106 protein-coding genes, 2 tRNA genes, 3 pseudogenes and 1 other annotated feature (1 of these 112 cut by a window edge) are annotated in these 112,621 nt (G+C 73.1%); of the genes and pseudogenes, 67 read left to right on the forward strand and 44 right to left on the reverse strand.

The features are described from left to right. The 4 genes from KIT14_12460 to KIT14_12475 all read right to left on the reverse strand — a co-directional run. Positions 1–1,393 (reverse strand): hypothetical protein (locus tag KIT14_12460; protein MCW5891348.1); only part of this gene is annotated, 1,393 nt, incomplete at its 3' end. Positions 1,394–1,600: 207 nt separating this feature from the next. Beyond that, a complete protein-coding gene (locus tag KIT14_12465; protein ID MCW5891349.1) occupies positions 1,601–3,340 on the reverse strand; it encodes an amidase in 1,740 nt (579 codons plus the stop codon). A gap of 153 nt (positions 3,341–3,493) precedes the next feature. After that, complete coding sequence (locus KIT14_12470) at positions 3,494–4,384, reverse strand: SRPBCC family protein (protein ID MCW5891350.1); 891 nt, start codon at positions 4,382–4,384, stop codon at positions 3,494–3,496. A gap of 89 nt (positions 4,385–4,473) precedes the next feature. After that, the gene (locus KIT14_12475) at positions 4,474–5,115 is read right to left on the reverse strand and encodes a hypothetical protein (GenBank protein MCW5891351.1); all 642 of its coding nucleotides are present in this window, start codon (positions 5,113–5,115) and stop codon (positions 4,474–4,476) included. A gap of 388 nt (positions 5,116–5,503) precedes the next feature. Between KIT14_12475 and KIT14_12480 the strand changes: the two genes are divergently transcribed. Continuing rightward, positions 5,504–5,704, forward strand: a complete 201-nt coding sequence (locus KIT14_12480) for a hypothetical protein (protein MCW5891352.1) — start codon at positions 5,504–5,506, stop codon at positions 5,702–5,704. An 89-nt stretch (positions 5,705–5,793) separates the two neighbouring features. Here KIT14_12480 and KIT14_12485 read toward each other — a convergent pair whose 3' ends face one another. Together KIT14_12485 and KIT14_12490 are read right to left on the reverse strand one after the other, a co-directional pair. Further along, positions 5,794–7,761, reverse strand: coding sequence for an amidase (locus KIT14_12485; GenBank protein MCW5891353.1), 1,968 nt, complete (start codon positions 7,759–7,761; stop codon positions 5,794–5,796). A gap of 222 nt (positions 7,762–7,983) precedes the next feature. Then, complete coding sequence (locus KIT14_12490) at positions 7,984–8,655, reverse strand: hypothetical protein (GenBank protein ID MCW5891354.1); 672 nt, start codon at positions 8,653–8,655, stop codon at positions 7,984–7,986. Positions 8,656–9,050: 395 nt separating this feature from the next. Between KIT14_12490 and KIT14_12495 the strand changes: the two genes are divergently transcribed. Beyond that, positions 9,051–9,545 (forward strand): L,D-transpeptidase, encoded by a 495-nt coding sequence (locus tag KIT14_12495; GenBank protein ID MCW5891355.1) that lies wholly within the window; start codon positions 9,051–9,053, stop codon positions 9,543–9,545. Between the two features lie 579 nt (positions 9,546–10,124). Here the strand turns inward: KIT14_12495 and KIT14_12500 are convergent. After that, the gene (locus KIT14_12500) at positions 10,125–13,739 is read right to left on the reverse strand and encodes a DUF3427 domain-containing protein (GenBank protein MCW5891356.1); all 3,615 of its coding nucleotides are present in this window, start codon (positions 13,737–13,739) and stop codon (positions 10,125–10,127) included. Positions 13,740–13,761: 22 nt separating this feature from the next. Between KIT14_12500 and KIT14_12505 the strand changes: the two genes are divergently transcribed. The 4 genes and pseudogenes from KIT14_12505 (at position 13,762) to KIT14_12520 (ending at position 16,373) form a co-directional block, all read left to right on the forward strand. Beyond that, positions 13,762–14,199, forward strand: a complete 438-nt coding sequence (locus KIT14_12505) for a hypothetical protein (protein MCW5891357.1) — start codon at positions 13,762–13,764, stop codon at positions 14,197–14,199. Further along, positions 14,184–14,912 (forward strand): hypothetical protein, encoded by a 729-nt coding sequence (locus tag KIT14_12510; GenBank protein ID MCW5891358.1) that lies wholly within the window; start codon positions 14,184–14,186, stop codon positions 14,910–14,912. The genes KIT14_12505 and KIT14_12510 overlap by 16 nt, the downstream gene beginning before the upstream one ends. Before the next feature lie 79 nt (positions 14,913–14,991). Further along, positions 14,992–15,423, forward strand: a pseudogene (locus KIT14_12515) (GTP pyrophosphokinase). A gap of 341 nt (positions 15,424–15,764) precedes the next feature. After that, on the forward strand, positions 15,765–16,373 hold the full coding sequence (locus KIT14_12520; GenBank protein ID MCW5891359.1) for a DUF1016 family protein: 609 nt from the start codon (positions 15,765–15,767) through the stop codon (positions 16,371–16,373). Between the two features lie 42 nt (positions 16,374–16,415). On the opposite strand, the pseudogene KIT14_12525 reads toward KIT14_12520, so the two are convergent. Together KIT14_12525 and KIT14_12530 are read right to left on the reverse strand one after the other, a co-directional pair. Next, positions 16,416–16,702, reverse strand: a pseudogene (locus tag KIT14_12525) (type II toxin-antitoxin system RelE/ParE family toxin). Next, on the reverse strand, positions 16,699–16,956 hold the full coding sequence (locus KIT14_12530; protein MCW5891360.1) for a type II toxin-antitoxin system ParD family antitoxin: 258 nt from the start codon (positions 16,954–16,956) through the stop codon (positions 16,699–16,701). The pseudogene KIT14_12525 and the gene KIT14_12530 overlap by 4 nt, the downstream one beginning before the upstream one ends. Before the next feature lie 247 nt (positions 16,957–17,203). On the opposite strand from KIT14_12530, the gene KIT14_12535 reads away from it, so the two are divergent. The 11 genes from KIT14_12535 to KIT14_12585 all read left to right on the forward strand — a co-directional run bounded on the left by KIT14_12535 (position 17,204) and on the right by KIT14_12585 (position 24,019). Beyond that, positions 17,204–17,431 (forward strand): type II toxin-antitoxin system Phd/YefM family antitoxin, encoded by a 228-nt coding sequence (locus KIT14_12535; GenBank protein ID MCW5891361.1) that lies wholly within the window; start codon positions 17,204–17,206, stop codon positions 17,429–17,431. A 43-nt stretch (positions 17,432–17,474) separates the two neighbouring features. After that, positions 17,475–17,795, forward strand: coding sequence for a PIN domain-containing protein (locus tag KIT14_12540; protein ID MCW5891362.1), 321 nt, complete (start codon positions 17,475–17,477; stop codon positions 17,793–17,795). A gap of 105 nt (positions 17,796–17,900) precedes the next feature. Continuing rightward, positions 17,901–18,599 carry a site-specific integrase gene (locus KIT14_12545; protein MCW5891363.1) on the forward strand — a complete coding sequence of 233 codons (699 nt, stop codon included), beginning with the start codon at positions 17,901–17,903 and terminating at the stop codon, positions 18,597–18,599. A gap of 649 nt (positions 18,600–19,248) precedes the next feature. After that, positions 19,249–19,644 carry a hypothetical protein gene (locus KIT14_12550; protein ID MCW5891364.1) on the forward strand — a complete coding sequence of 132 codons (396 nt, stop codon included), beginning with the start codon at positions 19,249–19,251 and terminating at the stop codon, positions 19,642–19,644. Between the two features lie 89 nt (positions 19,645–19,733). After that, positions 19,734–21,128, forward strand: a complete 1,395-nt coding sequence (locus KIT14_12555; protein ID MCW5891365.1) for a hypothetical protein — start codon at positions 19,734–19,736, stop codon at positions 21,126–21,128. A 41-nt stretch (positions 21,129–21,169) separates the two neighbouring features. After that, positions 21,170–21,640 (forward strand): helix-turn-helix domain-containing protein, encoded by a 471-nt coding sequence (locus KIT14_12560; protein ID MCW5891366.1) that lies wholly within the window; start codon positions 21,170–21,172, stop codon positions 21,638–21,640. After that, complete coding sequence (locus KIT14_12565; protein ID MCW5891367.1) at positions 21,637–22,884, forward strand: hypothetical protein; 1,248 nt, start codon at positions 21,637–21,639, stop codon at positions 22,882–22,884. Before KIT14_12560 ends, KIT14_12565 begins: the two co-directional genes overlap by 4 nt. Next, the gene (locus KIT14_12570; protein ID MCW5891368.1) at positions 22,881–23,069 is read left to right on the forward strand and encodes a hypothetical protein; all 189 of its coding nucleotides are present in this window, start codon (positions 22,881–22,883) and stop codon (positions 23,067–23,069) included. The genes KIT14_12565 and KIT14_12570 overlap by 4 nt, the downstream gene beginning before the upstream one ends. Then, the gene (locus KIT14_12575; protein ID MCW5891369.1) at positions 23,056–23,223 is read left to right on the forward strand and encodes a hypothetical protein; all 168 of its coding nucleotides are present in this window, start codon (positions 23,056–23,058) and stop codon (positions 23,221–23,223) included. The genes KIT14_12570 and KIT14_12575 overlap by 14 nt, the downstream gene beginning before the upstream one ends. 4 nt (positions 23,224–23,227) lie before the next feature. Continuing rightward, entirely contained in the window at positions 23,228–23,548 is a 321-nt protein-coding gene (locus KIT14_12580) for a hypothetical protein (protein MCW5891370.1), read from the forward strand. 189 nt (positions 23,549–23,737) lie between these two features. Continuing rightward, positions 23,738–24,019: a hypothetical protein gene (locus tag KIT14_12585; protein ID MCW5891371.1), complete on the forward strand. Its 282-nt coding sequence runs from the start codon at positions 23,738–23,740 to the stop codon at positions 24,017–24,019. A 3-nt stretch (positions 24,020–24,022) separates the two neighbouring features. On the opposite strand, the gene KIT14_12590 is transcribed toward KIT14_12585, so the two are convergent. Continuing rightward, positions 24,023–24,343 (reverse strand): hypothetical protein, encoded by a 321-nt coding sequence (locus KIT14_12590; GenBank protein ID MCW5891372.1) that lies wholly within the window; start codon positions 24,341–24,343, stop codon positions 24,023–24,025. Positions 24,344–24,349: 6 nt separating this feature from the next. Continuing rightward, complete coding sequence (locus KIT14_12595; protein ID MCW5891373.1) at positions 24,350–24,664, reverse strand: hypothetical protein; 315 nt, start codon at positions 24,662–24,664, stop codon at positions 24,350–24,352. Positions 24,665–24,769: 105 nt separating this feature from the next. Here KIT14_12595 and KIT14_12600 point away from each other — a divergent pair, with 105 nt between their 5' ends. Genes KIT14_12600 through KIT14_12625 form a run of 6 tightly spaced genes read left to right on the forward strand, consistent with a single transcriptional unit; the run spans position 24,770 to position 28,736 of the window. Further along, positions 24,770–24,913, forward strand: coding sequence for a hypothetical protein (locus tag KIT14_12600; protein MCW5891374.1), 144 nt, complete (start codon positions 24,770–24,772; stop codon positions 24,911–24,913). Between the two features lie 8 nt (positions 24,914–24,921). Further along, a complete protein-coding gene (locus KIT14_12605; protein MCW5891375.1) occupies positions 24,922–25,188 on the forward strand; it encodes a hypothetical protein in 267 nt (88 codons plus the stop codon). A gap of 3 nt (positions 25,189–25,191) precedes the next feature. After that, positions 25,192–26,883, forward strand: a complete 1,692-nt coding sequence (locus KIT14_12610) for a hypothetical protein (protein MCW5891376.1) — start codon at positions 25,192–25,194, stop codon at positions 26,881–26,883. Next, the gene (locus KIT14_12615; protein ID MCW5891377.1) at positions 26,880–27,251 is read left to right on the forward strand and encodes a hypothetical protein; all 372 of its coding nucleotides are present in this window, start codon (positions 26,880–26,882) and stop codon (positions 27,249–27,251) included. Before KIT14_12610 ends, KIT14_12615 begins: the two co-directional genes overlap by 4 nt. Further along, entirely contained in the window at positions 27,248–27,439 is a 192-nt protein-coding gene (locus tag KIT14_12620) for a helix-turn-helix domain-containing protein (GenBank protein MCW5891378.1), read from the forward strand. Before KIT14_12615 ends, KIT14_12620 begins: the two co-directional genes overlap by 4 nt. 4 nt (positions 27,440–27,443) lie before the next feature. Then, entirely contained in the window at positions 27,444–28,736 is a 1,293-nt protein-coding gene (locus KIT14_12625) for a site-specific integrase (GenBank protein ID MCW5891379.1), read from the forward strand. A 109-nt stretch (positions 28,737–28,845) separates the two neighbouring features. Here the strand turns inward: KIT14_12625 and KIT14_12630 are convergent. Beyond that, positions 28,846–28,918 (reverse strand) — tRNA-Thr (locus tag KIT14_12630). A 160-nt stretch (positions 28,919–29,078) separates the two neighbouring features. Between KIT14_12630 and glnT the strand changes: the two genes are divergently transcribed. The 10 genes from glnT to yhbY all read left to right on the forward strand — a co-directional run bounded on the left by glnT (position 29,079) and on the right by yhbY (position 39,147). Then, positions 29,079–30,413: a type III glutamate--ammonia ligase gene (glnT, locus tag KIT14_12635; protein MCW5891380.1), complete on the forward strand. Its 1,335-nt coding sequence runs from the start codon at positions 29,079–29,081 to the stop codon at positions 30,411–30,413. After that, positions 30,413–31,297 (forward strand): amidophosphoribosyltransferase, encoded by an 885-nt coding sequence (locus KIT14_12640; GenBank protein ID MCW5891381.1) that lies wholly within the window; start codon positions 30,413–30,415, stop codon positions 31,295–31,297. The genes glnT and KIT14_12640 overlap by 1 nt, the downstream gene beginning before the upstream one ends. After that, positions 31,294–31,968, forward strand: a complete 675-nt coding sequence (locus KIT14_12645) for a protein glxC (protein ID MCW5891382.1) — start codon at positions 31,294–31,296, stop codon at positions 31,966–31,968. Before KIT14_12640 ends, KIT14_12645 begins: the two co-directional genes overlap by 4 nt. A gap of 5 nt (positions 31,969–31,973) precedes the next feature. Continuing rightward, positions 31,974–33,329, forward strand: coding sequence for an FMN-binding glutamate synthase family protein (locus KIT14_12650; protein ID MCW5891383.1), 1,356 nt, complete (start codon positions 31,974–31,976; stop codon positions 33,327–33,329). Next, positions 33,326–34,576 carry an FAD-dependent oxidoreductase gene (locus KIT14_12655; protein MCW5891384.1) on the forward strand — a complete coding sequence of 417 codons (1,251 nt, stop codon included), beginning with the start codon at positions 33,326–33,328 and terminating at the stop codon, positions 34,574–34,576. The genes KIT14_12650 and KIT14_12655 overlap by 4 nt, the downstream gene beginning before the upstream one ends. A gap of 2 nt (positions 34,577–34,578) precedes the next feature. After that, complete coding sequence (locus tag KIT14_12660) at positions 34,579–34,824, forward strand: sarcosine oxidase subunit delta (protein ID MCW5891385.1); 246 nt, start codon at positions 34,579–34,581, stop codon at positions 34,822–34,824. Continuing rightward, the gene (locus KIT14_12665; protein MCW5891386.1) at positions 34,821–37,595 is read left to right on the forward strand and encodes a (2Fe-2S)-binding protein; all 2,775 of its coding nucleotides are present in this window, start codon (positions 34,821–34,823) and stop codon (positions 37,593–37,595) included. The genes KIT14_12660 and KIT14_12665 overlap by 4 nt, the downstream gene beginning before the upstream one ends. Next, on the forward strand, positions 37,588–38,061 hold the full coding sequence (locus KIT14_12670; GenBank protein MCW5891387.1) for a hypothetical protein: 474 nt from the start codon (positions 37,588–37,590) through the stop codon (positions 38,059–38,061). The genes KIT14_12665 and KIT14_12670 overlap by 8 nt, the downstream gene beginning before the upstream one ends. A gap of 100 nt (positions 38,062–38,161) precedes the next feature. After that, complete coding sequence (locus tag KIT14_12675) at positions 38,162–38,641, forward strand: polymer-forming cytoskeletal protein (GenBank protein ID MCW5891388.1); 480 nt, start codon at positions 38,162–38,164, stop codon at positions 38,639–38,641. Positions 38,642–38,862: 221 nt separating this feature from the next. After that, positions 38,863–39,147 carry a ribosome assembly RNA-binding protein YhbY gene (gene yhbY, locus KIT14_12680; GenBank protein MCW5891389.1) on the forward strand — a complete coding sequence of 95 codons (285 nt, stop codon included), beginning with the start codon at positions 38,863–38,865 and terminating at the stop codon, positions 39,145–39,147. On the opposite strand, the gene KIT14_12685 is transcribed toward yhbY, so the two are convergent. Continuing rightward, positions 39,134–39,937: a class I SAM-dependent methyltransferase gene (locus KIT14_12685; GenBank protein ID MCW5891390.1), complete on the reverse strand. Its 804-nt coding sequence runs from the start codon at positions 39,935–39,937 to the stop codon at positions 39,134–39,136. The two genes, yhbY and KIT14_12685, sit on opposite strands and share 14 nt — an antisense overlap. Before the next feature lie 80 nt (positions 39,938–40,017). Here KIT14_12685 and KIT14_12690 point away from each other — a divergent pair, with 80 nt between their 5' ends. Both KIT14_12690 and KIT14_12695 read left to right on the forward strand, forming a co-directional pair. After that, positions 40,018–40,704, forward strand: coding sequence for a glutathione S-transferase N-terminal domain-containing protein (locus tag KIT14_12690; protein ID MCW5891391.1), 687 nt, complete (start codon positions 40,018–40,020; stop codon positions 40,702–40,704). 43 nt (positions 40,705–40,747) lie between these two features. Continuing rightward, positions 40,748–40,912: a hypothetical protein gene (locus KIT14_12695; protein MCW5891392.1), complete on the forward strand. Its 165-nt coding sequence runs from the start codon at positions 40,748–40,750 to the stop codon at positions 40,910–40,912. 39 nt (positions 40,913–40,951) lie between these two features. On the opposite strand, the gene KIT14_12700 is transcribed toward KIT14_12695, so the two are convergent. The 4 genes from KIT14_12700 to hisS are packed head-to-tail and all read right to left on the reverse strand — an operon-like array spanning position 40,952 to position 45,913. Continuing rightward, the gene (locus KIT14_12700; GenBank protein ID MCW5891393.1) at positions 40,952–42,205 is read right to left on the reverse strand and encodes a hypothetical protein; all 1,254 of its coding nucleotides are present in this window, start codon (positions 42,203–42,205) and stop codon (positions 40,952–40,954) included. Beyond that, complete coding sequence (locus KIT14_12705; GenBank protein ID MCW5891394.1) at positions 42,202–43,938, reverse strand: HAMP domain-containing protein; 1,737 nt, start codon at positions 43,936–43,938, stop codon at positions 42,202–42,204. The genes KIT14_12700 and KIT14_12705 overlap by 4 nt, the downstream gene beginning before the upstream one ends. Positions 43,939–43,949: 11 nt before the next feature. Beyond that, positions 43,950–44,579: a carboxypeptidase regulatory-like domain-containing protein gene (locus KIT14_12710; protein ID MCW5891395.1), complete on the reverse strand. Its 630-nt coding sequence runs from the start codon at positions 44,577–44,579 to the stop codon at positions 43,950–43,952. Next, on the reverse strand, positions 44,576–45,913 hold the full coding sequence (gene hisS, locus KIT14_12715; protein ID MCW5891396.1) for a histidine--tRNA ligase: 1,338 nt from the start codon (positions 45,911–45,913) through the stop codon (positions 44,576–44,578). The genes KIT14_12710 and hisS overlap by 4 nt, the downstream gene beginning before the upstream one ends. Before the next feature lie 221 nt (positions 45,914–46,134). Here hisS and KIT14_12720 point away from each other — a divergent pair, with 221 nt between their 5' ends. After that, positions 46,135–49,107 carry a hypothetical protein gene (locus KIT14_12720; GenBank protein MCW5891397.1) on the forward strand — a complete coding sequence of 991 codons (2,973 nt, stop codon included), beginning with the start codon at positions 46,135–46,137 and terminating at the stop codon, positions 49,105–49,107. Between the two features lie 69 nt (positions 49,108–49,176). Here KIT14_12720 and KIT14_12725 read toward each other — a convergent pair whose 3' ends face one another. After that, complete coding sequence (locus KIT14_12725) at positions 49,177–49,812, reverse strand: peroxiredoxin (protein MCW5891398.1); 636 nt, start codon at positions 49,810–49,812, stop codon at positions 49,177–49,179. 136 nt (positions 49,813–49,948) lie between these two features. Here KIT14_12725 and KIT14_12730 point away from each other — a divergent pair, with 136 nt between their 5' ends. Both KIT14_12730 and KIT14_12735 read left to right on the forward strand, forming a co-directional pair. Beyond that, a complete protein-coding gene (locus tag KIT14_12730; protein MCW5891399.1) occupies positions 49,949–51,241 on the forward strand; it encodes an acetyl-CoA hydrolase/transferase family protein in 1,293 nt (430 codons plus the stop codon). Positions 51,242–51,246: 5 nt separating this feature from the next. Then, positions 51,247–51,774: a hypothetical protein gene (locus KIT14_12735; protein MCW5891400.1), complete on the forward strand. Its 528-nt coding sequence runs from the start codon at positions 51,247–51,249 to the stop codon at positions 51,772–51,774. A gap of 23 nt (positions 51,775–51,797) precedes the next feature. Here KIT14_12735 and KIT14_12740 read toward each other — a convergent pair whose 3' ends face one another. After that, entirely contained in the window at positions 51,798–52,265 is a 468-nt protein-coding gene (locus tag KIT14_12740) for a universal stress protein (GenBank protein ID MCW5891401.1), read from the reverse strand. Positions 52,266–52,543: 278 nt separating this feature from the next. Here KIT14_12740 and KIT14_12745 point away from each other — a divergent pair, with 278 nt between their 5' ends. The 7 genes from KIT14_12745 to KIT14_12775 all read left to right on the forward strand — a co-directional run bounded on the left by KIT14_12745 (position 52,544) and on the right by KIT14_12775 (position 60,155). Continuing rightward, the gene (locus KIT14_12745) at positions 52,544–52,954 is read left to right on the forward strand and encodes a helix-turn-helix transcriptional regulator (protein MCW5891402.1); all 411 of its coding nucleotides are present in this window, start codon (positions 52,544–52,546) and stop codon (positions 52,952–52,954) included. 69 nt (positions 52,955–53,023) lie between these two features. After that, complete coding sequence (locus tag KIT14_12750; protein ID MCW5891403.1) at positions 53,024–55,168, forward strand: hypothetical protein; 2,145 nt, start codon at positions 53,024–53,026, stop codon at positions 55,166–55,168. A 61-nt stretch (positions 55,169–55,229) separates the two neighbouring features. Next, a complete protein-coding gene (locus KIT14_12755; protein MCW5891404.1) occupies positions 55,230–55,790 on the forward strand; it encodes a hypothetical protein in 561 nt (186 codons plus the stop codon). Positions 55,791–55,804: 14 nt separating this feature from the next. Next, on the forward strand, positions 55,805–56,662 hold the full coding sequence (locus KIT14_12760) for a phytanoyl-CoA dioxygenase family protein (protein ID MCW5891405.1): 858 nt from the start codon (positions 55,805–55,807) through the stop codon (positions 56,660–56,662). A 48-nt stretch (positions 56,663–56,710) separates the two neighbouring features. Then, on the forward strand, positions 56,711–57,574 hold the full coding sequence (locus KIT14_12765) for a thioesterase family protein (protein ID MCW5891406.1): 864 nt from the start codon (positions 56,711–56,713) through the stop codon (positions 57,572–57,574). 146 nt (positions 57,575–57,720) lie between these two features. Then, entirely contained in the window at positions 57,721–58,557 is an 837-nt protein-coding gene (locus KIT14_12770) for a Ku protein (GenBank protein MCW5891407.1), read from the forward strand. After that, entirely contained in the window at positions 58,554–60,155 is a 1,602-nt protein-coding gene (locus KIT14_12775) for a DUF748 domain-containing protein (protein MCW5891408.1), read from the forward strand. The genes KIT14_12770 and KIT14_12775 overlap by 4 nt, the downstream gene beginning before the upstream one ends. A 353-nt stretch (positions 60,156–60,508) precedes the next feature. Here KIT14_12775 and KIT14_12780 read toward each other — a convergent pair whose 3' ends face one another. Beyond that, a complete protein-coding gene (locus KIT14_12780; GenBank protein MCW5891409.1) occupies positions 60,509–61,990 on the reverse strand; it encodes a hypothetical protein in 1,482 nt (493 codons plus the stop codon). Positions 61,991–62,204: 214 nt separating this feature from the next. Here KIT14_12780 and KIT14_12785 point away from each other — a divergent pair, with 214 nt between their 5' ends. The 3 genes from KIT14_12785 to KIT14_12795 all read left to right on the forward strand — a co-directional run bounded on the left by KIT14_12785 (position 62,205) and on the right by KIT14_12795 (position 65,198). Next, complete coding sequence (locus tag KIT14_12785) at positions 62,205–62,639, forward strand: DUF1134 domain-containing protein (protein MCW5891410.1); 435 nt, start codon at positions 62,205–62,207, stop codon at positions 62,637–62,639. A gap of 251 nt (positions 62,640–62,890) precedes the next feature. Continuing rightward, positions 62,891–63,958, forward strand: coding sequence for a flippase-like domain-containing protein (locus KIT14_12790; protein ID MCW5891411.1), 1,068 nt, complete (start codon positions 62,891–62,893; stop codon positions 63,956–63,958). Positions 63,959–63,968: 10 nt separating this feature from the next. Further along, positions 63,969–65,198 carry a sulfotransferase gene (locus KIT14_12795; protein MCW5891412.1) on the forward strand — a complete coding sequence of 410 codons (1,230 nt, stop codon included), beginning with the start codon at positions 63,969–63,971 and terminating at the stop codon, positions 65,196–65,198. Here KIT14_12795 and KIT14_12800 read toward each other — a convergent pair. Beyond that, positions 65,195–66,718: a sulfatase-like hydrolase/transferase gene (locus tag KIT14_12800; GenBank protein MCW5891413.1), complete on the reverse strand. Its 1,524-nt coding sequence runs from the start codon at positions 66,716–66,718 to the stop codon at positions 65,195–65,197. The genes KIT14_12795 and KIT14_12800 overlap by 4 nt on opposite strands. Further along, the gene (locus tag KIT14_12805) at positions 66,715–67,398 is read right to left on the reverse strand and encodes a CDP-alcohol phosphatidyltransferase family protein (protein MCW5891414.1); all 684 of its coding nucleotides are present in this window, start codon (positions 67,396–67,398) and stop codon (positions 66,715–66,717) included. Before KIT14_12805 ends, KIT14_12800 begins: the two co-directional genes overlap by 4 nt. Before the next feature lie 32 nt (positions 67,399–67,430). Between KIT14_12805 and KIT14_12810 the strand changes: the two genes are divergently transcribed. From KIT14_12810 to KIT14_12830, 5 genes are all read left to right on the forward strand, one after another. Further along, positions 67,431–67,790, forward strand: coding sequence for a copper resistance protein CopC (locus tag KIT14_12810; GenBank protein ID MCW5891415.1), 360 nt, complete (start codon positions 67,431–67,433; stop codon positions 67,788–67,790). A gap of 3 nt (positions 67,791–67,793) precedes the next feature. After that, positions 67,794–69,416, forward strand: coding sequence for a CopD family protein (locus tag KIT14_12815; protein MCW5891416.1), 1,623 nt, complete (start codon positions 67,794–67,796; stop codon positions 69,414–69,416). A gap of 102 nt (positions 69,417–69,518) precedes the next feature. After that, positions 69,519–70,682 (forward strand): efflux RND transporter periplasmic adaptor subunit, encoded by a 1,164-nt coding sequence (locus tag KIT14_12820; protein ID MCW5891417.1) that lies wholly within the window; start codon positions 69,519–69,521, stop codon positions 70,680–70,682. A 15-nt stretch (positions 70,683–70,697) separates the two neighbouring features. Further along, positions 70,698–73,868, forward strand: a complete 3,171-nt coding sequence (locus tag KIT14_12825; GenBank protein ID MCW5891418.1) for a multidrug efflux RND transporter permease subunit — start codon at positions 70,698–70,700, stop codon at positions 73,866–73,868. Further along, positions 73,865–75,346 carry an efflux transporter outer membrane subunit gene (locus KIT14_12830; GenBank protein MCW5891419.1) on the forward strand — a complete coding sequence of 494 codons (1,482 nt, stop codon included), beginning with the start codon at positions 73,865–73,867 and terminating at the stop codon, positions 75,344–75,346. The genes KIT14_12825 and KIT14_12830 overlap by 4 nt, the downstream gene beginning before the upstream one ends. Positions 75,347–75,357: 11 nt before the next feature. Here the strand turns inward: KIT14_12830 and KIT14_12835 are convergent, their stop codons facing one another. Both KIT14_12835 and KIT14_12840 read right to left on the reverse strand, forming a co-directional pair. Then, positions 75,358–77,247 carry a sigma 54-interacting transcriptional regulator gene (locus tag KIT14_12835; protein MCW5891420.1) on the reverse strand — a complete coding sequence of 630 codons (1,890 nt, stop codon included), beginning with the start codon at positions 77,245–77,247 and terminating at the stop codon, positions 75,358–75,360. Between the two features lie 119 nt (positions 77,248–77,366). Next, entirely contained in the window at positions 77,367–78,671 is a 1,305-nt protein-coding gene (locus tag KIT14_12840; GenBank protein ID MCW5891421.1) for a DJ-1/PfpI family protein, read from the reverse strand. A 1,112-nt stretch (positions 78,672–79,783) separates the two neighbouring features. Between KIT14_12840 and KIT14_12845 the strand changes: the two genes are divergently transcribed. From KIT14_12845 to KIT14_12855, 3 genes are all read left to right on the forward strand, one after another. After that, positions 79,784–80,074, forward strand: coding sequence for an SAP domain-containing protein (locus KIT14_12845; GenBank protein MCW5891422.1), 291 nt, complete (start codon positions 79,784–79,786; stop codon positions 80,072–80,074). A gap of 12 nt (positions 80,075–80,086) precedes the next feature. Beyond that, positions 80,087–81,315, forward strand: a protein-coding gene (locus KIT14_12850) for an IS3 family transposase (GenBank protein ID MCW5891423.1) whose coding sequence is annotated in 2 segments (ribosomal slippage) — positions 80,087–80,375 and positions 80,375–81,315 — 1,230 coding nt in all. Because the reading frame shifts where the segments join, the coding sequence is not laid out codon by codon here. Then, positions 80,365–80,481, forward strand: a sequence feature (AL1L pseudoknot). Its footprint overlaps the gene before it by 117 nt. Before the next feature lie 244 nt (positions 81,316–81,559). Next, positions 81,560–82,831 (forward strand): tyrosine-type recombinase/integrase, encoded by a 1,272-nt coding sequence (locus KIT14_12855; protein MCW5891424.1) that lies wholly within the window; start codon positions 81,560–81,562, stop codon positions 82,829–82,831. 37 nt (positions 82,832–82,868) lie between these two features. Here KIT14_12855 and KIT14_12860 read toward each other — a convergent pair. The 3 genes from KIT14_12860 to KIT14_12870 all read right to left on the reverse strand — a co-directional run bounded on the left by KIT14_12860 (position 82,869) and on the right by KIT14_12870 (position 85,432). After that, a tRNA-Leu gene (locus tag KIT14_12860) sits at positions 82,869–82,953 on the reverse strand. A 263-nt stretch (positions 82,954–83,216) separates the two neighbouring features. Next, a complete protein-coding gene (locus KIT14_12865) occupies positions 83,217–84,431 on the reverse strand; it encodes a metallophosphoesterase (GenBank protein ID MCW5891425.1) in 1,215 nt (404 codons plus the stop codon). Beyond that, positions 84,428–85,432 carry an aldo/keto reductase gene (locus KIT14_12870; protein ID MCW5891426.1) on the reverse strand — a complete coding sequence of 335 codons (1,005 nt, stop codon included), beginning with the start codon at positions 85,430–85,432 and terminating at the stop codon, positions 84,428–84,430. Before KIT14_12870 ends, KIT14_12865 begins: the two co-directional genes overlap by 4 nt. 189 nt (positions 85,433–85,621) lie before the next feature. Here KIT14_12870 and KIT14_12875 point away from each other — a divergent pair, with 189 nt between their 5' ends. After that, entirely contained in the window at positions 85,622–85,990 is a 369-nt protein-coding gene (locus KIT14_12875; protein MCW5891427.1) for a DUF423 domain-containing protein, read from the forward strand. Between the two features lie 10 nt (positions 85,991–86,000). Here KIT14_12875 and KIT14_12880 read toward each other — a convergent pair whose 3' ends face one another. The 9 genes from KIT14_12880 to KIT14_12920 form a co-directional block, all read right to left on the reverse strand. Then, positions 86,001–86,297 carry a hypothetical protein gene (locus KIT14_12880; GenBank protein ID MCW5891428.1) on the reverse strand — a complete coding sequence of 99 codons (297 nt, stop codon included), beginning with the start codon at positions 86,295–86,297 and terminating at the stop codon, positions 86,001–86,003. Between the two features lie 153 nt (positions 86,298–86,450). Then, entirely contained in the window at positions 86,451–87,329 is an 879-nt protein-coding gene (locus KIT14_12885) for an AMP-binding protein (GenBank protein MCW5891429.1), read from the reverse strand. A gap of 165 nt (positions 87,330–87,494) precedes the next feature. Beyond that, on the reverse strand, positions 87,495–87,845 hold the full coding sequence (locus KIT14_12890) for an AMP-binding protein (GenBank protein ID MCW5891430.1): 351 nt from the start codon (positions 87,843–87,845) through the stop codon (positions 87,495–87,497). Continuing rightward, entirely contained in the window at positions 87,842–88,156 is a 315-nt protein-coding gene (locus KIT14_12895) for a hypothetical protein (protein ID MCW5891431.1), read from the reverse strand. The genes KIT14_12890 and KIT14_12895 overlap by 4 nt, the downstream gene beginning before the upstream one ends. A gap of 514 nt (positions 88,157–88,670) precedes the next feature. Beyond that, the gene (locus tag KIT14_12900; protein MCW5891432.1) at positions 88,671–89,555 is read right to left on the reverse strand and encodes a prenyltransferase; all 885 of its coding nucleotides are present in this window, start codon (positions 89,553–89,555) and stop codon (positions 88,671–88,673) included. Then, positions 89,552–89,800, reverse strand: coding sequence for a hypothetical protein (locus tag KIT14_12905; GenBank protein MCW5891433.1), 249 nt, complete (start codon positions 89,798–89,800; stop codon positions 89,552–89,554). Before KIT14_12905 ends, KIT14_12900 begins: the two co-directional genes overlap by 4 nt. Continuing rightward, positions 89,797–90,627: a 1,4-dihydroxy-2-naphthoyl-CoA synthase gene (menB, locus tag KIT14_12910; protein MCW5891434.1), complete on the reverse strand. Its 831-nt coding sequence runs from the start codon at positions 90,625–90,627 to the stop codon at positions 89,797–89,799. Before menB ends, KIT14_12905 begins: the two co-directional genes overlap by 4 nt. Positions 90,628–90,646: 19 nt before the next feature. Beyond that, the gene (gene menH / locus KIT14_12915; GenBank protein MCW5891435.1) at positions 90,647–91,441 is read right to left on the reverse strand and encodes a 2-succinyl-6-hydroxy-2,4-cyclohexadiene-1-carboxylate synthase; all 795 of its coding nucleotides are present in this window, start codon (positions 91,439–91,441) and stop codon (positions 90,647–90,649) included. Next, on the reverse strand, positions 91,438–91,902 hold the full coding sequence (locus KIT14_12920; protein ID MCW5891436.1) for a hypothetical protein: 465 nt from the start codon (positions 91,900–91,902) through the stop codon (positions 91,438–91,440). Before KIT14_12920 ends, menH begins: the two co-directional genes overlap by 4 nt. A gap of 281 nt (positions 91,903–92,183) precedes the next feature. Between KIT14_12920 and KIT14_12925 the strand changes: the two genes are divergently transcribed. Next, positions 92,184–92,498 (forward strand): hypothetical protein, encoded by a 315-nt coding sequence (locus KIT14_12925; protein ID MCW5891437.1) that lies wholly within the window; start codon positions 92,184–92,186, stop codon positions 92,496–92,498. Here KIT14_12925 and KIT14_12930 read toward each other — a convergent pair. The 5 genes and pseudogenes from KIT14_12930 to KIT14_12950 form a co-directional block, all read right to left on the reverse strand. Continuing rightward, positions 92,487–93,212: a hypothetical protein gene (locus KIT14_12930; GenBank protein MCW5891438.1), complete on the reverse strand. Its 726-nt coding sequence runs from the start codon at positions 93,210–93,212 to the stop codon at positions 92,487–92,489. The genes KIT14_12925 and KIT14_12930 overlap by 12 nt on opposite strands. Next, positions 93,209–93,415, reverse strand: a pseudogene (locus KIT14_12935) (chorismate-binding protein). The gene KIT14_12930 and the pseudogene KIT14_12935 overlap by 4 nt, the downstream one beginning before the upstream one ends. A gap of 70 nt (positions 93,416–93,485) precedes the next feature. Then, a complete protein-coding gene (locus KIT14_12940) occupies positions 93,486–94,085 on the reverse strand; it encodes a chorismate-binding protein (protein ID MCW5891439.1) in 600 nt (199 codons plus the stop codon). A 387-nt stretch (positions 94,086–94,472) separates the two neighbouring features. Continuing rightward, the gene (locus KIT14_12945; protein MCW5891440.1) at positions 94,473–95,183 is read right to left on the reverse strand and encodes a class I SAM-dependent methyltransferase; all 711 of its coding nucleotides are present in this window, start codon (positions 95,181–95,183) and stop codon (positions 94,473–94,475) included. Beyond that, positions 95,174–95,923: a MerR family transcriptional regulator gene (locus KIT14_12950; protein MCW5891441.1), complete on the reverse strand. Its 750-nt coding sequence runs from the start codon at positions 95,921–95,923 to the stop codon at positions 95,174–95,176. The genes KIT14_12945 and KIT14_12950 overlap by 10 nt, the downstream gene beginning before the upstream one ends. Positions 95,924–96,011: 88 nt before the next feature. On the opposite strand from KIT14_12950, the gene KIT14_12955 reads away from it, so the two are divergent. The 9 genes from KIT14_12955 (at position 96,012) to KIT14_12995 (ending at position 108,608) form a co-directional block, all read left to right on the forward strand. Beyond that, positions 96,012–97,508, forward strand: a complete 1,497-nt coding sequence (locus KIT14_12955; protein ID MCW5891442.1) for a sorbosone dehydrogenase family protein — start codon at positions 96,012–96,014, stop codon at positions 97,506–97,508. Beyond that, positions 97,505–99,577, forward strand: a complete 2,073-nt coding sequence (locus tag KIT14_12960) for a TonB-dependent receptor (GenBank protein MCW5891443.1) — start codon at positions 97,505–97,507, stop codon at positions 99,575–99,577. Before KIT14_12955 ends, KIT14_12960 begins: the two co-directional genes overlap by 4 nt. 64 nt (positions 99,578–99,641) lie before the next feature. After that, positions 99,642–102,281, forward strand: coding sequence for a valine--tRNA ligase (valS, locus tag KIT14_12965; protein MCW5891444.1), 2,640 nt, complete (start codon positions 99,642–99,644; stop codon positions 102,279–102,281). Beyond that, the gene (nadC, locus tag KIT14_12970) at positions 102,278–103,132 is read left to right on the forward strand and encodes a carboxylating nicotinate-nucleotide diphosphorylase (protein ID MCW5891445.1); all 855 of its coding nucleotides are present in this window, start codon (positions 102,278–102,280) and stop codon (positions 103,130–103,132) included. The genes valS and nadC overlap by 4 nt, the downstream gene beginning before the upstream one ends. A 77-nt stretch (positions 103,133–103,209) precedes the next feature. Further along, entirely contained in the window at positions 103,210–104,202 is a 993-nt protein-coding gene (locus tag KIT14_12975) for a biotin--[acetyl-CoA-carboxylase] ligase (protein ID MCW5891446.1), read from the forward strand. A 7-nt stretch (positions 104,203–104,209) separates the two neighbouring features. Then, positions 104,210–104,989, forward strand: a complete 780-nt coding sequence (locus tag KIT14_12980) for a type III pantothenate kinase (protein ID MCW5891447.1) — start codon at positions 104,210–104,212, stop codon at positions 104,987–104,989. After that, positions 104,979–107,066 (forward strand): elongation factor G, encoded by a 2,088-nt coding sequence (locus tag KIT14_12985; GenBank protein ID MCW5891448.1) that lies wholly within the window; start codon positions 104,979–104,981, stop codon positions 107,064–107,066. The genes KIT14_12980 and KIT14_12985 overlap by 11 nt, the downstream gene beginning before the upstream one ends. Continuing rightward, positions 107,059–107,637 carry a hypothetical protein gene (locus KIT14_12990; protein MCW5891449.1) on the forward strand — a complete coding sequence of 193 codons (579 nt, stop codon included), beginning with the start codon at positions 107,059–107,061 and terminating at the stop codon, positions 107,635–107,637. Before KIT14_12985 ends, KIT14_12990 begins: the two co-directional genes overlap by 8 nt. Next, positions 107,637–108,608: a phytanoyl-CoA dioxygenase family protein gene (locus KIT14_12995; protein MCW5891450.1), complete on the forward strand. Its 972-nt coding sequence runs from the start codon at positions 107,637–107,639 to the stop codon at positions 108,606–108,608. Before KIT14_12990 ends, KIT14_12995 begins: the two co-directional genes overlap by 1 nt. A 1-nt stretch (position 108,609) precedes the next feature. Here KIT14_12995 and KIT14_13000 read toward each other — a convergent pair whose 3' ends face one another. From KIT14_13000 to KIT14_13010, 3 genes are all read right to left on the reverse strand, one after another. Then, positions 108,610–110,472 carry a sulfatase gene (locus KIT14_13000; GenBank protein ID MCW5891451.1) on the reverse strand — a complete coding sequence of 621 codons (1,863 nt, stop codon included), beginning with the start codon at positions 110,470–110,472 and terminating at the stop codon, positions 108,610–108,612. Further along, the gene (locus KIT14_13005; protein ID MCW5891452.1) at positions 110,469–111,875 is read right to left on the reverse strand and encodes a sulfatase; all 1,407 of its coding nucleotides are present in this window, start codon (positions 111,873–111,875) and stop codon (positions 110,469–110,471) included. Before KIT14_13005 ends, KIT14_13000 begins: the two co-directional genes overlap by 4 nt. A gap of 418 nt (positions 111,876–112,293) precedes the next feature. Beyond that, positions 112,294–112,621: the 3' portion of a sulfatase gene (locus KIT14_13010; protein ID MCW5891453.1), read on the reverse strand. 1,316 nt of this gene lie beyond the right edge of the window; the window shows 328 of its 1,644 coding nt (coding positions 1,317–1,644); its start codon lies beyond the right edge, outside the window; the stop codon is at positions 112,294–112,296.

Here is a 112,621-nt window from a genome sequence, read left to right on the forward strand (position 1 = left end):
GGGTCACCGCACGGTTGCGGATGCGCTCGGGCGGCCGCACGCCGCGTCCGTCGCGTGCGACGAGGCTCGCGCGTTCGGGGCGGACGCGCAGGTCGCGCAGCGGCCGCAGGCGGCGGCGCTCGTCCTCGCGCAGGTGCAGGCGGTCGCCGCGCCCGCGGCCGAAGCGGTCGCCGCGAACGGCGGAGACGGCGTTGCGGTAGCGCGCGTTCCGCCAGCCGTCGATGCGGTCGACGTTCACGATGCGGCGGTTGTCGATATAGATGTTGTTGACGTAGCGTGGCCCGCCCCAGCCTCCCCACCATGGTCTGCCGCGAAAGCCGAGCGGACCCCACCAGGGCAGGCAGGGCTCACCGAAGGCGAGCGCCACCCACCCGATCGGCGAGGCGACGTCCACCGACACGCCGACGCCCCCGCCGTAGCCGTAGCCGCCGACGAATCCCACCAGCGCCGGCGCATAGACGGGGCGCGCGACGACGGGACCCGGCGCCCAGCCCCAGTACGCGCCCGTGTTGACCCAGCGCCCATAGTGATAGGGTGCCCAGCCCCACGGCGCGTCGTCGACCCAGGTCCAATCGTAGTACGGGTCGTAGACCCAGCGGCCCGTCGTGTAGGGCGCCCAGTCGGGGCCGACGTCCTGCGGCACCCACACCTGGCCGTAGTCGGCGCTGGACTCCCAGGTGCCGTAGCGATCGAGGTCGTCGGCACCGGCGACGCTGGCGGCGACGTGCTGTGTGCTGCGCGGCTGCGCCGGGAGGGCGGCGAAGCGGGCGTCGTTCCACGCGTCGAAGGCGTCGGGCGCCGGCGCCGCGGCGAGCGCGACCCGGGCGGGATCGCTGCCGCTGAGGACGATCTGACGGCCGTCGCCGAGCGGCGTCTCGGCGCCGCCGGCGGGGACGACGTAGGCTTCGCCGCCCCGGCGGACGACGAAGCGCGTCTCGCTGGTCACGTCGACGCGGTAGTAGCCGGCGCGGTCGATCAGGAAGACGCCGTTCGGCGTGTCGACCTCGACGCGCTGGCCCTCCGGCAGACGCTGGAAGTCGAGCGCGGCCTGGCCCGAGGTGACCTCGAGCTGGAGGTAGCCGGTCTCGAGCGACGCGACGGCGACCTCGGTGTCGGCGCCGCCGCGCACCACGGCGCGCGCCGCCAACTCGATCTCGAACTGCGATCGCCCGCTGGCGTACAGACGGTCGCCCGCGGCGAGCGGGGTATTCACCTGCGCGGGCGCCCAGTCCTCGGCGCCCGTGCGCCAGAAGGAGACCGTACCGTCGGCGCGGGCGAGCCGCGGCGGCGTCGGCCCCTCGCTGCGCGCAGGCTGGGCGCGGACGGGCGACGGGGCGGCGAGTGCGACGGCGACGGCGAGCACGACCGGACCGCAGCGGACGAGACGGGACATGGTCCCCGCAACAGCGGTCGTCGCGAGTGGTTACGCGCGGACCTCTGTAGACATGGGCCGGCGCGTATGGCGCGTCGCACCGTGCGCCGCCCGCACGGCAATCCCGCTTTGCGCGGTCGCGCGGCGCGGGTGCGGGGCATGGCCATGGCACTCGTCGGCCCCGAGCAGGAGGACGTCTTCGCCTTCTCCGGGCGTGCTCGCCTCACGTCACTTGGCGCACTTGCCGTTCTTCAGCCCCTTGCACTCGCGGATGCGACGCGCGGCGCGGAGCTTCGGCTTGGTGCGGTGCAGCGTCGCCTGCTCGTAGTCGTAGGCGTAGCCGATGATCTCGCCCTCGCCGTAGAAGCTGCCGATGAACTGGAGCGTGCCGGGCACGCCGTTCGGGTAGAAGCCCATCGGCACCGTGATCGCCGGCAGGCCGAGCGTGTTGCTCTCGAAGCGGGCGGCGAGGTTGTCGCCGTACTGGCCGACGCCCGGATCGTCGAGCTGCTTGAACGCCGGCACGGTCGAGGTCGGCGCGACCAGGGCGTCGATGCCCATCTCCGCCATCCAGGCGTCGAGGTACTGCTCGCGCAGCTTCCTGATCGCGGCGTAGTACTGCTGCGCCACCGGCGCCGAGTTCGGCACCACGTTGCCGCCGGCGTAGGCGGCGAGCAGCAGGTCGGAGAAGAAGGAGAAGCCGGGGTCGGTCGGCATGATGGACGCCGCGGCCGGCAGCGAGGTGTACGGCGGCGGCGCGAAGTGCCGGAAGAACTGGTCGTAGTAGTAGACCGCGTTGCCGAGGCCGGGATCCGTCACCCCGAACGAGGTGACGAAGTCGGGCGGGAAGCCGAGCGCCGCCCAGGCGGGCGTGTTGAGCGCCTGGTCGACGAAGTAGAGCGTGTGCGCCGGCGGCGTCACCTCGACGAGCGTCGCGCCCTGGTCCTCGAGATCGAGCAGCGCCTCCTCGAACAGCGCCTCGACCTCGGGGTGGAGCGGCAGGGCGCTGCCGAGATCCGGCGTGCCCTTGCCGATGTACGGCTTCAGCACGCCGAGCACCTTGCCCTCGAGCGCGTGCTCGTCGAGGAACGCCAGGTACGTCGGCGGCCGGCGCGACGGCTGCTCGGGCGTCGGCTCCCAGAGGAACTCCGGCTGGAAGGCGTCGTTCGGGTCGACCTGCGCGAGGACGTCCATCGCATAGGCGACGTCCTTCACGCTCTTCGCGATCGGGCCGATGACGTCGCGCGACGGCAGCAGCGGCACGCAGCCGTTCGCCGGGATGAGGCCGAGCGTGGGCTTCAGGCCGACGAGCCCGTTGTAGTCCGACGGGATGCGGATGGAGCCGCCGGTCTCGCCGCCCATGCCGATCATCGCGAAGTTGGCGCCGACGGCGGCGCCGGTGCCCGAGCTCGAGCCGCCCGGCGTGCGGTTCGGATTGAACGGGTTCTTCACCGGACCCCAGGCCTCGCTGATGCCGTCGTACGAGAAGGCGAAGGTCGACATGTTCGCCTTGCCGATGATGATGGCGCCGGCCTGGCGCAGCAGCTTCACGTTGACGGCGTCGTCGGTGGCGACCAGCGCCTTCCAGGCGGCGATGCCGTTCGTCGTCGGCATCCCCTTCACGGCGTACGAGTCCTTCACGATGAAGGGCACGCCGTGGAGCGGACCCAGCACGATGCCGGCCTTGCGCAGGCGATCGGCCTCCGCCGCCTCGGCGAGCGCGTTCGGGTTGACGATGACCGAGTTGATCTTGGCGCCTTTGACGTCCTGCTTGTCGATGCGTCCGAGATAGCGCTTCACCACCGACACGGCGGTGACCTTGCGTTTCTTGTACGCCTCCTGGAGGTCGTCGATGCTGGCTTCGATCGGATCGAAGGTGGCCGCACGCGCGACGGTCGCGGACAGCGCGAGCGCCAGCATCAGCGCTCCGCGCAGCCGCACGCGGCGGCCGCCTGAGTCTACGTACATGACAAGCTCCGTTCTCCCCCCGGCGGGCGGGGAGCAGGAGCCATGCCATGCGCGGCCCTCGCTGCACCGGCGCGCCCGCGGCCGGCGCCGCCGCGCTGCGAGCCGCGTGGGCAACGCACTGCCGTGCGGAGCAGCGCGGGAAGCGTGGCGGCATCAGGACACGCGGCCGCGATTGGTCGCGAGCTCGCCGGCCTCGAGCAGCTGCGCGAGACGGCGCAGGTCGGCGCGCAGCTGCCGCTCCGCATCCTGGCCGAGGAGCCGCGCGACCAGCACGCCGGCGGCGCCGGCCGGCGGGCGATAGGCGAGCTCGACGCGCACGACGGTACCGCGACCGTCCGAGGTCGGCGTGAAGCCCACGCTGCCGTGGCTGTCGACGTCGGCCCCGTCGAGCGAGCGCCACGCGATGCGCTCGTCGCGCGCGTCGGCGGTGATCTCGGCGTCCCATTCGAGCGTGGTTCCCGCCGGCGCCTTCGCCGTCCAGTGCGAGCGCCGGTCGCCGGTCTCCCGGACCGCGGCGATGCGGTCCATGAAGCGGGGCACGTTCTCGAGCGCGCGCCAGAAGCGGTAGACGTCGCCCTGCGGGCGGGCGATCGTGACGCTCGCGACCACCGGCGCTTCGGCGTCGGCCGGCGCACGCCGGCGGCGGGCCAGCATCGTGATCGCGGCGACCCCCGCCACCGCCGCGGCGGCGGCGGCGACGCGGTTGCGCGCGACCATCTGGAGGCCGCGCGTCACGAGCGTGCCGGCGGCGGCACGCCCGGCGAGCCGTCCCAGCATCTCGTCGCGCAGCGGCCGCGTGACGCTGCCGACGCGGTCGACGACCTCGTCGCCGAGGGGCTTCGCGGAGGCGAGGGCGCGGCTCGCGAGCTCCGCGCCGGCCGGGACCGCGGTCGCGGCGAGGCGGCGCACGCGCTCGGCGATCGCGCGCAGCTCGCGCTGGGCGGCGTCGAGCGCGTCGCGGTCGACGCCGGCGGCGGAGAGCTTGGCGCCGAGCACCGTGAGCCCGTGCGCGATGGTGTCGTGGGTGCGGGTGGGCGATGCCATGGGAGCGACTCCTCGTGACGCCCGGCGCGGCAGGCGGCTGCTGCGCTCGGGCGCGACGGTTCAGGGTGTCATGACGTGCATGCGGTGCCTCAGGGAATGTCCACGCAGCGGCAGCCGGTGAGCGCGAAGAGGCACGCCTGGTCGGCCGCGCAGTAGCCGTTGCACGACGGCGCGCCGGCGTCGCCGCACGACGTGCCGAGACATTTGCACTCGCCGCCCGCGAAGGAGCAGCGTTGGTTGCGGTTCGGGCATGAGCCGCCGCACATGCGGTCCTCGAAGCCGCAGGTGTTCGCCGGGCGCGTCGTCGTGGTGACGCTGCCGGGGACGGTCGTCGTGGTGGTGATGGTCTCGGCGCCGCCGGCCGGCAGGCAGAGGAAGCGGCCAGCGCGCAGCGTGACGCCGCGTACGCCGAAGGCGTCCGCCAGCGTCGCCGGTCGGACCGCGGGCGGGCGGCAGCGGGCACGGTAGCAGAGCAGCGTCGGTGCCGGATCGAGCGTCGAGCTCGCAGGCGGCGCCGGCGTGACGGCGGCGTCGCGCTCGGTGAGGCAGGCCAGCTTCGCCGGCGTCTTCACGCGGCAGGTCTGGCCGAGGAAGGTGACGTCGTAGGTGCCTCTGGGGGCGGTGTCCCTCGCCTTGTAGCAGACGGTTCCGTCGATCGTCTGTGCAACCGCGGCGGCGGGAAGGGCCGCGGCGAGGAGCACGGCCCCGAGGAGCGAGGCGGCGTGTCGCATGCGTTCGTCATAGCGAGCTCGTGCGCTGCGGGAACCCCTGCGCTGCGGGAACCCCCGTCGGCGCGCGGGTGGGGTTGACAGGATGCGCGCGTCGGGTAGCCGGAGGACATGCGACTCCGCTTCGGTCATGCGGGCGTCGTGCTCGCGCTGGCAGCCGTCTCGGCGACGGCGCAGGTGGTGGCGCCCAACGGCGGGCCTGCGCCGCCGGCCGCGAACGGCGCGCCGGTCGCGCCGGTCCGCGGCCAGGTGCGGCCGGCGCCGCCCCTTACCCCAGGCGCAGTCGCGACGCCGACGGGTGTCGCGCCGGACGCCGAGAGCGGCAGCCCGGCGGCAGGCGTCCGGCGCGGCGCCGTCCGGCGCCGCCGACGCCCCCGCCGCGAACCCGAACGTGCTCGGCCGCGCGCGCCCGACGACGCTGCCGGAGCCGCCGGCGCGCGAGGCGCCGCGAGTGCGCGTCTCGATCGTGTCGCCGGAGGAGTCGACGGTGCACAAGGGTCGCCGCGGCATTCGCACCCAGGACGGCGACGGCATCGCCTCAGGGGCCGCGAACGACACGCCCAGCGGACCCAACGTCGAGCGGCTCGAGTAGGAAGCCCGAACGCGCGCGCGCCCGGCGACCGTGGCGAGTCGCCGGGCGCGCGTCGGGGAAGCGCGTCCGCTCAGGCGGGCGAACGCGGGTCACGGCTCGCCGGGCAGCGGGCCGAAGTCCGGGGGCGGCACGCGCAGCCCGGGGTTCTGCTTCTCGTAGGCCGCCGCGATGGTGAACAGCGTCGGCTCGGAGAACGGTCGGCCGATCAGCATGATCGCCGCCGGGAGCTTCACCGGGATCGGGCCGATCTGCCTCGTCCCACCCGGAGCGCTGGCATCGAAGATGCGGTCGTAGGCGTAGGTGGTGAAGCCCGCCGGCATGCCGAGCATCGGCAGGCCCTGCTGGCCGAGCGTGTTGATCGCCGACGAGCCGCGGTTGTTGAGCGTCGGCTCGGGCGGCATGCCGAGGACGTAGGGCGGCACGGTGCCGCACGACGATACCATCGCGTCGAGCTTCATGCGCGCCATGCACTGCATGACGATCACCTGGTACGCGAAGCGGTTTTCGAAATAGTTGGCGAGGCTCATCGTGGTCCCGCCCGCATCGGAGAGAAGGGCGGCCTTGCGGTCGCCGAAGTTCACCTGCGGGCGGATGTCGGTGTAGTACTGCGACTTGTTCGCGAGGTCGGTGATGGTCTGGATGGCGGCGTCGCCGCGCTCGCGCAGATAGCGCGTCAGCATGTAGGTGCCCTGGCCAGACGTGGTCGCGCCGCCGATGCTGCGCGCGCTCATGCCCGACGGCACGAGCGAGGGGTCGAACCACATGTCGAGCAGCGTATTGATGTGGTTCGCGCCGGCCGGGAACGCGGCCGGGAACTGCGCGGTGAAGAGCGAGTTGCGGTAGAACGGCGCCAGCTCGTTGATGCAGTCCTGGAGGAGGGCACCGCCCTCGCCGGGATCGACCAGGGTCGCGCCGGTGGCGGCGAGCGTCTTGATGGCGGCGCTCTGGATCTGGATGGACTCGACGTCGGCCTGGTTCCACAGCGACGGGTCCATGTACTCGCGCAGCACGCCGATGCGCATGCCCTTCAGGTTCTTCGGGTTCGTGTAGTCGTAGTACGGCTTCTCGGGCAGGCGGCCGACGCTGAACGCCGTCAGCTCGTCCTTCGGATCGTAGCCGACGATGACGTCGAACACGCGTGCGGTGTCCTCGACGGTGCGGCACATCGGGCCGAGGCGCGTCACCATGCTGGCGTCGATCATGCCGTCACGGCTGATCGTTTCCTGCGTGGGCACGAGACCGTAGATGTTGTTGTTCTTCGTCGGGTGGAGGATCGAGCCGCCGGTCTCCTCGCCGATGGCGCAGGTGACGAGGTTGGCGGCGACCGAGGTCGCGGAGCCGCCGCTCGAGTGGCCGGGGTTGCGGTCGGTCGCGTAGGGGTTGCACAGCACACCGCCGAACGAGCTGCGCGGCTGGCCCGCGGCCATCTCACCCATGTTCGCCTTGGCGAGGATGATCGCGCCGGCCTGGCGCAGGCGCAGCACGAAGGTGGCGTCGTCCGGCGGGCGGTCGTTGGCGTAGCCGGCGATCATGCCTGCCGTGGTACGCATGTCGAAGGTGTCGAACTGGTCTTTGATGGCCATCGGCACGCAGTGGAGCGGCCCCCACAGCTTGCCGGTCTTCGCCATGTACTGATCGAGCGCCGCCGCGGTCTCGAGCGCGTCGGGCATGCCCTGGTTGTTGTCGGCGAGGTCGGTGAGCGAGCGCGCCTTCTCCTGGTCGAAGCCCCAGATGGCCCGGTTGGCCGGACGCAGGTTCAGCGTCATGAGCGCGTTGATCTGCCCGGCGTGCGGCTTGGCGGTGATGAAGCCGAGCTTGCCCTGCGGCTGGTCGACGCAGACGCCGTTGTAGGCGTCGATGCGGTCGAGGTACATCTCGACCAGCTCGACGCAGGTGATCTCGCGGTTCTTGAGGGCCTTGTGGATCTCCGGGATCGTGGTCTCGAGGAGGTGGAACTTGCGGCTGCGCGGCGGGCGCTTCGGCCGCGGCGGGCGCTTGGCCTCGGCGACGGCTGGAGCGAGGGGCGAGAAGTCGGCCGGGAGGGCCGGTATCAGCATCGCGGCGATCGCGGCGCCCGCGGCCAGGTGACGAATTCGTCGTACGGTTCCAGTCATCTATACCTCGCAGTTCGAGTGATTCGGACGCGAGCCGCAGGGCAAGACGCGTGCCGGTGACGGCGTCACGCACGGCGGACGCTTCGTGCGCACACGGCTGCGCAGTGCCCGCACGAACGGCGCGATGCCGCCCGTTGTGTGGGCAGCGGAAGGTGGCGCCGCGCGTCAGCGGCAGGCGAGCTTCAATCGATCGCGGTCGGGGCGGCCGCCGGCGGTCGTGAGCTTGCCCTTCAGCGCGAGCCGCTTGCCGGCGGGCACGGGCAGCGCGGCGAGCGCGGTGCAGTTGGCCGTCGCGATCACGGGCTCGAAGCGCACGTCGTTGCCGTACGGTCCGACGACGCGCGCGCCGGGCAGCGCGGCGAGCGCGGAGAGGAGCGCCAGCGCGGCGAGCGGCGCCTTGCGCAGCGTCGAGCGCGGCAGGGCGTAGGCGGCGACGGGTGCGGCGACGCAGGCGGGGAGGCGCGGGTCGGCGACCGCGACGCAGATGGCGACGTGGAAGGTGCACGTGGTGGGATCGGCGTCGTGGTCGCAGCGCGGATCGCCCTCGTCGCAGGTGACGCCGATCGTCTTCAGCAGCTCGGACGGCAGCGGCGCGTCGACGTACCATTCCCCCACGCAGGCGGCGGTCGGGCTGCGGCCCCCCGTGAGACACGGGCGCTCGGGACCGTCGATGCACGCGGCGGTGGCGGCGTCGTAGACCTCGGTGCCGTTGCAGGGGTTGCCGTCGCTGCAGTCGAGGGGATCGCCGCCGCCGGCGTCTGCATGGGCGCGCGTCGGCATGCCGCCGGCGAACGCCGCCAGACACAGGGCGAGGGCGAGCACGCGGGCTGGCGACATGCAGGGCTCCTTCCGTCGGGGAGGTGTCAGTCATAACCCAATGCCCCCATGCATGCCAGACAGATTTGTCTACCGGTGGTGGTGCGCGGGGACCCGGCCGGGGCGGTCGTCCCGCGACGGGCGAGGGACCGCTTCCGCGTCGCGCCCGTCTCCGGCCCCGCATCTTCGGCATCGACAGGGGTAGCCGAATCCGCCGGACGGGGTATGGGAAGGCTATCGCGCCCGGGCCCTTCGAAGCGCCGGGGACGCCCCCGGGTGACATTAGAAAAGCGTGGGGATTTTCGGCATACAGCTTCGCGATGGTTGCGTTGAGCGTACCCAACCCACTGCCGAGAGCCGGAACTCGGGGGTTTCGGTCGAGGCGCGCGTTGACGGTGATCGCGACGCTGGTGGTGATGTCGGGGGCTGCGGGCTGCTCGCTGTTCGAGGGTCCCCCTCCGCCGCCGCCCCCGCCCGCGGTCGTGCAGGATCCGGGGCCAGGCTATCCCCACCTCGTGCTGAAGCTGGGGGAGCGCCGGGTGTACCTGGTCGAGGAGGAGGGGAAGCAGGGGGAGTCGTTTCCGGTGGCAATCGGGAAACATCCGTATCTGACACCGGTCGGCAAGTTCCGCATAAACGAGATGGTGGAGAACCCGGACTGGGTCGTCTTCGATTGGAAGAACCCGGAGAAGACGCTCGGGCGCATCCCACCGGGGCCGAAGAACCCGCTCGGTCTGCGCTGGATCGGGTTCGCATCCGCACACGGCTGGGAGATCGGTTTCCACGGCACGCCACGGCCCGAGCTGCTCGGGCAGGCGGTGAGCCATGGATGCGTCCGGATGAAGAACGAAGACGTGGTGAAGGTCTTCAGCAAGGTCAGCATCGGCACGACGGTCATCGTCGAGCCCTAGTCAAGAGCCTGACATCCGCCCCATTCAAGGGAAGCGGGCTTGATGACGATGCGTTATTGAACTATTCGCCACGCCAGTTAGCGAAGGGCACGAGAGCGGCGCTTAGGTAGGAGCCAGGAGGCTCCCGAAATCAGTGGTGCCGAAAGGGGAAGCGTGAATGAACGTAAGAAGGGCAGTAGCAGTGGCAGCCCTCGCAGCTCTCACGGGCTGCTCGGGCATGGACCGAGACGCGTGCATTGCCGTGGGGACGGGAACGGGCGCGTTCATCGGCGGAACGGCGGGCACCCTGGGTGCCTACTACGGGTTCCGCGATGACGTGGACGGCGGCAGCCTGAACTGGCGCATGGCCGGAACGGGCCTCGCAGGCCTCGTGGCCGGTGGCGCCGCCGGTTGGGCGATCGCGAACGCCGTGTGCGAGGAGCCGCCGGCGCCGCCGCCGCCGCCGCGTCCCGCGCCTCCGCCGCCTCCGCCGCCTCCGCCGCCGTCCGAGCGGCGCGGTGGATGAGGTAGCAGGCTAGAGCAACAACCGAAGGGCGGTCACCACAGGGTGACCGCCCTTCGGCGTTCGTGGGGCGCGCGTCACGCCGCCGCGAGCCGCGCGTCCAGGTAGAACGCCGCCGGCATCGGACGGCGAAGGCGCCAGGTGATCGCCATCGGGCGCTCGCCCTCGTGGCGCACATAGTCGGCGAGCCCGAGGCACCGGTAGGGCGCCGCGAGCCCGCGCTCGTCCGTGCGGTCGCGACGCACGAAGAGCAGCACGTGCGAGCCGCGCGTGCGGTGGTGCCGGTAGCGCTGGCCCGCCGCCGAGGCGGCGGCGGTCGTGCTCTGCGACTCCCAGTGGAAGAGGTCGGGGGAGATCGCATAGTCGCGGTACATCGTCGTCGGTGAGTAGTCGCGCTCCGACTTGTTGGTGGTGACGAAGAAGACGTCGGCGTCGAGCGCCGAGTCGAAGAGCACGCCGGCCTGGTGGCGCGCGTAGCGCTGGCCCGGCCGATGACGGTCGAGCGCGGCCAGGATCTCGTCGAGCGTGTAGGCGGCGTGGGTGCGAAGCGGCACGTCCAGCTCGAGGGGCCAGGTGAGGTGGTCGGTGCGGTCCTCGACGAGCGGCAGGAGCTGGCGGATCTCGTCGAGCACCGGCGCCGACGCCGCCACGCGACGCAGGCCCTCGGCCACATCGATCTGGGCGCCGGCACCGCCCCAGAGCAGGAAGTGGAGCATCGTGTCGATGCGGTCGCCGCTCGGGGCGAGGGTCGCGAACAGCCGCCGCGCTGCCGCGAGCCGCACGTCGTCGTCGAGGTGGACGAGGCGCGCGACGCCGATGGCGAGCGCTGCCTCCCACTCGCTCGGCGCCTCGGCGACCATGCCCGCTTCGCGGCGCAGCGCCGTCCATCCGAGCCAGCGGCTGCCGAGCTTGCGATAGAGGTCGCCCGGCTCGAGGCCGGACCACGCGAGGAACTCGACGAGGGAAGCGTCGCTGCCGCAGTCGCGCAGGGCCTCGACGAGCCGCCTGCGGCTCATGCCGATCGAGTCGCGGACGTTCTCCAGCACGAGCGCGGCCGCCTCGCGGTCGAGATCGATGGCGCAGCCGGGCGGCAGCACCGGAAAGCCCTCGTCGACCTTCCGCTTCACCTCGCGCGGCGATCCGCCGGCGAGGGCGCGATAGCGGACGTCGAAGCGGAACTGCCGGCTCGGGCGGCCAATGAAGTCGAGGACGGTGCAGCAGACCTTGCCCTCGGCGCGACGCAGCCCGCGGCCGAGCTGCTGCAGGAAGACGGTGGCGCTCTCCGTCGGGCGCAGCAGGAGGAGCGTGTCGACCTCGGGTACGTCGATGCCCTCGTTGAAGAGGTCGACGGTGAAGAGCACGTTCACCTCCCGGTCGCGCAGCTGCTGCAGGGCGCGGGCGCGGGTGTCGCGGTCGGTATCGCCGGTGATGGCGAGGGCGGGGATGCCGAACGCCGTGAGCTCGGCGGCTATGAACGCGGCGTGGCGGACGCTAACGCAGAACCCGAGCGCACGCATGGCCGCGACGTCGGGCACCTTGCGGCGGAGGGCCTCGACGATGATGCCGACCCGCCGGCGCGCGCTCTCGCGGCCGAGGACGTAGACGTTGTCGAGCGCCGCCGGCTCGTAGCCGCCGCGGCTCCACTTCACGGCCGAGAGGTCGGTGCCGTCGTACAGGCCGAAGTACTGGAAGGGAGCGAGTATCTGCTGCTCGAGCGCCGCCCACAGGCGCAGCTCGGCGGCGATCCGACCGCCGAAGAAGCGTCGCACGTCGCCGCCGTCGGCCCGCTCCGGGGTGGCGGTGAGGCCGAGGAGCAGGCGGGGCGTCAGGTGTCCGAGGAGCGTCGTGTACGTCGTCGCCTCGGCATGGTGCACCTCGTCGACGATGACGACGTCGAAGGCGTCGGGCGCGAGGGCGGCGAGGTCGGCCTTGGCCAGCGTCTGGATCGATGCGAAGACGTGCCGGCCCTCGGTGGGGCGCTCGCCGTCCACCCACAGCTCGCCGAAGGTCTGGTCGCGCAGCACCTCGCGGAAGACAGCACGGCTCTGCCGCAGGATCTCGCGGCGATGGGCGACGAAGAGGAGGCGCGCCGGTGCCAGCTCCGCGCGCACTCGCCGGTAGTCGAGCGCCGCGATGACGGTCTTGCCGGTGCCGGTGGCGGCGACGACGAGGTTCCTCCAGCGATCGTGCAGCGTGCGCTCGGCGGCGAGCGCGTCCAGGATGAGGCGCTGAAACGGATAGGGCTGGATGTCGAGCCCGGCGAGCGGCGTGTCGGGATCGGGCGCCGTGCGTGCGACGGCCCTGGCGAAACGCTCGTGCTGCGCAGGCCCGTACGGCTCGAACTCGGGGTCGTTCCAGTACGCCTCGAACGTGCCGGAAAAATGGTCGAGCACGTGCGGCGTCTCGATGGCGGAAAGGCGCACGTTCCACTCGAGCCCGTCGAGCAGCGCCGACGCCGACAGGTTCGACGAGCCGATGTATGCCGTGGAGTAGCCGCTGTCGCGATGGAACAGCCAGGCTTTGGCGTGCAGCCGGGTTCGCGAGACGTCGTACGACACCTTCACCTCGGCGCCCCACTCGGCGAGTGCATCGAGGGCGCGGGCTTCGGTCGAGCCGGTGTAGACGGTGGTGAGGACGCGCAGGCGGCGTCCGGCGTCGAGCAGGCGGCGGAGCTGCGGCTCGAGGAGGCGCAGTCCGTACCAGCGCACGAAGGCGCAGACGAGGTCGACGGCATCGGCGCTGGCCAGCTCGCGCTGGATCTCGTGGCCGATGCGGTGCTCGCCGCGGCCGTTCACGAGCAGGCCCGAGACGGCGAGCGGCACGCCGGGACGCTCGGGCGCCGCCGGCGCCGTAACGCCGTCGCGGACGACTACGGCGCGCAGCTCGTCGGCGGTGTCGGCGACGCGCTCGCCGTCGAGCCATGGGTCGGCGCCGAGGCGCGCGCGTAGCGCGTCCACGACGGCGTTGGCGAGGGCGATCTGGGCCTCGAGGCGCACGCGGCCGTCGCCGGGGACGTCGCGCAGCACGGCGCTCAACGTCGCGGCGAGGTGGCGGGCGAGGACCCGGTGGGCGTCGGCGGGGTCGAGGGCCGCGCGGTCGACGTGGTCACCGAGGGTGCGGAGGAGGGCGTCGAGGGAGGTGGTGACGAGGCGCTCGTAGAGGCCGCGGGCGAGGGGCGGGGGCACCGGGGTGCGTATGGCGCGGCGCGGGGCGGAGGGCAAGGATGCGCGGCTTTCTAGGCGTGCGGGCGTGGCGAAGTACGCCGGCGTACGAACGAACAATCGCCCGACGTACGGCCGAAGCGCTGCTGACCAGGGACGAGCAGCTCCGGGCGCGCTACGACCGCTCGGTGTGGGTGGGTTCGGCGGCTCGGCATGGAGCCTGCGCGCGTGGATCGCCCCCGAGAGGGTGCGCCTCGCCCGCGATTCGCTTCCGCCCCCCCGCGACGAGCCCGCGCTTCGCCTTCGCGCCGCGCGCCGCCGCCGAGCCCGCCGCGGTGAGGAGGTCGGCGTGCGCGACCCGGCGCAGCATGAAGAACAGCTCCAGCGCCGCGTCGAGCCGCACGGCGACGGGGGATTCGGCAACCTGATCGCGCTGCCGCTGCAGCTCGCGGCTCGGCAGCGGGGCAACACGCTGTTCGTCGACGATCGGCTTTCGCCGTTCCCGGACCAGTGGGCGTTCCTGGCGGGCATCCCGCGGATCGCGCCCCCCACGGTGGACGCGTTGGCGGAAGAAGGCGGCCGGCTCGGACGCATCGTCGGCGTGCCGATCAGCGTCACGGGGGACGACGAGGGTGGCGTTCCCTGGGTGATTCCATCCTCGCGCCGCCCGAAGGTCGACCCGATCGTCGAGCCGATCCCCGACGAGGTGCGAGCGGTACTGTCGCATCGACTGTTCATCGAGAAGGGCCGCCTGTCTTCGGCGCTGCTCAACCAGGCGAAGCGACTGGCGGCGTTCCAGAATCCGGAGTTCTACCGGCGGCAGAAGGCTCGACTCTCGACGGCGCTCACGCCGCGCGTGATCGCATGCGCCGAGGACCTGCCGCACCACATCGCCCTGCCGAGGGGATGCACGGAAGGGCTCGTCGAGCTCCTGCGGGGGCTCGGGGCGGACCTGCGGCTGGAGGATTCGAGCGAGTGCTGGCAGCGATGAAGGCGCGCTACGTGACCGGCCTCACGGCGACGCCCTACCGACGCGACGGCCACCAGCCGATCATCTACATGCAGTGCGGTCCCGTGCGGCACGTCGTCGACGCGCGCGCACTCGCGGGGGGGCGGCCCTTCGGGCATCGACTCGTCTGCCGGGAGACGGCCTTCCGACACCAAGAGGGCGCGGTCGCGGTTGGCATCCAGGACATGTACGCCAGCTTGGCCGCGGACAGCGCGCGCAACGACCAGATTCTCGGCGACATCGTCTCGGCGGTGGCGGCCGGGCGTTGCCCGCTGGTCCTGACGGAACGGCGTGATCACCTCGACCTCCTGGCCGGGAAGCTGCGGGCCTTCGCACGCCACGTCGTCGTGTTGTGCGGCGGTGGCCGAGCCCGTGAGCGGCGGGAGGCATTGGCGCAGCTGGCCGCGATCCCCGCCGACGAGGAGCGGGTCGTGGTCGCCACCGGCAGGTATGCGGGGAAAGGATTCGACGACGCACGGCTCGACACCCTGTTCCTCGCCATGCCGATCGCCTGGAAGGGCACCCTGGTGCAGTACGCCGGCCGCCTGCACCGCTCGCATCCGGAGAAGCGGGAGGTCGTGATCTACGACTATGTCGATCCCGAAGTGCCGGTGCTGGCGCGGATGTTCGAGAAGCGCCTGCGTGGGTATCGGGCGTTGGGCTACGAGGTGTCGAGGGCAGGAGGCCGCGGCTGAGGACAACGGCCGGCGATGGTGTCTCGCGAAGCAACGCAGTTCATAGCAAGGTGTCCGGCCCGCGGGCTGTACGATGCGCATGACGATCGAGGAGGCGATCGCGCCCGCCGTCGACAAGGGCCGCGGGCACAAGGATCAGGCGGGCCGGGCGTACATCTGGCCCCGCTGCGCGTAGCCCTTCGCCTCGACGACGATGACGCGCGCATGGCGGCCGTGCTGCACGACGTCGTAGAGGATACGATCACGACCCTCGACGACCTCCGCGCGCTCGGCGTCCCGGAGCACGTCGTCGTCGCGGTGGACCATCTGACCAAGCGCCCGGAGGAGCGTGGCGACGAACTACCTGACGTTCATCCGGCGGGCGAAGCGCGATCCGATCGCGCGGCACGTGAAGAAGGCCGATCTGCTCGACAACTCCGATCCCGCGCGGGTGGCGGAGCTGAAGCCGGACACGCGGAAGCGGCTGCAGCGTCGCTACGGCGAAGCGCTCGCGGAGCTGGAGGAGGAGTAGGGTGCCAAGCTCGACCGAGAGCTTCCTCGCCATGCTCCGCCACCTGCGGCTCGACCGGAGCCAGGGCGTGGTGAAGCCCAACAAGCCGCTGCTGGTCGCCGCCGTGATCCTGCTGATCGGCAAGGGCAAGATACGCACGCCCGACGTCGCGCTCGACGGCGGCCTCACGAGCGCGTTCCGCCAGCTCCTCGCGCTGCTCTTCCCCGACTGGAAGCTCGGCAGGAGCCCCCGAGTACCCGTTCCGCCACCTCGAGACCGACGGTTTCTGGAAGCTCGTCCCGAAAGACGGCGCGACGGGAGCGCTCGAGGCGTCGCGCGACCTCGGCGGCCGCGCCTGGACGATGCTGAAACACGTCGCGTTTGCACGCATGGAGGCGGGGATATTCAAGACCCTCGCACAGTCGCCCGAGCTGCGCGCCCAGGTCCTCGATCTGCTGTGCGCCTGGTACCTGCCCGCCGGTTCGCGCGTGACACTGTCGAGATTCGAGGGCGCCGAGTCGCTGGGCACGGCGAAGACGACGGCGGCGATCCTCTCGGAGAAGGCGCTCGAGGAGAGTCTGGTGCGCGAGTGGGCGCGGACGGCCTTTGCCGAGCTGGGCATCGAGTTGGCGCACCCGGAGAAGCACCGCCGTCCGTGCCGCCAGGTGCTGACGCCGGTGAACGCGATCGACCTCCTCGGCTATCACCCGGAGCGCAAGGAGTGGTGGGTGATCGAGCTGAAGCACGGCCGCCCGGGCGACGAGGTGGTGGGCCAGGTGAGCCGCTACCTCCAGTGGGTCTCGGAGGAGTGCGCGCAGCGCGGCGAGACGGCGCGCGGGGCGGTGGTCGCGCGGGATGCGGACGCGAAGCTGCGGTACGCGGTGCGGGCGAACCCGCGGCTGTCGTTGTGGACGTGGGACGAGGGGTTGAACGTGACCGTCGTCGAAGGGGCGGCGGAATCGACGACCTGAGCTGGCAGGCGGATGCCGGTCGCTCCGGCCTCGAATCACGCGTCAGAAAGCCGCGTCGACATCGCGAGCGCCGCTCAAGACACGAATCACGTCGATGCCGTTCCGAATCGGCTCGTAGAAGACAACGTACTTCCCGACCGGGAAGCTCCGGATCGCCGGGCCGAGCTCGGGACGTGCGCGTCCCATCTCGGGGGGGCTGCGAGCAACTCGAAGCGTGAAGCGAAGTGGTCGATCAAGCGGTCGCTCGCGTCGAGATCGTCCTCCGCGATGTAGAGGGCGATCTCGAGAAGGTCAGCGTCGGCCTGCGGGCGCCGCGTGACCCGGCTCATTGTCGCCTGCTGGACTTCACTCGGTTGCGAACGCGGCGCTTCAGGTCGGCAGCGTCGAAGGCCGCCGAGGGGCCGCTGTTGAGCCCTTCCTGGATGTCGCGGCGAAGCTCTTCGATCCGGAGGCTCTTGAGGCGATCGCGCTCGTCGAGAAGGCGTAGTGCCTCGCGGACCACCTCGCTGGCGGAGAGGTACAAGCCGCTCTTCACCTTGTCGTTGACGAGCTGCTCCAGCTCCTTGGTCAGGGATACGTTCACGGCGGTAGTCTACCCCAGTGGCGAGGGATGGCAAAGATTGGCATCGGCTGGAGGCCGTGCTGCAGGAGCGTCTCCCGGCACACCACGGAAGGGCAGGCGGGTCGAGGTCGATACGGCGGGGGCAGGGGTGCCGTGGTCGGCGTTCGAGTATGGGGTGCTGAGCCACTTGCCGTAATGAACAGGCGGTAGACTCGTACGTACGAGGCTGCGCTTGACGTACGTTCGCTGGCGCCCGTACGGTCGATCCATGGCCGATCGGATCACGGCGTCGAAGCTGCGCGAAAACGTCTATCGCATCCTCGACCAGGTTCTCGAGTCGGGTCGCCCCGTAGAGATCGAGCGGCGGGGCCGCACGGTGCGGCTGGTGCCGGTCGAGCCGCCGAGCAGGCTCTCGCGCCTCAAGCGACGACGCTTCATCAAAGGCGACCCCGAGGCCCTGGTGCATCTCGACTGGTCGAAGGAATGGAAGCCGTGACGTATCTCGACACCCACGTCGTCGCTCGTGCGAGCTCGATCGCGTGCCGGAGCCGGCGCGTGCCGCAATCGAGCGGAACGAGCTCCTCGTGTCCCCGATGGTGCTGCTCGAGCTGCAGTATCTCTACGAGGTGAAGCGCACCACGCAGCCGGCGCGCGCGGTGCTGGGCGCGTTGCGCGAGGAGATCGGCATCCGCGTCTGTGACGCGCCCTGGGCGAACGTCGTAGCGCTCGCGACCGGGCTCGCCTGGACGCGCGACCCATTCGACAGGCTCATCGTGGCCCACGCCATGCTTCGCGAGGCGGCGCTGGTGACGAAGGACCGTCAGATACACACGCGCTACAAGCGCGCGATCTGGTCATAGGTCAGTCGTGGTTCGCGTTGGGTTCGAGGACGACTGCCCTGTGCAGCTATGCCGTCCTGCACGGCATCTTCCCCACACCCCCCCTTGCAGGGCTTGGCGGGTGCAATGAAGCTGAACGCCGACATGCGCATGTCTGCCAAGCGCAAGTCCTTGGATGCGGACCAGGCGGATGCCTTCCTGGCGACCGCCGAACGCGTCGCCCTCACGTGGTACCCCGTCTTCCTGCTGATGTTCCGCACGGGGATGCGCCCGGGCGAAGCACTCGCCCTGCGGCGCGATGACGTGAACCTGACCCGCCTGCGCATCAAGGTGGAACGCGAAAAGGTGCGCGATGCCGATGGGACGTGGACCATCGGCCCGCCCAAGTCCCGCAAGAGCCTTCGTGAGGTGCCCGCGTCGGACGATTTGGCGGAAGTGCTGGCGCCCCACGTGGGCAAGCTGCGGCTGGCGACCAGCGCCGCCGCCGCATTGCCCTGGCTGTTCCCGAACGAGCAAGACCCCGCGACGTATGCGAAGCCCGCCGATGGCACCCGCGACGTCTACGCGCTGGCAAAGGCGATGAAGAAAGTCCTAAAGGCGGCGGGCCTCCCCGTCGTCGCGTTCGGCTTCACGCCGAAGTCAGGGCGGCACACGACCGCGACGCTGCTACTGGACGCGGGCGAAACGCAGGCGCGCGTCCAAGACTTGCTGGGCCACGATGACATCCGCCTGACGGCGGCGCTGTACGGGTCGGACCGCAAGGAAGTGGCCGACACCAACAAACTGAATCGCCACCGTCACAGCGTCACAGGCGCGCAGGGCTGAACCCGCGCCACCGTCACAGGAACTGTCACAACAGATGTCCTTCTGCTGGTTGCCCCTGTCCTAAGCGCGCGAATCCTGAAGAGCCACCCGCCGGAGTCGAACCGGCGACCTACTGATTACGAAAAGTGCCAGTGGGTTGCTGCTCGGTTCCGGCGGGTGCTCGTGTGTAGCGAAGTCAGGGGCTTGGGGCAATGTCCGAGGCAGCGGGATGCACGAGCACCGACGCGCACCGCGACTGGACCGTGACTGACCGATGGTCCGGCGGACCTTCTGACCTGTTGATTCCGTCGGTGTCGAGCCGTGGACCCGGCCGTGCGGGCCGGCTATCAGCAGCAGGTGGTGGAGGTCCCGGACCACGTTCTGCGGCGGCTCCTGATGGCCAAGGAGATTCTCTCCGCCGTCGGGCCCCTGACCTGTTAATCCGGTATCAGTGTGCGTCGGAAAACCGACGCGGGAACAGGTGGTTGCGAGGGCCAGTCGCGGTCCAGTCACGGTCAGCGGTCGGCCGCCCATCGGCACGGGATCGGCCATCCACGTAAGAAGCGGGGCGATGAAGGCCGCTTCGCCCGGCGCGGGACCGAAGCCGAAGCGCTCGCGCGCGAGTCCCTTCCGCGCCCCACCGGGACGACCGTCGCAGCACGGCGGTACCATGCTCACCCGGATCCTCCGCACCGTCCGACTCGACACCATCGACAACCGTTCGCAGGTCGGCGTCGCGCTCCGGCGGTTGCGTGAGGAGCTGATCGCGCAGCTCGGCGGGCCGTCGGAGGTGACGCCGACGCAGCTCCTCCTGATCGAGGAGATCGCCAAGAAAGCCGTCATCGTCCGGGCGACCGGCGAGTACATCTTGGCGCAGGAGATGCCGGTGCAGGACGGCGCCCTCCTCGCCGTCGTGATGCAGCACGACCGCCTCCAGGCCACGCTGGCCGGGCTCCTCGACCGTCTCGGCTGGGAGCGGCGGGCGAAGCAGCTCGACCTCGCGTCCCAGCTCGCAGCGCTCCACACCAAGCGTCCCGATCCCGAGCCGACCCCCGCCACCGGCTGAAGACAACTCACCTCCGGACTCACCGAACTCACTACGAGGGGGGGGGAGCCCTCGGCCGATAGGAACTCACTCAACTCACCGAACTCACCATGGAAGCCATCCTCGACGACCTCCTCGCGTTCACCCGGCACTTCGACCTCACGCTCTACGACTGGCAGGCCGACGCCTTCGGGCAGGCGTGCGCCCGCGTCGACCAGCGCTTTAAGTATCGCCTCGCCGGCATCTCGGTGCCCCGCGGCAACGGGAAGTCCTATGGCGGCGCCCTGGTAGGGCTCTGGCGCCTCCTGTGCGGCCCGCCGCCGCAGGACATCATCAGCGCCGCCCTCGACTACGACGGCGCGAAAGTCGTGCTCGAGCACGCCCGGCAGATCGTGCGCGCGGTGCCGGCGCTGGCCGACGTGATCGAGGTGGGCGCGACGGGGCTGTCGGTTCCGGCGACGGGTTCGCGATGGACGGTGACGACGCGGGAGCACACCGCGAGCCGCGGGCGGCACCCGACACTGGTCGTCTATGACGAGATCGGATGGGCGAAAGACACCGAGCTGTTCAGTAGCCTCCTCGCGGGTCAGGCGTCGGTCGACGACCCGTTGATGATCGTGATCAGCACGGTGGGTCGCCGGCAGGCCGGGCCGTTGTGGACGGTCAAGGTGCTCGCCGACGGCGGCGACGACGGCGTGTTCTGGTGGTGGAGCGGGCAGAACCTCTCGCCGAAGGTGACGCCGACGTTCCTGGAGCGCCAGCGGCGCATCCTGGTGGCCGCGCAGTTCGCGCGCGAGCACGGGAACCAGTGGGTCGACGCGGCCGACTCCTTCGTGAGCGCCGAGGACGTCGACCGCGCGCAACAGCAGGGCTGGCGAGAGCAGACGGAGGGCGATCCCGACCGGACCTATCGCGCCTATGTCGACGTGGGCATCGTGCACGATCCCAGCGTGATCGCGATCGGGCACCAGGAGGGCATGGTCGTCTTCGTCGACCGCCTGCTGACGTTCCAGGGCTCGAAACGGGAACCCGTCCAGATCGAGGCCCTTGAGCACGCCCTCGTCGACCTCTCGCGGAAGTTCAACCTGACGCAGATCCGCATCGAGTCGTGGCAGGGGATCGCCGTCGTGCAGCGGCTCGCGGCGACCGGGCTGCCGGTGGAGTTGTTCACGCCGACGCCGAAGAGCAACGCGGAGGAGTGGCCCCAGCTCGCGCAGCGCATCGGCAACGGGAGTCTCGTTCTGTTTCCCCACGCGCGTCTTCGTGAGGAGCTACTGAATCTGACCGTTGAGGTGGGACCGAGCGGCGCGAAGGTCGTGGATAAGGGGAAGGTCCATCAGGACCACGCGGTCGCGGTGCGCGGCGTCTGTGCGTCGTTCCCGCTCGTGGAGGAAGGACCGCTGCCGGACCTCCTGCACGTTTACGGTCCGTCCGACTCCGTCGCGCACATCCGCGAAGAGGGTGCCGGCCTCCCGGTGTGGATGAACATCGACGACATACCCTGACGGTGGTGCAGGGGCCGACCCATCCACCTACTACGATGGGCATGGCCAAGCTCTCGGAGACGCGCCCCGATGTCGCCCGGCGCTTTGCGACCTTCGTCGAGCCCGCCGCCGATGGCTGCGCGCGCTGGATCGGGATGCGCGTCCAGGGCGTCCCGCGCTTCACCTACGCCGGCACCGTCGTGCCCGCCCGCAAGGTGGCACTACTCCTTGCCGGCCGCCGCATCCCGGCACGGGCGAAGTTCCGCACGCGCTGCGGCGACCCCTTGTGCGTCGCCCTCGAGCACGTGCTGGTAGTCACGCCGGCTCCGAAGCGTCCGAAGGCCGTCAAGAAGATCCTGGACCCGCAGACGCGCGCGCTCATCCGGCGCATGCGCCAGTCCGGCGTGAAGATCCGCGAGGTCGCGAAGGCGTGCGGCTGCGACCGTTCCACCGTGAGCAAGATCGCCGGCCCGCTGCGCCGGCCCGCGCCCGAGCCGGTCGCCCTCCGTGCGATCGAGGGGGGCAAGTCGTGATCCAGATCGGCCTCCTGACGGGCGACTTCGACGCCTACGTCGTTGCTCGCAATTTCTCGGCGCTCCGGCGCTGGATACAGCCGCCCGCGCGGAGCGCGACGCCGATCCTCGCCGGCCAGTCCGACGGCGACGCCGCGATCGGCTGGGTCGACTACGTCACGGCGCGGGACCGCTCGACGATCGTCGTGGACCTCGTCGGCGTGCCGCCGAAGGTGCAGGCCGCGCTCGCGGCCGGCGGCGTGAGCGCGAGGGGCGAGTTCTATCCGACCTGGTCCGACACGACGGCGGCGAAGAACCTCATGACCGGCGCGGCCGGGCCGGTGTTGAGCAGCATCGTCCTGCACGGGCTCGACCTCCCGTCGTGCGGTGACATCGACTGCCTCTGCTCGGTGCTGCTTCACGAGCGCATCGCCGTCTCGCCGGGAAACCAGGCCGTCGCGGACCTCGCGTGGAAGCGATTTCGCGAGAGCGGAGAGCCCCGGTACGCGCGCGTCCTGCGCCTCGTGGCCGACGACGTGCCGGCCGCCGTCCTGCGCGCGGATGCGGCGCCCCTCCCGGCGTCGATGCAGGAGCGCCAGACCGCCGCCTTCGCCGTGCTCGGCGGCGCCCCGCTCGCGATGAAGGAGAACGCCATGCCGAATGACCGACCGACTCCCCTGCCGGACCCGTCCGACGAGATCGCAAGCCTTGCCGAAGCGAAGCTCGCGGCGTCCGGCTGGCCCGACACGGACACGACGCGCCGCCGCTGTGTCGAGATCGTGCTGCGCGAGCGCCCCGACCTCCGTCCGGCCGAGCGCGAGGCCCGCCAGGTCGATCGCGCGCTGCGCTACATCGCGCAGGACAACGGCATGAACCTCAACGACCCGCGCGACCGGCAGGCGGCACAGAAGCTCCTCGCCAGCGATCCCGCGTATTCCGATCTTCAGCCGGAGTCGTGGCACGAAGAGTACGTCGGCCGGCCGCGCTCGACGTACCAGCCGCCGCCGGAGCCGGTCCCCGCGATCCCGACGGAGCTGCGCGAGACCATCGCGAAGCTCGGCGACGAGCTGAAGCTGCGCTGGGAGCATGCCGAGGGGCGCAAGCTGATCGCGCTCGCGTGCTGCCGTCGCTTCCCGCAGCTCGCCCGGCATTTGCCGGAGGGGCTGAAGGCACCGGAGATCAAGGCCGCGGAGCGGCGGGAGCGTGAGGCGCAGGCCGAGCGCGAGTATCTGGCGCGGTTGTCGCCGTTCGGGGGTGCGTCGTGACGCGCGACGACGTCGTGCGCGCCGCGTTGACGGCGCTGCTCTCGGCCGTGGAGACGATGCGCACGTTCGAGCGCACGTTGCCGCCACCGGCCCGCCGGACCCTCGACGAGCAGCTTCGCGTCGCCCGGCTCGCCGTGCAGGCGCTCGGCACCAGCACCAAGGAGGACCCCCATGCGTCACGATGAAAACGCCGTCCAGGCGCACGGCAAGCTGAGGGAGGCGCTGCAGCTCCTCGACGCCGCCTGTACTCACGTGGACGCCGACGCGGCGGTGCGCGCCGCGCGGGAGAAGGCGCTGGAGGCCGCGGCGCTCCTGGCCGAGCACGGTTTCTGCGGCTGACGCCATGTCCGTGATCTTTGCGACGATCCCAGCGGGCCAGTCGGTGTCGAGCGCCTTCGCGATCGACCGCCCGGCCGATCGTGTCGTGCTCGGCGTTCCGTCGCACGCGGCACTGGGATGGCGACTCGAGTGGGCGCACGTCCTCTCGGGGCCGTTCGCGCCCGCCGCGCGGGACGACGGGACCGGCCTCGTCTCCGACGCCTTCAGCGGGAGCGCGGGCGCGTGGTTCGCCGGTCGCGTCCTGGGCGCGTGCGTGCGTGTGCGGACGTCGGCCGCGGTGTCTGCCACGATGTCCGCCACGATCACGCCGTCGCCGTACTTCTGAGGGCGCGGCGTGGGGACGCCCAACTACGGCTTCACGTTGCCGCCGCTCGGTGCGGGATCGTGGCATGACAGTTTTCTATGGGCGTTTCCGCACAGCGTCGAAGCGGCCGGTCGGCCGAAGCCTCCGTGCACGGCCGCGGCTCCGTCGTGATGTGGGAGATCGCACGATCCTCTGGGCCGAAGAGTTCGCGTGACGGGCGAGGCGGCGGCGTTCAGCGCGGAAGCGGTGCTGCCGGTGCAGCTCGTGGCGGGCCGAGGCGATAGTCCGGAACGGGCGCTCGCCCGCGCCGTGATGGGGCAGGCGCTCGAGGACGCCGCCCGCGGGGATCGGGGCGCGCTGCGGTGGCTCCGGTCGGAGACGCGCGCGTGGCCCTATGCGTACGCGAACCTCTGCGATCTCCTGGGCTACGACGCGCAGGCGCTGCGGCGCCGGCTCGGACGCGCGCGAGTCCGACGACGGGTGCGGGTGTAGCTGCTACTTCGCCTGTTCGCGCTTCATCCATGCCTCCCAGTCGGGCTTGACGTCGGGGGGCAGCTCGCCCTTCGCGAGCAGGTGCTCGAGGTAGCGGAAGTACACGACGGCGAGGAAGGCGCCGTCCGGGACCTCGGCGCTCATCTTCATCTCACGCGCGAGGGGGATCAGGGTCTTGATCCGCTCGTGCGACAGTTCGATCGCCTTCGCGAGGAGCACTTCCTTCCGCCGGGCGCGGCGTTCGAGCGCGCCGTTGAAGAAGGTCACGCCGGCCGCCACGAGGGCGCCAACGCCGGCCGAGGTGACGATCGTGGCGACGTCCACCGCGGCCTACGACCTGGGGCTCGTCGTCCCGGCCGCGCCGACGGGCGGGTGCGCGATCTCCGTCTGCGGCCAGCGCCGCGTGCGGGCTTCCGCGGCCCGAGCCTGGCGCCCCGCTGCGACCTCGCCGACGGTCGCTGAGTAGCAGGCAACGAAGGACTCCACGCGCGTCATTTGCCCGCTGCCGGGGACGGTGGACGTCGGCGGCACGAACGGCCCCTTCGACCAGCGAAAGAGGGTCGCCCTCGAGACCGGCGACACGCCACCGTTGAGCGCCGCGAGCGCGTCCAGCCAGTCCTTCACCGTGCCGCCGACCCAGTCCATGCCTCTCTGAAATGAGACTCCTTCCAGCACGTGCGGTCAAGGGCGGGTATTTCTAGCGTCATGACTACGCACGATGCGCCGAGTGAAGGTGTCCTGACGCGCCGGATGATTCAGGTGCGGGTCGTCGCTGGCGAGGCCGATCGCTGGGCCGCGGAGGCGAAGCGCCGCGACGTGACCGTGTCGGCGCTGATCCGTCACGCGGTCCGCCGGCTTCTGCGCGAGCCGGACCTCCCCGAGATCACTCAGTGAGGTCGGCGATGGCCTACGAAGTGCCGAATGCGTGCGGGAGCGATCGCGACCACCTCCGCCTCGATCATCACGACCTCAAGGCGATGAGCGACCTCGAGTTGCGCCGCGAGATGTGGCGGGTTGGGGCCGCGATCGGCGCGATCGACGACGACCACCACCCCGATCTCCCCTGGTTGCTGGAGCGTGACCACGCCATCGGCGAGGAGCGCCGCGCGAGGGCTGTCGCCTACTACGACAACGGCCGCCGGGTCAGGGCGGCCGCGTCGAGGAACTGAACGATGCCGACTTCGCAGGTAGCACCGGAGGCCGCGCCGAACAACGCGCTGCCGGAGATCATCGTCAACGGCCGTCCCCTGCGGGAGGTCACCGACGATGCGCTCGCGGCGCTCCTCGCCGCGAATGCGCCGCCCTCCCTCTTCTGCCGGTTCGGGCACCTCGCGCGGGTGCGCGCCGACGAGACAAGGCGTCCCTTCGTGGAGCGCATCTCCGAGCCCGTTCTGCGGCACCGTCTCGAGCGCGTGGCGCAGTTCCTCCGCGTCTCCCAGCGCGGCGCCGCCGTGCCGGTCCCGCCGCCGTTCGAGGTCGTGCAGGATCTGGTCGCCCTGGGCCGCTGGGACGTGCCCTCGCTTGAGGCCGTCACCACCGTCCCGGTCCTGCGCCGCGACGGCACCGTCGCCAACGCCCCCGGCTACGATCCTCAGACGCGCCTCGTCTACTGGCCGACGCCGGAGCTGATCGTGCCGGCGATCCCGTCGAAGCCGTTGGCCGCGGAGGTGGCGGCGGCGCGAGCGCTGATCGACGACCTCCTCGTCGACTTCCCCTTCGTGGACCAGGCGAGCCGCGCGAACATGCTCGCGCTGATCCTGACGCCGATTCTGCGCCCGGCGATTTCAGGACCGGTGCCGCTGTGCCTCCTCGACAAGCCGAAGCGGGGCACCGGGGCCAGCCTTCTGGCGCAGCTCGCTGAGGCGATCGCCATCGGCACTGGCACCGACCTCACCACCGCGCCGCGCGACGACGAGGAGTGGCGGAAGAAGATCACGGCGGCGCTGATCGAGGGCGCGACGATCCTGTTTTTCGACAACGTGGAGCACGTGCTGTCGAGTCCGAGCCTCGCCGCGGCGCTGACGACGACGGAGTGGTCGGACCGCATTCTCGGCAAGTCGGAGATGGCGAGGGCGCTGCCGCAACGCGCCACGTGGATGGCCACCGGAAACAACCTGCGCGTGGGCGGCGACCTCGCGCGACGCAGCTACTGGGTCCGCCTCGACGCGCAGCTCGCGCGTCCGTGGCAGCGCCATGGCTTCCGTCACGCCGACCTCCTCGGCCACGTTCGCAGGCATCGCGGGCAGCTCCTCGCCGCCGTCCTCACGATGGCGCGGGGCTGGTGGGCTGCCGGGTGTCCGGTCGCGGGCACGCCGACCTTGGGTGGATTTGACGACTGGGTGCGGATCGTCGGCGGCGTCCTTGCGCACGCGGGCATCGAAGGGTTCCTCGGCAATCTGGACGAGCTCTACGAGCACGTCGATGAGGAAGAGGTCGCCTGGGAAGCGCTCCTCGCGGCGTGGGCAGATATCTATGGCGACCGCGCCCTGACCGTCGCGGAGGTGCTGCGCGATCTCCGCACGAACCCCTCGCACCCGTTCCACGACCTCCTGCCCGGCGACTTGCTTGACGGGCGCGGGAACCTCGACCGCCGGCTCGGCAATGCCCTGTCGAAGCGCGAGCGCGCGGTGTTCGGCGTTCTGCGGATCGAGCGTCACGGGCGCAAGGCGCGGGCGGTGCGATGGCGCGTGATCGCGGTGCGGGGTGAGTTTCGTGAGTTGAGTGAGTCTGTCCCGGCCGAGGCCGCCCCCCCTGCGAGTGAGTCTGGTGAGTCGAGTGAGTCCGTTTCGGCCAAGGGCTCCCCCCCTCGTAGTGAGTCTGGTGAGTCCGGTGAGTCTGTTTCAGCCGATCGTGGGGCCGCATGACCGACCTCGAGGCGCTGAAGGCTGACCCCGGTCGCGTCGACCAGCTCGACGCCGCCGAGCTGCCCGCGGTGCTCGAGCGCGCCAGCGCCGAGCACGCCCGCCTGGCGCTCGTTGAGCGGCGCATCCTTGCGCGTCTGCGCGTGCCGCCCGTGGTGGCGCTGGCCGGGGACGACGACGACCTCCTCGACGACGAGGCCGTCGGGCGGTTGCTGGCGGTTCCGGCCTCCCATGTCGGCGACCTGCGGCGCCGGGGGGCGCTCCCGGTCGTGCACGTCGGGAAATACGTCCGGGTCCGGCGGGGCGACGTGCGGAACTTCGCCCGGGGGGCTTCCCAGGGGTCATGTGCCAATGGCATATCGACGTCATGACTGGGGAGGAGCTGCGGACGATTCGCCACCGGCTCGGGCTCTCACAGCGGGAGTTCGCACCGCGCGTCGGCCTCACGGCGAACGCGGTGGCGCGCATCGAGCGCGGCGAGCGCGGTGTCTCGCCGATGCTGGCGATCCTCGTGGGCTTCCTCGCCCCCAAGCCGCGCCCGCGTGGGCGCCGGAGGTGATCGCATGGTGAGGAAGGGCAAGGGCCAACGGCGGAAGCCGTTCAAGGACGAGTGGTACGACCGCCAACCGGACGGCACGTTGAAGCGCCGGACCAAGTGGTTCGCGACGAAGCAGGAAGCCGACGACCACGAGGACCAACGCAGGAAGTCTCGGCCGATGGGGCGCCCGAGCATCGACCCCGGGAGCACGGTTGAGGTCGTCGCGCAGCGGCTCAAGGCGTTGACCGAGCTGCGGCGCGGCAACACGGCGCGGTTCTACGCGAGCAACCTCGACGCGCACATCCTGCCGCACTTCCGGGGCTGGCCGATGCGCGATGTGGACCGGGGCACGGTGATGGATTTCCTCCTCACGATGCGGAAGGCGCCCGTGATCCGCGACGGCAAGACGCTGCGTCCCCGGCACGCCGACAGCACGGTGCGCGGCATCCTGGCGACCTTCTCGAAACTCGCGGCCGTCGCCGTGTCGAGCCAGATCTACCCGGCGAACCCGTTTGCGCGGCTCGGCGCGGAACTTGGGCTCGCGGCGAAGCCGGCGGCCCGCCGCAACGCCGTCAAGAAGAAGGCCATGACGCGCCCGCAGCTCACGCGCTTCCGCGCGGCCGTCGAGGCGATGGCCCCGCGGCTGGCGCCGCTGTTCCTGCTGCTCGCGCGCACGGGCCTGCGCATCAACGAAGCGCTCGCGCTGCGGGTCGTGGACCTGGACCTCGACGCCGGCACGCTGCGCGTCGAGCGCGAGAAGGTGAAGGACCACAAGGTGCCGGGGAAACCCGACGCCTGGACGATCGGCCCCCCGAAGTCGGACCACGGCGTGCGCACGGTGCGGCTGACGCCGCAGCTCGCGACGATCCTGCGGCGCTGGCTCGAGGTCGACCGCGCGAAGGAAAAGCTGCGTCACGGCTGGCCGGTGACGCCGCCGTGGCTGTTCTACGTCGAGCGCCACCCGGGCACCTACGGCGACGACCCGTGCGCGGGCACGTTCGATGACAGCAACGTCCGGCGCGTCATGCGGACGGTCCTGCGCCAGTTGCACGAGGCCGACGTGAAGGCCGGGCTGCCCGTGGACGCGCGGTTTCCGCGACACTTCACGCCGCATTGCTTCCGCCACACGTTCGCCAGCTTGTTGCTGTCGGAGGGACAGAAGCCGCTCCAGTGGGTGAAAGAGCAGCTGGGACACGAGAGCATCAAGCTCACGAGCGACACGTACGGCTCGTGGTTGCCGGCGGTCGACGCCACCGGCAACGACTGCCTCGACGACGACGGCGCGGAGGCGGTCAGTCACGGTCAGGGCAGAACGTGAGGCCAGAAGATCCTGACCGCTCCCCGCTGACGCGGTGTGTTAGTGACTGAACCGTGACTGAAAGATAACTTTGCTAGCAGGCGACGGAGAAAACGTCAGCAATTTCAAGAGCCACCCGCCGGAGTCGAACCGGCGACCTACTGATTACGAATCAGTTGCTCTACCGACTGAGCTAGGGTGGCAGACCGCGCGAGCCGCGTCTCATAGCCGACGGCCCACAGCCGGGCAACCCGCGCAGGGCTCCTTGACGAGGTACACCCCCTTCGCCATTTCCGGCGCCCAGGTGATCCGACCCAGAGTGCCCCGGAGGCCCCGCGCATGACCCCACCGAGACCCGGCGTCATGACGCCGGCCCAGGCCGAAGCGTTTCTGCAGGAGCACGACGTCCGCTTCGTCCTCGCGCAGTTCGTCGACATCCACGGCGTCGCGAAGACCAAGGCCGTTCCCGCAAGCCACCTGGGCGACGTGCTCGAGGGCGGCGCCGGCTTCGCCGGGTTCGCGGTCTGGGGGCTCGGGCAGGAGCCGCACGATCCCGACTTCATGGCCGTCGGCGATCTCGCCACGCTCTCCCTCGTGCCGTGGCAGCCGGGGTACGCGCGCATCGTCTGCGACGGGTACGTGAAGGGGCAGCCGTGGCCGCTCGACACGCGGCACATCCTGAAGAAGCAGATCGCGCGGCTCGCGGAGAAGGGGTGGACGCTCGACTCGGGGATCGAGCCGGAGTTCATGCTGCTGAACCGGCTGCCCGACGGGACCGTCGTCTGCGCCGACCCGTCCGACGCGCTCGACAAGCCCTGCTACGACTACAAGGGGCTCTTCCGGAGCCGGGCCTTCATCGAGCAGCTCGTCGAGGCGCTCCAGAAGGTCGGGTTCGACGTCTACCAAGTGGACCACGAGGACGCGAACGGGCAGTTCGAGGTGAACTTCTCGTACTCCGACTGCCTCACGTCCGCCGACCGCATCGTCTTCTTCCGCATGGCGGCGAGCGAGATCGCGCGGCAGTGTGGTGCCGTCTGCTCGTTCATGCCGAAGCCGTTCAGCGACCGCACCGGCAGCGGACTCCATCATCACCTCTCGCTGTCCGACGGGAAGACCGGCAACCTCTTCGCGGACGACGGTGACGAGCGCAACCTTGGTTTGTCGCAGCTCGCCTACCACTTCCTCGGCGGGCTCCTCGCGCACGCGCCGGCGCTGGCGGCGCTGGTGGCGCCGTCGGTCAACTCCTATAAGCGGCTCGTGGTCGGGCGCAGCTTCTCCGGCGCCACCTGGGCGCCGGCCTACATCTCCTACGGCGACAACAACCGCACCTCGATGGTCCGCGTGCCGTACGGGCGGCTCGAGGTCCGGCTCGTCGACTCGAGCGCCAACCCGTACCTCGCGGCGTCGGCGATCATTGCCGCCGGGCTCGACGGCATCGAGCGCAAGCTCGATCCGGGCGAGCCGCACAACATCAACCACTACCGCCTGTCGCCCGAGCAACTGCGCGAGCGCGGCGTCGGCGTGCTGCCGCAGACGCTCGCCGAGGCGCTCGACGCGCTCGAGGCGGACGGGCTCTTCGCGCAGCAGCTCGGCTCCGACTTCCTCTCCGAGTTCGTGACGATCAAGCGGATGGAGTGGGTCGACTACCACCGCCACGTCTCCGACTGGGAGCTGCGGCGGTACCTGGAGTTCTACTGATGTGCGGCGTCGTCGGCCTTCTCCTGAAGGACGGCACGCGGCGCGCCGAGCTCGGCCGGCTCGTGACCGGCATGTTCGAGACGATGGGTGAGCGCGGGCCCGACTCGGGCGGCCTCGCCGTCTTCGGCGAGCCCACGACCGGGGCGCTCCGCCGCTTCAACGTCTTCGCGCCGCGCCGCGACTACCCGTGGGGCGAGCTCGCGACGGCGCTGGGCGCGTCCGTCGAGGCCATCGAGAACCACGCCGTCGTTTCGCTCGCCGGCACCGCGCCCGACTTCCGCCGCTGGCTCGCCGAGTACGATCCGACGCTGCACCTCCTGTCGGCCGGACGGCGCATCAACGTCTACAAGGACGTCGGCGCGGCGGGCGCGATCGCGAAGCGCTACCGGTTCCCGGTGCTCGGCGGCACGCACGCCGTCGGGCACACGCGCATGGCGACGGAGTCGGCCGTGTCGCCGGCGCGCGCGCATCCGTTCACCGCCGGCGAGGACTTCTGCCTCGTCCACAACGGCTCGCTGTCGAACCCGAACATGCTGCGCCGCAAGCTCGAAGCGGAGGGCGTCGCCTTCGAGACCGACAACGACACCGAGGCCGCCTGCCGCCTCATCGAGTGGCGGCTCCGCGCCGGCGACTCGCTCGAGCAGGCGCTCGAGGTCGCGTTCCGCGAGCTCGACGGCTTCTACACGCTCGTCATGGGCACCGGCGACTCGCTGACGCTCGTCCGCGACGCCTTCGCCTGCAAGCCCGCCGTCATCGCGGAGACCGACTCGTGGGTGGCGATCGCGTCGGAGTTCCGGGCGCTGGCGCATCTGCCCGACGTCGCGTCGGCGAACGTCTTCGAGCCGGAGCCGGAGCGCATCTACACCTGGACGGTCCCGAATTGACGGTCCTCGATCTCGAGCAGCTCTCGGTCCGGGAGATCAACTACGCCCTCCATCATCGGGACTCGATGGAGTCCGTCACGCTCGTGAACCCCGGCGGCGCGCACAACCTGGCCGTCGGGCTCGACTGGCCCGGCGAGGTCGAGATCCGCGGCCACGCCGGCTACTTCGTCGGCGGGATGAACAAGCAGGCGACGATCACCGTCCACGGCAGCGTGGCGTCGAGCGTCGCCGAGAACATGATGTCGGGCCTCGTGCGCGTGCGCGGCAACGCCTCGCAGTGCGCGGGGGCGTCGATGCACGGCGGGCTCCTCGTCGTCGAGGGCGACGCCGCGGCCCGCTGCGGCATCTCGCTGAAGGGCGGCGACGTCGTGGTCGGCGGGCGCGTCGGGCACGCGAGCGGCTTCATGGCGCAGGCGGGGCGCATCGTCGTCTGCGGCGACGCCGGCGCGAGCCTCGGCGACTCGCTCTACGAGGCGGTCATCTACGTCGGCGGCGGCATCAAGAGCCTCGGTGCCGACGCGCAGGAAGAGGAGATGACCGAGGCGGACGTCGTCGTCGTGCGCGCGCTCCTCGCGAAGGCCGGCCTGGCCGAAGACCCCGCGCGGTTCCGCCGCGTCGCCTCCGCGCGCACGCTGTATCACTGGAACGCCGACGCGCAGCAGGAGTACTGAGCGACGTGGCGATCCGGCGCGAGGAGAACAGCCTCTACGGCCCGGACGTGCTGGCCTACATCCAGCGCGCCGCCGAGCACGGCGTCTACGACATCCGCGGCCTCGGCGCGAAGCGCCGCGTCCCGCACTTCGACGACCTCGTCTTCCTGACGGCGTCGATGTCACGCTATCCGCTCGAGGGCTACCGCGAGCGCTGCACGACGAAGACGGTGCTCGGCACACGCCACGCGAAGAAGCCCATCGAGCTCGCGATCCCGATCACCGTCGCCGGCATGAGCTTCGGCGCGCTGTCGGCGCGCTCGAAGGAGGCCATCGGGCGCGCGGCGACGGCCGTCGGCACGTCGACCACCACCGGCGACGGCGGCATGACGCCTGAAGAACGCGAGTCGTCGAAGACGCTCGTCTACCAGTGCCTGCCGTCGCGCTACGGCTTCAACCCCGACGACCTCCGCAAGGCCGACGCCATCGAGGTCGTCGTGGGGCAGGGCGCCAAGCCCGGCGGCGGCGGCATGCTGCTCGGGCAGAAGATCACCGAGCGCGTCGCCGCCATGCGCACGCTGCCCGCCGGCATCGACCAGCGCTCGGCGTGCCGCCATCCCGACTGGACGGGGCCCGACGACCTCGCGATCAAGATCGTCGAGCTGCGCGAGATCACCGACTGGCAGGTGCCGATCTACGTGAAGATCGGCGCGTCGCGCGTCTTCAACGACGTGAAGCTGGCGGTGAAGTCGGGCGCCGACGTGGTCGTCGTCGACGGCATGCAGGGCGGCACCGCGGCGACGCAGCAGGTGTTCATCGAGCACGCCGGCATCCCGACGCTGCCCGCCGTGCGTCAGGCCGTCGAGGCGCTCGAGGAGATGGGCGTCTACGGCGAGGTGCAGCTGGTCGTCTCGGGAGGCATTCGCACCGGGGCCGACGTCGCGAAGGCGCTGGCGCTCGGGGCCGACGCGGTGTCGATCGGGCAGGGCGTGCTGATGGCGCTCGGCTGCAACGCGCCGAGGCCGCTCGACGGGGGGACGCACGAAGACGTGAGCGCCGACTACGCGAAGCTCGGCACGGAGCCCGGCTACTGCCACCACTGCCAGAGCGGCCGCTGCCCGGTCGGCGTGACGACGCAGGACCCGTCACTCGAGCTGCGGCTGGAGCCTACGGAAGGCGCGCGGGCCCTGCGCAACTACCTCAACGTCCTCACCATGGAGCTGACGACGCTCGCGCGCGCCTGCGGCAAGTCGAACGTGCACCATCTCGAACGCGAGGACCTCGTGGCGCTGACCGTCGAGGCCGCGGCGATGGCGGGCGTGCCGCTCGCGGGCACGAGCTGGATCCCCGGACGCCGCAGCTCGGAGCCCGGCGGCTGGTGAAGGGCTACTCGGCCTGGTCGCTCCTCCGCCGCGGGCTCACCGGCGGCGAGTGGCCGCGCGCGTGGCGGCGCCAGGCGCAGCGGCGCAGCTACGACGTCGTCGTCATCGGCGCCGGCGTGCACGGGCTCGCGACCGCCTACTACCTTGCGAAGAACCACGGCGTCACCGACGTCGCCGTGGTCGACAAGGCGTGGGTGGGCGGCGGCGCCTCGGGCCGCAACACCGCCATCGTGCGCTCGAACTACCTGACGCCCGAGGGCGTGCGCTTCTACGACCGCTCGCTCGAGCTCTACCGCCACCTGGCGCGCGAGCTCGACTTCAACGTCATGTTCGCGCGCCGCGGCCACATGACGCTGGCGCACGACGACGGCGCGCTGCGCACCATGCAGTGGCGCGCGCAGGTGAACCAGCTGGAGGGCGTCGACTCGAAGGTGATCGGCCCGCGCGACGTCGCCGCGATCGAGCCCTACCTCGACTGCTCGCCGCGCCGCCGCTACCCGATCCTGGGCGCGCTCTACCACCCGCCAGGCGGCATCATCCGCCACGACGCGGTCAACTGGGGCTACGCGCGCGCGGCCGACGCGCTCGGCGTCCATATCCACCAGGAGACGGAGGTCGTGGGCATCGACGTCGGCTCGGATGGCGTGACCGGCGTGCGGCTCGCCGACGGCAGCACGATCGCCACCGAGCGCGTCGTCAACTGCACCGCCGGCTGGGCGACGACCATCGCCGACATGGCCGGCGTGCGCCTCCCCATCGTCACGCACCCGCTCCAGGCCGCGGTGACCGAGCCGGTGAAGCCGTTCCTCCACAGCGTCGTCGTGTCGGGGACGCTGCACGTCTACGTCAGCCAGACGGACCGCGGCGAGCTCGTCTTCGGCGCCAGCGTCGACCCGTTCGCGGCCTACTCGATGCGCGGGACGCTCGAGTTCACGGAGGAGCTGGCGAGCCACGTGCTCGAGCTGATCCCGTCGATCGCCATGGTGCGCCTGCTGCGCCAGTGGGCGGGGCTGTGCGACATGACGCCGGACTACTCGCCGGTCATGGGCGAGACGCCGGTGCGCGGCTTCTACGTCGACGTCGGCTGGGGGACGTACGGCTTCAAGGCCGGGCCCGTCTCGGGCGAGCAGATGGCGGCGCTCGTCGCCACGGGCCGGACGCCGGAGCTGATCGCGCCGTTCGCGCTATCGCGCTTCGCCGAGGGGCGCCTGGTCGGCGAGAAGGGGGCGGCCGCCGTCGGCCACTGACCATGCTGCTCGTCCCGTGCCCGCACTGCGGCCCGCGCAACGCCTCCGAGTTCCGCTGGATGGGCGAAGCCAAGCCGCGCCCCGACCCGCATGCGGCGACCCCTGCGGAGTGGCGCGCGTACCTCTACGAGAAGCGCAACCTCGCCGGCTGGGTGCGCGAGGGCTGGTACCACCGCGCCGGCTGCCGCCGCTTCTTCCAGATCGAGCGCGACACGACGACCAACGCGACGCGCCCCGTGTCCGCATGACGCCCCCCATGCCCATGCGCCTCGGCCCGCAGCCGAGGGAGGTCGTCGACCGCGGCGACGCCTTCAGCTTCACGTGGAACGGCCAGCTCCGCTTCGCCTACCGCGGCGACACCATCGTCTCGGCGCTGCTGGCGGCGGGGGAGCGCGTCTTCTCGCGCAGCTTCAAGTACCACCGGCCGCGCGGCGTTCTCTCGGCGACCTACCACGACCCGGGCTGTCTCGTGCAGGTCGGCGACGAGCCCAACGTTCGCGGCGCGCACCGGCGGGTCGGCGTCGCCTTCGACGTGCGGGCGCAGAACGTGTGGCCGTCGCTGCGCTGGGACCTCCGCGCCGTGAACCAGCTCCTCGGCCGCTTCCTGCCGCCGGGCTTCTACTACAAGACGTTCATGGCGCCCGAGGCGCTGTGGCCGGCGTACCAGCGCGTGCTGCGCGGCTTCGCGCCCGGCGGGCGGGTCGCTCGCCGGGAGCCGGCGGAGCGGTTCGCGCATCGCTTCCTGCATCCGGACGTGGTCGTCGCGGGCGGCGGTCCGGCGGGGATGTCCGCGGCGATCGCGGCGGCGGACGCGGGCGCACGCGTGCTGCTGGTCGAGGAGGAGCCCGAGCTCGGCGGCCATCTGCGCTGGGCCGGCGATCCGACGCCGCTCCGGGACGCGATCGCGCGGCGGCCGTCGATCACCGTCCTCGCCGACGCCGTCGTCACCGGGCGCTGGGACCAGAACTGGCTCGGGATCGTCGAGCGCGGCGTGCCGGGCGTCTTCGAGCGGCTGACGCGGGCGCGGGCGAAGGCGCTGGTGGTCGCGGGCGGGCTCATCGAGCGGCCGTACGTCTTCGCGGGCAACGACCTGCCGGGCGTCATGCTGTCCACCGCCGTGCGCCGGCTGGTGAACCTGTGGGCGGTGAAGCCCGGCGCGCGCGCGGTCGTGCTGACCGCCAACGCCGAGGGCGACGCGGCCATCGACGACCTCCGCCGCGCCGGCGTCGAGGTCGTCGCCGTCGCCGACGCGCGCCGCGGCGAGGACGTCGTGCGCGCGACCGGGCGGGGCGCGGTCAAAGCCGTGGAGCTGGCCGACGGCCGCACGCTCGCGTGCGACCTCCTCGTCACCGCCGTCGGCTGGACGGCGCAGACGCTGCTGCTGAACATGGCCGGCGACCGGCCCGTCTACGACCCTCGCGCGGCACGCTTCGTTCCCGGCGGCCGTCTGCCCGACGACGTCTTCGTCACCGGCGGCCTCGCCGGCGACGGCACGCTGGACGAGCTCGTCGCGCACGGCGAGACCGTCGGCCGCGCGGCGGCGGTGCAGGCGCGGGGCGGCATGCCCGACCCCGTCACGCTGCTGCAGCGCGATCCGCACCCGGCGCTCTTCCAGGCGCGCACGCACGGCTTCGTCGACTTCTCCGAGGACGTCGGCTCGAAGGACGTCGTCACCGCGGCGCACGAGGGCTACGACGGCGTCGAGCTGGTGAAGCGCTACACGACGGCGACCATGGGCCCCGCGCAGGGCAAGCTCGAGACCATGAGCACGGTCGCCGTGCTGGCCGGCGCGGTCGGCACGCCGATCGCCGAGATCGGCACCACCACCTGGCGTCCGCCCTACGTCCCGGTGACGCTCGGTGCGCTCGCCGGCCGTCCGCACCACCCCGTGCGGGTGTCGCCGATGCAGCCGTGGCACGAGGCGCAGGCGGCGATCCCGATGGTCGCGGGGCAGTGGATCCGCCCCGCGCACTACGGCGACCCCGCCGGCGAGGTGCGCGCCGTGCGCGAGGGCGTCGGCGTCATCGACGTCACGCCGCTCGGCAAGATCGACCTCCGCGGCGCGGACGTGCCGAAGCTCCTGAACCTCGTCTACGTGAACAAGTGGTCGCAGCTCCCCGTCGGCGGCGTGCGCTACGGCGTCATGTGCGCCGAGGACGGCGTCGTGCTCGACGACGGCGTCACCGGCCGTCTCGCCGAGGAACGCTGGCTCATGACGACGACGTCGTCGGGCGCCGGCACCGTCTACGAGTGGCTCGAGATGTGGCTCCAGACCGCGCACCCCGACTGGGACGTCGCGCTCACGCCCTGCACGGCGGCGTACGCCAGCATGAACGTCGCCGGGCCGAAGGCGCGGGCGCTGCTCGGGCGCGTGGTCGAGGGCGTCGATCTCGCGTTCCCCTACATGCAGGTGCGCGAGGGCCGCGTCGCCGGCGTCGACGGCTGCGTCCTCTGGCGCATCGGCTTCACCGGCGAGACCAGCTGGGAGCTGCACGTGCCGGCGTCGTACGGGCTCCACGTCTGGGAGACGCTGTTCGCGGTCGGCCGCGACCTCGGCGTGCGGCCCTTCGGCGTCGAGGCGCAGCGCGTGCTGCGGCTCGAGAAGGGGCACGCGATCGTCGGCCAGGACACCGACGGGCTGACGATCGCCTTCGCCGCCGGCTTCGGCGGGCTCGTGAAGCTGGACAAGGACGACTTCGCCGGCGCGACCGAGCTGCGCTGGCAGCAGGGGCGCGACGACTACGCGCGCCTGGTCGCGCTGCAGCCGCTCGACCCGACCGAGGTGCCGGTCGAGGCGAGCCAGATCGTCGAGGGCGAGCGCCGCATCGTCGGCCGCATCACCTCGAGCCGCTTCTCGCCGACGCTCCACCGCGCCGTCTGCCTCGGCTACGTCGCGCCGCACCTCGCCTTCGTGGGCACCGTCGTGCAGGTGCGGCTGCCGGGCGGGCGGTGCATCGGCGCGCGCGTGACCGAGCATCTGTCCCACTTCGATCCGTCGGGGGAGCGGCTGCGTGGCTGAGTGGGCGCCGATCGCCCGCCGCGCGATCACCGAGCCGGCCTACGTGCGCGACGGCCTCGAGCTGCGCGCTGCGGACGAGGTGGCAGCGACGCTGGTGCACGCCCGCAGCGGCGCGCACGACGTGCCGATGGGCCGCGCCCGCCGCGACGCCGGCGGCACGCTCGTCGTCGGCACCGCGCCGGGCCAGTGGCTCGTCCTCGGCGCGGCGGCGGGCGTCGACCTGACGCACTTCTACGCTGCGCTCCGCCTGACCGGGCCGCGTGCCGAGACCGTGCTGCGCGCCGTCTGCGCGATCGACCTGGGCGACGCCGTCACCCCGCACGGCGCCGCCTTCCGCGCCCCGGTGGCGGGCGTCCCCACCGACGTCGTCCGCGACGACCTCGACGGCACGCCCTCGTACCTCCTCCTCGTCGACCGCTCGTACGCCCGCTACCTCTGGCACGCGCTCCTCGACGCCGCCCCCTGACGCGCCGCGAACCCTACGGAAAGCCTGACATCCGGGAAAACCCTCAAGTCCGGCCGCGCGCGCGCCGATATCCGGTCGATTCCCCTGTGGAGGTGGTTGGATGTTTCAGCGTGATGGTGGACAGGGTCCGGTGGGCGAGTCGGTCGCGAGCGGCTCGGGGCCGGGCGCAGGCGCCCAGGGCGCCACGAGCGCGTTCCTCGGCAAGGACACGCAGCTCACCGGGACGGTGACCTTCGGCAGCTCGGCGCGCATCGAGGGCCAGGTCGAGGGCCAGGTGACGGCCAACGGCACGCTCACGATCGGCGAGAGCGCGAACCTGAAGGCGACCGTCAACGGCACGGTGATCGTCGTCCAGGGCACGGTGACGGGCGACATCACCGCCAAGACGCGCCTCGAGCTGCGCAGCCCGAGCAAGGTGAAGGGCAACATCGCGGCGCCGGTCGTCGTGATCCAGGAGGGCGCCAACTTCGAGGGCCAGTGCACGATGGGCGAGGCCGCGAAGGCGAAGCTCGGCGTCACGGCCGGCCCGTCCCTGGCGTCGTCGGCGCCCCTGACGCTCGGCAACGCCGTCAACGCGTGATCATGCGGCGGCCCATCGTGGCCGCCGTCGCATGACGTTCGCATCCCGAGCCGGGGCGCCGGACGCCCCGGACTCGGGACGCGTGCGTCCGGCATGCGATTCGCACGGCAGGTGCCCGTGCGAATCGCCGCACCCGCCGTCCGCGCCCGCCGTGGTGCGCTGTACGCCGCCGGCGTCCTGACGATCGCGTCCGCTGTCGTCCTGTGCCACAACCCCGCGCCGTGCTCACCTCGACCCAGCGCAAGAGGCTCCGCGGTCTGGCCCACCCGCTCGAGCCCGTCGTCCAGGTCGGCCACCAGGGCGTGACCGACGCCGTCCTCGAGCAGGTGCGGGGCGCGCTGCTCGCGCACGAGCTGATCAAGGTCCGGCTGCGCGAGCCGGAGGACAAGAAGGCGCTCGCGGCGGCGCTGGCCGCAGGCAGCGAGTCGGAGCCGTGCGGCCTCGTCGGCCACACGGTCATCCTCTACAAGCGCCACCCCGAGAAGCCGCGCATCAGCGTGGACTGACGCCGCGCACGGCGACGACCAGCGGCATGCCGAGCAGCGTGTGCGGGTCGTCGGCGATGCGGCGCAGCTCGGCGTCGAGGTCGGCCACCTCCTCGGGCGTGGTGACGCCGTCCAGCACCGCGACGGGGGCGAGCTCCTCGAACGACAGGCGCAGGAGGTGCTTCGTCGGCCCGCTGCGGATGAGGGGCAGGTCGGCGCGCGCCTCGACGCCCTCCAGGCCGGCGGCGTCGAACAGCGCGTGCAGGCTGGTCGCGATGCGGAAGTTCTCGCCGCGCTTCGTGGCGAGCTGGAGGTTCATCGCATAGCAGCGCTCGACCGCCGCCGACGGCGGGTCGCAGAGCCAGCGCGTGACGTCCATCTCGACCGCGACGACCGCGCCGCCGGGCCGCACCAGCGCGCCCATGACGCGCAGCGCGCCGAGCGGGTCGGGGAGGTGCATCAGCACGAGGCGGCAGTACGCCAGATCGAACGCCGCCGCCGGCGCGCCCGGCGCGTTCGCCTCGGCGACGTCGAAGGTCACGTGTCCGAGCCCGCGTGCCGCCGCGAGCCGGCGCGCTTCCTCGACCTGCGCCGGGCTCTGGTCGAGCCCCAGCACCGCGCCGGTCGGGCCGACCTGCTCGCCGAGCCAGCACGCCATGATGCCGTTGCCGCAGCCGATCTCGACCACGCGCATCCCGGGCCGCAGCCCGGCCGCACGCAGCGCGGCCTCCGTGACGGGGCCGTAGACCTCCTGCAGGAGCGCCAGTCGCTCGCGCTCCGCCGCACCGGTGGCGAGGACGTAGTCGGTCACGTCCCGGTGAGTATCGCGGGGCTCCGCGCCTTGCGAGGGCCCGTCGCGCGGCATAGCCGTGCCCGCGGGAGGACGCACGCGTGATCGATCTGTACACCGCTCCGACGCCGAACGGCTGGAAGGCTTCCGTGGTGCTCGAGGAGCTCGAGCTGCCCTACGAGGTCCACCTCATCAACCTGATGGCGGGCGACCAGAAGCAGGACTGGTATCTCGAGATCAATCCGAACGGCCGCATCCCGGCCATCGTCGATCGCGACGCCGGCGACTTCGCCGTCTTCGAGTCGGGCGCGATCATGCTCTACCTCGCCGAGAAGACCGGCCGCCTCTGTCCGAGCGACGCGAAGGGCCGCTCGCTCGTCGTCCAGTGGCTCATGTTCCAGATGGGCGGGGTCGGCCCGATGATGGGCCAGGCGAACGTCTTCTACCGCTACTTCCCGGAGAAGATCCCGGCCGCGATCGAGCGCTACCAGAAGGAGTCGCGTCGCCTCTTCGAGGTGCTCGACGGGCGCCTGAAGGACCACGAGTGGCTCGCGGGCGACTACTCCATCGCCGACATCGCCAACTGGTGCTGGGTGCGCACGCACAAGTGGTCCGGCGTCTCGGTCGACGGGCTCGACGGGCTCACGCGGTGGATGGACGCCATGCGCGCGCGGCCGGCCTGCCAACGCGGGGTCGAGGTCCCGTTCAAGATGCCGGACCTGGGCGGCGAGGACGAGGCGGCGTCCAAGGAGTTCGCCAAGGGCGCCCAGAGCCTGCTCGTGAAGTGAGCCGGGCTTGCCACCCGCGGCGCGGTCCGACACGCTGGACGGTATGAAGAACGACACCGCGACCCGGCCCGAGGACTCCCTCGACAGGACGGCGCGCAACGCGCGCGAAGCGGGCGACCACCTGCGCCGCATGCTCGACTTCGTGAAGGTCGTGCACCAGGCGAAGCGCGAGCGCGAGCAGGCGCACGCGCCGTCGCCCCGCAGCTAGTCGACGATCGGTCCCGGCGGTCCGGCCGCCGGGGCCGCCTCAGAAGCGCAGCGTCAGCTGCGCGACCACCAGCTGCTCGCCCTGCTGGAGCGGGCCGTTCTGGTGATTGAAGGCGTATTGGAGCTTGGCCTGGAAGTACCGTCCGGCGCGCCACCCGATGCCGGTGTCCATCCGCCACGTGTCGCGGTCCCAGGCCACCTCCTCGCCGCGTGACGGCTGGACCTTGGCGAACCACTCCTGGTTCCAGCGCAGCGCGAGCCAGACGCCGTGGGGCAGCTTCCAGCGGCCCTCGACGTACCAGGCCATGACGTCGGCATCGATCGAGGTCGCCGGGCGGCGGCTGACGGCGTTCAGGATCGGCACCTCGAAGCGCGAGAAGTAGAGCTCGCTCCACAGCTCGAGCTTGCGCCACGCCCAGCGCGCGTCGGCGCCGGCGAGGATCTGGCGGAAGTCGCGCGTGCGCTGGCCCTGCGCGAGCTGCGTCGCCTCGCGCAGGTAGGGTCCGGAGCTCGCCGAGAGCCCGAGCGCCCACGCCGCGCTCGGCGACCAGCCGAGGTGCCCGGTCACCGTCGGCTCGCGCCAGCCGCGATCGACGGGGTTCCACTCGTACGGTCGCGACGCGGGCGCCGCGTTCTTCACTTCGAGCGCCCAGTCGACGCGGTCGATGCGCCCGAACGCCGATGCGCCCGCGGCGTAGTTCGGGCCCCAGATGATCGGCACCCACGCGGGCTTGTTGTCCGGCAGGTCGCGCCGTGCGACCAGCTCCTCGGTGCTGTTCGGTGCGACGCCGTCGGTGACGCCGGTGATGCGCTCGTAGGGCAGGGGCGCGGTGACGAGTGGGTTGTCCCATGAGAGATGACGTCCGACCCAGTTGCCGATCGCGGTGGCGAACTTCCCGACCTGCAGGTGCAGCCGCGTGGGCCCGAGCGGGCTCCAGCGTACGAGGTACTCGTCGGCGCGTGCCTCGGCGCCGTGCACCTCGCGCGGATCGAAGCCGCGGTCGACGCGCGCCTGCACGAAGGCGTAGAGCCGCCTGCCGGCGTGCGCGTCGAGAAAGAGCGTCAGGCGCGGGTTCGCGAAGCTGGCGCCGTCGCCGAAGACGATGCCGGGCGGGCGTTGATCGACGTACCAGCCCTCGAGGTCGGCGAGCCCGCTGACGGCGGCGCGGAAGCGGCCGTCCGCCGTCGACAGCGTCAGGCGCTCGCCCAGGCGGTCCAGCACGGCGTCGGGGTCGAACGCGGCCGCCGGCGCAGCGGCGACGAGGCAGGCGAGCACGGCGAGCGCGCGCCTCACGGCGTCACCACCGCCGCGTCGTCGCACGCGGCCAGGCGGAACGCCGCCACCGGTGCGGCGAAGCCCTTCAGCGCGAGCGGTGCCAGCGGCTCGACCCGCGCCCCCGAAGCGGCCTGCATGCGGGTGGCGTCGTCGAGCAGCACCTCGCCCGGGCGCGCCTGGGCGGCGAGGCGCGCGGCCAGGAGCACGGCGTCGCCGAGGACGGTGTACTCGAGCCGCTCGGCCGCGCCGACGCAGCCGGCGACGACGGGGCCGCTGGCGACGCCGATGCCGATCGGCATCGGCGTGCCCGTGGCGGCGTCGAGGCGCGCCCGCTCGGCCTGCATCGCCTGCGCGGCGCGGAGCGCGCGGCGAGCGTCGTCGCCATGCGGCCGCGGCGCGCCGAAGAGCGCCATGACGGCGTCGCCGATGAACTTGTCGACCACGCCGCCGTGGGTATGCACGACGTGCGTGAGCGCCGTCATGTGGGCGTTCAGCAGCTCGACCAGGCGCGCCGGCGCCATCCCCATGGTGCGGCCGGTGAAGCCGCGGATGTCGCAGAAGAGGATCGTCACCTCGCGCACCTCGCCGCCGAGCGCGGTGCCGCCGCGCAGCAGCTCGTCGGCCACCGCCGCATCCGCGATCACGTCGAGCACGCGCCGGTAGCGCTCCTTCAACGCGAGGCCCGCCGCCATCTCGTTGAACGCCTCGCCCAGGCGGCCGACCTCGTCGCGCGTGCGCACCGCCACCCGCACGTCGAGGTCGCCGCCACGGATGCGACGGGCGGCGGCGGCGAGGGCGTCGATCGGCCGGCCGAGCCCGCGCGCGAGCCCGAGGCTCAGCACGAAGCCCACGAGGAGCGCGGCGCCCCCGAGCCCGAGGATGCGCCGCCGCAGCTGCGCCTCGGCTGCTTCGGCCGGAGCGAGGGAGGCGAGCCCGACGTCGTAGGCCGGCGGGAAGGGCGCCTCGGGATGCAGCGGGGCGACCAGCAGGCGATGCGCGACGCCGCCGAGCGCGAGCGTGTCGGCGCCGCCGGCGTCGGCGACGAGCGTTTCGGTGGCGGCCTGGACGGCGGGACGCCACGCGGGCGGCAGGCCGGGTGCGAAGAGGCGGCCGCCGGCGAAGACGGCGGCCCGCAACGCAACCTCGCCGCCGCTCTCGAAGCTCGCGGGAAAGCCGATCGCCAGGGCGCCGAGACGCTTGCCGCCGACCGGGTCGCGCACCGGTGTGACCACCACCTCGTCGAGCACGGCCCCGTCTCCGCGACCGCGGACGAGGATGCCCGCGGTCTGGCGGCCGTCGGCGAGCGCCGCGGCACGGGCGAGGGCGAAGGCGGCGTCGTCGGCGGCGGCGAGCGTGCCGGCGCGCGGGTCGAGCGTCGGCAGCAGCGCGCCGCGGGCGTCGAGCAGGCGGAAGAAGCTCACCGGGCGTGCGGCGGCGCCGGCCGGTGGGCGCAGGACGTCGCGCAACTCGTCGATGGCGATCTCGTAGACGAGCGGCGGGTCGTTCTCGCCGAGCGCGGCGACGAGACGCACCGAGCGCGCCAGCTCGAGGCAGCGCGTCCGCACGGCGGCGAGGCGCGCGTCCTCGAGCGCGGCGACGAGGCGCACGTCGCGCCGGAACCCGTCCTGGAAGAGGTCGCGATAGGCCGACTGCACGCTGCGCTGTGCGGCGAGGAGCGCGGCGCCGGTGACGACGACGGTGCCGACGAGCGTGCCGAGCAGCAGCTTCAGGCGGAAGCCGAGGACGGGCACGCGTCGTGGCCTCAGGGGGCGGCGAAGTCGAGGCGTGTCGTGCCGGTGGCGGACACCTCGACGGTGGCGGTGCGCCGAGCGTCGTCGCCGGCCCAGACGTGCACCGTGTGCGGGCCGGGCGGCAGACCGTCGAGCCGGTAGCGGCCTGCGGCGTCGCTGCGCGTGAACCACGGCGTGTCGACGACGACGATGGTGCCGCGCATGTGCTCGTGGATCTCGCAGAACAGCTGCACCACGCCCGGCTCGTCGAAGGTCACCGTCGCCGGCGTTTCGTCGCGTGCGTAGCGACCGAGATCGAAGCGCTTCGGCTTCGAGTACGAGAAGACGCTGTGGTACTCCTCGTCACGGTTCGGAAAGGCGACGCGGGTGCCGCGGCGCACGGCCAGCACGCCGGGCGCGAACTGATAGTGCTCCTGCGCGAGCGTCGCCTCGGCCGCGGCGGGCGCGTCGGCCGGCGCCTCGACCCAGATCACCGCGACCGGCGGATCGGGCGCGCCGACCTCGTAGGTGGCGGCGAGGGGGTAGCGCGGCTTGTCGACGGGAGGCTGCGCGGGCCGCAGCGCGACGGTGCCCTCGATGCCGGCCGCCGCCACGGCGGTCGCCGCGAGCATCACGACGAGCACCGCCGGCGCCTGGGTCATGCTCCCACGAGCCGCGGCGTGCGGTCCTCGACGGGCGGCTCCCAGGCGTCGGGGTCGGCGTCGACCTGTGCGCCGCTGCGAATGTCGCGCACGCCGTGGGCGGCGCCGGGCTCCATGGGCGGGAACCACACGAACGGGATGCCGCGCTGCTCGGCCTGGCGAATCTGCTTTCCGAGCTTGATCGGCCGGTCGAAGACCTCGCAGGCGATGTCGCGCGCGCGCAGCCGGCGCGCGACCTGCTGCGACACGTCGCGGGTCTCGTCGGAGACCAGCGCGACCAGCACGCAGCTCGGGGTGGCGCGGTCGGCGTGCAGCAGCTGCTTCGCGAACAGCCGGCCGACGAGGCGCGTGACGCCGATCGACACGCCGACGCCGGGCATCGTGGCGTCGACGCCCATGCCCGAGGCGAGATCGTCGTAGCGGCCGCCCGAGCACACCGAGCCGAGCTGCTCGTGGCCGACGAGCTGCCCCTCGCAGACCATGCCGGTGTAGTAGTCGAGGCCGCGCGCGATGCGCAGGTCGGCGACCAGACGGCCCTCCGGCAGGTCGGCGCTCGCCGCGAGGATCGCGCCGAGGTCGGCGAGGCCGGCGTCGATGAGCGGGTGGGCGAGGCCCAGGGCGCGGAGCCCGGCGGCAACCGCCGGGGCGTCGCCGCGGATGCGGGCGAGCGCGAGGCAGCGCTCGGCGACGGCGTCCGTCAGTCCGAGGCTCGCCGTCAGCAGCTCGCGAACGCCGCGCTCGCCGATCTTGTCGAGCTTGTCGGCAGCGCGCAGGACGTCGGTCACCGCCTCGATCCCCATCGCCCGGTAGGCGCCTTCGAGCAGCTTGCGGTGGTTCACGAGCAGGCGGACCGGGGGGATGGGGAGGGCGGCGAGAACCTCGGCGAGCAGGCGGATCAGCTCGGCGTCGTGGTGGATGCCGAGCCGGCCGTCGCCGATGACGTCGACGTCGGCCTGGGTGAACTCGCGGTAGCGGCCCTCCTGGGGACGCTCGCCGCGCCACGCCTTCTGGATCTGATAGCGGCGGATCGGGAAGGTCAGCTGGCCGCGGTGCTGGGCGACGTAGCGGGCGAAGGGCACGGTCAGATCGAAGTGCAGCCCGAGGTCGGTGTCCTCGCCGGGCTCGGCGTGGAGGCGGCGGAGGACGTACACCTCCTTGTCCGTCTCCCCCTTGGCGAGCAGCACCTTCAGCGGCTCGACGGCGCGGGTCTCGATCGAGACGAAGCCGGCGAGCTCGAACCGATGCCGGATCCGGTCGAGGAGCAGCTGCTCCGCCAGCCGCTGCGCGGGCAGCCACTCGGGAAAGCCGCTCAGCGGCGGGATCGGCTCGGCCATGGGGTGCGATACTAGTCGAAGGCCGCGGGGGGCGCGAAACGCCGCCGCGCAGGCGCCCAGGCAAAGGCATGCAGCGGTGCACGCGGCCCGTACCTTCGTCTTGCAGGAGCGCCACCAATTTTCCTTGACGGCACGAACTTGCGACGTGCTAGTGTTCGCGCGCTCCGCACCGCCCGGTGCTCGACGACGTGACGTGTAGAGGAAAGCGAGGCTACGAGATCATGTCCCACCGCCGTTTTCGGCTTTTGCCCGCGCTCGCGGGCGCCCTCGGTCTCCTCGCCCTCCTCGGGGCAGCGAGCCCGGCCGCTGCGCAGTGCAACGCCACGCAGCTGTGTGCGCCGGGCGCCAACCCGTGCACCATCACCGCGGGGTGTACGGTGCCCGCCGGCGCCACCTTCGACATCCGCCCCCGGGCTCTCGTGATCCAGCAGGGCAAGACGCTCACCGTCGACAACGGCAGCGAGCCGCTCACCATCAAGGCCGACAGCATCCTCTTCGAGCCCGGGGCGAAGATCGTCGCCAAGGGCATCACGATGGGGGTCGGGCAGGGCGGTGCGGTGCGCCTCGAGGCAACGAAAACCCTCACCCTCCAGACCACGGGCGCCGGGACGGCGAGGATCGACGTCAACGGCAGTTTCACCGGTGGCGTCGTCGAGATGGTCGCCGGCGGCGACATCGACATCAACGCCACCATCGTCGCCAACACCGGCAGCCAGGACGGATTCGGCGGTCAGATCGACGTCGTCTCGAACGGCGGGGCGGTCACGGTTCGCAGCCTCCTCCAGGCCATGGGCGGTGGACGCGGTGAGAACGGCTCCTCGGGCGGCACGCTCAGCATCTTCGCGCAGAACGACATCGTGGTGACGTCCGCGGGACGCCTCGACGTCTCCAACGGCGACTGCATCTGCGACGTCACGCTCGATTCCGCCAACGGCAACGTCGACATCCAGTCCAACTCCGAGATGAACCTGAAGGCCGCGGGCGCCATCGGCGACGGCGGCTCGGTCAGCGTCTCGGCGGGCAAGAACGTCAACCTCGCCGGCAAGATCTTCGCGACGGCCCGTGGCAGCGGCGGCGACACCGGCTACGGCGGCGGCTTCGGCGGCGAGCTGGACGTCTTCGCGGGCGGCAACGTCACCATGTCGGGCACCACCCAGCTCGACGGCGCCTCGCCCGACGGCGATGGCGGCAGCGCCGACGTGCAGGCCATCGGCGCGGTCACGGTGTCGGGCGTCCTCCAGGCCCCGGTCACCGGCCAGGGCTCGGGCGGCGACGTCTTCATCGCCGCCGGCACCGACCTCACCGTCAGCAACAAGATCGACGTCAAGGCCGACGCCTCCGGCGGGACGGCGTCGATGTCCGCCGGTGGGCTGGCGACCATCTCCGGCACGGTCACCGCGAAGAGCGCGACCACCGGGTTCGCGGGCGGCGCGATCACGCTCACCGCGTGCACCATCAACGTCACCTCGACGGGTCTCCTCGAGGCCACCGGGCCCGGCGCCTTCCCGGCGGCGACGAACCTGCTCCAGGCCAGCAACACGATGACCATCTCCGGCAAGATCCTCGCCGGCGCGCTGAACCGTCTCGAGTGGAAGGTGGCGCCGCCGACGTTCGTCGGTGCGGCGTCCAACCGGGTGCCCACGCCGGTCGTGGCGCAGGCCCCCGAGCTGGAGTGCTGCGTGAACTGTCCGGTCGTGACCACCACGACCACGGTCCCGACGACGACCACCACCACGACCACGTCGTTGGCGACCACGACGACCAGCACGACGTCGACGACGCTGCCGCCGGTCACCACGACGACGCTCCCTGCCACCACGACCACGACGATCGTCACCACCACGACCACGAGCACCTCCACCACCTCGACGACGGCGCCGCCGGTGTGCGGCAACGGCATCGTCGAAGCGGGCGAGCAGTGCGACGGCGGGGCCTGCTGCAACGCGTGCAGCTTCCGTCCGAACACCTTCCCGTGCCGCCCGGCGGCGGGTGACTGCGATCTGGCCGAGACCTGCACGGGCAGCAGCGCCACGTGCCCGGCCGACGTGAAGTCGACCGCAACGTGCCGGCCGGCCGCCGGCGACTGCGACGTCGCCGAGAGCTGCAACGGCACGAGCAACACCTGCCCGGCGGACCAGTTCAAGCCGGTGGAGACGCCGTGCCGCGCCGCCGCGGGCGTCTGCGACGTCGCCGAGGCCTGCACCGGCACCAGCGCGACCTGCCCGGCCGACGCCAAGTCGACGGCTCCCTGCCGCCCGGCGGCGGGCGACTGCGACGTCGCCGAGGTCTGCAACGGGGTGAGCAACACGTGCCCCGCCGATCAGTTCAAGCCGGCGAGCACGCCGTGCCGCGCGGCGGCGGGCGTGTGCGACCTGGCCGAGACCTGCACGGGCAGCAGCGCCACGTGCCCGGCCGACGCCAAGTCGACCGCGCCGTGCCGCGAGGCCGCGGGCGAGTGCGACGTCGCCGAGACCTGCGACGGCGTCGGCAACGCGTGCCCGGCCGACGCCTTCGCCGAGAACGGAACCCTGTGCGGCGCGGGCGGTGATCTCTGCACGAGCGGCGGCACCTGTGAGAGCGGCGTCTGCGCCGGCGCGGGCCAGCCCGTCGTATGCCCCGCCTGCGAGTCGTGCGATCCGGGCACGGGCGACTGCGTCGCCGCGCCGCGACTGCTCTGCGCGACGCCGATCGAGGCGGGCAAGGCGCAGCTGTCCATCAAGGACAAGCCGGATCCGGCGAAGGATCAGCTCCAGTGGAAGTGGCTGAAGGGCGCCGCGACCCCGCTGGCGTCGTTCGGAAACCCGGTCGCGTCGACGTCCTACGCGCTGTGCGTCTTCGACCAGTCGGGCGGCACGCCGAGCGTCGTCTTCCGCGGCGACGTACCGGCGGGCGGTACCTGCGGCACCAAGCCGTGCTGGGCCGCGACCGGCACGAAGGGCTTCAAGTTCGCCAGCAAGACCGGCAACGCCGACGGCGTCATCGGCCTCACGCTGACGGCCGGGGTCGCCGGCAAGGCGAAGATCCAGTTCAAGGCGAAGGGCGCCAACCTGTCCTCGATCATGCCGGCGCCGCCGCTGCCGCTGCCGCTCCTCGTGCAGCTCCAGGCCGACAACGGCACGTGCTTCGAGGCCGCCTACTCGGCCGCCGGGCTCGCGAAGAACGTGCCCGGCGAGTTCAAGGGCAACAGCAAGTGACGGACGGCGCTCGCGGCCGGCGCCCCCGGGTTACCCCGGGCGCCGGCCGGGCGCGCGTCCGTCAGACCGTCACTTGTTGGGCTGCGGCGTCAGCCGCAGGTAGGGACGCAGCGCCGTCCAGCCCTTCGGGAACTTCGCCTTCGCATCGGCGTCGCTGACCGAGGGCACGATCACGCAGTCCTCGCCGTCCTTCCAATCGGCCGGGGTCGCGACCTGGTGGTCGTCGGTGAGCTGGAGCGAGTCGAGCACCCGCAGCAGCTCCTGGAAGTTGCGGCCGGTGCTGGCCGGGTAGGTGATCATCGCGCGGGCGCGCTTCTTCGGGTCGATGAAGAAGACCGAGCGCACGGTGAGGGTGTCGTTGGCCTCCGGATGGATCATGCCGTAGAGGCCCGCGACCTTGCGATCCGGGTCGGCGAGGATCGGGAAGTTCATCTTCGTCTTCTGGGTGTCCTCGATGTCGCCCACCCAGCCCTGGTGCGACTTCACGTCGTCGACGCTCACCGCGATCATCTTGCAGCGGCGCTTGTCGAACTCGCTCTTCAGCTTCGCGGCGGTGCCGAGCTCGGTCGTACACACGGGCGTGAAGTCCTTCGGGTGGGAGAAGAGGATGGCCCAGGTGTCGCCGATCCACTCGTGGAACTTGATGCGGCCGGCGGTGGAGTCCTGCTCGAAGTCGGGGACGGTGCTACCGATCTGGATCGCCATGGGACGCGCTCCTTTCGATGACTGCGATCTGCGACCGGTAGCCTCGGAGCCCGATCGGGTCAACGCCGGCGGGGCGTGCGGGCCGGGTCCGCGGACGGGCGTGCGTCCCGGGCCGCCATCGGGTAGCAGCAGAGCCGTGGGACGCACGCCCCGGGAGCTGTCGCCCGCCGACGCCGCCGCGCTCCTGCGGCCGCGCGACACCGTGGCCTGCGGCTTCGTGAGCGCGCAGCCGGTCGGCATCCTCGAGGCGCTCGGGGCGCGCGACGACCTGGTCGACGTCGTCCTCTTCACCGGCCTCCTCGGCGCGCCGTACGCCTTCCTGCAGCGGCCGGGCGTGCGCGTCCTGAGCGGCTTCTTCGGTCCCGTCGAGCGCATGGCGCGGGCGGCGGGCGCGGCGGTCGAGTACCTGGCCGCCGACTTCCACGGCCTCGAGCGTCTGGCGCTGCGGCTGCGTCCGCGCGTGGTCCTCGCCGTGACGACGCCGCCCGACGCCGGTGGATGGCTGTCGTTCGGAGCCCATGCGGGCGCCAGCACCACGGCGTTCTGCGAGGCGGCGCGCGATCCCGACCGGCTCGCCGTGGCCGAGCTGAACGCACACATGCCGCGCGTGGCCGGGCTGCCCGAGCACGGCGACAACCGCATCCACGTCTCGGAGGTCGACGCCGTGGTGCGCCACGACGCGCCCCTCTTCGCGCTGCCGCCGACGAGCGCCAGCCCCGAGGAGCACGCGATCGCCGCCGAGGTGGCCGCGCACGTGGCGCCGGGCTCGACGCTCCAGTTCGGCATCGGCGCGATCCCGGACGAGATCGCCTCCCTGCTCGCGTCCGGGCCGCTGGACGACCTCGGCGTCCACACGGAGATGCTCTCGGACGGCGTCATGGACCTGCATCGGGCGGGCAAGGTGACCAACCGCAAGGGGCTCTACGACGGCGTCAGCATCGCCACCTTCGCGCTCGGCACGAGCGCGCTCTACGCCTGGCTCGACGGCAACCCCGACGTCCGCATGCTGCCGGTCGGCGCGGTCAACGACCCGGCGCTGATGCGCCGGCTGCGCCGCTTCGTGAGCGTCAACGGGGCGCTCGCCGTCGATCTGCGCGGGCAGGTCGCCGCCGACCACGTCGGCGGGCGGCAATACTCGGGCGTGGGCGGGCACGAGTCGTTCGTGCTCGGCGCCGCGGAGGCCCCGGGCGGGCAGAGCTTCATCTGCCTGCGCTCGACGGCGACGGTCCACGGCGAGCGCGTCTCCACGATCGTGCCCCGGCTCGGCGCCGACACGACGGTCACCACGCCGCGCCACCACGTCCAGTGGGTCGTCACCGAGCACGGCGCCGTCGACCTCTCGGTGCTGGGCGATCGCGCGCGCGCCGAGGCGCTGATCCGCGTCGCCCATCCGGACTTCCGCGACGAGCTGCGGGCGGCGATCGGGTAGGGCGGGTGCGGCGTCTCGTCCTCGTGCTGGCGCTCGTCGCCACGGCGGGCGCCGCATCGCTCGCCTCGGCCGGATGCCGGCTGTGCGGCGGCTCGCCGCAGGCGGTCGATCCGGCGGGACGTCCGCGCTCGTCGGACGGCCCGCTCGCAGAGGTGACCTTCCTCGTCGAGCACCGGGACCGCATCTGGCGCTCGGTCAGCACGATCCCGGAGGGCGTCGAGGTCGCGACCGGCTCGCCGGACGCGAAGGTCGCGGACCTCCTGCGCCGGCAGATCCAGGCCAACGCCATCCGTCTGAAGGAAGGGCGGCCGAACGAGGTGCCCGACCCGCTGGTGACGGAGCTCTACCGCAACGGCCCCAAGGTCGTGGTCGAGATGCGGGTGACCGACGACGGCATGCGCCTGCGCGCGACGTCGAGCGACCCCTGGGTCGTGAAGCTGATCCAGGCCCACGCCGAGGTCGTCGACCGCTGCCTCGTCGTCGGGTGGGACGAGGTGCACCGGGCGCACCCGCTGCCGCCGCGCGATCCCTGAGCGCGCCGCCGGGCGTTTCGCGGTCAGCGCTTCTTCTTCGACGGCGGAACCCGCAGCACGAGGACGGGGGCGGGGGCGTGGCGGATCACCTTCTCCGCGACGCTGCCCATGAAGAGGTGGGCGAGACCGGTGCGGCCGTGGGTCGCCATGACGACGCAGTCGGCGCGTCGTGCGGCGTCGAGGATGCGCTCGGCGGCGTTGCCGATCTCGACCCGGACGGTGGCCGGCGGTCCGTCCGTGCCGATGACCTTGGCGACCGCCGACTCGAGCCGCTTGCGCAGCTCGGGTACGAACGTGGCCGGAGCGGGCATGCTGTCGGCCGCCAGCCCGAGCGGCAGGTCGGTCGGGACGTAGAACGGCACCACGACGTGCAACACCGTGAGCCGGCCGCCGTGATCGGCCGCGAGCTGCGCGGCTTCGCGCAGGGCGCGCGTCGCGGCGTCGGAGAAATCGTGCGGAACCAGGATGCGCCGGAAGAGTCGGGAAGCCATGGCCGCTCGTTCGCACGGATGCACGCACCCCGCAAGGGTGGTGCCGGTGCGGGTCCGACGGCCGAGCGAGCCTGCTGACATGCATGAATGCGTGCAAGTGCTCCGCCGCCTACGAAGGCGTGAATGTCGTCTGTGCCGACGTTGACAGCGGACCGTGACGATGCGACTCCCCACCAACCACGATGGCGGGAGCGGACGGCGACGGCGAAGGTACGACGACGCCCGGAGAGGTCGATTGGTCGCAGTGGATGCGGGATCTCGGCCGGAGCGTCCGCCGTATGCGGGAGATGCTCGGCCTCACGCAGGACCAGCTCGGCCGCATCGCGGGGGTGAGCCAGGGCGCGGTGAGCCGGCTCGAGATGGGCGTCGGACTCGCGACGCCGTTCCTGGTGGTGGTGAAGGTGCAGCGGGCGCTCCAGCGGCTGCTCGGTCGCATCGACGCGGCCATGCTCTCCGACGAGGCGCGCCGGCTGCTCGCCGACGACTCCCAGGTCGCTCACCTCGCCCGGGAAGGGGTTCCGCCGGACTTCCCGCTCTTCGGCGACCCCGGCCTCGAGGAGCTGGTGCGGACCTACCAGGGGCTCTCCCCGGCGCGGCGCGAGCAGTTTCTCGCCGTCGTGCGCGCGGCCGCGCTGGCCTTCCGCGACACCTCGAGCCTTCTCCCGCCCTCGACGCGCGGGCGCGCCTGAGCCTGCGTGACGCGCCGCACGGCGCGAATCGGCTTGACCGTCGGCGATGCGGGGCCGTAACCGACCCGCATGCGGGACGTCTGGACGGCGGCGGCGTGTCTCGTCGCGGCGCTGGTGCTGCCGGAGGCCGTGCGCGCGGTCGAGCCCGCCCGGGTGACGGTCGAGCCGAACGGCCGGGTGGTGCGGCTCACCACCGACGCGGTCCGCGCCGAGGTCGCGCGCGACCGCTTTCGGCTGCGCGTGCGCGACCGCGCCGGCCGCCGGGTGGTCGTACGCGAGGATGCGGGCGGCGGGCTGTTCTACGAGCGCGCCGCGGGCCGGTACGAGCTCGGCGCGGTGACCGACGTTGCGCTGGTCCCGGGCGGCGTCCGCCTGACCGTCGCCACCGACGAAGGCCGCACGGCGACGGTGACGCTGCGCTTCCGCAGCGCGCGTACGCTCGAGGTGGCGCTCGACCCGCCCGACCCCGCGAGCGTCGTCGCCATGGGCGAGCGCCTGCGCTCCCCGGTGGGCGAGGCGATCTACGGGCTCACGGAGCGCCTGCGCGACTCGCCGTCGATCGCGCCTGGCATCGTCGACATCCCGTTCGACGACATCGACCCGCCGGAGGTCGGCTCGCTCGACCGCCGCGGCGAGACGGTCGAGATGCGCATCCTGCCGACGTTCTCGGTGTACGCGCCGTTCTTCCAGACGTCCGGCGGATACGGGCTCTCGGTCGACGGCACCACCTTCGGCGCCTTCGACCTCGCGCAGGCGGCGCCGCGCACGCTCGCCTTCCGCTTCGAGACCGGTGCGCCGCCGGCGGGACGCCGGCTCGTGTTCCACGTCTTCGTCGGGCCCGAGCACGCGACCATCCTCGACGAGTACACCGCGCTGCACGGCCGGCCGTTCGTGCCGCCGGACTGGGCCTTCCTGCACTGGCGCTGGCGGGGGGAGCTGGCCGTCGGCCCGACGGCCCAGCTCGACGGCAGCGCCGTCAACGCCCAGCTCGCCGAGGACGTCGCGATGTACGACCTGCTCGGCATCCCGCCGGGCGTCTACCTGTTCGACCGGCCGGTGCTGGTCGGCAACTTCGGCTTCGCGCGCTGGGAGTGGGACCCGGTGCGGCTGCCCAACGTCGACGCGACGCTCGCGGCGCTGCGGCGGCGCGGCTACCGCCTCGCCATCTGGAGCAGCACCTGGACGTGCGGCAGCGGGCCCGACGACAACGGCACCGCCGCGCAGCAGCAGGGCTTCCTCGCCCCGGGCTCGGTCGGCACGCCGCTCTGCGCCGACGTCGGCGGACGCAGCTTCATCCTCGACGTGACCAACCCGGCGGCGCGCGCCTGGTGGCGCGACCGCGTCGCGGCCTTCATGCGCGCGTGGGGCATCCAGGCGATCAAGCTCGACCGCGGCGAGGAGCACATCCCGTCCGCCGCCGGCGACGTCTGGTTCGACGGGCGCACCGGGCGCGAGGTGCGCAACGACTACCCGCGCCTGCAGGCGCAGCTGCACCACGACGCGCTCGCGCAGGCGTTCCCGGACGGCGACTTCCTCGTCCTCTCGCGGCCGAGCTACACCGGCACGTCGCAGTGGGCCGCGTTCTGGGGCGGCGACATCCCGGGCAGCACGAGGTTCGGCCTCGGACCCGGCACCGACCTCGGGCTGCGCAGCGCGATCATCAGCCAGCAGCGTGCGGCGTTCCTCGGCGTTCCGATCTGGGGCTCGGACACCGGCGGCTACTACGAGTTCAAGGATCGCGAGGTGTTCGCGCGCTGGCTCGCGTTCAGCGCCTTCTCGGGCATCATGGAGATCGGCGGCGACGGCAGCCACGCGCCCTGGGACATGCCGACCGAGCCGCGCTACGACCCCGAGCTGGTCGCGATCTACCAGCGCTACACACGTCTGCGCGCGACGCTAAAGCCGTACGTCGTCGCGGCCGCCGCCGCGGCGGCGACCGGCATGCCGATCGTGCGACCGATGCCCATGGTCGATCGCCGCGACCGCCGGCTGCGCGATCTGTGGGACCAGTATCTGTTCGGGCCCGACCTGCTGGTCGCGCCGGTGTGGCGGCGCGGGCAGACGCGCCGGGCCGTCTACCTGCCGCGCGGACGCTGGCGCGACTACTGGGACCGCAGCCGCGTCCACGAGGGCCGGCGCTGGATCGGCGTCGACGTGCCGCTCGACGCCATCCCGGTCTTCGTGCGCGACGGCGCCGAGGTGCCGGGGCCGTGAGCGACCGGCGCGCTTCCGGCCGGCCGGGCCCCGTGCTAGCCGGGGCACAGGAGGACGTGCCATGCGACTCGCTGCGATCGGGCTCGGGCTCGGGCTGACCCTCGGTCTCGCCGTGTCCGCCGACGCGCTCGTGCTGTGCGCACCGAAGAAGGGCGTCGGTGCGCTCAAGGTGCGCGACGCGTGCAAGAAGAAGGAGACCACGGTCGATCCGGCGTCGGTCGGTCTCGTCGGGCCGCAGGGCGTCCCCGGCCCGAAGGGCGACCAGGGCGAGGAGGGCGTCGCCGGGCCGCCGGGAGCGAGCGGCCCGCTCGCGGCCTATCAGATCGTCGAGTCGACGCAGACGGTGTTCGTCGACAACTCGGGCACGCCCTCCGGTCTCAGCGACGTGATCACGCTCGCGTGCCCGCCGGACAAGCACGTCGGCGGCGGCGGCGTGCGCATCTCCGACACCGACAAGGGCGCGCAGCGCGACATCCGCGTCGCGATGAGCCGCCCGGCGAGCGACGGCAGCGGCTGGGAGGCGCAGCTCTTCAACGCCAGCGTCTCCTTCGGGCTCAACGCCGACCTCCAGATGCGCGCCATCTGCGCCGCCACCGACACCCCGATCGTCCCGCCGCTCTGAACCGGAGGAATCCGATGACGCTCACCCACCTCGCCGCCGAGTCCGCCCCGGCCGACGTCGCCGCCGTCCTCGCCCGCGACGGCGCCGTCGTCGTCGACCACGTCGTCGCGCCGGCGGTGATGGACCGCGTGCACGCCGAGCTGGCGCCCTTCCTCGAGGCCACTGCGCCCGGCCCCGACGAGTTCTCCGGCCGCCGCACGCGGCGCACGGGGGCGCTCGTCGCGCGCTCGGCCGCGTGCCGCGAGCTGGTCATGCACCCGCTCGTCCTCGGCACCGCCGGCACGCTGCTCGGGCACGCGACGAGCTACCACCTGCACCTGACGCAGGTGATCGCGATCGGCCCCGGCGAGCCGGGCCAGATGATCCACCGCGACCAGTGGGCCTTCGACTTCTTCCCCTTCCCGAAGGGCTACGAGGTGCAGTGCAACACGATCTGGGCGATGAGCGACTTCACCGCCGCCAACGGCGCCACGCGTCTCGTGCCCGGCAGCACGCAGCTCGAGGACCGGCGCGACTTCACCGAGGCCGACACCGTCCCGGCCGAGATGGCGAAGGGCTCGGTGCTCTTCTACACCGGCAGCGTCTACCACGGCGGCGGCGCCAACCGCTCCGACCAGACGCGCTACGGCATCAACATCACGTACGCGCTCTCGTGGCTGCGCCAGGAGGAGAACCAGTACCTCTCGGTGCCGCACGACGTCGCGCGCACGCTGCCGACCGAGCTGCTTCGCCTCATGGGCTATGCGCGCGGCGCCTACGCGCTCGGCTACGTCGACGACCTGCGCGACCCGATCGAGGTGCTGCGCCCGGGCTCGGCGACGGGGCTCGGCGACCTCGACGCCGCCCTGCGCCGGCAGGAGAGCGTTCGGTAGTCGGGACGCGGTAGTATCGGTCTCGCCCCGCCCCTATACGTGCGGGCCATGGAGCCCCACGACCTTTCGTGCGACACCGCGGTCACGCGCCTCGCCGCCGCCCCGGGCTGGTACACCGCCGATCTCCCGAACGCGTGGGACTTCCGTACGCCGTCGGGCGGCGTCCTCATGACCGTCGCCATGCGCGCCATGCAGGCGGAGCTGGGAGAGCCGGACCTGGTCCCGCTGTCGGCGAACACGCACTTCTGCTCGCCGGTGCCGGCGGGGCCGCTCGAGATCCGCGTCGAGGTGCTGCGCCGGGGCAACGTCGCCGCGCAGGTCCGCTGCGCGCTCTCGTCGACGACCATGCCGGGCCCGGGCCTCGAGGTGAGCGCGACGTTCGGGCGCGCGCGCCCCGGCGTCGACGTGCTCGACGCCGAGTTCCCGCCCGTCGCGATGCCGGGCGACGGCATGCCGATCGTCCCCGGCGTGCGCGACTTCCGGCCGCGTTTCCTCGAGAACTTCGAATGCCGCCTCGCGCTCGGCTCGGCCTGGTGGACGCGCGAGTGGGCGGCGGGGCCGGCGCGCATGGGACGCTGGTTCCGCTACCACCTGCCGCCGCGGCTCGCCGACGGGCGCTTCGATCCGCTCGCCATCCCGCCCATCGCCGACACCATGCCGCCGGCGCTCGTGCAGCGCCTCGGACCCGACGCGCCGCCGTTCCACGCGCCGAGCCTCGATCTCACCGTCCACTTCCTCGAGGACACGCCGAGCGAGTGGCTGCTCACCTGGGTGCACGCGCGTCGGGCGCGCGCCGGCTGGGCCACGGCCGACTGCGAGATCTGGGACGACCGCAAGCGCCTCGTCGCCATCGCCACGCAGATGATGATGATCCGCCGTCGCCCGGAGGACGTCGCCGGCCCGAACTGGTAGCGGCGCGCGCCGGCCGTTCTTACAAACGGCCGCGCGCCGCCCAGACGGAGTAGCGCGAGATCGGGCGGTTGCGTCGCCCCGGCGGCTGGCATCGGGGTTGCTCCGCGACTCGCAAGGAGCGGCGGCCTCGTGCCGCCGGACACCCCATGCCGAGAGCCATCTGGAGCGGCCATCTCACCTTCGGTCTGGTTTCGATCCCGGTCGGCCTGCACGCTGCCGTGGAGAGCTCGCAAGAGGTCCACTTCCGGCTCCTGCACCGCAAGGACAAAGCGCCCATCCGCTACAAGAAGTTCTGCAGCAAGGAGGACACGGAGGTCCCGGCCGACGAGATCGTGCGCGGCTACGAGACCTCGAAGGGCCGCTGGGCCGTCGTCGAGAAGGAGGAGCTCGACGAGGTGCAGGCGGAGCTCGGCGAGGGCGAGCACACGATCGAGCTGCTCCAGTTCATCGCTGCCGACACGCTCGACCCCCTGCTGCTCGAGCGTCCATACTACCTCGGCGCCGAGCGCGGCGGCGACAAGGCATACGTGGTGCTGCGCGAGGCGCTCGCGGAGAGCGGCCGCGTCGGCGTCGCCCGTGTCTACCTGCGCACGCGGCCGCACCTGGCGGCGGTGCTGCCCGTCGGCGACGTGCTCGCGGTCGTGGCGCTGCGCGAGCCGGGCTCGCTGCGTACGCGCACGCCGTTCGCGCCCAGGCGCGCCACCGCACGGCCGAACGAGAAGAAGATGGCGAAGACGCTCATCGACGAGATGGGCGGCGACTTCGATCCGATGGCGCACCCGAACCGTTACCGCAAGGCGGTCGACGCGCTGGTGCGGGCGAAGCCGCAGTTCGTGCTCGGCGAGGCGGAGACCGCCGATGCCGGCACGCGCCGCAAGGGCGCCCCGGTCGTCGACCTCATGGAGGCACTGAAGCGCAGCCTCGCCGCGAGCGCGGGCGGGAAGCGCCGCCGGCGTGCGAGCGCAAGAGAGAAGGCGGCGTGAGCGCAGGACGGCACATCCGCTGGCGGCGCTGGGTCGTGCGCGGACTCGGCGCGCTGGTCGTCGTGGTGGCCCTCCTCGTCGTGGGGCTCCAGCTCGTCGACGAGCCGCTGCGGCGCGAGATGGAGCGGCGGCTGAACGCCGCCCTTACGGGGTACACGGTCACGATCCAGAACCTCGACCTGCAGCCGTTCGCGCTCGCGATCGAGCTCGAGGGCGTGACCGTCGTCCAGGACGCGCGCCCGTCGCCGCCCGTCGTCTACCTGCCGCGCTGGAAGACGAGCCTGCAGTGGAAGGCGCTGCTCTCCGGCGCCGTCGTCGCCGACGCCGAGTTCGACGCCCCGCGCCTGTACCTCACGCGCAGCCAAGCCGAAGCGGAGGCGGCGGACGACACGCCGGCGGCGGACCGGGGCTGGCAGGACGCGGTCACCTCCGTGCATCCGCTGAAGATCAACGAGGTCGTGGTGCGCGACGGCGCGCTCACCTACTGGGACGGCAAGCAGGATCCGGTGAAGCTCACCGACCTCGACCTCGACATCGACAACATCCGCAATGTGCGCTCGGCCGCGGGTCGGTACCCGTCGCCGGTGACGGCGAGCATGCGCGTGGCCGGCGGCCGGATCGCCTTCGACGGCCACGCCGATCTCCTCGCCAAGCCGGCTCCGGTGGCGCGCGGCGACCTGACGGCACGCGACGTCGGCCTTGCACCGCTGGCGCCGAGCGTGCGCCCGTTCGGTGTCGTGCTCGACGGCGGCAGGCTCGGCGCGGACGTCACGATCGAGTACGCGACGGCGAAGACGGTGGTCGACGTGCGGGACGTCACCGTCGACGGCGCGAAGGTCGACTACGTGCAGGCGACCGCCAAGGACGAGGAGCGGCTCGACGCCGCGAAGCGCGCCGCGACCGTCGCCGAGGCGGCGCCGCCGGTACAGATCGACGTGCAGCAGGCCCGCCTGCGCGGCGCGACGCTCGGCTTCGCCGATCACACCGTGGAGCCGCCGTTCCGCCTCTTCGTCGCGGGCACCGACGTCACGGTGAAGGGCTTCAGCAACCGGAAGTCCGACCGTAAGGGAACGGCGAGCCTGCGCGGGCGCTTCATGGACAGCGGGCCGCTGTCGATCGACGCCACCTTCGCGTCGGGTGCGAAGCGCCCCGAGTTCACGCTCGCGCTGCGCCTCGAGCGCGTCGATCTGGTGCGGCTGAACGACCTCCTGCGGGCGCGCGCCGACCTCGACGTGAACCGCGGCGAGATGTCCTTCTACACCGAGCTCGCGGTCCGCGACGGCCGCGTGGAAGGGTACGCGAAGCCGCTGTTCGCCGACCTCGACATCTACGACTCCGAGCAGGACGCGGACGACAGCATCTTCCAGAAGGCGTGGGAGGCGATGGCGGGAGCCGCCGCGACCGTGCTCCAGAACCGGCCGCGCGACGAGGTGGCGACGCGCGCCGACCTCTCCGGCCCGGTCGAGGATCCGAACGCGAGCACCTTCCAGATCGTCGTCGGCCTGCTCCGCAACGCCTTCTTCAACGCCATCCTGCCGGGTCTCGATCCCGAGCGACGGCAGGGCGATCGCGGCACGGGAGGCGCGTCGCACGGCTGAGAGAATTCGTTGCCGCAGCGGATCCGCGGTGCGACACCCCGCGGCCCGCAGATGGTCGCTCCCGCCCTCGCCCGCAGCAGGGCGCAGCCGTGCCCGCCGGGCAGCTTCGCGCTCGAGGTGACGACGACCACGACGACGCCGGCGACCACGAGCACCACCCTGGTCGCGGCGACGTCTCGACCAGCCGTACGCGGCGCTGCTCGCCATCGGCGAGGGCGAGATGAAGGCGCCGGATCCGAGCCACCCCGCCCACTTCTACGGCAGCCGCGTGCTGATCCGGCACGGGGTGCCGGACCCCGACGACTACGAGTACCTGGACCTCACCGTCACCTGGGACATCCGGCGGCGGTGGGTCAGGCCGTGCGGGGCGCCCCCCGGCGGCTCGGGTCGTCGGGCTGGTCGATGGCGTCGGTCCACAGCGCCGTCGCCGAGCGCCCCTCGGCCTGCGCCTGCTCCTCGAGGCTCGTGCGGACGTGGAGCAGGAGGTCGCCGAGGTGGTCGCGGGTGGCGTTGAGCGGAACGAGAAGGTCGCCGAGGGCCGCGCGGTCGCCGAGCGCGCCGGCGGCGTAGCGCTCGAGGACGTCGCTCTTCAGCGTCAGCACCTCCTGCTGGAGGTCGACGAGCGGCTCCAGCGCGAGCGTCGCGGACAGCTCGAGCTCGGTGAGCCGCCGCTCGACGTCGGCCATGCGCCGCAGGTGAGTGGCGAACTCCTCGTCGCGCGCCGCCTGGCGGCGCTGGCGCCACCACTGCCACAGGAAGATGCTGCCGCCCGCGATCGCCCCGAGGACGCTGAACGTGTTGCCGAGCGTGTCGACGGTGTTCTCGGTGATGAACGGCTTGTCGCGGCGCAGGTACTCGATGGTGCCGTCGTGGCGTGGAAGCCGCGAGGGGAGGGCGAGCAGGCTCGGATCGAGCGGCGGCTGTGCGAGCCGGGCGACGTCGGCGCTGAACAGCGTCTCGAGCACGAGCTCGACCGTCTCGGGCGGCACCGACTCGTGCGCGACGAGGTTCAGGCGCGCGCCGATCGTCGGCAGCGGCTCGGCCGGGACGGGCGGCTGGCGCCGGTAGGTGAACGCCGGGATGACCGTGCCGGTCACGTGCTGGCGCTCGACGCTGGGCGTGGCCGGTCCGGGCTCGCTCGCGGCGAGCACCGCGTTCAGGCGGAACGCCTCGGCGAACGGGAGCGGGATCAGGCGGTAGTCGAAGCCGCGCACCAGCTCGAGCGCGAGCTCCGAGGGCAGGGTCGCGAGCAGCACCGTCGCGTCGGGCAGGGCGGCACGGTCGCCCGCGGCGATGAGGCGCTCGAGGTCGCCGAGGTCGATGTTGCGCGGCACGTAGCCGCTCTCGCCCGGCGTCGCGCCGGCGAACGCCAGCACGGCGGTGGCGAGGCCGGCGGTCGTCGAGCCGGGCGCGCCGAGGTCGACGACGTGCCCGCGCAGCCCTGCGAACCCGCCGGCGACGTCGTCGGCGAGCTCGGCCTTCACGAGGAAATGCACCGCCTCCATGTAGAGCGGCGTGACCTCGCGTACGTGCGGCACCTTGCCGGCACGGTAGGCTTCGGAGACGAGCGCGAAGTCGACGCGGCCCGCGTCGACGGCGTCGAGCTGGGTGTGTGCCTCGGGCATCGCCACGAGGCGCGCGGCGACGCCGCGCGCCTCGAGCGCATGCAGGATGGTGCGCGCGACGAGGGCGCGCGTGGTCCCGAGCGGGCCGGCCGTCAACGTGATGCGATGCACCGGCGGGCGGCGGTTCGCGATCAGCGTCACGGCCGCGAGCGCCATCGCGCCCAGGCCGAGCAGGAGCAGCACCCAGCTGCGCCGACGTCGCTCCATCATCCACCTCCCGCGCCGCGGTCGCCTACCATAACCCGGCCAGCGACCATGGTCGGGGCGCTGGCGCTTAATGGCAAGAGGCCCGCGGGGGCCGGTGCTATCCGAGCGCCGTCACGGGCGTGGTCGCGACCGTGACCAACGGTCGACGCGCGCGACGCCCGGAGGGCACGCCGGTCTCGACCAGCAACGTATGGATCAGGCGAAAAGGAGAGTACGGATGCGACGAATCCTGGGAATGATGGCGGTGGTGGCGCTGGGTCTCGCGCTGGGCGTGGCGCAGGCCGAGGACAAGACGCCGGACGGCACCCTGAAGCTCGAAGGCGGCTCCATCGCGGCCGGCATCGGTCTCAGCTGGGGCAAGGGAACCCTTACCTACAAGGGCAAGGAGTACCCGGTCGAGGTGAAAGGGCTCTCCGTGGGCGACGTGGGCATCACCTCCATCGAGGCCTCCGGCAAGGTCTACAACCTCCAGAGCATCGGCGACTTCGACGGCAACTACACGGCCGTGGCCGCGGGCGCGACGGTGGCCGGCGGCGGCGCCATCAGCGCCATGCGCAACCAGGCGGGCGTGACGGTCGAGCTGGTGTCGACCACGCAGGGCATCAAGTTCGCCCTCGGGGGCGCCGGCGTCGACATGAAGATCAAGGAGTGAGGCGGTCGGCGATCCGGGCCTGCCGGCCCGGGTCGCCGACGGCGATCTCCCGCCTGCGTGCGCCGCGCCAACGCCCTTGGAGGGCCGCGACGCATGGTGTAGCAGAGCTCGGCGGTCCCCCGGTCGGATGTCCAGGGCGGGCCGCGAGCGGGGATCGAGCCTGTGCATGACGTGAGACCACGAGTCCCGGGCCAAACGCGGCGGCCGTCCTCTCGACGGCGCGACGGCGTCCCCGGCCGAGCGTCGTCGCGGTGAGCGGCGAAGCCCGGGCGTCCGCGCCCGATGCGTCCGCGTCGCTCGCCGCGACGCCCGATGCGCCCGCGGTGGTCGCCGGCATCCGCCGGCTCGCGGTCCCGGGCTTCGCCCTCGGGGTGGCGTTGTTCACGGCGCTCCTCGTGCACGAGGGCGTCGGCGAGGTGCTCGCCGCGCTCGCCGTCGGCGGCTGGGGGCTCGTCGGCGTGGCGCTGTTCCACGTGGCGCCGATGGCGGCCGACGCCGCCGGCTGGCGCGCCCTGCTCGCCGCACCCGATCGGCCCGGGTTGGGCACGATGTTCTTCGCCCGCTGGGTCGGCGAGTCCGTGAACGGGCTCCTGCCCGCGATGCAGATCGGCGGCAACGTCGCCAAGGCGCGCGTGCTCGTGCGCCGCGGCATGCCCGGGGCGACCGCGGGGGCGAGCGTGGTCGTCGACGTGACGCTGGTCATGGTGACGCAGATCGTCTTCACCGTCACCGGCCTCGTCCTTCTGCTGCTGCACGTCGGCGGGCGGACGATCGCGCCCACCGCAGCCGTCGGCCTCGGGCTCTCCGTGCTCGCGCTCGCGGGGTTCGTGCTGGCGCAGCGGCTCGGCGTCTTTGCGCGCGGCGCGCGCCTCTTGACCCGGGTCCGCGGCCCGAGCCCGCTCGCGGGCCTGGTCGACGACGCCGTGGCGCTCGACGGGCGCGTCGCCGGGCTCTATCGCGAGCGCGGGCGGGTGGTCGCGGCGGCGGCATGGCACCTCGCGAGCTGGGCCGTCGGCGTCGGCGAGGTGTGGCTGGCGCTGTGGCTCCTCGGCCACCCGGTCGACCTGCTCTCGGCGATCATCCTCGAGAGCCTGGCGCAGGCCATCCGCGGCGCCGCGTTCGCGGTGCCTGCGGCGCTCGGCGTGCAGGAGGGCGGCCTCCTGCTCCTCGGCGCCGCGCTCGGCATCGCGCCGGACACCGCGCTCGCGCTGTCGCTGACCAAGCGCGTGCGCGAGCTGACCCTCGGGCTGCCGGGGCTCGTCGCCTGGCAGCTGGACTGGACAGTGGATCGCCGCCGCGTCGGTGCGCGCTCGGCGTGATGGAGGATCGATGAGCTCGCCCATCTCCCCGCTCGGCTCGCTCACGCGGGCGTTCAACAGGGGCGGTCGCGTGATCCAGCGCACGGGCGTCTCGCTGATACGGCTCGAGCCCGAGGCGCTGCTCGACGAGGCGCGGCGTCGGGCCCGGCTCGAGGACTTCGACGAGGACGGCTTCCGCGAGGCGTTCCGGCGCGTCGTCCACTCGTTCGACCGCGAGGCGGGGCTGACGCTGCTCGGGCGCATCGCGGCGCGCCAGGATCTGCTGCGCCTGCTGAAGAGCCGCCTGCAGCTGGTCGACGATCGCCGCCGCCATCCGGACATCGCGGCGGAGAGCGTGCGCCGGCCGATCTTCGTCACCGGCCTCCCGCGCACCGGCACGACGCTGCTGCACGGGCTCCTCGCCCAGGACCCCGCCAGCCGCGCACCGCTGCACTGGGAGAGCGTCTTCCCGTCGCCGCCGGACCGCTCCCGCGCGCGCGTGCGCCGGCGCATCGACGCCGCCGCGCGCCAGCTGCGCTGGTTCCACCGGCTGAACCCCGACATCCGGCGCATGCATCCCCTCGGCGCGACCCTGCCCGAGGAGTGCCTCATCATCACGAGCCACGCGTTCCTGAGCTACCAGTTCCAGACCTCGCACCACGTGCCGTCGTACCAGGCGTGGCTCGAGACCCAGGACCTGGTGCTCTGCTACGCCTGGCACCGCCGCTTCCTCCAGCACCTCCAGTGGCGCGGCCGCGGCGAGCGCTGGGTGCTGAAGGCCCCGGCGCACCTCTTCGGCATCCCGGCGCTGTTCGCGACCTATCCCGACGCCGCCGTGGTGTTCACGCATCGCGATCCCACCGAGGTGGCGGCGTCGCTCGCGAGCCTCACGACCTTCCTGCGCCGCACCTTCAGCGACCAGGTCGATCCGCGCGCGGTGGGCACGGAGATGACGGCGCGCTGGGCGCGCGGCATCTACAAGGCGCTCGCGGACCGCGACGCCGGCTGTGCGCCCGCGGGGCAGTTCCTCGACGTGCGCTACACCGACCTCGTGCGCGATCCGATCGGCACCGTGCGCCACCTGTACGCGCACTTCGACATGCCGTTCACCGCCGTCGCCGAGGAGCGCATGCGCCGCTTCTTGGCCGCGAATCCCAAGGACAAGAACGGCCGCCACGTCTACACGCTCGGCGACTTCGGCCTCGACGCCGACGCCGAGCGGGCGCGCTACCGCGCCTATCTGGAGCGCTTCGGGCTCTAGCCGGCCTGGCACACGAGCGGCAGCTCGCGTGCCAGGTCGTGCCGCATCACCGCGTCCAGCAGCGCGAGCAGCTCGTCGCGCACGCGCACGCAGCCCGGGTCCGCCCAGCGGTTCACGAGCTCGCCCGGGTCCTCGCGCAGGTCGTAGAGCTCGCCGCCGTGCGGGTCGTGGACGCTCCTCGTGAGGCGGTGGGTGCGCGTCGTCAGGGTGCGGAACGCCATCGCGCCGCGCAGGATGTCGTCCTCGGTGAGGGCCCACTCGCGCGGGCCGTCGAGCAGGCGGCGTCCCTCGACGGCCGCCGGGATGGGCAGCCCGCAGGCGTGCAGGATGGTCGGCGCGAGGTCGATGGTGCCGACCGGATCGGTCACCACGGCGCCGGGCGCGAAGCCCCGCCCGCGCACGAGGAGCGGCACGCGCAGCAGCGCCTCGTAGTGGATCGGGCCCTTCAGCATGAGCTGGTGCTCGCCGAGGAAGTCGCCGTGGTCGGCGGTGAAGAGGACGAGGGTGTCGTCGGCGAGCCCGCGGGCGGCGAGGGCGTCCAGGACGCGGCCGACGTTGTGGTCGAGGTGCGCCACCATGCCGTAGTAGGCGGCGAGGAGGCCGAGGCGCTCCGTCTCGGTGAGCCGCGCCCATCCGGGGTTCACCCACGCGAGCGGCGTGCCGCCGAAGCCCTCGGACCAGGTGCGGTGGAACATCGGCTTGCCGTCGAGCTCGGTCGGGTGCGCGCGCGGCAGCACCGGGAGCATGTCGGCCGGCTCGTAGCGGTCGCACCACGGGTGCGGCGGGTCGAAGGGATGGTGCGGGTCGGCGAAGCTGACCCAGCCGAAGAACGGCGGCTCGACGCCGCCGAGCCAGTCGATCGCGCGGTCGGCGATCCAGGTGGTGTGATGGTCCTCGTCGGCGAGCGCGCTCTTCCACGTCTGGGTGTGGTCCCAGGTCGCGCCCGCCGCCTCGGGCTGCATGGCGCGGAGGCGCGCGACGCCGCGCGCGTGGCCGTCGCGGAAGAGATGGCGCCCGTAGTGGTGGCCGAGCGGCGGCGGGCCGAAGCCCCAGTTCCAGCGTCCCATCTCCGGCGCGAGCCGAATGTTGTGTACGTCGCTCACCAGCTCGACGTGGCGAAAGCCGAAGTACGGCCCCTGCCAGTCCGCGGGCAGGCGCGCGGAGTCGACCACCGACTCGACGCGGCCGCTCGGCAGATCGGGCCAGTACGACGCGAAATGCGCCTTGCCGAACAGCGCCGTGGCGAAGCCGGCCGCGCCGAGGCGGGTGGCGATCGAGTCGGCCTCGGCGTCGAGCGGCAGGTCCATGCCGTTGCGGATGACGCCGTGGGTGCTGGGATAGGTGCCGGTCAGGATCGTCGCGCGCGCCGGCTGGCAGAACGGGTTCTGCGTGCGGCACTGCGCGAAGCGCGTGCCGGCGGCGGCGAGCCGATCGAGGGCGGGCGTGGCGCCGAGGGGATCGCCGTAGGAGCCGAGGGTGGTCGCCTTGTGCTGGTCGGTGGTGACGAGGAGGACGTTCATGGCCACGCGGACGGCGTCTCGCGGCCGAGGACCGGGCGCGCCGCCGCGAGGCGCGTGGCCGTCCAGATCGCGAACAGCGGCGCCCCGATCGCGGCCGCGGCGACGAACGGCTCGAGGTTCCCCGACCAGGTCACCGGCGCGACGAGGTAGAGGATGTCCTCGATCTCGAACGGACCGGCCGCGGGCTGGTCGAGCGCCGAGCGGCCCAGGCGCCGCGCCAGCTCCGAGCGGAGCAGGAAGATGGTCACGAACGAGATGCCGGCGACGAGGCCGAGGACGCCCGCCCAGCCGCCGAACAAGCCGTGGCGCATCCCGAATCCCATGCCCGCGAACACGGACACCTTGACCACGAGGTCGGCGACGCGGTCGTAGACGTGGCCCAGCGGCGACGTCTTGCCGGTCATGCGGGCGAGCTCGCCGTCGGCATGGTCGAGCAGCGCGGAGAGGACGAACAGCGCGGCGCCCACGTGGGCCCAGCCGCCGCCCACGGCGAACGCCGCCGCGGCGGCGAGCCCGGTGCAGAGGCCGACGCTGGTCAGCTGGTTCGGCGTCACCGCCGTGTCGCGCAGCGGGCGGACGAGGGCGTTGGCGATGCGGCTGTCCCAGGGCTTCGTCGACGAGCTCACCTCGGAGCGCGTAGCGCATCCCGGGGGGCGCGTCCACGCGCGCGGACGTTGCATCCCGCGTGGCGTCGGCATACGCGTCGCCACCGATGCGACCCCTGTCGTGGCTCCTCGCCCTCTGCATGCTGGCGACGCCGGGCCTCGTCGCTGCGCACGCGGTGCTGACCGGCACCTCGATCGAGGGCGACCGCATTCCCGCCGGCGCCGAGACCACCGTCGTGCTCCGCTTCAACTCCGCCATCGAGCCGGCGCTGTCGTGCGTGGCCCTGGTCGACGCGCAGAAGGCGGAGCGCGTGCTGGCGTTGCACCCGGGCGCGGAGCCGGGACGGGTCGAGGTGACCGTGCCGGCGCTCACGCCGGGGGCGTACGGCCTGCACTACAAGATCTTCGCGGTCGACGGTCACGTGACCGAGAACGTCGTGCGCTTCACGGCGGCGCCCGCCGACTGAGCCGTGCTGGCGCTCGCCGACTTCGCCGACGGCCTGCTGCGCGGCACCGTGCTGGTGGCGCTCGCCGTGCTCGTGGGGGCGGTGCCGTGGGGGCTCGTCGTCCTGCGCGCCACGCGCCGGGCACCCGACGATCCGGGCGCGCGTCGCGCCGCCGGGCTCGTCGTCGGCTTCGCCGTGGTGCTGGCCGCCTGCCAGGCGACGCTCCTCGGCCTCAAGACGGTGGTGCTCACGAGCAACGTCGGGCCGGAGGCGTTCGGCGCGTTCGCGCACACGCTCCAGTTCCGCGGCGGCGCGGCACGGCTCGTCCTGGCGCTCGCCGTGATCGGGATCGGGCTCTTGCTGCGCGCCGCACCGAACGACGGGCGGCGTTGGGCGGCGCTCGGGCTCGCCGACCTCGCGCTGCTCGGGGCCGGCGCCGCGCTCGTGCACGCGGCCGGGCGGCTCGAGCATCGCGGCGCGCTCATGGCGCTCACCGTGCTGCACCAGGCGGCGGGCATCGTCTGGGTCGGTGGACTCGTGCAGCTCGTCGCGCTGGGCCGGCTCGCGCAGCGCGACACCCGCGCGGCGGCGCTCTGGCCGGACGCGGTGGGCCGCTTCGCCCGGGTGGCGATCGCGGCCGTCGTGCTGGCGACGCTCGCGTCGCTGCCGCTGGTGTGGATCTACGTCGGCGCGCTCGGCGGCCTCGTCGGCAGCGGCTACGGCTCGCTGGTCGTGGCCAAGCTGGCGCTCATGGGGGCGGCGCTCGCGTTCGGCGCCCGCAACTTCTTCGCCGGGCGCCGGCGCGACGGCGCCGACGGCCGGCGCACGCCGGCGCTGGTCGAGGCCGAGGCGCTCCTCCTCGTGACGCTCGTCTTCACGGCGGCGGCGCTCGCCTCGCAGCCGCCGTCGGTCGACACCCCCGAGACCCAGGCGACGCCGGCGGAGCTCGCCGAGGTGTTCCGCCCCAAGTGGCCGACGCTGACCACGCCGTCGATCGCGACCAAGCGCGCCCAGACCGCGGACCCGCTCGCCGTGGTCGGCAACGAGCGCACGCCCACGGCGTACTCGTGGTCGAATTTCAGCCACAACGTCGCCGGCGTGTTCCTGCTCGTGATGAGCCTGCTCGCACTTCTGGGAACGAGCCGATACGCGCGCTGGGCGCGGCACTGGCCGCTCGGCCTCGTCGCCCTCGCCGTGTTCGTGTTCCTGCGCGCGAGCGCGAGCGACGGCACCTGGCCCTACGGCGACGTCGCCCCCTGGTCCGGCGACGCCGAAGGCCTCCAGCACCGCATCGCCGCGCTGCTCGCGCTGCTGCTCGGCCTGCTCGAATGGCGGGCCCGCGCGGCGCGCGATCCCGGCCCGCTGGCGCGGCTCTTCCCGGCGCTGGCGGCGTTCGGGGGCATCCTCCTCCTCACGCACGCGCACGTCGCCTTCGAGGGGAAGAGCAGCTACCTCGTGCAGGTGACGCACGTCGTGATGGGCGTCCTCGCCGTGCTGCTCGCCGCCGGACGGTGGCTCGAGCTGCGGCTGCCGGGCCGCGCCGGCCGTATCGCCGGGGCGGCGTCGGGGGTGGCGATGCTGCTCGTCGCGCTGGTCCTTCTCTTCTACCGGGAAGCAAACGTCGTGGTGGGCCCGCTCCCAAGCTAGGGAACGACACCGAAAGTGTGGCGGCGTGTCCCGTCGCGGTGCTAAGGGACCGGCGTCCGAGCCGCGGAGGGGACGCCCGCGGGGCGGTCGAGGAGGGACGCAATGATCGGGCTCTGGGTGCGATCGTGCGCGATCGTCGTCGCAGGCGGGTGGCTCGCGCTGGTGGCCGCCGGGTGCGGGAAGAAGGCGGAGACGGAGCTTCCGCCGCCCGAGGTCCTCGTCACCGAGGTCGGCCAGCGCCCCGTCTCCGTGTACGGGGAGTGGGTCGGCACGCTCGACGGCTTCATCAACGCGCAGATCCGCGCCAAGGTGCAGGGCTATCTCCTGAAGCGCGAGTACGACGAGGGCACGGTCGTGCAGGCCGGGCAGGTGCTCTTCCAGCTCGATCCGCGCCAGTACCAGGCGGCGCTGGCGCAGGCGAAGGGCGACGTCGAGGTGGCGCAGGCGGTCCTCCTGCGCAGCCAGCAGAACGTCGCTCGCTATCGGCCGCTGGTCGAGAAGGGCGCCGTCAGCCGCAAGGAGCTCGACGACGCCGTGCAGACCATGCGCGCCAACATGGCGTCGGTCGACGTCGCCAAGGCGGCCGTCGACGACGCCCGGCTGAACCTCGATTGGGCGACGGTACGCTCGCCGATCACCGGCATCGCCGGCATCGCGCAGGCCCAGGTGGGCGACCTCATCGCCGCGACCACGCTCATGACCACGGTGTCGCAGGTCGATCCGATCAAGGTCTACTTCCCGATCAGCGAGCGGGAGTATCTGAGCTTCGCCGAGCGCCCGCAGTACCAGCGTCCCGTCCTCGAGCTCTTCCTCGCCGACGGCAGCACGTACCCGCAGGCCGGCAAGGTGTCGGCGGTGAATCGCGAGGTGGAGCTGGCGACGGGGAGCATCCAGATCCAGGCGGAGTTCCCGAACCCGCACCACGTCCTCCGCCCCGGCGGCTACGCCAAGATCCGCGGCGTGGTGAACACGGTGTCCGACGCGGTGCTCGTGCCGCAGCGGGCGGTGCAGGAGGTGCAGGGAAACTTCCAGCTGGTGGTCGTCGGGGCGGACGACACGGTGCAGATCCGTCCGGTCCAGGTCGGCGAGAAGAGCGGCGACGAGTGGGTGATCACGAGCGGCGTGAAGCCCGGCGAGCGCGTGGTCGTCGAGGGCCTCCAGCGCATGCGCGACGGGATCGCGGTGGTGCCGAAACCGTGGACGCCCCCGCCGCCGACGGCGGCGAAGCCGGCCGCCACCGCGGGCACGGCGGCGAGCGGCGAGTAGGCACGCCCGACCCCCATGGCACGCTTCTTCGTCAATCGGCCGATCGTCGCGATCGTCATCGCGATCATCACCGTCATCATCGGCGTGGTCGCGATGCTGCAGCTGCCGGTGGCGCTGTACCCGAACATCGCGCCGCCCGAGATCCAGGTCACCGCGAACTACGTCGGCGCCGACGCCCTGACCGTCGAAGAGTCGGTTGCCACGCCGATCGAGCAGCAGATGAGCGGCGTGGACAACATGATCTACATGTACTCGGTCAACGCCAGCAACGGCCAGATGCAGCTGCGCGTCGACTTCGACATCACCACCGACGCCAACATCGACCAGGTGCTGACCAACATGCGCTTCCAGCAGGCGCAGTCGTACCTGCCGGCGGACGTGCGCAACTACGGCGTCACCATCTTGAAGTCGACGTCGAGCCCCCTGGCGCTGTTCTCGGTGTATTCGCCGAACGGCACCTACGACGCGCTCTTCCTGTCGAACTACGCCTACGTGAACCTGAACGACCCGATGACGCGCGTCTCGGGCGTCGGGCAGGTGCAGATCTTCGGCTCGGGTCAGTACGCGATGCGCTACTGGGTGCGCCCCGACCAGCTCGCGAAGCTCAACATCACCACCACCGAGATCATCGGCGCGCTGCAGCAGCAGAACGTCGTGAACCCCGCCGGCCAGATCGGCGGCGAGCCGGTGCCGAGCGGGCAGGAGTTCACCTACAACGTCCGCGCCCAGGGGCGGCTCGTCACCGAGGAGCAGTTCGGGGAGATCATCGTCCGCGCCAATCCGGACGGCTCGGTCGTGCGCATGAAGGACGTCGCGCGCGTCGATCTCGGCGCCCAGATGTACAACATGATCGGGCGCCTCAACGGCAAGCCCGCCGCGCTGATCGCGATCTACCAGCTGCCCGGCTCGAACGCGATCGACACCATGAACAAGGCGACGGCGCTGATGGAGGGGGCGAAGACCCGCTTCCCGAGCGACCTCGACTACGTCGTCTCGCTCGACACCACGCTCGCCGTGCGCGAGGGCATCAACGAGATCGTCCACACCCTGGTCGAGGCGGTCGTCCTCGTCATCGTCGTCGTCTTCGTGTTCCTCCAGGGCTGGCGCGCGACGCTGATCCCGCTGCTCGCGGTGCCGGTGGCGCTGGTCGGGACCTTCGCGCTCTTCCCGCTCTTCGGCTTCTCGATCAACACCCTGTCGCTCCTGGGGCTCGTGCTCGCCATCGGCCTCGTCGTCGACGACGCGATCGTCGTGGTGGAGGCGGTCGAGCACCACATCGAGCACGGTCTCTCGCCCAAGGAAGCGACCCTGAAGGCGATGGACGAGGTGTCGGCGCCGGTCATCGCGATCGCGCTGATCCTGGCGGCGGTGTTCATCCCGACGGCGGCCGTGCCGGGGATCACCGGCCGACTCTATCAGCAATTCGCGGTGACGATCGCGGTGTCGGTGGCGCTGTCGGCGTTCAACGCGCTCACCCTGAGCCCGGCGCTCTGCGCGATGCTGCTACGCCCGAAGCGGAAGAACAGCGGGCCGCTCGGGCCCTTCTACGCCTGGTTCAACCGCGTCTTCGGCCGCGCCACCGACGGCTACGTGCGCTGGTCGCACCACCTGATCCAGAAGTCGGGCCGGGCGATGCTCTTCCTCGTGCTGGTGACGGTCCTCACCGTCCTCGTCGGCTCGCGCCTGCCGGGCGGCTTCGTGCCGGACGAGGACCAGGGCTTCTTCTACATGAACGTGCAGCTGCCGCCGGCGTCATCGCTCCAGCGCACGAACGCGGTGGCCCAGCAGATCGAGGGCATCCTCGCCAAGACGCCGGGCGTGCAGACGTACAACACCGTCGTCGGGTACAGCCTGCTGTCCCAGGCGTCGACGACCTACAACGCCTTCTACTTCGTCACGCTGGCGCCGTGGCACGCGCGCGACGCGGAGGGTCTCACGGCGGCGGTCATCATGCAGCGTCTGAACCGCGAGCTCGCGGCGCTGCCCGAGGCGATCGCCTTCGCGTTCCCGCCGCCGTCGATCCCCGGCGTCGGCACGGCGGGCGGCGTCACCTTCATGCTCGAGGACCGCGCCGGCATGAGCGTCGAGTTCCTCGCCGAGCAGACGCAGAAGTTCATGGCCGCGGCGCAGAAGCGGCCCGAGTTCGCGCGCATCACGACCACCTTCATTCCGAGCACGCCGCAGCTCTACGCCAACGTCGACCGCGACAAGGTGATGAAGCAGGGCGTCGACCTCGGCGCCGTCTACAAGACGCTGCAGACCTTCATGGGCGGCACCTTCGTGAACTACTTCAACCGCTTCGGCCGCGTCTGGCAGGTGTACGTGCAGGCCGAGGGGGAATACCGGACGCGGGCGGAGAACGTCGGGCAGTTCTACGTCCGCACGATGGACGGCAAGGACGCCGTGCCGATGTCGGCCCTGGTCACGATCGAGCGCACGTTCGGGCCGGAGTTCACGATCCGCTTCAACGGCTTCCGCGCGGCGATGCTGAACGTGACCGCGGCGCCCGGGGTCAGCTCCGCCGTGGCCATGGCGGCGCTGGAGGAGGTGTTCCGCGACACGATGCCCAACGAGATGGGCTTCGACTACTCGGGCATGTCGTTCCAGGAGAAGGCGGCGGCGGAGGGCGTGCCGGCGAGCGTCATCTTCGGCCTCTCGCTGGTGTTCGTGTTCCTGATCCTCGCGGCCCAGTACGAGAGCTGGACGCTGCCGTTCAGCGTCCTCCTCGGCGTGCCGCTGGCGGTGTTCGGCGCCTTCCTGGCGCTGTGGCTGCGCGGCCTCGACAACAACGTCTTCGCGCAGATCGGCCTCATCACCCTGATCGGCCTGGCGGCGAAGAACGCCATCCTGATCGTCGAGTTCGCGAAGGACGAGTACGAGAAGGGCAAGACGCTGATCGACGCGGCGCTGGCGGGCGCGAAGCTGCGCCTGCGGCCGATCCTGATGACCGCCTTCGCGTTCATCTTCGGCGTGCTGCCGCTGGCGCGCGCCGCGGGCGCGGGCGCGATCGGGCGGCAGATCCTCGGCACCGCCGTGATCGGCGGCATGCTGATGGCGTCGCTGGTGGCGATCTTCATCATCCCGGTGTCGTTCTACATCGTCGAGAAGCTCGCGGCCGGGCGGCAGCCCCACGGCGGCCCGGGCGCCGACGGCGGTGCGCCGGCGGCGGGGGAGGGGCACGCGTGAGGCGGCGGGCGCTCGTCGTCGCGGCGCTTGCGGCCGCAGTCGCCGGCTGTGCGGTGGGCCCGAGCTATCGGCGTCCGCCGGTGGACGTCCCTGCCGAGACGCGCGGCGAGCCGGGGCCGCCCGACGCCGCGTCGCTCGCCGACCTGCCCTGGTGGGAGGTCTTCGGCGACCCGGTGCTGCAGGAGCTCGTGCGCGAGGCGCTGGCGAACAACCACGACCTCAAGGCCGCCGTCGCGCGCGTCGAGCAGGCGCGCCAGCTGGTCGGCGTGGCGCGCGCCGACCTGCTGCCGCAGATCGGCTATCAGGGCGAGGCCGCGCGCGGCCGCTTCTTCGTGCCCGGCGCCCCCTCGAACGAGACCCTCAACGCCTTCCTCGGCAGCTTCAACCTGGCCTGGGAGATCGACATCTGGGGCCGCATCCGCCGCGCGACCGAGGCGGCGCGGGCGGAGTACCTCGGCACCGAGGACTTCCGGCGCGGCGTCCTCCTGACGCTGGTGAGCGACGTCGCGCAGGCCTACTTCGAGCTGCTGTCGCTCGACCGCGAGCTCGAGATCGCGCGCCTCACCACCGAGGCCTTCGACGCGACCGTGCAGCTGTTCGAGGATCGCTACGAGGGCGACGTCGGCACGCTGCTCGAGGTGTCGCGCGGCGTGGCCGCCCAGGCGCAGGCCGCGGCGACGATTCCGGCGATCGAGGCGGAGATCGTCGCCAAGGAGAACCAGATCTGCGTGCTGCTGGGGCGCGTCCCGGGCGACGTCGTGCGCGGCGCGGCGCTCGACGACCAGAGCCTGGCCCCGTCCGTGCCCGTCGGCCTTCCGGCCCAGCTGCTCGAGCGCCGGCCGGACGTACGCCAGTCGGAGCAGGCGATGGTGGCGGCGAACGCCAACGTCGGCGTGGCCGTCGGCAACTTCTTTCCGCGCCTCGGCCTCAGCACCCTGTACGGCGGGCAGAGCTCCGAGATCGAGAACCTCGTGAAGGGCGCGGGCAACGTCTGGGCCGTCGCCGGCACGCTCGCAGGCCCGATCTTCCAGGGTGGCCGGCTCCTCGCCAGCTACCGCGCGCAGAAGGCCACGTGGGAGGAGAGCGTGCAGCGCTTCCACCAGACGACGCTGAACGCGTTCGCCGAGGTCTCGAACGCGATGGTCGTCGAGGAGAAGCTGAAGGGCGTCCGCAGCGAGAAGGAGATCCAGGTGCGGGCGCTCGAGAAGTCGGTGGAGCTGTCGCTCGAGCGCTACAACGAGGGCATCTCGACCTACTACGAGGTGCTGGAGGCGCAGCAGCAGCTCTTCCCGGCGCAGCTGACCCTGGCGCAGACGATCCGCAACCAGCTGGTCGCGGTGGTGACGCTGTACCGCACGCTCGGCGGCGGCTGGAGCCTGCCGGTCGAGCAGTGGGATCCGGCGACGCTCCCCGATCCGGCGGCCGCGCCGCTGGACGCCCCCGCGCCGTCGCCGGCGGAGACGCCCGCCGCGCCGTGAGCCGCGGGGCGTCAGGCGCCCTTGAAACGGTGCTTGTCGATGCCGAGCGCACGGATGCGCGAGTCGAGCGTCGAGGGCGGGAGGCCGAGCTTCGCGGCTGCGCCCGTCGGCCCCGAGACGCGGCCGGCGCAGGCGGCGAGCGCGCGCTCGATGAGGCGCCGCTCGCGGGTCGCGAGCTCGTCGGCCAGCGGCCGCGGGGGCTCGGGCGACGGCGCCTGCGCCAGCCAACGCGGGTCGACGGCGAGCGTCCCCGCATCGCACAGGATGACGGCGCGCTCGATCACGTTCTGCAGCTCGCGCACGTTGCCCGGCCAGCGATACGACGAGAGCAGGTCGAGGCTGCGGCCGTCGATGCGGCGGATGGTCTTGCCCGCCTGCCGCGCGTAGCGATCGACGAAGTAGGCGACGAGGAGCGCGATGTCGGACGTGCGGGCGCGCAGCGGCGGCAGGTCGAGCGGAAAGACGTTCAGGCGGTAGAAGAGGTCGCTGCGGAAGCTGCCCTCGGCCATCGCCGCGCGCAGATCGCGGTTCGTGGCCGCGATCACGCGGACGTCGACGCGGATGGGGCGCGCGGAGCCGATGCGCTCGAAGGTGCGCTCCTGCAGCACGCGCAGCAGCGTCACCTGCGTGTCCGGGGGCAGGTCGCCGATCTCGTCGAGGAACAGGGTGCCGCCGTCGGCCAGCTCGAAGCGCCCGACGCGGCGCTGCAGCGCGCCCGTGAACGCGCCCTTCTCGTGGCCGAACAGCTCCGAGGCGATCAACGCCGGCGGGATGGCGGCGCAGTTGACGCTGACGAACGGTCGCGCCGCGCGCGGCGAGCGCTTGTGGATGGCGCGCGCCATCAGCTCCTTGCCGGTCCCGGTCTCGCCGGTGACGAGGACGGTCGAGTCCGTCGGCGCGACCCTGCGCAGGCCGACGAGGACGGCGCGCAGGGCGTCGGAGGCGCCGACGATCTCCTCGAACATCGACGCCTTCTCGACCTCCTCGCGCAGCGCGAGGTTCTCGTGCTGCATGCGCAGCTCGGCGCGCTTGCGCTCGTCGATCTCGAAGGCGGTGGCGTACCAGCGCACGATGCGCCCGGTGTCGTCGCGCAGCGGGGCGTTGCGCGACAGCACCCAGCGATACTGCCCGTCCGCCCCGCGCAGGCGCAGCTCGACGTCGGCCGGGATGCCGCGCGCCATGCCCGCGAGGGTATCGCGCACGAGCTCGAGCTCGTCCGGGTGGACGATGTCCGGCCAGACGTCGGGATGGGCCAGCAGCGCCTCGAGGCTGAGGCCGGTGTACTCGAGGGCGGCGCGGTTGGCGTAGAGGATCGTCCCCTGCGGATCGAGCACGACGATGTGCTGCGGCACGAAGTCGACGACGGTACGCAGCTCGCGCTCGTCGCGGCGGATGCGCTCCTCGCTCCGCTTGCGGTCGTGGATGTCGGTCCGCGTGCCGTACCAGCGCAGCACGCGCCCGTCGGCGTCGGCGAGCGGGTTCAGACGGACGAGGAGCCAGCGGTACGCGCCGTCGTGCCGCAGCAGCCGCGCTTCGACCTCGACGGCCTGGCCGGCGCGGATCGCCGGGCCGACCTCGGCGTTCACGCGCGGCAGGTCGTCGGGGTGATGGAGCGCGGCGTCGCGCTGCGCGAGGTCGCTCGCGAACAGGGCCTCGTGCAGCGCCGGGCCGTGGTAGTCGAGGACCGGGCCGTTCGCATACTCGACCGTGAGGTCGGCACGCAGGACGAATATCTGCTGCGGGACGATCTCGAGCAGCCGGCGCAGGGCCTCGTCCTGCCCCTGCACGCTGGCTTGCGCGGCGCCCCTGTCCTCGGCGGCGCTGCGCGGGGCGCTGCCGCGCGAGCGTGCCGGGCCGGGGCCGATGGGCAGCGTGCGGTCGTCGCGCGTGGGGTCGGTCATGGGACGCCGAGCTGATGGAGGCGCCTCCTGTTATGCCGCGAGGCGCTCCGGAGTCTATCGCCGGGCGTACCGAGCGCGCGGTCGCGGCGTCGGCCGGCGCGCGATCGGAGCGGTCCGTCTCAGGCGGGGAACGTGCCGAGCACCAGCGCGAGCGCGACGAGCTGCACGGCGCCTCCGCGCCGCCGACGCCACACGGCGCGCGCGCCGAGTCCGGCAGCCGCCCCCGCGGCGACGAGGAGCAGGGCCCGCAACGCCAGGGCGGCGACCGGCGTGGGCCGGGTCGCGAGCGCCAGGCCCGCGGCCGGGTACTCGAGCTGCACGGCGACGAGGCGCGCGGTGCGCCCGCCGAGCTGGTGCGCGATCGCCGTGAGCACGTGATCGAAGGGGGAGCCGACTCCGGCGTCGGCCAGGTGCGGCGGGTCGTCGTCCGATGGCGCGCTCGACGGCAGCAGCGTGAGATCGTGGCGCGAGCGCACCGGCCGGCGGTCCCGCGTCGTCGTGTCGGTCCACGCGGCGAAGGTGCGCGGCCACGCGTCCAGCGTGGCTGCGAGCCGCATCTCGTCGACGCCGTCGGCGAGCGGCACGGCGATGCGCCGCTTCGGCCAGGCGAAGGCACCCTGGAGGAGTGCGATCGCGACGTCACCGGCAGAGAGCGCCGGGCCTGCGGCCACAGGGTCGCGGGGCGGGGAGAGCGCGAGGGCGGCGGCGGTGCGCTCGGCCACCTCGGCTCCGGCGCGGCGCTCGACGATGCGCAGGCTGGCGTCGATCGCGGCGGTCACCCCGGCCGACGTCAACAACGGCCCGTCTTCGACCCAGCGCCGATCGTCGCGCCAGCGCACGGCCGGATGCGCGGCCCGCAGCGCGCCCAGGGCGGCGAAGTGCGACGTCGCCTCGCGGCCGTCGAGGAGCCCGGTTTCGGCGAGCAGCCGCGCGCCCTCGCAGATCGACACGACGAGCGCGCCGCGCGCCGCCTGGCCCAGCACCCAGTCCCGCAGCACGGGCGACTCGGGATCGAGCACGTTCGGAATCACCACGACGTCCACGCCCCGCGGGTAGCGCGCGTCGAGCGCGGCGAAGGTGAGCGCGGGGACGATGCCGAGCCCGCCGTTGGTCGGTGCCGGGTCGGTCGCCGGCGCGACGGCATGGACGGTGAACGCACCCGACGCGGCGAGCACGGCGTACGGAGCGAGGAAGTCGGTGACCTCGGTGCCGGCCTGGCTGAGGAGGACGGCGGCCACGGGACGGCCGTCGAGCGGTACGGTCTCGGGCGTCGGCGTCGCGACGCTCGCCGGGCTCGGCGCGATCGGCCGCGGGTGGAGGAGACCCAGGGCGAGAGGCGCCGTCACCGCCAGCCAGGCGGCACCGGTCAGCAGGCTGCCGAGGAGCGCCGCGAGCACGGCTCCGATGCGCGACGGCGTCCCCACGGCGCGAGGATGGTGGATCGCCGGGCTCGGGAGCAATGCCGTTCGCCGGACGATTGCTGCCACGGTCGCCCGCGGGCCTGCGTCATGGGAGCGCGTGCCTTCCCGCGCCTCGTGCGCACGAACGCTTCACGCGGATCGCGGCGCTTCGGCGCGATGCGGCCCAGCTGATCCGATCCGCAGACCGCCAGCGCAGCGACGAGCCGGGCGCGGCGCGGGCGGGAAGTGCGAAAGGGGGGACTTGAACCCCCACGGGTGTTTAGCCCACAGGATCCTGAATCGGTGAGATGCACCCCCCGCAGCGGTCAAAGCCGCGTCCAGCAACGATTCTGGATTCGGGCGAACCGCTGCGGGGGGCTCAAAACGCTGCTCCCAGGGCACGACAGGGCACGACGCCGAAGCGCACAGGACGGGGATCCTGTAGCGCGCCCCGGCCTCAGGGAAAGGGCTCGGTCTGCATCCTGGCGGCCAGTCGCCAGTGCGCGAGGAGTCGGGACGTGCTGCCCCGCGCAGAGACCTGAACGTGCTGGCCGCGGCACATCCCATACGCTCTCCACGTGACCTTGCCCGTCTGGACGAGGCGGACCGCGCACTCCTCGCCGTCTACGTCCACCAACCACTCCGTGCTCGGGTAGCTTCCCATCAGCATCTCCCCTCTCCACGTCCCGTTGACCACGCGCTACCGGCGTTCGCGCTGGTCGTCCACCTCCGAGCGATCAACCGGCGCCAGGCGGACCCGCCAACGAAACCGACCTCACAGGAGGCCGACGCTGGACCAGTTCGGCGCTGGCCGGGGCGCACGCGATGCCCTGACCGGGCGGGTTGCGCTTCGACGCGATCCGCCGCCCCTTCTCCGGCCTGAGCTGTCCTGTCTTCGGCGTGTGCTGGAACCCGCAGGAGCCCCGGCGCGATGCCGCCCGCCGTGTCCGTCGCCTTCCTCGAAGATCGGCGGGTGCTCTACGCCCCGGAGCAAATGGAGGTCGCCCCTTGACGATCTGTCGATCGTGGCTAGTTTTAACTGCCGCCGCCGGATGGGCGGATGCGCGGTAGGAGGATTGGCGGATGAGGGCCGTCAAGGGGGTCGTTCGGGCGCGCTGCTGGGGGGAAAGCTGAGCGTGGGGGTCGCGCTGCAGCTTATTCCTGATGTCGATCAGGCGCTTGAGCTTCTCTTCGCGCATAAGCTTGAGTTCATCCGCGAGTTCCTCCGCGATAGGGAACTGCCGGTCAGCGGTTCGAAAGAGGAACTGCGCGAGCGTCTTCGGCAGGCCGTGGTGGGCGACTACGTGTCTGTGGGAGAGGTGCTGCTGTACCTCGACCAGATCGAGGGCTGGGGCGATCAGCACCTCTACCTCTACACGGTGCCGGAGGTGAACCGTCCCGGCTTTCCCGGAGGCTCCAGATGTTGAGAGGATGGAGCCATGGGACGAGCGACGAAGTATGCCCCCGAGGTGCGGGAGCGCGCGGTGCGGCTCGTGCTGACGCACGCGGCCGAGCACGAGTCGCAGTGGGCGGCGATCGAGTCGATCGCGGAGAAGATCGGCTGTTCGGCGGAGGTGCTGCGGAAGTGGGTGCGGCAAGCCGAGCGTGATCAGGGTGTGCGGCCGGGTCTGACGACGAGCGAGCGCGACCGGCTGCGCGATCTCGAGCGGGAGAATCGCGAGTTGCGCCGGGCGAACGAGATCCTGCGCAAGGCGTCGGCGTATTTCGCCCAGGCGGAGCTCGACCGCCGACCGAAGTGATGGTGGCCTTCATCGACGCCCACCGAGCGACCTACGGGGTCGAGCCGATCTGCGCGGTGCTGCCGATCGCCCCGTCGACGTACCACGCGGCGAAGGCCTGTGAGCGGGAGCCCGAGCGACGCTCGGTGCGGGCACGCCGCGACGTGGAGCTGCGCGATCTGATTCGCCGGGTGTGGACCGCGCACTTCCAAGTCTACGGCGTGCGCAAGGTCTGGCGCCAATTGCGACGCGACGGGATTGCCGTCGCGCGCTGCACCGTGGCGCGCTTGATGCGGGCGATGGGGCTCGCCGGCGCCGTGCGCGGACGGCGCTGGAAGACGACCATTCCCGACGACGTTGCCGCCCGCCCCGCGGATCGCGTGCGGCGTGCCTTCGCGGCGAGCGGCCCGAACAAGCTCTGGGTTGCGGACCTCACCTACGTCGCCACGTGGCAGGGCTTCGTCTACGTCGCCTTCGTGATCGACGTCTTCGCGCGCCGGATCGTCGGGTGGCGTGCCTCGTCGTCCCTGCGATCGGACCTCGCCCTCGATGCCTTGGAGCAGGCGATCTACAGCCGGCCGCACCGTAGCGGCCTCGTTCATCACAGCGACCGCGGCGTGCAGTACTTGTCGATTCGCTACACGGACCGACTCGCCACCGCGGGCATCGAACCGTCGGTCGGGAGCGTCGGCGACAGCTACGACAACGCCCTCGCGGAGACAGTGATCGGCCTCTACAAGACCGAGGTGATTCGCCGGCGCGGCCCGTGGCGCAATCTCGATGCCGTCGAGTACGCCACGCTCGAGTGGGTGGACTGGTTCAACACCCGTCGCCTCCTTGCCCCGCTCGGCTATCGGCCGCCGGCGGAGTACGAAGCGATGCACGACCAGACACAGGCGGCTCCTCTCGGAGCCGCCGCAGTCAACTAACCCAGCCTCCGGCGAACCCGGGACGGTTCACTGCCCGCGATCGGGGACTTGCCGGTGCTGACCCGCGACGAGCAGGTGCATCTTCTTGCCGACCTCGATGCGCATGGGGCGTCACGCGCTACTGCCCGGACGCCGTCGAGGCCGTCCGCCAGGTCCGGCGCCGTCCATCATCGTTGACGAGGGACGGCATGATCCCGGAGCATCGCGTCGCGGGAATGGCCCCACCACAGACACGGAGAGGCGAATGAAGAAGAAGCCGCCCAGCAAAAGCTGGGGCTACGCGTACCGCCCGAAGGGGCGCGGCGACGTGCCGACGAGCATCTACTGGCTGAAGTTCAAGCGCACCGGCGACAGCGAGCCCACGCGCGAACGGACGAACCCGCCGACCAGCGACGAGAGAGAAGCCCAGCGGCAGCTGCATGCGCGGCTCGGCGAGACCCAGCAGGCGCGCATGGAGCGTCGGCAGAAGGATCACTGCGAGGGCGTCACCATCAACGACATCCTCGACCTGTACGTCATCGACTGCCGGCGCCTCGGGCGTCCCATCCAGCAGGGCCGCATCGAGCCGTGGCGGCACGAACTGGGCAACGCGCTGACGACCGAGGTGCAGGCCATCGACCTCGATGACCTCGCCGATCTGTGGCAGCGCCGCGGGCTCGTCTGGGACGGCGGCAGCCGCACGCTCCGGGACGGCAGCATCATCACCTGGGACGCGCGGGACCCGGCGCGTATCCGGCCCATCTCAGGGGCCTCCGTGAATCGTCTGATGGCGAGCCTCCGCCGCAGCTACACCCTCGGGCGGAGTAAGCTCGGACTCTCCTACGTGCCGGTCTTCCCGCGGCAGCCGGAGTTCGCTCGCGACACCGATCTCGCCGAGGACGAGTGCTTGGCCATCGTACAGCACTTCAAAGCGAAGCGCGGCGCCGACGTGAAGGCGGACGTGTTCCGCCTCGGCTACCTGCTCGGCATTCGCAAGGGGCAGCTGCGCCGCACCCTCAAACGCTACGTGATGACGAACGCGACGCCGTGGCGCATCGACTGGCCGGGGGAGACCACCAAGAACAGGAAGGACCATCGCGTGGCGCTCCACGGGGAAGCGCTCGAGATCGTGCAGCGCGCCTGGGCGCGGCGCCGGCCGGATGTCGACGAGCTGTTCCACGTAGACGGGGCGCCACTCGGCCCCATGACCTCTGAGCTGAAGCGGACCTGCGAGGCCGTCGCCGTCGCCTACGGGCGCACCAACGGCATCACGTTCCACTCGACCCGGCACGCGGCGGTGACGAACCTCCTCGCCGCGGGCATCGACGCTGCCGCCGCCATGAGCATCACGGGGCACGTCGACCCTTCGACGTTCCGGCGCTACCACGAGCGCCGCGACAGCGTGCAGACGGCGGCGCAGGAGAAGATGGCGGCGTACCTCGCGCAGCAACGCGGCACGACAGTCGCCGTGACGCAGCGTGAGGGCACGACAGGGCACGACAACGAGCCCGATTCCGGTCACGCGCTCCGCGCGTAGGATTGAGCGTCCTGTGGAAGAACACTCGGTTAGGGAATGCGAAAGGGGGGACTTGAACCCCCACGGGTGTTTAGCCCACAGGATCCTGAATCCTGCGCGTCTGCCAATTCCGCCACTTTCGCGTGGGACGACCCAAATAGCCGCAAGGTCCCGAGCGCACAAGTCGGACGGAGCCTGCGGAGGCGATGCCGAGGCGCAGCGCGTGCGCCGCGGCGAGCCGAAAAGGCTTCGCTCGCGTCGCGGTCGGCGCCGACGCCGAAGACGATCGGCGCGATCGCGTCGCGCCGGCCGCCCGCGAGGCGCGTGTGGTCCGCGTGAAGGGCATCGGCCGGCGGGTGCGCGGCGCGGCGGCAGCGTCGCGCGCCGCCGTTCGGCACTCCGGGCTTCAGGCCGCGCCGGCGGCGGCGCTTGGCGACAGCAGCGTGACGACCGTGATCTCGCGCGGCGCGCCGACGCGGATGCGCTGGCCGCTGATGCCGAGGCCGCGGTTCACGTGCAGCAGCGTACCGTGGCGGGCGAACGTGCCGGCGTCGAAGCGGGTCATGAGGATGCGCGCCGGATTGAGGCGCGGCAGGCCCGGGACGGCGAGCTGGCCGCCGTGGGTGTGGCCGGCGAGCGTCAGCGGGACGCCGAGCCGCGCCGCCGTCTCGTAGATGGCGGGGTGGTGGCAGAGCAGCACCGCCGCGTCGCCCGCCGGCACCTGCGCCAGCAGCTCCGGAAGCACCGCGCACGCCGCCGCCGTGTCGCGATACTCGAGGCCGACGAGCCACAGCGTCGCGCCGTGGAGGGTCACCGGCGCGACGGTGTCGCGCAGCAGGGTCCACGTCGTGTGGCGCGCGATCGCCGCCGCGACGCGGTCGAGGCCCGCGCCCTCGTCGTGGTTGCCGAGGATGGCGTAGACGCCGTGGCGGGCACCGATCGACGCCAGCGCCGGCACCCACGCCTCGAGGTCGGTGCGCTTCGAGTCGACGACGTCGCCGGTCACCACGATCACGTCGGGGTCGATCTCGGCGAGACGCGCGACGACGTCGCCGAGCGCGGCGCGATCGGCCAGCGGGCCGAGGTGCAGGTCGCTCAGGTGCACGATGCGCAGACCGTCGAGCGCGGGCGGCAGCCCGGGCAGCGACACGAGGAGGGGCGTCACGCGCAGGCGGCGATGGCCGGCGACGTAGCCCCAGGTGGCGACCAGCATCACGAGCGCGACCGACGGCCACGCCACCGCCGCGAAGCCCGGGCCGAGGAACGGCGCGGCGGCGGCGGCGAGCTGGCCCGCGTCGGCGGGCAGGGCGCCGAGGCGGTCGACGACCATCCAGCCCATCGCGGCGGCGCCGAGCGTCAGCGCACCGGCCGCCGACACGAAGCCGGTCGCGAGCACCGCCTGCGCCGCGCGCTTCGGCAGGTGGCCGTCGGGCGCCTCGCGCTCGTAGCCCTCGGCCGCGGCGCGGTTCAGCAGCGTCAGCAGGACGACGGCGACGACGTGCCAGAGCGGTGCGAGCGGCGGATCGACGAGGGCGCAGACGAGCGTCCACTCGCCGAGCGCGCCCGCGAGCGCGATCGTCCACCAGAAGCGACGCAGGAGGAGTCGGCCGAGCCAGGTCATGCGGCGCCGAGCCAGCGTTGGATCATGTCGAGGAAGGGGCTCGGGTACTCGGGGACGAGCGCGCCGATGGCGTCGAGCCGCGCCTGGAGCGCATCCGGCACGGCCACGTCCGCGGCGCCGAGCGTGTCGGCGAGCTGCGCCTCGGTGCGGGCGCCGAGGATCACCGAGGTGATCTCCGGCTTCGCGAGCTGCCAGGCGATGGCGAGCTGCGCCGGCGTGCAGCCGAGCTCGGCGGCGCACGCGCGCAGCACGTCGACGACGTCGTGCGCGCGCTCGCTCAGGTAGTCGGCGTAGAACTCCATGTCGCGGTCGCCGAGGCGCGTGCCCGCGGGCCGCTCGCCGCGCGCGACCTTGCCGGTGAGCATGCCGGCGGCGAGCGGGCTCCAGGTGATGATCCCCACGCCCTCCTCGCGGCAGAGCGCGAAGTGCTCGCGCTCGATCGCACGTACCAGCAGGTTGTAGTGCGGCTGGAGCGACACGTAGCGGCTCCAGCCGTGGCGATCGGCGATCGCGAGCGCCTTCATGAGGCGATAGGCGCGGTAGTTCGACGCCCCGACGTAGAGCACCTTGCCCGCGCGCACGAGGTCATGGAGCGCGGCGACGGTCTCCTCGAGCGGCGTCCACGGATCCTCGGCGTGGATCTGGTAGAGGTCGACGTAGTCGGTGCGGAGGCGGCGGAGACTCGCGTCGCAGGCCTCGCGGATGTGCTTGCGCGAGGCGCCGCGGTCGTTGGGCCCCGGGCCGGTCGGCAGCGTGCACTTGGTGGCGAGCACCACCTGCGTGCGCTTGCCGGCGACGGCGCGGCCGGTGATCTCCTCGGAGACCGTGCCGGCGTAGAGGTCGGCGGTGTCGATGAAGTTGCCGCCGGCGTCGAGGAAGCGGCCCACCATGCGCAGGGCCGTCGCCTCGTCGCAGCCCCAGCCCGCCACCCCGAACGTCATCGTGCCGAGGCAGAGCTCCGAGACGCGCAGCCCGGTGCGGCCGAGGGGGCGGATGCGCATTCCTTCGAGGTATAGCCGGGGTCCTCGCGGGGGGCGAGCAGGAAACGCCGCGTGCGGCCGGCTGTTGCCGCCGCCGGGGCGGCGTCGCACGACGGTGCGGCGTCGCCCCGGCCGCCGCGCACGTGCTAGAGATCGGGCCCGCATGAGCCGAGCGCGCCGCCGGCGGTGGCTGGAGGAGGGGACGACCTGATGGAACGCACCTTCGTCGCGCTCGGCGCGATCCTGGCGGGGCTCGCCGTCGCCGCGGGCGCGTTCGGCGCGCATGCGCTGCGCGCGCGGCTCACGCCCGAGGACCTCGCGATCTTCGAGACCGGCGTACGCTACCAGATGTACCACGCCCTCGGGCTGTTCGCGGTGGCGTGGGCGATGACGCGCTGGTGGGGGACCGGTGTCACGCTCGCGGGCTGGCTGTTCGTCGCCGGCACCGTGCTCTTCTCGGGCAGCCTCTACGTGCTCGTGCTGAGCGGACAGCGCTGGCTCGGCGCGGTGACGCCGCTCGGCGGCCTCTCGTTCCTCGCCGCGTGGCTGGTGCTCGCCTGGGTCGCGCTGCGCGGCTGAAACCGGGCCGTCAGGCGAAGGCGTCGAGCAGGTGGCGGCTGAGCGCGCGGTCGGCGCGCAGGAGCATGGTTCCGGCGCGGCCGTAGAGGCGGGCGTGGACAAGATCGAGGCGGCCGAGGTCCGGGGCCAGGTCCTGGATCGGCGGCGGCGCCTGGCCGGTGAGCGAGGGCGTCGGGTCCGGGCGCGACGGCGGCGCATCGGCGGCGACGCGGGCGTCGACCGGCGCCGTGCGCGCGACCGCGTCGACGGCGCGCACGCGCAGCGCGGTCGCCTGTCGCACGAGCTCGGCGGCGGCGACGGGGTCCATGTCGGCAATATCGGCAGGGTGCGCGCCGCGACAGGCCAGGGCACTGGCGGATGCGCGATACGGCAACATACACGGGGTGCGGCGCGTTGCGCCCGCGACACCACGCGGGCGCGGCAGCGACCGCATCGACAGGCGCCGGCTGCCAGCGCGCGATCATATGCGCCGCACCCGCGCCGCCGGCTGCGTGCCGTCAACGAGGAAGAGCCGACGCGGCAGCTTGTGCGCCGCCAGCCCGCCGCGCGCGGCGGCGCGCAGCGTCTCGAGCGTCGGCGTCGCGCCCGCCACGGGAACCACCCAGGCCGCGACGGCCTGCCCCCATTCGGCGTCGGGCACCGCCGCGACGGTGACCTCCGCGACGCCGGCCACGCCCGCGAGCGCGGCTTCGACCTCCGCCGGTGCGACGTTCTCGCCGCCGGTGACGATGACGTCGTCGCGCCGGCCGAGGACGTGCAGGCGACCGTCGACGCCGAGGCGACCGAGATCCTGCGTGCGCAGCCAGCCGTCGGCCGCGGTCACGGGAAGGATCGCGCCGTCGGCGCCGAGACGCCCGGCGCTCACGGTCGGCCCTTGGACGTGGATCTCGCCGTCTTCGTCGGGCGCCGCCGGCGTGCCGTCGGCGCGGACGATGCGCACCCGTGTCGGCAGCAGCGGCAGACCTGCCGAGCCGTCGAGCGCGCGCGGATCGCCGGGCGCCGCGGTCGCGATCTGCGACGCCGCCTCGGTGCAGCCGTACGTCGGCGCCAGCGGCCAGCCGCGCCGCTCGCGCAGCAGCGCAGGCGGGGCACGGCGCCGCCAGATCAGCGCATCACCCAGCGACGGCGGCGGCGCCACCTCGCGCAGGCGGGCGAGCGCGGTCGGCACCAGCGAGATGCGCGTCGGCGCATGCTCGCGGAAGCTGCGCGCGACGGTCTCGACGTCGAAGCCGTCGTGGAGGAGCACGGTGCTGCCGGCGAGGACGCTGCGCAGGACGACCGCGAGGCCGCCGACGTGCCAGAGAGGCAGGCAGGCGAGCCAGCGCTCGTCCGGCGTCATGCCGAGGCGGGCGGCGTTGCCGACCGCGCTCCACAGGTGGTTCGCGGCCGTGAGGACGATCGGCTTCGGGTTGCCACTCGTGCCCGACGTGAAGACGACGGTGTGCGGCCGGTCGAGGACCAGCGCCGGCGGCGTGGGCGCCGGCGGCGCGCCCGCAACGTCGGGTCAGGCGCGCCAGGCGGCGGGCGTGGCGCTCAGCCCGAGGGCGACGAGGACGCGTGCGCCGACATCGCGCAGGCGCTGCGCCATCTCGGCGTCCGTCCAGCGCGGATCGCAGAGGACGAGCAGCGCACGTGCGCGCAGCCGCGGACCGCGGTGACCGACGCCACCGCCGTTGCGCAGCGACCGCACCACCAGCACGCCGGGCGCAGCGCCGAGCGCGCGCAGGTGATGGGCGAGCCCCGCCGCCCGGCGCTCGAGCGCCGCGTAGTCGACCCGCGTGCCGTCGGCGAGGACGAGCGCGGCATGGTCGCCGCGGACGCGCGCCTGGGCGTGGAGCCAGTCGGGAACGGTCACGCGGCCTCGACGACGCGCCAGCGTGCCAGCGCGCCGGCGTCGAGCTCGCCCAGGCCGGGCCCCGGCGGCAGCGCCATGGTGGGATGGGGACGGAGCGGCGTGCGCACGAGGTCGCCGGCGAGGAGCGCCGTGGTCGCGAGCCCGCAGGGCGGCGGCGCGTCGGCCAGGGCGGCGGCGAGATGGAGTGCTGCGGCGGTGGCGATCGAGCCGTCGAGCGCGGTCGTCACCGTGGTCGCGAGGCCGAGGCGGCGGGCCGCCGCCGCCGTCGGCAAGCGCGGGCCGGGCCGCCGACCTGCACGAAACTTCAGCACGACGACGTCCGCGGCTTCTACGCCGCGGCTGGCGCCCTGCTGCCGGCCCGACCACCATCTCGTCGGCGCCGATGCGCACGCCGGCGCGTCGGCAGGCCGCGAGCGCGGCGTCGTCGCCCGGGGGCGCGGGCTGCTCGAGCTTGCGAGGCGGGCCGCCGCCAGGCGGGCGGCGGCTGCCGCCGCGCGCGCGCCCGGCCAGCGGCCGTTGGCGTCGCGCCTGCGCCGCGCCGAACGCGGCGGCGCGCACCGCGGCAGGGCGCGCCGCCGCGTCGGCAGTCCGGACCGACCTTCACCTTGGCGGCAGCGGGCGTGCGGCGGCGGCGGCGAGCGCGCCGAGCGTGGCGCCGTCGAGCAGCGCGCTCTGCCGCGACCATCGTCCGCCGCGCGCCATGCGACGCCAGCTCAACGACGCAACCGGCGACGGCGACCGGCAGATCGTGCTTTTATCATCAGGAGCCGACCGCAGCACCAGATCGTCTGCTCTGGGCGCGACACGGCCAGCTCGGCGAGGCGATCAGGCTGGCGCCGACGGGCGGGTCGCGGCGCCGCGCAGCCTGGCCTGCGGCCGAGCGCCGCCAGCGAGGTTCGCGCCTGGCGGTGCGGCCAGGCCTCGCCGGGGCCGACGCTGCCGTCGGCCGCGTGGAGGAAGACGACGACCCTCGCGCCGTGATCGGTCCGCCGCGGGTCGCCAGTGGCGTGCGCAGCGGCACGGCGTGCCGCCGCCAGCTCGAGCCGCCGGATCGTCAACGCAGAGGCCACGGCGGAGGAGACCGAACGCGAGGTGCAGGCAGGCGGTCGCAGCGGCGCGGCGTTCAGGGTCGAGCAAATCGACGGCGCGCAGCACCGCGCGCAGCGGCGCCGGCGCCAGCGGGCCGCGAGCTTGGGCGAGCAGCAGCGCCAGCGTGCCGAGACCGGCGGCGAGCCCGGCCGGCGCTGCGAAGGCGAGGGCGAGGGCGGCGCCATAGAGCGCCCGCGCCGCCGGGCGGCCGAGGCGCACCGCCAGCGTACGCTTGCGCGCGCGCCGGTCGCCGTCGAGATCGCGCACGTTGTTGACGAGAAGGATCGCGGTGGCGAGGAGGCCGACGGGCAGCGAGGCGGCGAGCGCGAGCCTCGACTGCTGCACCCAGGCCGTGCCGATCACCGCCACCGGTCCGAAGAACGCGAAGACGAACGCCTCGCCGAGCCCATGATAGGCGAGCGGGAACGGTCCCGCCGTGTACGCCACCGCGGCGACGAGGGCGGCGGCGCCGGCCACCAGCGCCGGCGTGCCGAGTTGCAGCGCGAGCGGCAGCCCGATCGCCGCGGCGAGCGCGAGCACGCCGAGGCCGGCGGCAGGACGACCGCCAAACGCCAGCCGCCTGGGTGACGCGGGAGCGTGAACCAGGGCGGTCGAGGTCAAATCGGCGCCGCGGCAGCGTCACTTCGATCGTTCACCAGGTTGATGCCGATCTGGAGCAGCAGCGCCGTCGCCAGGCAGGCGACGGCGAGCAGCGGATCGGCGCCACCGGCGCGGGCCGCCAGCGCCGTGCCGACGACGACGGGGACCACCGCCGCCGGCAGCGTGCGCGGGCGGATCGCCAGCAGCCAGACCTGGGCGGGCGGGCGCGCCGCCGGCGCCCCGCCTGCCGCGTCCGCGCCGGTCACGGCAGGCGCGGGAAGCGCTCGAAGTCGGGCGCGCGCTTCTCGAGGAAGGCGTTGCGGCCCTCCTGCGCCTCCTCGGACATGTAGTAGAGCAGCGTCGCGTTGCCGGCGAGCTCCTGCACGCCGGCGAGCCCGTCGGTGTCGGCGTTGAACGCCGCCTTGAGGCAGCGCAGCGCGAGCGGGCTCAGCGCCAGCATCTCGCGGCACCATGCGACGGTCTCCGCCTCGAGCCGCGCCAGCGGCACGACGGTGTTGACGAGCCCCATCTCGAGCGCCTGCTGCGCGTCGTAGCGGCGACAGAGGAGCCAGATCTCGCGCGCCTTCTTGTGGCCGACGATGCGGGCGAGGAAGCCGGCGCCGAAGCCGCCGTCGAAGCTGCCCACGCGCGGACCCGTCTGCCCGAAGACGGCGTTGTCGGCCGCGATCGTGAGGTCGCAGACGACGTGCAGCACGTGGCCGCCGCCGACGGCGTAGCCGGCCACCATGGCGACCACCGGCTTCGGCAGCGTGCGGATCTGGCGCTGCAGGTCGAGGACGTTCAGGCGCGGCACGCCGGCGTCGTCGACGTAGCCGGCGTGGCCGCGGATGCGCTGGTCGCCGCCGGCACAGAACGCCTCCGTGCCCTGGCCGGTCAAGACGACGACACCGACCTTCGCGTCCTCGCGCGCGATGGTGAAGGCCTCCGCCAGCTCGTGCAGCGTGCGCGGCCGGAACGCGTTGCGGACCTCGGGACGGGCGATCGTGATCTTGGCGATGCCGCGCGCGTCGCCGTCGCCGCGCTCGTAGCGGATGTCTTCGAAGGGGCGGGCGGACGTCCAGCTGAACGACATGGAGGGGCTCCTTCTCGGGTCAGGCCGGACGCGGCGCGCGCCGGCGCAGGAAATCGATGGTGGCCGCCGCGAAGGCGACGGGGTTCTCGAGATGGGTGGCGTGCCCGGCGTCGGGTACGACGACGGTCTCGGCGTCCGGCAGGCGCGCAGCCATGCGCGCGGCGAGGACACGGTAGGGCGGGTCGTCCGCGCCCACGACGAGCAGCGTCGGCGGGCGCAGGTGCGCGAGCTCGTCCCAGAGCGGCGCCTGCACGCCCGGCCCGAAGGCACGCAGCGCGGCGGCGAGGCCGGTGGCGCCGTTGCCGAGACGCACGGCACGCTCGCGCTCGCGGACGCCGCCCGGCAGGCGCGCCTGGGTCGCGAACAGGGGCTGCGCGGCCCAGGCGTCGACGAACGCGGGCAGGCCGTCGCGCAGCAGCGTCGCGGCGAGGGCGTCGTCGGCGACGGCGCGCAGGGTGCGGGCCGTCGCGTCGGCGATGCCCGGCGACGCCGACTCGAGGATGAGCCGCTCGACGCGCCCCGGTCGCGCGAGCGCGACGTGGAGCGCGGCGCGGCCGCCCATCGAGTAGCCGAGCCAGTGTGCGCGGGCGATGCCGAGGCGATCGAGGATGCCGACCAGCGCATCCGCCAGCTCGGGCAGGCGCATGCCGTCCGGCGGCGGTGAGTAGCGGTGGCCCGGCAGATCGACCGCGAGCACGCGGAAGTGCTCGGCGAGCACGGGCAGCAGCGGCAGCCAGGTGCCGGCGTTGCCGGTGAAGCCGTGCAGCAGGACCAGCGCCGGCCCGTGCCCGGCCGTCTCGACGTGCAGCCTCATCCGGTCTCGAGGGCGTCGAGCGCCGCCGTCCAGGCGGCGCGGTGTGCGGCGAGGCTCGCGGCGCGGGCGATGCGCAGCGCCAGCACGGTCGTCTGCGGCGCGCCGAGCGCGGCGTGCAGCGCAGGCGCGAGCCCGGCCGGATCGTCGATGGGCACGAAGCGCGCGCCGTACATGGCGACGGCGGGTGCCAGGTCGAGACCGTGCGGGGTCACGAAGAGCTCCTCGTAGCGGCCGGCGGCGGCGGCGACGGGGAGGTGATCGAAGATGCCGCCGCCGTCGTTGTCGAGCACGACGAAGACGGCGCGCACGCCGTGCCGGCGCACCGCGAGGAGCCCGCCGAGGTCGTGGAGGAAGGTCAGATCGCCGCACAGGCCGACGGTCGGCACGCCGGCGGCCGCGGCGGCGCCGAGCACCGAGGAGACGAAGCCGTCGATGCCGTTGGCGCCGCGGTTCGCGAGCACGCGTACGGGCGGCGCGTCGGCGGGCCAGAACCAGTCGAGCGCGCGGATCGCCAGGCTGTTGCCGGCGTAGAGCTGCGCCTCGGCCGGCAGCGCCGCCGCCAGGGCCGCGACGGCATGGGCCTCGAAAGGCGGCGCGCCGGCGACGCTCCGAACGCTTGCTGCGCCCGGCGGCGGCGCCAGCGCGCCCTCGCGCGTTCCGGCAGGCGGGGATCGACATGGCGCCCGGGCAGCCGCGTCGCGAGCCCACCGACAGCTCGCCGCCAGAAGGCGCCGCGGAGGACGTGCGACACGACGCCGGCCGGCTCCGGCCACGCCCCGCTGGCGTCGAGCAGCAGGTGCGCGACGTCGTCGCGCTGCGCGAGCCAGGCGAGCGGCGGCGTCGGCGGCAGCCCGAGACGCACGATGGCGTCGACCTCGCCGGCGAGGCGGCGGTCACGGAGGATGACGTCGTGCGCGTCGACGACATGCGGTGCGAGCGGCGGACGGCGCAGGTTCGAGGCGGCCTCGGCGAGGACGGGCGCGCCGAGCGCGGCGGCGAGCGCGGCGACCGTGGCGGGCAGCGCCGGATCGGCGTCGTCGAGCGGTCAGCGACGTGACAGGCGGGCGGCGCGCCGGCGAGCGCCAGCGGCGGCGCCGTCGACGGCGCCAGGATCGGGCGGATCGGGCAGCGGCGCGATGCGCGTCCACGGGCCGTCACGCCGCGGCCGCGGGCGGCGCAGGGCGCGGCGGCGACAGGCGCGGCGAGCGGGCGCCGGGCGTCTGCGAGGAGCGGCTCCGTAGGGAGTTCGATCGGACGGTGCAGCCGGACGTCCCACCAGCGGCAACGACGCGGCGACAGTGCGAGCGTAAACCACAAGATGGACCGCCGTCGCGTCGAGCGGGCCCAGCTCGAAGAACCAGCGCACGTGCGTGCCGAAGAGGCGTACCTGGTCGATCGTCTGCGGCGCGGCGGCGTCGCGCAGCTCGGGCGGACGGTCGGCGGTGCACACGACGAGCGGCACCCCGGCGTGGAACGCCTCGACCACCGCAGGCAGGAGATTCGCCGCGGCCGTGCCCGACGTGCAGCACACGAGCACCGGCCGGCGCGTCGCGCGGGCGAGCCCGAGCGCGAAGAAGCCCGCGGCGCGCTCGTCGACGTGCGACCAGACGCGCAGCCCGGGATGCGCGCCGCACGCCAGCGCCAGCGGCGCCGAGCGGCTGCCCGGCGCGACCACCGCATCGCGCACGCCGGCGCGGGCGAGCTCGTCGACCAGCACGGTCGCGCCGGCGCAGCTCGGGTCGGCGTCGTCGACGTGGGCCGCGCTCGTCATGGCTCCACGAGCGCCGCCAGCAGCGGGCGCAGCTTGAGGCGCGTCTCCTCGAGCTCGGCCTCGGGGTCGGAGCCGGCGACGATGCCCGCGCCGGCATAGAGCGTCGCCCGGCGGCCGCGGAGGAGCGCGCAGCGCAGCGGCACGACCGTCTCGCCGTCGCCCGACGCGTCGAGCCAGCCGACGCCGCCGGCGTACCAGCCGCGCGCGAGCCGCTCGCGGACCGCGAAACCTCCGCGCGCGGCTTCGCGTCAGGCACGCCGCAGACGGCGGGCGTCAGGTGCAGCGCGGCCTGCCTCGAAACAGACCGCGGCCCGGCCGCAGCGTCCCGGAAAGCGGCGTGCGCAGGTGCTGCGCCTCGCCGGCGGCGACGACCATGGGCTCCGCAGGCCCGGCGAGGTCGCGGGTGAGGGGCGCCAGGCGCGCGCGGAGCGCGTCGACCACGAAGGCGTGCTCGGCCCGCTCCTTCGTGCTGGCGAGGAGCGCGGCCGGCGCGGCGCCGCGGGCGGCGGTGCCGGCGACGGCCGCGGTCTCGATGCGGCCCCGGTATACGCGCGCGAGGCGCTCGGGCGTCGCGCCGACGAACCACGTCCCGCCGTGGGCGACGCCGAACGTCGTACACTCGGGATGCGCGGCCCGCAGGCGCGCGAGGACGCGCAGTGGGACGAGGGGCGCGTCGGCGGTGACGCTGACGGCGCGGGCGAGGACGAGCTTCTCGAGCCGGCCGGCGGCGACGTCGACGAGGGTACGGGCGACACGCCGTCGCCAGACGGCCGGCGCGGCGGCGGCGGCGATGCGCCACTGTCGCGCCGCCGTCGCCGGCGGCACCGGTGCGGCGAGGGCCGGCTGCGCCTCGGCGAGCAGGGCCCGGGCCATGTCCGGGCGTCTCGGCGAGGGCCACGAGGCGCGTCGTGCCGGCGCCGCACGGGGCGGCGCAACCGTGAGGGCGGCGGCGGGAAAGCCGCGCCAGGCGCCGGTGGGCGCCGCGTCGGCAGGCGTGGCCACCGACCACAGGGCGTCGTCGGGCAGCGGCGTCGCGCGGCGCCTGGGCGGCGAGGTGGCGGCGGCGCGGACCGGCCGCGGCTCCAACGCGACGGCGGCGCCGACGGCTTTGCGGCAGATCGCGGTCGGCGGCGGGCTGGGCGAAGAACATCCGCGGCGCGCGCGGGTGGGCTGCGAAGAGCCGCAGCGGGTCGACGTCGTCGGGCAGCGCGGCGCTGGCACCGGCGAGCGGCGGGGTGGCGGCGCTGCGGGCGGCGAGGCTCACGCGTCGGCCCGTACGGCGCGCAGCAGCTGCACCGCGCCGAAGCCGAGCGACTCCACGGTGACGCCGACGAAGCCCGCGTCGCGCACGAGATGGCGCAGCGTCGGGGGCGGCGGCAGGTACGCGGCGGAGCGCGGCAGGTAGGCGTAGGCCGCACGCTCGGCGAGCAGCGCGCCGATCCACGGTACGAGACGGTCGAAGTAGAGACGGTGGACGAGGCGCGGCAGCGCGTGCGGCGGCGTCGCGACCTCGAGCACGACGAGCCGGCCGCCGGGGCGCAGGACGCGGGCGGCCTCGGCGAGCACCGGCGGGATGGCGGCGAAGTTGCGCAGCGCGAAGCCGCAGGTGACCGCGGCGGCGACGCCCGTGGCGAGCGGGAGCCGCGCGGCGTCGCCGCGGACCAGCGCGGCGCACGCCGCGGGTGCGGGCGCGGGCCAGCATGCCAGCTGAAAAGTCGCGCCGACGCTGCGTGCGCCACTGACAGCAGCCCGAGCGCGGCGAAGGTCGCCGGTGCGCAGGCGACGTCGACCTGACGTCGCGCCGCGCCGCACCGCGGCCGCGGCCAGCGCGCGGCGCCGCCAGCCGCGGTCGAGGCCCCAGGTGAGGACGGCGTTCAGGCGATCGTAGCGCGGCGCGATGCGGTCGAACATCGCGCGCACGTGCGCGGCCTTGTGCTCCGGCGGCGGGAGCGGGTCGGCGCCTAGCGCCACGCCACCTCCAGGCGGCCTTCCATCGTCGCCCGCAGGGCGTGGCGCAGGCCGTGCGCGTCGCCGCGCGCTTCGAGGCGGGCGAACGCGCGGGCCACCAGGGTGCGGTGGAAGTGGTGGGCGACCAGCGCCGTCACCGCCGGCAGGAGGCGGCGGAAGGCGTCGACCACCTCGTCGGGGTCGCGCTCGGCGCCGTCGCGGCCGCGGCGGACGTGCTCGTCGAAGAGCTCGATGGCACGGTCGACCACCTCGCGCGCGTTCTCGGATTGGCGGATGGCGAGCCCGAGGAGCTCGGCGAGCGGCAAGCCTTCGTCGAGGAGGCGTAGCGCGTTGCGGGCCAGCTCGACGTCGACCTCCGAGTAGGGGGCGCGGCCGCCGGCGGATACGGGCTCGACGATGCCCGCGTTCTCGACCGCGGTGACGAGGGCCTCGGGCACGCCCGCTTCGGCGGCGAGCTCGCCGCGGGTCATGGTGCGCGTGCCGCGCTGCTCGCCGAGCGCCCGCCGCAGGGCGGCGGCGGTACGGGCGGCGCCGGGCTCGAGCATGCGGCGGATCACGGCGAGCGGGACGCCGTCGGCCTGGAGCTGCTTGATGCGCCGCAGGCGCTTCAGATGGCTCTCGCCGTAGACCGCGTGACGCCCGACGCGCCGGGGCGGCGGGAGGAGGCGCTGCGCCTGGTAGAAGCGGATGGTGTCGACGCTGATGCCCGCGGCCCGGGCCAGCGCCTCGACTCGGTAGTCCACGTGACGACTCTATGAGTGTTCACTCATGACGAGTCAAACGCGCTGCCGGGGCGACGCCCGGCGGGGGCCGTGCTATGGTCGGCGACGCATGTCGCGCCTCCTCGTCCTCGGCGCGCTCGGGCTCGCGGTAGGCGTCGGCTGCGCGCTGCTGCCTGAGCGCTACGCGATGAACGTTCCGGTCGCGAACCTCCTGTGGGGCGGCGGCATCGAGGCGCCCAGCGAGGCGGTGGTGCGCCGCCGCCTGCAGGTCCCGCCCGGGTTCTCGGTCGCGCTGTGGGCCGACGAGGTGCCGAACGCGCGCCTGCTCCGCGTCACCGAGACGGGCGATCTCCTCGTCAGCCAGCCGCGCCGCGGCCAGGTGACGCTGCTCGAGCGCGACGCCGACGGCGACGGCCGCGCCGACGGGCGCCGCGTCGTGCTCGAGGGTCTCGATCGCCCGCACGGCCTCGCGCTCCACGACGGCTGGCTCTGGGTCGCCGAGACGGGCGCCGTCGGCCGCATTCGCTTCGACGCCGCGACCCGCGCCACGAGCGGCGCGTTCGAGCGCGTCGTCACCGGCCTGCCGGCGGGCGGCAACCACTGGACGCGCACCATCGGCGTCGGCCCGGACGGCTGGCTCTACGTCTCGATCGGATCGTCCTGCAACGTGTGCGTCGAGCAGGATCCGCGGCGCGCGGCGATCGTGCGCTACCGGCTCGACGGCAGCGGCGAGGAGATCTTCGCATCCGGCCTGCGCAACGCGGTCGGCTTCGACTGGCACCCGCAGACGCGGCAGCTGTGGGCGACCGACAATGGCCGCGACCTCCTCGGCGACGACTTCCCGCCCTGCGAGCTGAACCAGGTGCGCGCCGGCGGCTTCTACGGCTGGCCCTACGCCAACGGCGCCCGCGTGCCGGATCCGGACTACGGCCGGGGCGAGGAGGCGCGCATCGCGGCGTCGATTCCGCCCGCGCACGACTTCCGCGCCCACAACGCGCCGCTCGGCATGACCTTCGTGCGCGGCGACGGGCTGCCCGCGGCGTATCGTCACGCCGCGCTCGCCGCGCTGCACGGCTCGTGGAACCGCACGCGCAAGGACGGCTACAAGGTCGTCTCGCTGCACTGGCAGGACGACGGCAGCATCGCCGAGCGCGACTTCCTGTGGGGCTTCCTCGCCGACGAGGACGTCATCGGCCGCCCGGTCGACGTCGCCGAGGGAGCGGACGGCGCGCTCTACGTGTCGGACGACTATGCCGGCGCGATCTGGCGGGTCGCGTACGGGGACGCGGCCGCGGCGCCGGCGCCGGCTGCGCCGGCCGCGGCGCCGCCGCCCGACGCGGGTCTCGAGGCGCTGCCCGCGGCGGAGCGGACGGCGCTGGCGGAGCGCGGGACGACCCTCTTCCGTGACCTCGGCTGCGCCACTTGTCACCCGGCGGCGGGCGCGAGGGGGACGGCGCTGATCCCGCTCGCGCACCTGCGCGCGCGCTGGACGGTCGACCGGCTGGTCGAGTTCTTCGCCGCGCCGACGCCGCCGATGCCCGCCGTCGATCGCCCGGCCGCCGAGCGGCGCGCGCTCGCGGTGCACGTGCTGACGCAGTACCCGTGAGAGCGCTCGCGCGCGCCGCGCTGGCGGCCGTGCTGCTCCTCGGCGCGGCGACGGCCGTCGCGCAGCCCGGCGAGGGGGCGGCGCTCCCCGAGCTCGTGGTCGAGGCCGATCGCCTGCCGCCCGGCACCGCGCCCGGCGCGAGCGTCCGGGTCCTCGACCGCGCGACGCTCGACGCCGCGCCGGTGCTCACGGTCGACGATGCGCTCCTCCCGGTGCCCGGCTTCCAGCTCTTCCGGCGCCAGTCGAGCCTGGTGGCGAATCCGACCTCGCAGGGCGTGTCGCTGCGCGGGCTCGGGGCGAGCGGCACCAGCCGCACGCTGGTCCTCCTCGACGGCGTCCCGCTGAACGACCCGTTCGGGGGCTGGGTGCCGTGGAACCGCGTGTCGCTCGAGGGCCTCGAGCGCATCGACGTGATCCGCGGCCCGGCGGCGGCGCCGTGGGGCAACCTCGCCATGGGCGGCGTCGTCTCGCTCGTCACCGCCAGGCCCGAGTCGCGTGCGGGCGGCGCGGTGGTCGAGGGCGGCACGCACGACACGGTGCGCGCCGACGGCTGGGCGACGGATCGGCAGGGGAGCGTCGGGCTCGGCGTCGGCGGCGGCTGGCTCGCGACCGGCGGATGGCCGATCGTGCGGGCGGATCAGCGCGGCGCCATCGACGTACCGGCCGGCTCCGCCCGCGGCGTGCTCGACACGCGCGCCGAGTGGACGCCGCCCGAGGGCGCGCGGTTCCACGCCCGCGCCAACCTGTTCGACGAGACGCGCGACAACGGCACCCCGCTCACCGGCAACGACAGCCGCGCCGCCGACGTCGCGGCGGGCGTGCGCTGGCGCGCCTTCGGCGGCGACGGGGCGGTGCAGGCGTTCGGCAAGCTCGGCCGTTTCGCGAGCACGTTCTCGAGCCAGGGCGCGGATCGCCGCAGCGAGCAGCCGGCGTCGGACCAGTTCGACGTGCCGAGCAGCGCCGCCGGCGCCGCCGCCACGTGGTGGGGCGCCGCCGGGCCGCACGCGATCGGCGCCGGCACCGACGTCTACTGGATCGACGGCGCCAGCAACGAGGACGGCCGCTTCGTCGACGGCCGCTTCACCCGCCGGCGCGCGGCCGGCAGCGAGGAGCTGTTCGCCGGCGCCTGGGCGCAGGGCACGGCGGCCCTGCACCCGCGTCTCGCGGCGACGCTCGGCCTGCGACTCGACGGCTGGCGGACGGCGAACGGCTTTCGCCGCGAGCGCGACCTCACCGCCGGCGCGGCGCTGCGCGACGATGCGCTGCCGTCGCGCCACGCCGTGCTCGCGAGCCCGAGCCTCCTCGTGCGCTGGACGCTCGACGACGGCTGGGCGCTGCGCGGCGGCGCGTCGCGCGGCTGGCGCGCGCCGACGGTGAACGAGCTGGTGCGCGGCTTCCGCGTGCGCAACGACGTCACCGAGCCGAACCCGGACCTCGACCCCGAGGTGCTGACCGGCGGCGAGGTCGGCGTCGAGCGGCTCGGCGCGCGCTGGAGCGGCGTGGTGACGGCGTACTGGAGCGTCGTCGACGACCCGATCGCGAACGTCACCGTCGGCCGTGGCCCCGGCGACGTCGTCCCGTGCGGCTTCGTGCCGGCGGGCGGCGTCTGCCGCCAGCGCATGAACCTCGGCCGCAGCCGCGTACGCGGCGTCGAGGCCGAGGGCGAGGTCGCGCTGTGGCGCGAGCTGCACCTCACCCTGGGCGGCCTCTACGCCGACGCCGTGATCGTCGACGGCGGTCCGGCGCCGGGGCTCGACGGCAGGCGGCCGGCCCAGGTGCCGCAGCTCGAGGGCAGCACGGGGCTGCGCTGGGCGCCGGCGCGCGGCCTGCAGGCGGCGGTGCAGGTGCGCTACGGCGGCCTCCAGTACGAGGACGACGGCAACACGTTGCCGCTCGGCGGCTACGCCACCATGGACGTGCGGCTCGGCTGGCGCTTCGGGCGCTTCGAGGCCTTCGTCGCGGTCGACAACGCGCTCGACCGCACGTATCTCGTCGGCCGCTCGGCCGACGGCCTCGAGACCATCGGCATGCCGCTGCTCGCACATGGCGGGCTGCGGGCGCGGTTCTGAGGTCGTCTGGCGCGGCGGGCGTGGTTTCGCCGCCCGTGGCGGCTCTGCTACATCCGGGCGGATCATGTCCACGGTCCGCGCCATCGATCCCGCGACGCTTCCGAAGCACTTCGACGCCGCCGAGGCGGAGCGACGCTGGCACGCGGCGTGGGATCGCCTGCGCACCTACGCCTGGGATCCGGCCCGGGGCCGCGACGAAACCTTCGTCGTCGACACGCCGCCGCCCACCGTCTCGGGCTCGCTGCACGTCGGTCACGTCTTCAGCTACACGCACGCCGACTGCCTGGCGCGCTACCAGCGCATGCGCGGCCGCAACGTCTTCTATCCGATGGGGTGGGACGACAACGGCCTGCCCACGGAGCGGCGGGTGCAGAACTTCTACAACATCCGCTGCGACCCGAGCGTGCCGTCGCGCGGCGTGCCCGACGTGCCGCCGCCGGGGAACGCGAAGGAGGCGCCGGCGCTGGTCTCGCGGCCCGACTTCATCGGCCATTGCCTCGTCCTCACGCGCGAGGACGAGGAGGCGTTCAAGGCGCTGTGGACGCGGCTCGGGCTGTCGGTCGACTGGTCGCTCGAATACTCGACCATCGATGCGCACTGCCGGCGCACGGCCCAGCTCTCCTTCCGCGACCTCTGGGACAAGGGCCACGTCTACAGCCTCGAAGCGCCAACCATGTGGGACGTCGACTTCCAGACCGCGGTGGCGCAGGCCGAGGTGGAAGACCGGCCGACACGCGGCGCCTTCCACCACGTGGCCTTCGGCGTCGACGGCAGCTCCGAGCACTTCGTCATCGCCACCACGCGCCCCGAGCTGCTGCCCGCCTGCGTCGGCGTGACCGCGCACCCGGACGACGCGCGCTACGAGCACCTCTTCGGCAAGCACGCGCTCACCCCGATCTTCCGCGTGCCGGTGCCGATCTTCCCGAGCGAGCTCGCGGATCCCGAGAAGGGCACCGGCATCCTCATGGTGTGCACCTTCGGCGACGCCACCGACGTGCAGTGGTGGCGCGAGCAGCGGCTCCAGCTGCGCCAGATCATCGGCCGCAACGGCCGTCTCGTGCCGGTCGAGTTCGGCAGCGAGGGCTGGGAGAGCCGCGACCCGGAGCGCGCCAACGCCGCCTACGCCGAGATCACCGGTAAGGCGATGAACGGGGCGCGCCAGAAGATCGTAGAGCAGCTGCGCGACGCCGCCAACGCCGCGACGCCGGGCGGTGGGCCGCCGCTGCGCGAGGAGCCGAAGCCGCTCGAGCACAGCGTCAAGTACTACGAGAAGGGCGACCGCCCGCTCGAGTTCGTGACCACGCGCCAGTGGTTCGTGCGTCTCCTGCGCCAGAAGGACGCGCTGATCGCCAAGGGCGACGTCGTGCGCTGGCATCCCGACTTCATGCGGCTGCGCTTCCGCAACTGGACGGAGAACCTGAACGCCGACTGGTGCGTCAGCCGCCAGCGCTTCTTCGGCGTGCCGATCCCGGTCTGGTATCCGCTCGACGCGGACGGGCGCCCGCAGCACGACGCGGCCATCTGCGCCGACGCCGCGCAGATGCCCTGCGACCCGACCACCGACGTCCCGGCGGGCTACAGCGAAGCGCAGCGGGGCGCACCCGGCGGCTTCGTCGCCGACCCGGACGTCTTCGACACCTGGTTCACCAGCTCGCTGACGCCGCAGATCAGCTCGCACTGGCCGGCGGATGCGGCGCGCCACGCGCAGCTCTTTCCCGCCGACATCCGCCCGCAGAGCCACGAGATCATCCGCACGTGGGCGTTCTACACCATCGCCAAGGCGCTCCTGCACGAGGACACCATCCCGTGGCACCACGTGGTCGTGTCGGGATGGATCCTCGATCCGGACCGCAAGAAGATGTCGAAGTCGAAGGGCAACGTGGTGACGCCGATGCACCTCCTCGACGACTACGGCGCCGACGGCGTGCGCTACTGGGCGGCGTCGGCGCGCCTCGGCACCGACACCGCGTTCGACGACAAGGTGTTCAAGGTCGGCAAGCGCCTGGTGACGAAGCTCTTCAACGCCGGCAAGTTCGTGCTCGGGCAGGCCGGCCCGGTGGCGCCGATCACGGCGCCGCTCGACCGCGCCTTCGTCCACCGGCTCGCACGCCTGGTGGAGCAGGTGACCGCGCACTACGAGCGCTTCGACTACGCCCACGCGCTGCAGGACACCGAGGCGTTCTTCTGGCGCGACTTCACCGACACCTACCTCGAGCTGGTGAAGGGCCGCGCGCGCGACGCCGGCGCCGAGCAGGGGTCGGCGCTGGCGGCGCTGCGGCTCGGGCTGTCGGTGCTGCTCCGCCTGTTCGCGCCGGCGCTGCCGTACATCACCGAGGAAGTGTGGTCGTGGGCCTTCGCCGAGGACCACGGCGCGCCGACGATCCACCGTGCGGGCTGGCCGTCCGCGGCGGAGCTGGCGGGCGTCGCGTCGTCGGAGGACCCGGCCTGCTTCGACGCCGCCGTCGCCTGCTACGCGGCGATCAACAAGGCGAAGTCGGAGGGCGGCGTGTCGACCGGCCGTGCGGTCACGCAGATGACGCTCGCCGTCGACGCGGCGACGCGCACGCGCCTCGAGCCCGTGCTGGGCGACGTGCTCGCGGCGGCCCGCGTCGCCGGCCACCTCCTGGAGACCGCGCCCGACCTCGCGGACGGCGAGTTCCGCGTTGCGGACGCGGCGTTCGCACCCGCTCCGGCCGACGCATGAGCGCGGACCCCGTCTTCGACCATCCGCTCGTCGCACGGCTCCTCGAGCTCGCGATCGCGGAGGACGTGGGCGGCGGCGATCACACCTCGGAGGCGACCGTGCCCGCGTCGGCCCGGGCGCACGGCCGGCTGCTCGCGAAGCAGGAGCTCGTGGTCTGCGGCCTGCCGCTGCTGGAGCGCGTGTTCGCCCGGCTCGGCGGCGCCAGCGTGACGGTGATCGCGGCCGAGGGGCAGGCGGTAGCGGCGGGATCGGTCGTCGCCGGCGTCGGCGGTGCGGCGCGCACGCTCCTCGCCGGCGAGCGGCTGGCGCTGAACCTCGTGCAGCACCTCTGCGGCATCGCCACGCTGACGCGCGCCTGCGTCCAGCGCGTCGTCGGCACCGGCCTCGTGATCCGCGACACGCGCAAGACCGTCCCGGGCATGCGCGTGCTGGCGAAGTACGCCGTGCGCGCCGGCGGCGGCACCAACCATCGCCTGGCGCTCGACGACGCGATCCTGGTGAAGGACAACCACCTGTCGCTCGGCGGCGGCGACTTCGCCGCGGCGGTGACGGCGGCGCGGCGCGACTTCCCGGGGCTGCCGCTCGAGGTCGAGTGCCGCACGCTGGCCGAGGTCGAGCGTGCGGCGGCGGCGAACCCCGACCTCATCCTGCTCGACAACATGTCGCCGGCGCAGATGCGCGACGCGGTCGCCCGCGTCGCGGGCCGCGTGCCGCTGGAGGCGTCGGGCGGCATCGGGCTCGACGATCTCCCGGCGGTCGCCGCCGCCGGCGTGCAGTACGTCGCGATGGGCGCGCTCACGCACTCCGCGGGGGCGTGCGACCTCAGCCTCAAGCTCACGCCGGCGCGCTGAGCGCCGGCCGTCGCTGCGGCGCGCGCGCGCCGGCTGACGGCTCGCCGCACCGCGCAGCCCTCTGCTATCTCGGTCGCATGCCCCGCACGCAGCGGCCGGTTCCCGATCCCCGTCTCGTCGGCTGGTTGCGCGAGGCGGGACGCCCCGTCTCCGGCGAGGAGCTGGCCCGCCGCCTCGGCTGCTCGCGCGCCGCGGTGTGGAAGCACATCGCCGCGCTGCGCGCGCAGGGCTTCACCATCGGCGCGCACCACGCCCGCGGCTACTCGCTCGATGCCACGCCCGACCGGCTCGACCCGGTGACGCTCGCGCCGCTCCTGCGCGGGCGCTGGCGCACGATCGACTGGCACGCCGAGATCGACTCGACGCAGCGCCGCGCGCGCGAGCTCGGGCGGGCCGGGGCCGAGGAGGGCACGGTCGTGGTCGCCGAGGCGCAGAGCGCGGGGCGCGGACGGCTCGGCCGCAGCTGGCACTCGCCGCCGGGGCTGAACCTCTACTGCTCGATCCTGCTGCGGCCGCCGGTCGCGCTCGCCGAGGTGCCGCAGATCGCGCTCGTCGCCGGCCTCGCCGTCGCCGAGGCGGTCGAGGTCACGACCGGGCTCGGGCCGCGCCTCAAGTGGCCGAACGACGTGCTCCTCGGCGGTCGCAAGACGGCCGGCATCCTCACCGAGCTCGAGGCCGAGGAGGAGCGCGTGCAGCTCGTCATCGCCGGCATCGGGGTCAACCTCAACCTCGAGACCTTTCCCGACGAGCTGGCGGACAAGGCGACCTCGCTGCGCCGCGCGGTCGGGCGTCCGATCGACCGCGGCGCCTTCCTCGCCGGGTTGCTCGCCGCGTTCGAGGCGCGTTATGAGCGATTCCTCGCGTCCGGATTCGCGCCGATGCGTGCCGAGTGGGAGTCCTACGCTGCCTTGACGGGCAGGACGGTCCGGGTGGCCGCGCCGCAGGGCGAGGTCGCGGGTCGGGTGCTCGGCCTCGACGACGACGGCGCGCTGCGTCTCGACCCCGGCGACGGCGGCGTGGTGCGGGTGGTGGCCGGCGAGGTGTCGGTGGTGGACGGGTACGGAGAGTGAGGGTCGGATGCTGCTCGCGCTGAACGTCAACAACACGCACACGCTGGTCGGGCTCTACGAGGGCGAGAAGCTCCTCGTACACTGGCGACTCAGCACCGATCAGGCGCGCACGGTCGACGAGTACGGCGTGCTGCTGCGCGGGCTCTTCGCCGAGTGGGGGCAGCCGCGGCCGCCGATCACCGGCGTCGCCGTGTCGAGCGTCGTGCCGCCCATGAACGACCGCATCGAGGAGGTGTGCCGCCGCTTCTTCGGGCACGAGCCGCTGGTCGTCGGCCCCGGCGTGCGCACCGGCGTGCCGATCCTCTACGACAACCCGAAAGAGGTCGGGGCGGACCGCATCTGCAACGCCGTCGCCGCCTACGATCGGGTGCGCGGCGCCGCCATCGTCGTCGACTTCGGCACGGCGACGACCTTCGACGTGGTGACCGCGAAGGGCGAGTACGCCGGCGGGGTGATCGCTCCCGGCATCGGCATCTCGCTCGACGCGCTGGTCGCGCGCACCGCGAAGCTGCCGCGCGTCGAGCTGCAATGGCCGCCGCGCGTCGTCGGCAAGACCACCGTGCACGCGATCCAGGCCGGCGTCACCTTCGGCTACACCGCGCTGGTCGACGGCCTGGTCGACCGCATCCGCGCCGAGCAGGACCGCGACGCGCGCGTCATCGCCACCGGAGGACTCGGGGCGCTCATCGCCCCGCATTCGAGAACCATCGAGACCGTCGACGAGTTCTTGACGGTCGACGGTCTGCGCATGATCTGGGCCAGGAACGGAGGTCGGGATGCCACCTGACGAAGTGCAGAGGCTCCGCAGCGTCGCCATCGTCGGGCAGGGCGGCGGCGGCAAAACCACGGTCGCCGACGCCCTCCTGTTCGTCGCCGGCGCCGCCACCCGCATCGGCCGCGTCGACGACGGCTCGTCGGCGTTCGACACCGAGCCCGAGGAGCAGCGCCGCAAGAGCTCCCTCACCGCCAGCCTGCACCACGTCGGCTGGAAGAAGCACGAGATCGTGCTCATGGACACGCCGGGCTACGCGGCGTTCCTCCACGACGCCCACAACTGCCTCGTCGCCGCGACCGGCGCGGTGTTCGTCCTGGGAGCGACCGGCGGGGAGGTGAAGGTCGAGGCCGAGAAGCTCTGGGGCTGGCTGCGCGAGCGCGGCATCCCCGCCATCGGCTTCGTCACGCGGCTCGACCGCGAGCGCGCGAGCCTGGGGCAGGCCCTCGACGACCTGAAGCTGCTCGGCGTGCGTCCCGCCGTGCTCCAGGTGCCGATCGGGAGCGAGGCCGGATTCCGCGGCGTCGTCGACGTCCTCGCCGACAAAGCGTTCGTGTACGAGGACGAGGCGGTGCGCGAGGAGCCGGTGCCCGCCGAGATGGCCGACGCCGTCCGCGCCGCCCGCGAGCTGCTGACCGAGACCGTCGCCGAGGCAACCGACGAGCTGCTCGAGAAGTACCTCGAGCACGGCGAGCTCTCGCCCGAGGACCTCCTCGCCGGCCTGCACGAGGGCACGCGCGGCGGCAAGTTCCTGCCCATCCTGTGCGGGGCGGGCGTCCGCGGCATCGGCCTCCAGCCGCTGCTCGACGCCATCGTGACCATGCTGCCGCCGGCGTCGGAGCTGCCGCCGTGGGCCGGCGACGATCCGAAGACGGGCGCGAGCGTCGAGCGCCCCGCCGATCCGGCGGCGCCGTTCTCGGCCTACGTGCTGAAGACCATCGTCGACCCGCACGCGGGCAAGCTCTCGGTCCTGCGCGTCGTGTCCGGGCGTGCGCACGGCGACCTCACCGTCCTCAACTCGTACCGCGAGGGCCGTGAGCGGCTCGGGCATCTCGTGCGGCTCGAGGGCAGGAAGCAGGTGGGCGTCCAGCAGGCGTTCCCGGGCGACGTCGTCGCGGTCGCGAAGCTGAAGGACACGCACTCGGGCGACACGCTGTGCGACGAGAAGGCGCCGGTCGTGTTCCCGCCGCTCCCCGACGTGCCGGCGGTCATCTCGTTCGCGCTCCAGGCGAAGAGCCGCGCCGACGACGACAAGGTGATGCAGGGGCTCCACCGCCTGATGGAGGAGGACACGGGGCTGCGCGTCCACCGCGACGAGCAGACCAACGAGTTCGTGATCTCCGGCTCGGGACAGCTCCACGTCGAGCTGGCGGTCGAGCGCGTGCGGCGCAAGTTCGGCGTCGAGGTCGAGCTGAAGGCGCCGAAGGTGCCGTACAAGGAGACCATCCGCGGCAGCGCCAGGGCGCAGGGGCGCCATAAGAAGCAGACCGGCGGCCACGGCCAGTTCGCCGACTGCTGGCTCGAGCTGACGCCGCTGCCGCGCGGCGCCGGCTTCGAGTTCGAGGACGCCGTCGTCGGCGGCGCGATCCCGCGCCAGTTCATCCCCGCGGTCGAGAAGGGCTCGCGCGAGATGCTGGGGCAGGGAATCCTCGCCGGCTACCCCATCGTCGACGTGAAGGTGAAGGTCTACGACGGCTCCGCGCACGACGTCGACTCCTCGGAGATGGCGTTCAAGATCGCCGCGCACCTCGGCTTCCGCAAGGCCTTCGAGCAGGCGAAGCCGGTGCTGCTGGAGCCGATGATGGTGCTGACGGTCACCGTGCCCGACGAGCACATGGGCGACGTCATCGGCGATCTCAACAGCCGGCGCGGCAAGGTGCTCGGCGCCGAGCCGAAGGGCACCGGCCAGCAGGTGATCCGCGCCCAGGTGCCGATGGCCGAGGTGCTGCGCTACGCGCCGGACCTGCGCTCGATGACGCAGGGCCGCGGGGACTTCGCGCTCGAGCTGGCGCATTACGAGGAGGTGCCGGCGCACGTCGCCGAGCGCATCGTGAAGGACGCGGCGGGGGCGCGGGCGGAGAAGCATGCGTGACCCGGGCGGAGCCGACGAGGAGCTCGACGCCGACGCCGTCGCCCGCATCGTGCGCGAGATCGAGGCGGGAGAGGACTCCATCCTCGTCCCCTTCGAGCTGATCGGCGACTTCGAGCGCCCGCCGGGGACGGCGCCGCCGCCGAGCCTGTTCCAGGAGGTGCTCGGCATGAGCGTCTCGCAGAAGATCAAGCTCGCGCTGCGCGGCAACAAGGACGCGCGCACCATCCTCATCCGCGACAACAACAAGCTGGTGCGCCGCTTCGTGGTGATGAACCCGCGCATCACCGACGGCGAGGTCGTCCAGCTCTGCCGCAACCGCTCGGCCGACGACGAGCTGATCCGCATCGTCGCGGAGGACCGCGAGTGGGTGCGGAACTACCAGGTGAAGCTGGCCCTGGTGACCAACCCGAAGACGCCGCTCGTGATCGCGATGCGCCTCGTGGCGCAGCTCGGCGAGCGCGACGTGCGCGCGCTGGCGAAGTCGCGCAACGTCCCGCAGGCGGTCGCGGTGCAGGCGCGTCGCATCGTCGTCGAGAAGGACAAGAAGAGCAGCGGGGGCGGGAAGCACTGATGGGGCTGCCGTACGCCGTGGTGCGGCGGCTCGCGGCGGTGCGTGCGGCCGTCGAGCCGCCGGTGCGCCGCGTGCTCTTCGGCGCCGGGCCGAGCTGGCGCCGCCAGGCGAACGTGCTCCCCTGGCTCGACGCGCCCGACGCCGACGCGAAGGCGGCGGCGTCGGGCGCCGACGCGCCGTGGCTGCGGCAATGGGTGCGCGACGGCTACGTCGTCGCCGACGGGCTCGTCGACGCGGCCGACGTCGACGCCATGCTCGCGACCCTCGACGGCCTCTGGGACGCGCCCGCGCCCATCCCGCATCTCGACCTGCTGGGGCTGCGCGACGTTCGGGGCGGGGAGCAGTACACGCTCTCGCACGAGGCCCTGCTGGCGCGCCCGCCGGGCGAGCGTGCGCGCATCCGCGCCGCCTCCGACTGGCGCATCCACGGCTTCCACTACGTCAACGCGTCGGCGCGGCGGCTCTTCGGCAACCGGCGCCTGCGGGCCACGGCGTCGCGGCTGCTCGGCCGCCGCGCGCGCCCGTTCGCCGCCATCAACTTCATGTGCGGCAGCCAGCAGGACCTCCACCAGGACATGGGCGTGTTCCACGTCTGGCCGCAGAACTGGCTCCTGGGCGCGTGGATCGCGTGCGAGGACGTCGCCGCCGACAGCGGCCCGCTCGTCCTGTACCCCGGCTCGCACCGCGCGCCGTTCTTCCCGGGCTTCGCCGACTATCCCCAGACGAACCTGCGCACCGCCGACGCCGCGGGGACGGCGGCCTACCACCGCTACGTCGAGAAGGTCGCGGCGCGCTTTCCGCGCAAGGAGTTCCTCGCGACCAAGGGCCAGGTGCTCTTCTGGCACGGGATGCTGGTCCACGGCGGTGCGCCGGTCGCGCGCCCGGGCAGCACGCGCAAGTCGATGGTCCTGCACTATACCGTGCGCGGCGCCGACCGCGCCCGCGAGGTGCAGGGTCCGTTCCGCTGGTGAGCTACTCGACGTACCCGAGCGTCTTCAGCTTCTGGCGCAGGGCCGGGTCGGCGGCGCGGTCGGCGCGCGGCGGCGGCGGGGCGGTGGCGGCGTAGGTGGCGAGGGCCTCGCCGAGGGCGGCGCCCTGCGGCGCCTGCGGCTGGTCGTGTCGCTCCCCCGGGTCGGCGGCGAGATCGTAGAGCTCGCGGCGCGGGAGCGAGGGCGCGTCGATCAGCTTCCAGCGGTTCGTGCGCAGCGCCACGAGCGGCATCGGCTTGCGGTCGGGGCCGACCGCGGTCGAGGTCTCGCTGACGGCGCTGCGCATCGGCACCGCGGCGAGGAGGTTCGCGCCGGGGAGGTCCTCGGGCGTCTCGAGCCCGAGGCGCTCGGCGACGGTGGGCAGGAGATCGATGCCCTGCGCGGCGGAGGTGACGCGCCCGGGTGCCACGCCCGGCCCGGCGATGACCAGCGGCACGCGGATCGACTCCTCGTAGAGCTGGGTGCCGTGCTTCAGGCGCCCGTGCTCCTGGAACTCCTCGCCGTGATCGGCCGTGACGATGACGACGGTGCGGTCGGCGAGGCCGAGCGCGTCGAGGCCGGCGAGCAGCCGCCCGAAGGCGGCGTCCCACTCGGCGACCTCGGCGGCGTAGAGCTTCCGTACCCACGCCAGCTCGGGCGGCGTCAGGCCCGGGGCGCCCTTGTAGGTGATCCTGGTGGCGAGGTCGGTCACCCAGCCGCGCGCGACCTCGGGGCGCACGTCGGCCGGCGCCGGGGGCGGATTCGCCGGCGTGTAGGGATCGTGCGGCTCCATGAAGTGGACGTAGCCGAAGAAGCGCAGGTCGCGGTGCGCGCCGAGCCAGTCGAGGGCGGCGGCGTTGACGGTGGCGGCCGCCGGCCAGTTCCGCGCCTTCGGGTCCCAGCCGTACTCGACGAAGGTCTCGAACCCCTGCGCCAGGTTCGTGCCGCGGGTGACGAGCGGGTTGCTGGAGACGCCGAAGGTGGTGATGCCGGCCTGCGCGGCCAGCTCGGCGAGCGTCGTCACGCGGTCGGAGAGGAAGCCCCAGCGGCCGTCGTCCTGGCCGCCGCCGATGGCGCCGGTGGCGCCGTGGCTGCGCGGGTGGAGTCCGGTGAACAGCGTCGCGATCGACGGCAGCGTCCAGCACGATTGTGCGACCGCCTGCTCGAAGACGAGCCCGCGGGCGGCGAAGACGTCGAGGTTCGGCGTCGGGCTCGGGCTCGCGCCGAGGACGCCGACGTGGTCGGCGCGCAGCGTGTCGACCAGGACGACGAGGACGTTGGGACGCTCCGCCGACGCCGGCTGGCGCGGCACCGCGTCGCGCCGCACGACCCGTACCATGCCGAAGCCCGGGGTGCCGGCGAGCGGCGCCGAGGGATCCGTCGCCTCGGTGGCGAGCTCGATCTCGGCGGTGCGCGCGGCGGGGCCGAGCGCGACCTCGACGTCGAACCAGCGCCGATCGTGCCGCGTCGCGGCGGGATCGACGACCTGCGACCAGGCCTCGCGCCCGTCGACCCGGGCGCGGAAGCGCACGCCGCTCTTCTCCGCGTCCTTCTGGCCGTCGCCCGCGACCGCCACCGCGAAGCGCAGCGTGGCGTGCGCCGGCACGGCGAGCCGCCAGCGCAGGCGCGTTCCCGGCCAGGCGACCAGGCTCGGGCGCTGCCCGCCGCCCTCGCGCAGGCGGCTCCCCGGCTCGAGCTGCGCCGGCACGACGGGGTGCGTGGGGTCCTGCGCGACGACGACCTCGGGGCCGATCTGGTCGGAGAGCTCCGCGACGGTGTGCTCGACGGCGATGGTCTCTGGCAGCGCCTGCGGATCGCGCCCGCAGGCCGCGAGCAGGACGAGAAGGGCGACGAGGACGTGCGTCATTCGACGTATCCGAGCGCCCGCAGGCGATCGCCGAGGCCGTCGGCGCGGGCCGCGGTCGGGGGTGGGGGCGCCGTGCGGCGCCAGGCGTCGAGCGCCTCGCCGAGCCGGCGGGCCTCCTCGGGCGCGCTCGCGAAGCGGTCGATCTGCTCGCCCGGATCGGCGCGGAGATCGAAGAGCTCGAAGCGGTCGAGCTGGGGCGCGTGGATCAGCTTCCAGCCGTCGTGGCGGACGGCGACCAGATCGACGAGGGTGCCGCCGGGTCCGTGGGCGAGGCTGGTTTCGGAGACGATGGGCACCTCGGCGAGCGGAGCCAGCAGATCGCGTCCCGGGAGCGCCGCCGGCGGCTCGAGCCCGAGGAGGCGGGCGAGCGTCGGGTAGAGATCGATGCCCTGCACCGGCACGAGGACGCGGCCGGGAGCGATGCCGGGGCCGGCGAGGACGAGCGGGACGCGCACGAGCTCGTCGTAGAGGCTGACGGCGTGCTTCAGGTGCCCGTGCTCCTGGAACGCCTCGCCGTGATCGGCGGTGACGACGATCACCGTCGACTCGCGCAGGCCGAGCGCGTCCAGCCCGGCCAGCAGCGTGGCGAGCCCGCGATCGAAGGCGGCGACCTCGCGGTCGTAGAGGGTCTGCAGGTGCGCGAGCTCGCCCGCCGCGAGCGGCGGCGCCTCGCCGCGGTTCACCTTGCGGCCGAGGACGTCGATGCGTCCGTCGGCGACGGCGGGCCGCACGCCGGCGGGCGGTACGGCGGGATCGGGCGGCGTGTAGGGATCGTGCGGCTCCATGTACTGCACCCAGGCGAAGAAGCGGTGGCCGCCCTGGCGGGCGAGCCAGCCGAGGAGCGCGGCGTCGAGCGCCGGCGCCGACTCCCAGCCGGTGCGGCCGCCCACCCAGCCGAGCTCGACGAACTCCTCGAAGCCCTGTGCGAGATTCGTTCCGCGCGTGACGACCGGGTTGGCCGACACCGCGAAGGTGCCGATGCCCGCCTGCGCCGCCAGCTCGGGCAGGGTCACGAACGCGTCGGGCAGGGCCCGCCCGGTGCCGTCGTCGCCGCCGCCGACGCCGTGGCTGCGCGGGTGCACGCCGGTGAGCATCGACGCCACCGAGGGCAGCGTCCACGACGCCTGCGCGATCGCCTCGGTGAAGCGCAGCCCGCGGGCGGCGAGCGCGTCGAGCACCGGCGTCAGGCCGCTGCCCGGCCGGAGGCGGTCGGCGCGCAGGGTGTCGACGAGCAGCACGAGGACGCTCGGCTGCTGCGGCGACGCGGTCTGGCGCGGCGCCGTGCGGGTGCGGACCAGGCGGGCGTCGGCGATGCCGGCACGGCCGGCGAGCGGCGCGCCGGCGTCCTCCGCCGTGGTCTCGACGACCAGCTCGATCGGCTCCGCGCTGGCGGGCAGGGGCACGCGCAGCTCGAGCCAGCCGCGGTCGTCGCGCCGGGCCTGCGGGATTCACCGTGCGCGCGGCGAGCGTGCGGCCCGCGGCGGAGACGGCGAAGGCACGCCGCCACGGGCGGCGTCGCGGCGCGTGGCGCCGGCGACGGTGAGGCCGAGCACCAGCGCGGCGTCGGCGGACGGCGACGCGGGCCGCGAGCCGGAGTGCCGGGCGGGGTGGGGATGGCGCGGCGGGTGCCGCCGCCGTGGCGCATCGGCGGCAGCGGCCGTGGGCCTCGCGCGGCCGCTCGCCGCCGAGCGCCGGCTCGAGGTCGGCCACGATCTCGTCGATGCGTACCGTGTCGGGCAGCGGCGCCGGGCCCGCGCGTGCGCCAGGCGAGGGCCGCGCCGGCGACGGCGAGGACGGCGAGCGCGACCAGCGTGCGCGCCCTCACTCGACGTACCCCAGGGCGCGGAGCTGGCGCATCACGTCGGGCGGTGGCGCCACGCCCGCGCCCTCCGGGCCGAGCCTCGCCGCCAGCCGCGCGCACTCCGCCTGCCAGCGATCGAGCTCGGCGCGCAGGCGCGCCACCAGCGCCGGGTCGGCCGCGGCGCGATCGACGCGCTCGCCCGGATCGGCGGCGAGGTCGAAGAGCTGCATGTGGTCGCCGAGCAGGAGCAGCGTGTGGCCGTCGAGGCGCAGGCTCTGGAAGCGCGGCGTGCGGTGGGGCGGGCCGTGCTCGCTCACCACCGGCTGCGGCGGCAGCGGCGCGCCGCGC

The sequence above is a fragment of the bacterium genome, assembly GCA_026129405.1.
Lineage (GTDB): Bacteria > Desulfobacterota > Binatia > DP-6 > DP-6 > JAHCID01.

Excerpts from the sequence above, each read along its gene's own strand:
- KIT14_12465 (MCW5891349.1), bottom strand. The coding sequence starts at position 3,340 with ATGTACGTAGACTCAGGCGGCCGCCGCGTGCGGCTGCGCGGAGCGCTG.
- KIT14_12470 (MCW5891350.1), bottom strand. The coding sequence starts at position 4,384 with ATGGCATCGCCCACCCGCACCCACGACACCATCGCGCACGGGCTCACG.
- KIT14_12475 (MCW5891351.1), bottom strand. The coding sequence starts at position 5,115 with ATGCGACACGCCGCCTCGCTCCTCGGGGCCGTGCTCCTCGCCGCGGCC.
- KIT14_12485 (MCW5891353.1), bottom strand. The coding sequence starts at position 7,761 with ATGCTGATACCGGCCCTCCCGGCCGACTTCTCGCCCCTCGCTCCAGCC.
- KIT14_12490 (MCW5891354.1), bottom strand. The coding sequence starts at position 8,655 with ATGTCGCCAGCCCGCGTGCTCGCCCTCGCCCTGTGTCTGGCGGCGTTC.
- KIT14_12495 (MCW5891355.1), top strand. The coding sequence starts at position 9,051 with ATGTCGGGGGCTGCGGGCTGCTCGCTGTTCGAGGGTCCCCCTCCGCCG.
- KIT14_12500 (MCW5891356.1), bottom strand. The coding sequence starts at position 13,739 with ATGCCCGCCAGGAACGCCCACTGGTCCGGGAACGGCGAAAGCCGATCG.
- KIT14_12520 (MCW5891359.1), top strand. The coding sequence starts at position 15,765 with ATGCTGAAACACGTCGCGTTTGCACGCATGGAGGCGGGGATATTCAAG.
- KIT14_12535 (MCW5891361.1), top strand. The coding sequence starts at position 17,204 with ATGGCCGATCGGATCACGGCGTCGAAGCTGCGCGAAAACGTCTATCGC.
- KIT14_12545 (MCW5891363.1), top strand. The coding sequence starts at position 17,901 with ATGAAGCTGAACGCCGACATGCGCATGTCTGCCAAGCGCAAGTCCTTG.
- KIT14_12550 (MCW5891364.1), top strand. The coding sequence starts at position 19,249 with ATGCTCACCCGGATCCTCCGCACCGTCCGACTCGACACCATCGACAAC.
- KIT14_12555 (MCW5891365.1), top strand. The coding sequence starts at position 19,734 with ATGGAAGCCATCCTCGACGACCTCCTCGCGTTCACCCGGCACTTCGAC.
- KIT14_12560 (MCW5891366.1), top strand. The coding sequence starts at position 21,170 with ATGGCCAAGCTCTCGGAGACGCGCCCCGATGTCGCCCGGCGCTTTGCG.
- KIT14_12575 (MCW5891369.1), top strand. The coding sequence starts at position 23,056 with ATGCGTCACGATGAAAACGCCGTCCAGGCGCACGGCAAGCTGAGGGAG.
- KIT14_12580 (MCW5891370.1), top strand. The coding sequence starts at position 23,228 with ATGTCCGTGATCTTTGCGACGATCCCAGCGGGCCAGTCGGTGTCGAGC.
- KIT14_12595 (MCW5891373.1), bottom strand. The coding sequence starts at position 24,664 with ATGGACTGGGTCGGCGGCACGGTGAAGGACTGGCTGGACGCGCTCGCG.
- KIT14_12600 (MCW5891374.1), top strand. The coding sequence starts at position 24,770 with ATGATTCAGGTGCGGGTCGTCGCTGGCGAGGCCGATCGCTGGGCCGCG.
- KIT14_12605 (MCW5891375.1), top strand. The coding sequence starts at position 24,922 with ATGGCCTACGAAGTGCCGAATGCGTGCGGGAGCGATCGCGACCACCTC.
- KIT14_12610 (MCW5891376.1), top strand. The coding sequence starts at position 25,192 with ATGCCGACTTCGCAGGTAGCACCGGAGGCCGCGCCGAACAACGCGCTG.
- KIT14_12615 (MCW5891377.1), top strand. The coding sequence starts at position 26,880 with ATGACCGACCTCGAGGCGCTGAAGGCTGACCCCGGTCGCGTCGACCAG.
- KIT14_12620 (MCW5891378.1), top strand. The coding sequence starts at position 27,248 with ATGACTGGGGAGGAGCTGCGGACGATTCGCCACCGGCTCGGGCTCTCA.
- KIT14_12625 (MCW5891379.1), top strand. The coding sequence starts at position 27,444 with ATGGTGAGGAAGGGCAAGGGCCAACGGCGGAAGCCGTTCAAGGACGAG.
- glnT (MCW5891380.1), top strand. The coding sequence starts at position 29,079 with ATGACGCCGGCCCAGGCCGAAGCGTTTCTGCAGGAGCACGACGTCCGC.
- KIT14_12640 (MCW5891381.1), top strand. The coding sequence starts at position 30,413 with ATGTGCGGCGTCGTCGGCCTTCTCCTGAAGGACGGCACGCGGCGCGCC.
- KIT14_12660 (MCW5891385.1), top strand. The coding sequence starts at position 34,579 with ATGCTGCTCGTCCCGTGCCCGCACTGCGGCCCGCGCAACGCCTCCGAG.
- KIT14_12665 (MCW5891386.1), top strand. The coding sequence starts at position 34,821 with ATGACGCCCCCCATGCCCATGCGCCTCGGCCCGCAGCCGAGGGAGGTC.
- KIT14_12675 (MCW5891388.1), top strand. The coding sequence starts at position 38,162 with ATGTTTCAGCGTGATGGTGGACAGGGTCCGGTGGGCGAGTCGGTCGCG.
- KIT14_12695 (MCW5891392.1), top strand. The coding sequence starts at position 40,748 with ATGAAGAACGACACCGCGACCCGGCCCGAGGACTCCCTCGACAGGACG.
- KIT14_12710 (MCW5891395.1), bottom strand. The coding sequence starts at position 44,579 with ATGACCCAGGCGCCGGCGGTGCTCGTCGTGATGCTCGCGGCGACCGCC.
- hisS (MCW5891396.1), bottom strand. The coding sequence starts at position 45,913 with ATGGCCGAGCCGATCCCGCCGCTGAGCGGCTTTCCCGAGTGGCTGCCC.
- KIT14_12720 (MCW5891397.1), top strand. The coding sequence starts at position 46,135 with ATGTCCCACCGCCGTTTTCGGCTTTTGCCCGCGCTCGCGGGCGCCCTC.
- KIT14_12725 (MCW5891398.1), bottom strand. The coding sequence starts at position 49,812 with ATGGCGATCCAGATCGGTAGCACCGTCCCCGACTTCGAGCAGGACTCC.
- KIT14_12740 (MCW5891401.1), bottom strand. The coding sequence starts at position 52,265 with ATGGCTTCCCGACTCTTCCGGCGCATCCTGGTTCCGCACGATTTCTCC.
- KIT14_12745 (MCW5891402.1), top strand. The coding sequence starts at position 52,544 with ATGCGGGAGATGCTCGGCCTCACGCAGGACCAGCTCGGCCGCATCGCG.
- KIT14_12750 (MCW5891403.1), top strand. The coding sequence starts at position 53,024 with ATGCGGGACGTCTGGACGGCGGCGGCGTGTCTCGTCGCGGCGCTGGTG.
- KIT14_12755 (MCW5891404.1), top strand. The coding sequence starts at position 55,230 with ATGCGACTCGCTGCGATCGGGCTCGGGCTCGGGCTGACCCTCGGTCTC.
- KIT14_12760 (MCW5891405.1), top strand. The coding sequence starts at position 55,805 with ATGACGCTCACCCACCTCGCCGCCGAGTCCGCCCCGGCCGACGTCGCC.
- KIT14_12765 (MCW5891406.1), top strand. The coding sequence starts at position 56,711 with ATGGAGCCCCACGACCTTTCGTGCGACACCGCGGTCACGCGCCTCGCC.
- KIT14_12770 (MCW5891407.1), top strand. The coding sequence starts at position 57,721 with ATGCCGAGAGCCATCTGGAGCGGCCATCTCACCTTCGGTCTGGTTTCG.
- KIT14_12780 (MCW5891409.1), bottom strand. The coding sequence starts at position 61,990 with ATGATGGAGCGACGTCGGCGCAGCTGGGTGCTGCTCCTGCTCGGCCTG.
- KIT14_12785 (MCW5891410.1), top strand. The coding sequence starts at position 62,205 with ATGCGACGAATCCTGGGAATGATGGCGGTGGTGGCGCTGGGTCTCGCG.
- KIT14_12795 (MCW5891412.1), top strand. The coding sequence starts at position 63,969 with ATGAGCTCGCCCATCTCCCCGCTCGGCTCGCTCACGCGGGCGTTCAAC.
- KIT14_12800 (MCW5891413.1), bottom strand. The coding sequence starts at position 66,718 with ATGAACGTCCTCCTCGTCACCACCGACCAGCACAAGGCGACCACCCTC.
- KIT14_12805 (MCW5891414.1), bottom strand. The coding sequence starts at position 67,398 with ATGCAACGTCCGCGCGCGTGGACGCGCCCCCCGGGATGCGCTACGCGC.
- KIT14_12810 (MCW5891415.1), top strand. The coding sequence starts at position 67,431 with ATGCGACCCCTGTCGTGGCTCCTCGCCCTCTGCATGCTGGCGACGCCG.
- KIT14_12820 (MCW5891417.1), top strand. The coding sequence starts at position 69,519 with ATGATCGGGCTCTGGGTGCGATCGTGCGCGATCGTCGTCGCAGGCGGG.
- KIT14_12825 (MCW5891418.1), top strand. The coding sequence starts at position 70,698 with ATGGCACGCTTCTTCGTCAATCGGCCGATCGTCGCGATCGTCATCGCG.
- KIT14_12835 (MCW5891420.1), bottom strand. The coding sequence starts at position 77,247 with ATGACCGACCCCACGCGCGACGACCGCACGCTGCCCATCGGCCCCGGC.
- KIT14_12855 (MCW5891424.1), top strand. The coding sequence starts at position 81,560 with ATGAAGAAGAAGCCGCCCAGCAAAAGCTGGGGCTACGCGTACCGCCCG.
- KIT14_12865 (MCW5891425.1), bottom strand. The coding sequence starts at position 84,431 with ATGACCTGGCTCGGCCGACTCCTCCTGCGTCGCTTCTGGTGGACGATC.
- KIT14_12870 (MCW5891426.1), bottom strand. The coding sequence starts at position 85,432 with ATGCGCATCCGCCCCCTCGGCCGCACCGGGCTGCGCGTCTCGGAGCTC.
- KIT14_12875 (MCW5891427.1), top strand. The coding sequence starts at position 85,622 with ATGGAACGCACCTTCGTCGCGCTCGGCGCGATCCTGGCGGGGCTCGCC.
- KIT14_12880 (MCW5891428.1), bottom strand. The coding sequence starts at position 86,297 with ATGGACCCCGTCGCCGCCGCCGAGCTCGTGCGACAGGCGACCGCGCTG.
- KIT14_12885 (MCW5891429.1), bottom strand. The coding sequence starts at position 87,329 with ATGACGCCGGACGAGCGCTGGCTCGCCTGCCTGCCTCTCTGGCACGTC.
- menB (MCW5891434.1), bottom strand. The coding sequence starts at position 90,627 with ATGTCGTTCAGCTGGACGTCCGCCCGCCCCTTCGAAGACATCCGCTAC.
- menH (MCW5891435.1), bottom strand. The coding sequence starts at position 91,441 with ATGAGGCTGCACGTCGAGACGGCCGGGCACGGGCCGGCGCTGGTCCTG.
- KIT14_12930 (MCW5891438.1), bottom strand. The coding sequence starts at position 93,212 with ATGACGAGCGCGGCCCACGTCGACGACGCCGACCCGAGCTGCGCCGGC.
- KIT14_12940 (MCW5891439.1), bottom strand. The coding sequence starts at position 94,085 with ATGGCCCGGGCCCTGCTCGCCGAGGCGCAGCCGGCCCTCGCCGCACCG.
- KIT14_12955 (MCW5891442.1), top strand. The coding sequence starts at position 96,012 with ATGTCGCGCCTCCTCGTCCTCGGCGCGCTCGGGCTCGCGGTAGGCGTC.
- valS (MCW5891444.1), top strand. The coding sequence starts at position 99,642 with ATGTCCACGGTCCGCGCCATCGATCCCGCGACGCTTCCGAAGCACTTC.
- nadC (MCW5891445.1), top strand. The coding sequence starts at position 102,278 with ATGAGCGCGGACCCCGTCTTCGACCATCCGCTCGTCGCACGGCTCCTC.
- KIT14_12975 (MCW5891446.1), top strand. The coding sequence starts at position 103,210 with ATGCCCCGCACGCAGCGGCCGGTTCCCGATCCCCGTCTCGTCGGCTGG.
- KIT14_12980 (MCW5891447.1), top strand. The coding sequence starts at position 104,210 with ATGCTGCTCGCGCTGAACGTCAACAACACGCACACGCTGGTCGGGCTC.
- KIT14_12985 (MCW5891448.1), top strand. The coding sequence starts at position 104,979 with ATGCCACCTGACGAAGTGCAGAGGCTCCGCAGCGTCGCCATCGTCGGG.
- KIT14_12990 (MCW5891449.1), top strand. The coding sequence starts at position 107,059 with ATGCGTGACCCGGGCGGAGCCGACGAGGAGCTCGACGCCGACGCCGTC.
- KIT14_12995 (MCW5891450.1), top strand. The coding sequence starts at position 107,637 with ATGGGGCTGCCGTACGCCGTGGTGCGGCGGCTCGCGGCGGTGCGTGCG.
- KIT14_13000 (MCW5891451.1), bottom strand. The coding sequence starts at position 110,472 with ATGACGCACGTCCTCGTCGCCCTTCTCGTCCTGCTCGCGGCCTGCGGG.